Raw genomic sequence first — 114098 nt, forward strand, 5'->3', positions numbered from 1 at the left:
TATTCGCGGAAGAGAAATTGAAAGATGCGGATGCTGAAAAAGCGAAGGCGCTTGTCGATCATCAAGTGGCAGTAGTTGCGATTGCGGCAGTCACCAATCCGGCTGCAGGCGTTGACAATCTGACGAAACAACAGCTGGTTGATATTTTCACCGGCAAAGTCACCAACTGGAAAGAAGTAGGCGGCGCGGATCAAAAAATCCAGATCATCAACCGTCCGGCAAGCTCCGGAACACGCGCTACATTCGAGAAGTTTGCACTGGGAACCAAGACGGAAGACCTTCCGGGTTCGATCCAGGAAGATTCCTCGGGTACCGTTAAGAAGATCGTAGCCGAAACACCGGGAGCAATCGGATACCTGGCTCTGTCTTACCTCGACGAATCGGTTAAAACATTGAAATACGACAGCGTTGATCCTTCCGTGGACAATGTAATCAGCGGTAAATATCCGGTCTGGGCATACGAGCATATGTACACGAACGGCGAACCGACTGAAGCGGTTAAAGCGTTCCTCGATTACTTCTTGACCGACGAGGTTCAAAATGGAGATGTAACCGAGCTGGGCTACATTCCGGCCTCGAAGATGCAGGTTTCCCGCGACGTTGCCGGTAACGTAACAAATAAATAAACCGGTATAAACGATACAATTCTTATAGATTCAGAGGCGGAGTTCTTCTGCCTCTCTTTTCACTTTAAAGAGAAGGGACTTACATGATAGTGCAAAACAACAAAATCGCGCAGAATCACAAGTCGCGTATTGAAAAACATCATATCGAAGACTTCATCGGACGTTCTTATATGTCCTTTTGCGTGCTTCTACTGATTGTCGCCATTATATCGATGGTGTATTTTGTAATGTCTAAAGGAGTTTCAACGTTTGTCGTCGATAAAGTCAGTATTTCGGATTTCTTTTTCGGGACGAAGTGGTCACCGGAAGGGAGTCCCCCTTCGTTTGGAGCGCTGCCTTTCATCGCGGGGTCTTTTATCACGACGCTCCTGGCCGCGCTGATCGCAAGTCCCCTTAGCATTTGCGCCGCGCTGTTCATGACCGAAATCGTTCCGGGATGGGGCAAAAAACTCCTTCAGCCTGTCATCGAGCTGCTGTCCGGAATCCCTTCTGTCGTTTACGGCTTTGTGGGACTCAGCGTTATTGTTCCTTTTTTGCGGGATGTGTTCCCCGGACAAGGGATCGGCGTGGCCGCCGGCTCGATCGTGCTGTCGGTTATGATTCTGCCGACGATCACCAGCGTAGCAGTCGATGCGCTGTCCGCGCTTCCGCGGAATTTGAAGGAATCCTCCTTTGCTCTTGGAGCGACCCGCTGGCAGACGATCAGCGGGGTTATTATTCCAACCACGCTGCCTGCCATTCTGACCGGCGTCGTTCTTGGCATGGCCCGCGCTTTCGGCGAGGCGCTTGCAGTCCAGATGGTCATCGGAAACGCGCCGTTTATACCGAAATCGCTGTTTGAGTCGGCATCGACGCTCACGAGCGTCATCACATTGGGAATGGGTAATACTACAATGGGATCGCCGCAGAACAATTCGCTTTGGAGCATGGCGCTGGTACTCATGCTGATGACCTTCTTGTTCGTCTTCATTGTCCGCCTGCTGGAAAAAAGGAGGGCAATCTAATGAAAGCAAGAACGAAGGACAAAATCGCTACCGCAGTCATTGTAACCCTTGCTCTCTTGATCGTAGCCGTTCTGGCCGGTTTGCTTGGTTACATTTTGTTTAGAGGCTTAAGCCATATCAGCTGGGACTTTCTTACGTCGGCTCCAAGAAAAATCCGTACCGGCGGAGGCATCGGCCCGCAGCTGTTCAACTCGCTGTTCCTGCTTGTCCTGACACTGCTGATTACCGTTCCGCTTGGGCTTGGAGCAGGCATTTTCATGGCCGAGTATGCGCGTCCGGGAAGAATTACGGCATTTATCCGTCTGATCGTTGAAGTCTTGTCTTCCTTCCCGTCGATTGTCGTCGGATTGTTCGGCCTGCTGCTCATCGTCAATATATTCGGTCTTGGCTTCTCCCTCGTATCGGGAGCGCTGGCCCTGACCGTATTCAATCTTCCGCTGATGGTACGGATCACCGAGCAGGCGTTCCGCAGCGTTCCCGCTCAGCAGAAAGAAGCCGGATTCGCGCTCGGGCTCTCCAAATGGAAAATCGTCACCACCGTCCTGTTCCCGGTGGCGCTGCCTGCGATAATAACCGGAACGATTCTGTCCGCAGGCCGGGTATTTGGCGAAGCCGCCGCCCTGATGTTCACGGCGGGCATGAGCAGCCCTCGGCTGAATTTTAACGACTGGAATCCGCTGAGCCCGTCTTCTCCGCTGAACCCGTTCCGCCCGGCCGAGACGCTGGCTGTACACATTTGGAAGATCAATAGCGAAGGTCTTGCGCCTGATGCGGTACAGATTGCCGCCGGAGCGTCTGCCGTCCTGGTCATTACGGTACTGATCTTTAACCTGGTCGCCCGCTACATGGGCCGATTGATCTACCGGAAGCTAACCGCATCGCGAAGAATGAATTAGAGTGGAGGAGTAGAAACATGGAAGCGACACTTACGGCACCGCATGTTTTACAGGAATCGAAGGTAGAGAAGAATTTCCGCACCGAAAATTTAAGCATTTTCTACGGCACGTATGAAGCCGTCAAAGGCATCAGCCTGCCTTTCCCGGAGAAGTCGGTTACGGCGCTGATCGGCCCTTCGGGCTGCGGCAAATCGACCTTTCTCCGGTCGCTCAACCGGATGAACGATGAAATTTCCGGGTCGACAACCAAAGGCAGCATTTGGATCGACGGGGTGGACATTAACGCCTCCGGCACCGATGTCATCAAGCTGCGCCAGAAAATCGGCATGGTCTGGCAGAAGCCGAATCCGTTTTACAAATCGATCTACGACAACATCGCTTTCGGACCCAGATATCACGGGGTGAAGGGTAAGAAAGCGCTCGACGAGATTGTCGAGAGCAGTCTCCGCCGCGCAGCTTTGTGGGACGAGGTTAAGGACCGTCTGAAGGATTCCGCCCTGGCGCTCTCCGGCGGCCAGCAGCAGCGTCTCTGTATCGCTCGGGCACTGTCGGTCAATCCGCGAATTCTTCTGCTGGACGAACCCGCATCGGCGCTTGACCCGGTTTCCACCGGCAAGATTGAAGAGCTGATCAAGGAACTGAAAGAGGAGCTGCGCATCGTTATTGTTACCCACAACATGCAGCAGGCGGCGCGGATTTCCGATTACACGGCATACTTTTATCTCGGTCAGTTGATTGAATACGGGCTGACGGAGAAGGTATTCACCAATCCGGATAATTCGATGACCCAGGAATATATCATGGGCCGTTTTGGCTGAGTTCACACTTGTAAGATTCATACTCCTGACTGTTCAGGTCACCCGCCGGGGTCAACCGCTTCTGGTTAAGAAGAGGGGATTCCGGTTTTTTGCGTTCAGCGAAAATTAATCTCCCCGAAAAAATAAATAGGGATTGAAAAACTAATACCATTAGTTTATATTATAACTAATAACATTAGTTTGGAGGGAAGACAATGAGAATTACGCGTGATAGCTGGATGCTTCAACTGACTTGGATGCCGCGCCTCTTTCCGGTAAACTGTTATCTTGTGGAGGAAGACAAAGACCTTACCCTGATTGATGCGGGAATGCCTTTCAGCCTGAACGGCATTCTAAGCACCGTCCAATCGCTCGGCAAGCCGCTTGCCCGGATTGTGCTGACTCATGCGCACGGCGATCATGTCGGCGCGCTTGATGCTTTAAAGAAACAGCTGCCTGAAGCCGAGCTGTATATTTCGGAGAGAGACTCGGCGCTGCTGCGCGGCGACAGCTCGCTGCGTCCGGGCGAACCGCCAACGCCTGTCCGCGGCGGGGTTCCGAAGAACATCACCAGCGTTCCTGATCATTTGCTTCACGATGGCGACCAGATCGGTTCGCTGACAGCCATTCTCACACCGGGCCATACGCCGGGGTCGATGTCTTTCCTCGACCGGCGGAGCGGTACGGTGTTCGCGGGTGATGCGTTTCAGACCTTTCGCGGTGCCGCGGTATCCGGAACAGTCATTCCGTTGTTCCCGTTTCCGGCCATGGCCACCTGGAACAAAGAAGCCGCTCTGGAGAGCGCTATTAAAATTGCGCAGCTGAAACCATCGCTTCTGGCAGTCGGGCACGGGAACCTGCTGAAGCAGCCCGGTGAACGGTTAAGCGCAGCGATTGCGAAGGCTGAAGCAGAACTTAAACCGCAAGGTCTCATTTCGTAATTTCATAACAGGAACGGAGGATAAGTCATGTCGCCAAGAGCGGGACTTGGCCGCGGCAAAATAGTAACGGCGGCCGCGCAAATTGCCGACGAGCACGGAATGGAAGGGGTGACGCTGGCGGCTCTTGCCGCCAAGCTGGGTGTTCGCCCTCCTTCATTGTATAATCACATTAACGGACAGGCCGGTCTAAGGACCCTGCTTGCAGTCCACGGTGTGAAACTGCTTTATGAGGCTCTAGCTTCTACGTCGCTCGGTTTAAGCGGCAATGAGGCGGTGCTGGCCATGGGAAAAGGCTACGCCGAATTTGCCAAGCAGCATCCGGGTTTGTATGAGGTGACTCTACAAGCCCCGGATGAGGAGCATGCGGAGCTTATCGAGGAAGGGGAGCGCCTGCTGAATCTGATTGTGGCTGTTCTGAAACCTTATCAACTGGGGCCAAATGGTGAACTGCATGCGGTAAGAGGGTTTCGCAGCATTTTGCACGGGTTCGCATCGCTGGAGCAAAAGGGAGGGTTCGGCATTCCCCTTGACGTTAGCGAAAGCCTGTCAGCGACCCTTAGCGCTTTCCTGGCAGGGATTGACCGGTTCCGGGAACAATGAAAGCTGATGAAGGAGGAGAAATGCAGCATGGTATTTGAAGCAGCACCGGCGTCCTTTACTTTTGAAGATGCCGCGAAACTTATATCACAAATCGGGATTCTGCCGCTTGCGCCGCTTATCCCGGATCACCCTTCGCTCAAGAGTCTGACCAAAGAAGAAGATTGGCACACCGATACGGAACTCGATCCATGGAAGTGGCGTGTACGGTTTCCGGCAGAAGGTCTGGCAGCGTACGGGAAGTTTCTTAAGAAGAAAGCCGTGCTCGTTGACAGAGAATGGTTTCCTTATTTTTCTGCCGTATTGGGAAATGTGCGGACGTTCAGGGAGCGTTATAGCAGCGGTCTGGCCAGCAGGGAGGCGCACGTTATTCTGGAGATCATAGAGAATAATGAAGGCATAGAGACGCGTCAGCTTCGGGCGGAGGCTGGGATGAAGGCCAAAGAAAAGAAGACCGCTTTTGACAACGCCTTGAACGAGCTGCAGGGAAGCGCGGATATCGTCATTTCGGGGGTACAGCAGAGGCTAAACGCCGATGGAGCGAAAAACGGCTGGAACAGCACATCATTCGAGACGGCCGGACATTGGATGCGCGGGACCGGAATCGAACCTTTTCCCGGAACAAGGGAGGAAGCCGTTCTATGGCTGAAGGCCCGGATGGAACCGGTGTGGACGCCGGACGCTATGGCATGGATTCATAAGTGCTGGGCATAGTCTCTATGCCCACACAACAAAAAACGGCTGGCTCCGCACCTCGCTAAAGAGGATCGGGACTGGCCGTAATCGCTTTCTTTAGGATATTTAAAAGAATTTCCGTCACTCGAACATTGGGAGAATAAAGGCAACCAGGAAATAGAGAAAACCCAGGAAGAGCATGACGTAAGCGGTGTACTTGATAGCGTTGGCCGCATCGATGCGCTTGTCATACAACGGCTCGCCATCATGATCTTCCTCTTCAATCCGTTCAGCCTCGTTGGAGTACGGATCTTTCATCATTTGAATCGCCTCCTTGGATATTGAATCCCACATTTTCATTGTGACATTTTTGTGAACTAAAATCAACATTTTTGTGTCTATAAATTGAACAAAATTTGAAATATTGGTCGCTTACTCAACTTGATGAAGGGAAGGCGCCCCGAACATTATTTAATGCAAATACCCCGGATCTCCAATTGTAGGAGTTCCCGGGGTTTTCATCATATTTAAATGGCAAAAGCTTTAACTTACGCCCATCCGCCACCACGGAAAATCGGTTCGGCCGTGCCGTCATCCGTAATGCCGTCGATATCCATTTCCGGGGAGCCCATCATGAAATCGACGTGAATCAGGCTTTGGTTCATACCGCGTTCGGCTAGCTGTTCTTTCGTCAACGATGTACCGCCTTCCAGAGTGAACGCATACGAAGCTCCCAGCGCCAGGTGACAGGACGCATTCTCGTCATACAGCGTGGTGTAATACAGAATGCCGCTTTCCGAAATCGGAGAACGGTGGGGGACAAGCGCCACTTCGCCAAGTGAAGCGGCTCCTTCATCCATGGAGAACAGCACAGCCAGCTTGTCCTGTCCCACCTCAGCGGTATAGTCCGTAACCTTGCCGTCTTTGAAGGTCAGGGTAAAGCGGTCAATGACGCTTCCCGCATAACTGAGCGGCTTCGTGCTGCTGACCTTGCCGTTTGTCCCGTCGCGGTGCGCAACCGTGAACACTTCCTCGGTAGGGATGTTGGCCAGAAAGGGAATGCCCTTGCCGTTTACTGCTCCGGCCTGGCACCAAATATGGCCTTCCGGCAGCTCAACAGTCAGGTCGGTGCCCGGCGCCGTGAAATGCAGCTTGCGGTACTTGCGCTCATTCAGCTTGTCGCAGCGGCGCTTCAGTTCACCCAGATGCTGCCGCCAGGCTTCGAGCGGGTCCTCCGCGTCCGCGCGAACAGCGCTGAAGATCGCGTCCCACAGCAGCGGGATGCGATCTTCTTCCGGCGCATCCGGGAATACTTTGGCCGCCCAGGAGGCCGAAGGATAAGCGACGCCGCTCCAGCTCGCCTGGTTGCTCATCAGCAGCTGGCGGTAGCCCGCCATCGCCTCAGCCGTAACTCGCTGATTAAGGGAGATCCGCTTCGGATCGACACCTTTCAGCAGATCCGGATCGGCCGAGATAATGGTCAGAAAGCAGGCGTTGTTCCGCGCAAGCTCCTCCATCTCTTCTGCGAACCGTTTCGGAGGTTCCGAGAACGACTCCTCCGGGGCGAGATCGTAGCGCGTTCTCGTTACGGCCTCATCCGAATAGTTCACCTTGACGAACTTCGCTCCGGCCTCGTAAGCTTTGCGTACGACCAGGCGAACCAGCTCGGCCGCTGCGATATCCGCGTTGACGACAAGCGTTTGCCCGGGCTGAATGTTGACGCCGATCTTTACGGCAAGGAGCGCATAATTCTCCAGCTTTTGATTGAAATCCAAATCCCGACCCTCCTTCGATTAAAACGCCCAGTTTCCGTTCAAGAATACCGGTTCTTCCGTTCCGTCCCCTGTCACGCCGTAGATATTCATCTCAGCCGATCCGATCATAAAATCGACATGCGTAACGCTCGTGTTAAGACCGCGCTCTTTCAGTTCTTCCTGCGTCATGCTCTTGCCGCCTTCCAGACAGAAAGCGTAGGCGGTTCCGATCGCAAGATGATTCGAAGCATTTTCGTCAAACAGCGTGTTGTAATACAAAATATTCGACTCCGAAATCGGGGAATGATAGGGAACAAGCGCCACCTCGCCCAAATATTTTGCCCCTTCGTCCAGGCTGATCAAATGCTCAAGCGTTTCCTGTCCCTTTTCTGCGGAAACCGAGACAATTTTTCCGTTCTCGAAGGTGAGAGAGAAGCCGTCGATAATGTTACCGCCATAACTGAGCGGTTTCGTGCTGCGGACGGTACCGTTGACGCCCGTTTTCAGCGGAGCGGTAAATACTTCTTCGGTCGGCATATTGGCCACAAAGGTATGGCCCTGGGCGTTAATGCTGTCGCCCTGCGCCCACAGGTGGCCTTCAGGCAACTCAATGGTTAGATCCGTACCCGGTGCGGCGTAACGCAGCTTTTTATATTTCTTAGCGTTCAGCACGGCCGCTTTAGCTTCCAACGTGTCCAGATGGTCCTGCCAGGCGGCTACCGGGTCTTCCTGGTCAAGACGCACAGTGTGGAAAATGGCTTCCCACAGCTTGTCAATCCGCTCTTCCGCAGGTACATCGGGGAACACCTTGTCGGCCCAAGCCTGCGAAGGTATGGCTACGATACTCCAGCTGATTTTATCGGACATGACATACTCGCGGTATTTGGTCAGGGCCGCTCCCCGAGTCTTGTGATAGTTCGCGATCCGGGCCTGTTCGATGCCTTTCAGCGCATCCGGGTCTTCGGCGATGACCGACAGTACAGCCGCGCCGTTCTCGGCAAACTCGGTAATCTCGCCGGCATACCAGGTCGGAGCTTTAGTAAACACCTCCGGGGCGGCATGTTCGAACATCAGCCGCGTGATGCGCTCGTCGTTCCAGTTCACTTTAACCTGGCTGGCACCCGCTTCATATGCCTTGGCCGCAATCAACCGGACGAATTCTGCCGCGACGATGGGCGCATTCACGACCAGCGCCTGTCCGGGCTGCACATTTACGCCTATTTTGATGGCCAGGTCGGCGTATTTGGAGAGCTTTGCTTCAAAATCGGTCATAAAGATTTTCCCCCAATTTCTTTGAGTTCGATGAAATCGTTAAGCTTCGCACTTAATCTTGGCTTTAGAATATCCCAAAAAACGGATTTGTCATTAAGGCGGACCTAAGACTGTTTCTTCCTGCCAAAATAAGCTTGCTAAGTATTGTAATAAATTATTAACCGCCGGATGAAAAAAGTCAATCAGCTAGGAAGGACGGGATTTTTAGCGGGGAACAATGATATACTGAAAAGGATTTCCACTTCGCTTCTGAAGCGACTGGACATCCGATCCAATGAAAGGAAGGAAGCTGCATGAGCGTTAGTGTAACGGAAGCGGCCATGCGCCGCGATGCTGAAGGAAATTATGTGGGACGAACCGTATTTACCCTGGAGGGCCACGCGGCTCCCTACGAAATTACGTTTTTCAGCAAGAAGGGCAAGGAATGGGATTACAGCCTGAGCTTTGCAGGCGAATCTGGAAGCGAAGAGCAATTTCTGGAGCTGGACGCCAAGCTGGAGGAAGACGACGAGCTGTTCGACCGTCTGCTGGATGCAGCGCTGGATGCGGAGGAGTCGGACAGTTAACATAAGAACGGCGAAAAATCGCCGCTCCTCCGTTTATCCGATCATAATATGGCCTTCAGGATGGCGGTACAGCTCCTTCCCCCGGTTTGGCCTGAGAGCGTAAGCCAGCGTAAGAGGGCCGATCCGCCCCATGAACATGAGGAGGATGATGAGGATTTTTCCGGCAGCGCTCAGCTCTGCGGTCAGTCCCATCGAAAGCCCCGAGGTACCGAAAGCGGAGACCGCCTCAAACATGACGGCAAGGAAATCCGCTTCCTCGGTAATGGACAGCAGCATCATTGAAATGATTACAAGCAGCAGGGAGAGCAGCGTCATTGTTATGGCCCGGTAGACGTTCTCCTTGGACAGACGATGGCGGAACAGTACCACATCTTCTCTGCCGCGAATCCGAGAGTATACGGCGGCGATGAGCAGGGCGAATGTCGTCACCTTGATCCCTCCGCCGGTCGAGCCCGGTGCCGCTCCGATGAACATCAGCAGGATGATCAGAAACTGCGTGGATTCCCGGAGCTTGTAGATATCCAGGGTCGTAATGCCGCCGGATCGCGGGGTCAGAGCTTGCAAGAAAGAGGCCATCACCTTACCCCCGAAATGCAGCGGTTTCAGCGTATGGAACAGCTCCAGCCAGAAAAATAACGCGGCTCCGGCACCGATCAGAATAAGGGAGGTAGACAGCACCACCTTGGAATGAAGGGTCAGCCTTTTGCGCTTACGGAAATCGACAACGTCGGACAATACGATAAAGCCGATACCGCCAAGAAAAATAAGCAGCATGGCCGTGATGTTGACGACAGGATCTTCCACATACCTCGTCAGTCCGCTGAACGGCCCGTGAACATCGCCGAACAAGTCGAAGCCGGCATTATTAAAAATGGAAATACTGTGGAAGATGCCGTAATATACCGCTTTCCCGGCAGGCATTTCCTCCAGGAAGCGAAGCGTCAGCGCCACCGCGCCGGCAAACTGGATTACGAGCGAATAAATCAGAACCCGGCGGATCAGGCGAACAATGCCCTGCATCGAGTTCTGGTTCATCGTCTCCTGGAGGAGCAATCTGTCTTTAAGCGAGATCCTCTTGTTGAGTACGAGCGTAATCAGCGTAGCCATCGTGACGAACCCGAGGCCGCCGAACTGGAACAGCACGAGCAGCACAATCTGGCCGAAGGTCGTCAGTCCAGTCCCGGTATCGATAACAGCCAGCCCGGTTACGCATGTCGCCGAGGTGGCCATAAACAGCGCATCAATCCATGAGATATCGCCCCTAGCGGATGAAACGGGAAGCGACAGCAGCACGGTGCCTGCGGCAATAAGAAGGATAAATCCGAGGGACAAGATTTTGGGCGGAGTCAGACGCAGCCCGCCATAGGATAAATTGGCCATGGGTCTATTCTCCTGACTATTGTTGTGTTCGTTCCGGCATTGTGACAAATTATATCATAATTTTATCCTTTTCCTAAGCTTACGGCAGGAAATTCACTTGCAATAACGAATGGTACTATTGGAATAACCTTATTCCCATCTTCCAAAGGAGGGTTTTAACGGTGAACAGTCCCATCCTGAGTCAGATTGGTGGCGTTTTTATTCCGGTCAGCGATATTGAAAGATCGAAAGAGTGGTATTGCCGTCTGCTAGGATTGCCGACAGATGATGAAATTCTGTTCGGACACATGTTCGTTATTCCAGAGACCAGCCCGGCCATTGTGCTGGACAGCAGAATTTACACCAGCGAATGTGTTCTGAATACACCGTTATTTCACCTGAACACGGAGGATATCAACGCCGCTTATGATTTTGTGAGGCAGAGCGGAGCCGAAGTATTGACCGATATCGAGCATGACCATTGGTTTAACTTCAAAGATCCGGACGGAAATGTGCTGATGGTCTGCCGCTCCTAGGAGGACGGAAAGTGAAGGAAGACCGTTGTATGATTAGAGAAGCCCTGCCGGAGGATGCCCGCCGGATTGAGGAGTTGTACCGGCTGCTGCTTCCGGATAATACAGATATTGAGGTTCACCCAGGCCGCATACGACAAATATTGTCGAATCCGGACAGCTTCTTGTATGTATGCGAGGAGGATCGCGTGATCGCCGGCACGGTGCATTTGCACTTGTGCATGGATGCGCTAAGCGGAGCCCGTCCTTTTGCTGTTATCGAAAGGGTCATTGTAGCTCCCGAAATGCGGGGAAGAGGCATAGGCGCAGCTTTGATGAGACATGCCGAGAAAGCGGCAACAGCCAGAAATGCGATCAAAATCATGCTGTCCAGCGCGGCCCGCAGGGAGGAAGCGCACCGCTTCTACGCCTCTCTTGGCTATGACGGAGAAGGAAGCAAGCTGTTTAAAAAATACCTGTAAATGATCTTCAGATCGTGAAACCAGACGTTTGGGAAGTGAATAAAGTGGATGTTACTTTAAGGGAACTGGTTCCCGGCGACGCCGAGGACCTTCTTCGCCTGCAGCATACGCTGGACAAAGAAACCGCCTTTATGATGCTCGAACCGGGCGAACGGCAATCCAGTGTGCAGCAGGTTGCGGAGATGATCCAGAGCTTTGGCGAATCGGCGGCATCCATCCTGATCGGTGCGACAGCAGACGGACAGCTCGGGGGTTATGTGGCTGCCAAAGGAGGAGGGGCTAACCGCAACCGCCACAGCGCTTACATCGTTATCGGGGTGCAGAAACGCTGTCAGGGTAAGGGCGTGGGAAGCGCTCTGCTGCGCGAACTGGATGCGTGGGCCAGGAAGAACGGGATCGTCCGTCTGGAGCTCACGGTCATGAAACATAACGAACGGGCCATTGCCTTGTACACCAAGAGCGGCTTTTCCGTTGAAGGAACCAAGATTAAGTCGCTTAAAGTAAACGGTGAATGGGTAGATGAATACTATATGAGTAAAATTATCGAGGCTTAGCGGGTAAATATACATAACGAAGGACAATCCGGCGACAGCCCGATACAGGTGGACGAGGATCGAAAATACCGATGTTCCCCCAATTAAAACAGCCCGGTCTCGGCGAGAACGGGCTGTTTTTTACCTTGGACTTGCAGTAATTCAAACCAGATTTTATGTCAACGATTCCTCTGGAATATCTCCGCCCTCTCCCGTCCCTAGCTCGATTTCCACTTTGCGGACGCGGTGGCGGTTCATTTCGCGGATGATAAACGTATCCTGCCCATGCACGATTTCTTTGCCTACTGCAGGTTCTTCCAGATGGCTGTATACCCAGCCGCCGATAGTGGTCACTTCCTCGTCTTCGAGGTCGACACCGGTCAGCGCACGCAGTTCGGGCAGCGACACCTTACCGTCTACCATGTACCGGTCTTCTCCTAGCTTCTCTACGCTCTTGAGCTCATCCGCGTCGAATTCATCCCGTATTTCGCCGACGATTTCTTCCAGAATGTCTTCGATCGTGATCAGACCGGAAGTGCCGCCGTATTCGTCAAGCAGGAGAGCGATGTGAACTCTTTCCTTCTGCATTCGGGTCAGCAGCGTTTTTACAGGCGTAACTTCGGAAACCGTCAGAAGCGGATGGATGAGATCTTTGAAATTAAATCCGGGATTGTTGTCATATTCAAGATACATCTGCTTGGTATTGATCATCCCGATAATGTTGTCCTTGTTGCCCTCCGCTACCGGGAAGCGGGTATACTGCTCTTTGCGGATAATATTCAGGTTCTCTTGAAGAGAGTAATTGGTAAACAGGCAGACCATATCGGTACGCGGGACCATGATATCCCGGGCTAGCATTTCGTCAAAAGCGAAGATCCGGTTGACATAGCCGTACTCAGCTTTATTAATCTTGCCGCTTTCATAACTCTCGGACAGAATAAGACGAATTTCCTCCTCCGAGTGGGCTTCTTCATGCTCGCCTGCCGGCTTCATCCCGAACAGACGGACAAGCAGAGTGGCGGAGCCGTTAAGCAGCCAGATCATCGGATACAGGATGCGGTAGAACCAGATAATCGGTTTGGCGGTCAGAAGACTGACTTCTTCCGCTTTATTGATAGCTGCGGTCTTCGGCGCGAGTTCTCCCATTACGACATGCAAGAATGTCGCGATAAAGAATGCAAGCACGAACGACAGAACATGGCTTAATTCCGCCCCGGCGCCAGCCAGGTGAAAGAGGGGGTAGAGCAGATGTTCAAAGGCCGGCTCTGCAAGAGCGCCAATGCCCAGCGCGGTGATTGTAATCCCAAGCTGACAGGCGGATAAATAGCCGTCGAGATTAGCCGCAACCTGTTGAACAGCGAGCGCGTTTTTGCGTCCTTCAAGCACCAATTGGCTAATCCGGCTTCCCCGGATCCGCACCATTGCAAATTCCGTAGCTACAAAAAAAGCGGTCAAAAAAATCAAAACGGCCACCAACGTCAAACTTAGTCCTATACCCATATAATCGGTACCATCCCTTTCACTGATAAAATAGGTTATACTCATATAACAAGTTCATATGAACTTATTTTACGAACTTTTCATCGGAATTTCAAATTTGGCGGATTATCAACAGGTCATAGACAAAAGGAGGCGTTGAAACGGCTATGGAATCATTTACATTAACCCGCGTGGAGATGTCCTCTCTTCTGCTCTCATTGACCGGCGAGTCCGATCATACACCGCTGCATATTTTACAGAACGCATGGGGTAAGCTTCACCGTCAGGAAATGAAGGAGGGCACATCGCTGAGCGCGTTATTGACCACGGATATTCCGGCTATTCTGCAAAAAATCATCCGCGGAGGAAAAGCAAAAGGGCTGTCCCTTCAGGAAATAGCCGCTCTAGGAGCGCTAATAGAGTATTCCACAATTTCCATTACCGCTATGCAAAACTGGGTGAAACGCGATTTCAAAGAATATCTTGGAGCGCCAAGAGAAGGGAAAAAGTATTCGATCAATCAGGCGGCTATGCTGTTTATGATCGAGGATCTGAAATCATCGCTTGACTTTCAGAGTATTCGCCGGTTGTTTTGCAAGCTGTTTTTGAAGCCGGAACAGGATGACGACGATTTGCTGAAGCCTGTAGAGCTGTACGGCGCCTATGCCCTGTTGTTCGAAGAGAACAGGGAAGCAGGCGGTCAGGCCGAAGAACGGAAGCCGGAACCTTTACGGGACAGGCTGTGGAGCGGGGGAAGACTGGCGCTGGCCGCCGAACAAGCGGTTTGTCAGCTCTCTCACCTGAACCCTCCTCAGCGGGAAACCGTGCGAAACTCGCTGTTAATTGCGGCGGTTTCCGTTCAAGCCTGTTATTTTCAGGCGCTGGCCAGACAGTATTTCAACGCGTCTCTGTTCCTGGACTTCTAACCAAAGGTAAGACGAAAGGTTTCAATCCAAACAGGGAAAGTTATATACAATTAACCAAGACGGAAATTTAGGGGGACTCAAGCGTGGAAGCAAAAGCTGGTACATTGCTAACAAGCCCGAAGCAGCGCAAGCTGCTCTTCAGTGCGGGCCTCAGCTGGATGTTCGACGCCATGGACGTCGGGATGATTTCTTTTGTCGTTGCGGCGCTGGCCAAGGAATGGAGTCTGAGACCTGGACAGATCGGTCTGTTGACCAGCATCAATTCGCTGGGTATGGCTGCTGGAGCCGCTGCGGCGGGAATTCTGGCCGACAAATACGGACGGAAAAATATTCTGCTCTGGACGCTGATCATTTTCTCGGCCGCCACCGGGTTGTCCGCTCTGGCTGCGGGGTTTGCACTATTATGCGTATTGCGATTCATTGCCGGCTTCGGCCTTGGCGGCGAGCTTCCGGTTGCCTCCACACTCGTGTCCGAGAGCGTCGAGCCGAAGGATCGGGGCCGCGCGGTCGTTCTGCTCGAAAGCTTCTGGGCCGTAGGGTGGATTGCCGCCGCTCTGATCGCTTATTTTGTCATTCCTGACTACGGCTGGAGGCTTGCTCTCGTGATCGGGGCGGTCCCGGTGCTGTATGCCCTGTATCTCCGGCGGGCGATCGAAGATTCTCCCCGGTTTGCTGGAATTCGCAAGGCTCCCGTTCCTTTTACCAAGCGGTTCGCCTCGGTATGGTCGGCGGAATACATCAGATCGACAGTCATGCTCTGGATTTTGTGGTTCACTGTTGTTTTTTCCTATTACGGAATTTTCCTGTGGCTGCCGTCGGTAATGGTGCTGAAGGGCTTCAGCCTTGTGCGGAGCTTTGAATACACGCTGATCATGACGCTGGCCCAGCTTCCCGGTTATTTTACCGCCGCCTATTTCATCGAGAAGTTCGGCCGCAAATTCGTGCTGATCGTCTACCTGTTCTTTACTGCAGTGAGCGCGGCCTGGTTTGGCTTCGCCTCATCCGAGGGAATGCTGATCGCCGCAGGCGTATGCCTGTCCTTCTTCAACCTCGGCGCCTGGGGCGGAATGTACGCGTACACGCCGGAACTGTATCCGACGGCGATCCGCTCAACGGGTGTCGGAATGGCCGCTTCCTTTGGCCGGATCGGAGGGATCATCGCACCACTGCTCGTCGGCGTGCTGGTGGAGTGGTCCGTGAGCATTCAAGCCATTTTTCTGCTGTTCTTCGTTACGGTTATTATCGGCGCCGCCGCTGTACTGTTTCTTGGAAAGGAAACGAAGGGATTGGATTTGCAGTAACCAATGAGGGTTGGTCTCGCATTAGTCACATTTGCGCAGCCAACCTTCTGCTATTTTTAAAAACTCATCAAAATACCCATAAAATTCTTCCTTGTTCGCCAAATGAACGTTGTGATCAGGATGCGACACTTCACGGGCGACACAATGGGGGAGAAGAGACTGCATTTGGAAAAAATCCTCGTCGGAAACGGCATCATTCCTTTTGGCCCGGATTAACAACACCGGACATTGTATCTCCGGCAGGAGATGAAACCAATCGACATCATGCGCCATTCCCGCGGCCATAGCATGGGAACTGAACTGCATCCGGTATCCCTCAACCGTTTCGACGAGACTATTCATGAAATATTGATAGCTCAGTTCGGAATCAGTGAACTTCCGGATAAAATTCATCGCTTCGCTCAAGCTGGAAAAAGGCAAAGGCCAATCCCGGGTCAAAGGGTCGACGGCTGGGAACGGGTCTGACGGCGGCGTGCCGGTCTTGGCTAGTCCAGATGCGGATCTGTCGAGAATCGCCAAGGCTTTTACATATTCGGGATACAGCGCGGTTAAATAACCGGCGACCCGTCCGCCCATCGAATGCCCGGCGACAAGCACCGATTCAATTTTTAACTCATCCAATAATTCAACCATGTCTTCCGCCATTTCTTCCGCTGTATAGTTCGATGCGGGTTTACCGCTCAAGCCGTGGCCTCTCTGATCCGGTGCGATAATTCTGTACTGCTGACCATAGCGCTCCATAAAATCGACCCAGGTTTCCGCCCGGCCCCATCTGCCGTGAAGACAAAGTATGGCGGATCCTTCGGTTCGGGTATCCAAATAAAACAGATCGATGTTCTTCAATTTCGCAAGGTTTCGGTGAATTTTTATTTTTACCATTCTTTAGCTTCCCCCTATTCCTCAAAGCAACAGTCTGCGAAGTAATCGTTCCTGCCGAAAAAATCAACATTTCAGTTGTTCTATGAACGCTGCTTCTATTATAATCCGAATAAACGTTCCCCTGTTAGGAAGCAAATCATAGGATTCATGGTATAATGGGAGGAACTAAACGGGCGGTTCTCTGAGCTGCCGGCAATGGAGCGGGATCAATCGATGGCCTATAACAACGAGCCGCATTTCTCGGAGCTGATCTGGGAAGGCGATGAACAAAATATGGCGGTGCCTTCGCGCGAAGACGTTCGGGCGGAGGAGACGAAACGCGCGGCTGCAGCGGAGAAGAACCGGGGGCTGAAGGAGAAAAGCCGGAGCAAGCCCGGGGGTCCCGAACAGCTGAAGCTGTGGGACTTGGAGCTGCCGGACCGGAGAGAAGAACAGCGGAGAGGACGTGCTGAAGCGGTTGTCCCCCAACAAGACAAGACTATTCGTGCAAAAGAGGGCGGAACCCGCGGAGAGGAACGTTCAACTGGGGATTGGAACCGCGCTGTGACAGAAGCGGAGGCCCGAAAGGAACAGCCTTCGGCGGGGCGGGAGACCTCAACGCATCGGAACCGATTTGAAATGGAACGGACAGCGTATCCGTCGGATCGTTCAATCGGAGACGGCGAACAGGCACCCTCTAAACGTCCGGCTACGATGGAAAGCCAGTTCGTGGAGCACGCAAGGGAACTGGCCGGTGATACCGAAGTTTCAGCCGAATTCGTCAAGTTCAAGAGCTACTGGCCGACCTATGGGCACATGACCGGTCCGCAGACGAAATGGTACTTCTATTGGCGTAACGAGGTCAGGCACGGCCGTTATCCCGAAACCGATTTGTCTTATATTTTTCTGCATGTGTACGAGCTGATCAATGGGGTCGGCTGGGAGACGCCGCAGGACGGATATGAACAGCTGTCCCGGCTGTGGGAAGCTTACCGCGACACTTTCAAGCGCCTTGATCACTATCTCGGCGGGTGGATTGCGGATTTTTCTTTTATCCATAAGCTGGACATTCCGCTGCGGGAAATTGTCGTCCGGGCCAAAGGGCTGGGTGGAGATTTGGCGGAAATCGAGCTGATGCGGTGCCTTGCGTCCGCGCCGGAGCAGCTCACTTTACCTGCGCTGTCGCTGATGTCGGATTACGACATGACCAAGTCGAAATTTTATTCAGGTCCGGGCAATGAAGCGCTCGAGCGCTTCGTTCCGCAGGTCGTCGCGCTGGTTGACGCTTATGCGAAGCGCAAGCACGGAAATTCGCTGCTCGAAATGTATCCTCCGGGACCGCCGGTGACGAGGGAACGTTACTTGTTCCGCAGCGCTGTCTACGACATTTCGCTATACGGCTATTCCGTTCTCGTTCCGGTCGTTCGTATAAGCAAATCGCCTTCGCTCAGGAGCCTGATTACCCGGTTGTTCCGGCTTGCCGAGAACAAACTGCGGACGCTAATGGACTATCGGGGCCGCCTGAAAGGAATCAGCATAGATAAAGACATTGAAGAGCTAGTCGGCAAATTTCTGGAACGGGAATTCCGCAAAGCGGAACGTGAAGAAAAAGGGCCGGATATCGTGATCGACAAGGACAAGCTGGAGCGGCTGCGCGGCGACTCCGACGTTGTCCGCCATCTGCTTACGGTGGAAGAGCCCTTAGAAGCTTTGGAGGAGAAGTCCACCTATGGGGATTGGCCTGTGGTGGAGCCGCACGATGTGGACGGTTCTGATGGCATCCTGCCTGTTGAACTATTGGTAGAAGGAGCAGTTCAGGGGCAGCACATTGTCGCAGGCTATGGCGAACCGACAGGATCTGTAGGATATGGGGAAGACGTTTTGGATAGCCGGAAGCCGGAGGAAGATCTTCCGTCTGCAGAGAACGAGGCTGTTAAGGAAGCATCAGCGGCTGCTTTACACGCGGGAGGCGCGGACACATTGGTAACCCAGGGCGAACTCAACAACCCAAAGACCCTGGTTACGTCGCCCGGTTGCGAGTGGGTGGCCATGGCCGAAACTGCGGGAGGTGCAGCCGCTCCGGAAGCGCAGGCGGAACCGATTTTGCTGGAGACAATGGATTCAATGCCCGGCAGCGAGTGGGAAGCTTTGACTCAAGTGCTCAGTCCTTTGCAGCGTGAGGCGGTATTGGCTTTATCCGGACCGGATGGCCCGGCCGAGCTTCGCAGACTTGCCACTGCTCATGCAGCGCTTCCCGACCTGCTGATTGACGAAATCAACGAAATCGCGATGGATGTTATCGGCGATCTGCTGATCGACGGCGAAGAGATCTCGCCCGAGTATGCGTCCTTGCTGCAATATTTGAAGAGGTGACATAAGGCATGAACGAACTGAAAATACCGAAACGAATGACGACGGCGCTTGTCAACTCGATTACAGCGGGCGTTGTACCGCGCATCGGGCTGGAGCATATCGCCGTCGGCCGCCGCGCGGAGATCGAAGCCATCCTACGCGATCTTGACAACATCGCCGAGGGAGGCGCGGCGTTCAAGCTGATTACCGGCAAATACGGCAGCGGCAAAAGCTTTTTACTCCAAATGATTCGCAATTACGCGATGGACCGCGGCTTCGCGGTGGCCGACGCCGATTTGTCGCCCGAGCGCAGACTTGTCGGCACCAAAGGACAGGGTCTGGCCACCTACAAAGAGCTTATAAGCCACTTGTCCACCCGCACCCGGCCGGACGGCGGAGCGCTGGAAGTCATTCTCCAGAAATGGATCTCTTCGCTGCAGCAGAAGGTAATGAATGAACGAGGAGTGGACCCCGGACATCCTTCTTTCACCGGCGAGGTTGAGAAGGAGATTTTTGCCGTCGCCTCCGAAATGCGGAGTCTTGTGCACGGTTTTGACTTCGCCAAAGTTCTGGCGTCTTACTGGAACGGCCACAAGCTTGGGGACGAGGATTTGAAGCAGGAGGCGCTGCGCTGGCTTCGCGGCGAATTCGCGACCCGCACGGAATCCCGGAAGGCGCTGGGCGTCGGCGTCATTATCGATGACGACAACTGGTACGATTACATGAAGCTGTGGGCGGAATTTTCCGCGGCCATCGGCTACAAGGGGCTGCTGCTGTTCATCGACGAAGGTGTCAATTTGTACAAGATTACGAACAGCGTCTCCAGGCAGAGCAATTACGAGAAGCTGTTAACCATGTTCAATGATACGATGCAGGGGAAGGCGGAGTATCTTGGCATTTTCCTTGGCGGAACTCCGCAGTTTGTAGAGGATCACCGGAGGGGACTCTTCAGCTACGAGGCGCTGCGTTCCAGGCTTGTGGCCGGACGGTACGGGGCCGCCGCTCCGAATAATTTCTCGGGGCCGATCATTCCGCTTGAGATGCTGTCCTCAGAGGAAATACTGGTGCTGCTGCAGCGGCTGCGTGATATTCATGCGCTGCATTACGGTTATGCCTCTGTCTTGACTGACGATCAGCTTGTGCATTTTATGGAGGAAGCCTCTTCCAGACTGGGCGCGGACGAGCTACTGACACCCCGTGAGCTGGTGCGGGATTTCATGGATCTGCTGCATACACTTCACAGCAGCCCGGAGACGTCGTTTGAAAGCCTGGTCGGAGAACGGACGGGAACCGGTAAGGCTGAAGGAGACAAAGATACGATGGACGATCTTTTGGCGGAGTTCGAGTTATGAGCGACAATCCGTTTTACCGGCTTGCGCCGTTTATCAAAGAGTTTATTTACAAGAACCGGTGGGAGACGCTGCGCGAAGCGCAGGTGGACGCGTGCCGGGTGCTGCTGGAGTCGCCGGACCATTTGCTGATTGCCTCGGGCACTGCGTCCGGCAAAACGGAGGCGGCTTTTTTTCCAGCGCTGACTGAACTGCATGAAAATCCCTCGAACTCTGTCGGCATTCTGTATATCGCCCCGCTCAAAGCGCTGATCAACGATCAGTTCGCCCGGCTGAACGACCTGCTGATCGAAGGCGGCATCCCTGTCTGGCATTGGCACGGCGATGTCCCGCAGGCCGAGAAGACGAAGCTGATGAAGAATCCGTCCGGCGTGCTACAGATCACCCCGGAGTCGCTTGAGGGGCTGCTGATGAACCGTCCAAACGCCATTCCGGCGCTGTTCGGCGATCTTCGCTTCGTCATCATCGACGAAGTGCACGCCTTCATGGGCGCGGACCGGGGAATCCAGGTGCTGAGCCTGCTCTCGAGGATTTCCCGCATGGCGGGCTGCTCGCCGCGCCGGATCGGGCTGTCCGCGACGCTCAGCGATTATGAGACCGCTACCCGCTGGCTTGCAGCAGGGACGCGGGAGCGTGTGCAGGTGTCCGCACCCCAGGGCGGGCGGAGACTTCGTTTGAGCGTCGAGCATTTTTCCTTTCCGGACGCCAGGGACGAGAAACAGGCTGAGCAGCTGGAGCTTGCCCGCAAAGCCTATTTCGACTACATATACGACCATACCCGGCTGAAAAAAGCGCTGGTATTCACCAACAGCCGCACCGACGCGGAAACGGCGATTCTGGAAATGAGGCGCATCGCGGCGAGGAGCCAGGAGCCGGACGTGTTCCACGTCCATCACGGCAGCATCTCCGCGATGCTGCGGGAGGAAGCGGAGGCCGCCCTGCGCCAAGGCCCCGGACCGGCGGTCGCCGCGGCGACGCTTACGCTGGAGCTGGGCATTGACCTTGGCGAGCTGGAGCGGGTCATGCAGCTCGGGGCGCCTTACAGCTGCTCCAGCTTCGTGCAGCGGCTCGGCCGCTCGGGGCGCCGGGGTGACGCTCCGGCGGAGATGATGTTCGTCACACCGGAGGAGGAGGACGAGGACGCCCAGCTTCCGGCGCGCATGCCCTGGACGCTGCTCCGGGCGATTGCCGTCATTGAGCTGTATGTGCGCGAGAAATGGGTTGAGCCGCTGACCGTCCGCAAGCTCCCGATGGGCATCCTGTATCACCAGACGATGAGCATCCTGAAGAGCATGGGAGAGGCTGAGCCGGAAGATTTGCGGGAGGCCGTTCTTTCGCTCCCTTCGTTTCAGCATTTCAGCGAAGACGATTATGACGCCTTCATGGCTTACCAGCTGGGAATGGGCCAGATTGAGCAGATGGATGAAGGCAGTCTCCTGATCGGACTCGCGGGGGAGAAGATCGTCAATAACTTCCGCTTTCTGGCGGTCTTCAAGGACGACGAGGAGCATGTTGTATATAACGGCACGGAAGAAATCGGCTCGATTACAACCGTGCCGCCTCCCGGTTACTGCTTCACCCTTGCAGGCAAGCTGTGGAAGGTGGAAGAGGTGGACAACCGCCACAAGGCCGTGTATGTGAAATCGTCTCGCGGCAAAGTCGGTACGTTATGGCTTGGTGCCGGCGGCGACGTGCATACCCGGATCATGACCAAAATCCGGGAGATACTTGGCGATACGGCCCTTTACCAGTATCTTGCACCCCGAGCAGCAGCCCGGCTTGAGCGGGCCCGGCGGCTCGCCAGAGAAAGCGGGCTGCTTGAGCGATCCGTGCTTCCGGCGGGCGGCGACTCGCTGTTCATCCTGCCCTGGGCGGGCAGCCGGACTTTCCGCACGCTGGAGCGGCTGCTTAAGCATAAGCTGACGCGCCCGCTGGCCTTACGCTCGGTTGTCCCGATGGAGCCTTATTACATGGTCGTCGCTGGAAAGGCGGACACCGATTGGCTGGAGGGTGCCATCCTGGAAGCAGGCTCCGCCGGACTTGACCCGCTGGAACTGCTGGCACCAGGCGAAGCTCCCTATTTGGGGAAATATGACGAGTGGATTCCCCAAGACCTGCTGCGCAAAGCTTTTACGGTGGACGGTCTCGACGTTCCGGGCTTACATGAGATGGTAAAGCGCTGGCAGAAGGGATAGGACACTTAGTAATGTACGCTGAAGATTCGGTTGGCTATATCAGAGCTGCACAGAGATACGCTTGGCTAAACCGCAATGTCTAACAGCATGGACGATCGCACTATGTTTTTCACTATGTTGAATAGCATATAGGGGTGGCAATAGGGTATGTCGCTTGTCGGACAACAAGGAGGATGCATCAGGCTAAGTCGCTGCGTCTGAACAGTATGGAGGATGTACCAGAATATGTCGCTAAGTCCGAACAGCTTGGAGGATGCAATAGACTATTTCGCTAAGTCCGAATAGCTTGGAGGATAAGCTGATCTATATCACTGTATCCGAACCGTTTGGAGGATGAACCAGTCTATGTCTCAATGTCCGAACTGTATGGAGGATCTAGTTGACCAACACGTTCATTTCCATGAACGGGAAAACCTCCCTTTTATTCACCCGAAAAAAGGCTATATCAGCCGATAAACAGGAAAAACTCCAGATTAATAGCAAATTTTGCCTGATTTCGAACGATATCGGCCAATTATAAGGGAGTTTTTCCGTCTTAAGCCTGAAATCTGTCTCTTTTTCCAAAATAAAAGGGAGGATTTCCGCTTCATCCTGTCAAGTGCGATAGGTCACTTCGTCCTGTCAAGTGCGATAAGTCGCTTCGTCCAGTCAAGCGCGATAGATCACTTCATCTAGTCGAGTCCGTACAGGCCGCTTCATCCAGTCGATTCCAATTTCCGTTTCGTTCAATCCAATCCTGTCGAGCCCGATAGGCCGAATCATTACACGGCTTCCCCTATGTGCCCATCAAGCGTAACCTGAAAAAGTTAAAAAACTCCCGATCCGCCGAGAGCAGAAAGGGAGTTTTCACTTTAAATTGTCTATCTGCCGGACATCCTGTGCGTTTATAGCACCAGAGAGCCTACAATACCTCCAAGAATACCGGCGGCCATGACCGAGAGGAAGACGAACGCCAAGACCCGGCGCGGAAATGAACGGTATACCATAAGCAGGGATGGCAGGCTGATCGTCGGCAGCGTCACAAGCAGCGCCCCGGCAACGCCCGTTCCGAATCCGAACGAAAGAAAGGTTCCGATAATCGGAATTTCAGCGGCGGTTGGAATCACAAACAAGGTGCCAGCGATCGCGAAAATAATGACGGCGAGAATGCCACTGGCCACGCCCGCTCCAAGAGACGGGAACATCCAGGCCCGCGCCGCTCCAAGCAGGAGAACCGTAACGATATAGGCAGGCACGACGGCAAAAAGCATTTTTCCCGCAGCGGCGATCCAGCGAAGCAGAAGCGGTCCTTCATTTGCGGCAGATGGCTTCACCGGCTCGGCAATCGCCCCCGGAACCGCCGTATCTCCAGCGAATTTATTGGCGAAGTAGCTGATGCCGAACGTAATGGCAATTCCGAATACGATCCGCATCAACGTAAATTTCCACGACAGTACAAAGGTCATGAAAATGAGGGTAGCCGGATTAAGGACCGGATTGCCGATCCAGAACGCGAGCGCGGCGCTTACCGATACATTCTTCTTCCGCAAACCGACGGCAATCGGCGCGGCGCAGCATGAGCACATCATACCGGGGATTGATGCCAGTCCGGCGAGTGCCGTACTCTTGAAACTGGCCTTGCCGAGAACGCGCAAAAGCCACTGGGACGGGATAAGCACCTGGACGAGCGAGCCCAGCAGAATGCCAAGCACCGCGGCTTTCCATACCGATTTGAAATAGGCAGCCGCATAATCCAGCGCAGCTTGCAGCGAAGGCGCGGGAGCCGCGGCTTCCTTGCCGGTCAAAATGGAAGAACCGATCGAATGCTCGGCGGCCGCCTTAAACGCTTTATGGTAGTAGGGCCACCACTTAACGTAGGTGAGACCGGCTATAGCGATAACCAAAAAGATTACCGCTAGCGCTACAGCCTTGAACTCTCCAGATTTTTGGGGCACCGATGAACTGCTTGTTGCTGGTGACATAACAATAAATGACCTCCATCTGTTTAAACTCGAAATGTCACAATTATAACATAGCAGGGAAGCTGGAAAAGCTTTATTTTGCGAAAATATACAAGATTGATGTAAAATATTAGGTACTGTGGTTTTTGAATTCATTCCTAAGGAGTTGAGTCTTTCATGTCTCAAACCGAAACAATAAAGCTGACCTCATTATCCAGCAAAGGAGGATGCGGCTGCAAAATTGGCCCGGCCGATCTCATGCAGGTGATCCGGAATTTGCCGAAATCGGTACCGAACCCGAATCTGCTGGTCGGACTCGATACGAGTGACGATGCCGGTGTCTACAAGCTGACCGATGACTTGGCGCTGGTTCAGACGGTGGACTTCTTTACACCGATTGTCGATGATCCGTATTCGTTCGGCCAAATCGCCGCCGCCAACGCGCTGAGCGATATTTATGCCATGGGCGGTAAGCCGCTGACCGTTCTCAACATAGTCGCCTTTCCGATTTCTACGCTGGATAAAAGCATTCTGGCCGACATTCTGCGCGGCGCTGCGGACAAGGTGAGCGAAGCGGGCGCGACGCTGGTCGGCGGCCATTCCATCGATGACAAAGAGCCCAAATTCGGCCTTGCAGTAACCGGGCTTGTGCATCCGGATCAAGTCCGGACCAATGCCGGCGCACAGCCGGGGGACAAGCTGATCCTGACCAAGCCGATCGGAGTCGGCATACTGACCACCTCGATCAAGAAAGGGCGCCTGTCCCCGGAAGAAACCGCGCGGCTGACGGCAGTCATGTCCACACTCAACAAAACGGCGGCCGAAGTGATGGGCTTCTATGAAGTTCACGCCTGCACGGACGTTACGGGCTTCGGCCTGCTCGGACATGCTTCGGAAATGGCGAAGGGCAGCGGGAACGGACTCGTCATCTGGAAAGACGCCGTTCCGGTGCTGCCTAGAGCGCGCGAGCTGGCGGAGGAAGGCTTCGTTCCCGGAGGAACGCGCAACAACTTCGCCCATCTGGAAGGCACGGTCATCTATCCTGAATCGCTGGATCAGATCGGCCGTTATCTGCTGTGCGATGCCGTCACCTCAGGAGGATTGCTGATATCCGTGGCCGGTCACGAGAGCGAATCGCTCCTTGCAGATCTGGCAGCCGCCAGCGTAGAAGGAGCTATCATTGGAGAAGTTACCGCCGAAAATCCGGGACTGATTACGGTGATCTAAGACATAAGAAGGAGAGAGAGCATTGTTTCAGGATATTTCGCTCGAAGAGCTTCGGGCGCTACAAGCACGCAAAGAGATGATTATCATCGATGTCCGCTCCCCATCCGAGTACAGAGATTCAACAATTCCCGGCAGCCTGAATATTCCTCTCTTCGACGACGCGGAGAGGGCGGAAGTCGGCACGCTGTACAAGCAGACAAGCATTCAGGCGGCCAAAGACCGCGGGCTGGAGCTGGTCTCCGCCAAGCTCCCGGCATTTATCCGGCAATTCGGGGAAATTTCAGGGAATAAGGCGGTGTTCTGCTGGAGAGGGGGCATGCGAAGCCGGACGACTGCGACTCTGCTCTCCTTGATGGACATCCATGTGTACCGTCTGACCGGAGGATACAAAGCCTACCGGAAATGGGTCGTCGAGACGCTGGAATGCTATGATTTCAAGCCGCATTCCTATATCATTAACGGCAATACCGGAACGGGCAAAACGGCGCTGCTGCACCGTCTTCTCCATCACGGGAATCCCGTGATCGATCTGGAAGGCTTGGCGGGGCACCGGGGCTCGATCTTCGGACAGGTTGGCCTTCAAGCCAACAACCAGAAGACTTTCGACAGCCTGCTGCTGGAGCAGCTGATCCAGCTTGAACAATCGCCGTATGTGCTGTTTGAAGCGGAGAGCATGCGGATCGGGAAGGTTGTCATGCCGCCGTTCATGGGCCGGCAGAAAGAGACCGGTACCCAGATTCGAATCGAAATGCCGCTTGAAGCCAGGGTTGCGCAGATCATGACGGATTATCGGCCCCATGAGCATCAGGAAGAGATTCTGGCGGCGTTCCGCAGAATCAAATCCCGTATTCATGTGCCCATTGCCGCAGAAATCGACCGGTGCCTGATTTCCGGAAACTTCGAGAATGCGGTCCTGTTGCTGCTGGAGCATTATTATGACCCGAAATACGACTATACCGCCGAACAGTACGGCGAATCCGAAAAAATCACGCTGACCGTAAACAATGTGGATGAAGCCGAAAAGGCGGTAGCCGCTTTGCTGCAGGAACGTCATTTCGGGTCTTCGAGCCTTGTAGAACGGCGTTTGCATGTGTAAGGAACGGCCACAACCCGGTCTTCAGTGGTGAAATTTCACTTATTAAGCTTGGATTACTCCGCATGAATCTTTAATCCCCGGACCCCCGGGGATTTTTTGTTGTTCTTATTTTAGACTCATATCCGGTGAAATCTATCATTTGACAACGGCTGATATAATATAAACTAAACGATAGCCGCTATATTATTTGTAGCTGGAAACGGAGGATAAACCGCTATGACTTCTTCCATTGCCGAAATGGATTCCGGCAGACACAGGAGGGGATTATCGAGCGGCCTGATTCTTATGCTCGCCATAACGTCCGGACTGGGCGTAGCCAACCTTTATTACAATCAGCCGCTGCTGGCCGACATTGGACGCGCCTTCAGCGCGTCTCCGAGCGAGGTCGGATATGTCTCCATGTTCACGCAAGTCGGCTATGCCTTGGGCATGCTGCTGTTCGTGCCGCTTGGGGATATCCGCGAAAAACGCAAACTCATTTCACTGCTGCTGATCTGTGTCGCCCTGTCATTGGTGGGCTTTGCCGAATCCCGCAGTCTTGGGTGGATGTATTTCGCCAGCTTTGCGATCGGCTTCACGACCGTTGTTCCGCAGATCATTGTTCCGCTGGCGGCGCAGCTGGCACAGCCGGAGGAGAGAGGAAGGGTCATCGGGACGGTCATGAGCGGCCTGCTGTTCGGTATTCTGCTTGCCCGCACCGTTTCGGGCATTGTCAGCGACCTGTTTGGCTCGAGATCTATGTACTGGATTGCGGCTGTCTGTATGCTGCTGCTTTCCCTGCTCATGTATCGCCAGCTCCCCGCCACGAAGTCGCAGGTGTCGTCCTCTTACGGCGCGCTTCTTCGCTCCATGCTTCAGCTCGCCCGGAAGTACGCCACCCTGCGCGAGGCTTCCCTGATCGGCGCCTGCATGTTCGGCAGCTTCAGCGTGTTCTGGACTTCGCTGACCTTCTTTCTGGAAGGCCCGCCTTATCATTACACCAGCTCGATTGCCGGGCTGTTCGGTCTCGTCGGCGTCGCCGGTGCGGCCGGAGCGCCGGTCGTCGGCCGGCTGGCTGACAAAATGCCGCCTTATAGAATCATCGGCGTACTTATTCTGCTGACGCTGTTATCATTCGTACTGTTTGGCTTGACCGGCTTCTCCATCGCCTTTCTGATTGCCGGCGTTGTCATTCTGGATCTGGGTATCCAGGGGACGCAGGTCAGCAATCAGGCAAGAATCTATGCCCATGAGCCCGCTGCCCGAAGCCGCATCAACACGGTGTTCATGGTCAGCACCTTCGCCGGCGGCTCTATCGGCTCTACGCTGGGTAGCTTCGCGTGGCATACCTGGGGCTGGACAGGCGTCTGCCTGGCCGGCGGCGGCCTGGTCTTCGCCGCGTTTGCTGTATGGTCCCTACACCGCCTGACCGGACGAAAGCCGCAGTGCGCATGACATACGGGTCATGCTGAACTCTGCCAGAATAAACCTGCCCTATGGCATCAGACCGTAGGGCTCACATCCCAGGATGCACAAATACTCACAATATAAGGTCGCGGTCTCCGTCCGATTCCCCTAAAATGGAGTAAGCCCGCTTCGGTATTCGCTTGGTGACTGTCCGAACCAACTGCGGAACTGCTTGGAGAAGTAGAGCGCGTCGTTGAACCCGACGGATGATGAGACCTCATCTATCGTAAGCGCTCTGCTGGCTAGCAATTCCTTTGCTTTGTCCATCCGGATCTTCATCAGATACTGCTTGGGGGACAGACCCGTCCGTTCTTTAAAAGCTTTGGAGAAATGGGCCCGGTGATAGCCCAATGAGGATGCGATCTGGCCGATGCCGAGCTGCTGATGATACTGCAGGGATATCCAGCGTATAGCTTGCTCAACCTGCCGGTCGATCACCTCTGGTGGTTGTGCCGCTCCATTCTCCAGATTACGGCTGACAAGCCCCAATCGGTGAAGCAGCAATCTCATCCAGCCCGACGCCTCCAGGCTTTCCAGCCCGGGGTAGGGCGATTGGAGAAAAGACAGCCGAATCCTTTGGTATAAGGATTGCAGAGCGGCGGCATCGGCGCCCTGAAGCACCGGCTTCTCCGGACTGAGCCCTGCTTCCTTAAGCAGCCGCAAAGCCTGCTCGCCCTGAACCGCCGCCCACACGTAATTCCAGGGCGTCTGCCGATCGGATTCATAGCTGAACAATTCGCCCGGCGTAATGAGAAACGTGTCGCCCGCCTGGCATACATAAGCATGACCCTCGCTTACAAACACTCCTTGACCGGACAGGATTGTATGAATCAAATAGTAATCGTGAACGGAAGGGCCGACTTTATGGCCCGGCTTCGGACTGCCCTCTCCGCTGAACAGAACCGTAAGTTCTCCCGCTTCGGGCTGCAGGTTAATGCCGATTTCAAATTGAAAATGGTCAGAATTCATGAGATCCTCCAGCTTTAAAATGCCTGTATTTTTCGCTAACGCTTAATTAAAGTATACGACAAAACTCCATATGGTCCTTTTATTCCTCCATATAAATTCCTAAGGTTCTGCCCTATAGTAGGAAGAGAAGAAAGGGAACGAAATCACCGGAACACCGCAATTTTCCTGGGTCTTTCAAAGCTTATTTTACAACAAATGCGCTGTGATCCCGTATTCGTCTCCCGACATAAGGAGGAATAGAGTCAATGTCAAAAATTACATTCATCGGAGCAGGAAGCACGGTTTTCGCCAAAAATGTACTGGGTGACTGCATGATGACGCCCGCGCTTCAAGGATTTGAACTGGCGCTGTACGATATTGATGCCCGGCGGCTATCGGATTCGGAGAATATGCTCCTTAACCTGAAGCAGAGCAGCGGCAGCACCTGTGAGATCAAGGCCTACACCGACCGCAAAGAAGCGCTGCGCGGTGCCAAATATGTGGTTAATGCCATTCAAGTGGGCGGTTACGATCCCTGCACCATCACCGATTTTGAAATTCCGAAGAAATACGGCCTGCGTCAGACGATTGCCGACACTGTCGGCATTGGCGGCATTTTCCGCAACCTGCGCACGATTCCGGTGATGCTCGATTTTGCCAAGGATATCCGTGAAGTGTGTCCGGACGCGCTCTTTATGAACTATACGAACCCGATGGCCGTGCTGACGAATGTGATGAACACTTACGGCGGCGTGAATACCGTCGGCCTGTGCCACAGCGTGCAGGTATGCGTGCCGCATATGTTCGAGCATCTGGGCCTGGAGCAGGAAGGCGTTAAGACGAAGATCGCCGGAATCAATCATATGGCATGGCTGCTTGAAGTTATGAAGGACGGGAAGGATCTGTACCCGGAAATTAAAAGACGGGCCGCCGAGAAGCAAAAGGAACCGCATAGCGATATGGTCCGTTACGAAATTATGCAGAAATTCGGCTACTACAATACCGAGTCTTCGGAGCATACGGCGGAGTATCATCCTTATTTCATCAAGCGGAACTATCCCGAGCTGATCGACCGCTTTCAAATTCCGCTGGACGAATATCCGCGGCGCTGCGTGGATCAAATCGAGCGTTGGGAGCATATGCGCGAGGAGCTGGTCAATAACCGCAACCTGGTGCATGAGCGCTCGCATGAGTATGCTTCGTATATCATCGAGGCGATGGAGACGAACGTTCCATACAAAATCGGCGGCAATGTCATGAACACCGGCCTCATCACCAACCTGCCAAGAGAGGCTTGCGTGGAGGTGCCATGTCTCGTCGACCGCAGCGGAATCCAGCCAACCTTTATCGGTGATCTGCCGCCACAGCTTGCGGCGCTGAACCGTACGAATATTAATACCCAGCTTCTGACCATCGAAGCCGCTATCACGCGGAAGAAAGAGCATATTTATCATGCAGCGATGCTCGATCCCCATACGGCGGCAGAGCTGTCCATGGATGACATCGTGAGCATGTGCGACGTTCTGATTGCCGCTCATGGCGGTTGGCTCCCGAGCTATGAATAAATCACCTGAATAGCCGCCTAACGATCAGAGACCCGGTCTTTTTCAAGACTCCGGGTTTCTTTGTTTAATGGAGGTCATAATGGACAAACCAAATCCATATCCCTATAACAGGTCATTTTATGGGCAAAGGGGAGATTGGATTGAACGAATTCGTTGCCAGGTCGCTGGATGAAATACGATTTTGGTCCAGAATAATGAAGGAGCACTCCCTGTTTCTCGGATTGGGCTTCAGATGCGAGGATACTCAGCTAAAAGAGGAGGCCAACCGGTTTTATAAGATTTTCGAGGATATTGAGAGGAGAGCCCACGAATTTCAGGTCAATACCGATCCACAAACGATTCAAGCATTTAATACCGAAGTATCCATTGCCGCGACACAGATTTGGGCGTTTAAACGAAGGGTGCTTGGATTGATCCTGCGCTGCAAGCTGCCCGGACAAACCAACTTCCCGCTGCTGGTAGACCATGTGAGCCGGGAAGCGAATTATTTCAGAAACCGCCTGATAGAACTCAATACGGGGAATCTCGAGCCGCTGCCGGATGCGATTATCGATGAAAATGTATTCTTCTTGAAAATCATGGCCGATCACGCCAAATTCATCGGTCATTTGCTCGACCCGTCCGAACGGAAATTGGTAGAACAGGCGCGGGAGTTCAGTCAAGATTTTGATATGCTGGTGTTCCAAGCGACCGATTTAAGCAGCATGCGCCCTCAATCTCAAACCGTTCCGCTGCTCAGTCAATTCGTCGATGAGAACAAGGTCTCGGTCCAATCCTTGCGCGATTTCAAGAAAACGGCGCGTGATTTAATCAATGAATGCCGGATCAAAAGCATTATTCATCCGTTGCTCGCAGACCATGTATTCCGCGAAGCGGAACGGTTCCTGTTTATTCTCGATATGTTCGAGCGGTCTTTATCGGGCGCCAGGGTAGACAAGAAGGAAATTCTGCATTAGGTAACTCCACTAACAAAATAGTCAGTACGCATGCCGGCAAAATTCTGTTTTGCTGCATGCTTTTTTTTTGACAACCTCCTGAAAAGAAGTATAATTACGATGAAAAAATAGCATTTATTTTACAATAGAGAAAGCCAGGGGATTTGTCTTGAAAATACTGACTTTGAATGCCCATGCGTGGATTGAAACCGACCAGATTAGGAAGATTGAGCAGTTGGCTTCTTTTATCCGGGAGCAGGAGATTGATGTTATTGCTTTGCAAGAGGTCAACCAAACCAAGGCAGAGCAGGCGCTGCCAGGCGGCGTTTTGGAACGCTATTTTGAGGCGGAACCTGGAACAGTGATCAAACAGGATAATTATGCCTTCGTACTGCTGCAAAAGCTCGGGCTGCCGTACTACTGGACGTGGATACCGGTTCATACCGGATTTGTAAAATACGACGAAGGGCTGGCGATCTTGGCCCGCACCCCCATTATCGACGGCTTCAGCGAATACGTGTCGGTTATCCGAGATTTTGAGAATTATCGAACGCGGAAGATAGTTGGTGTCAAGACGGAGACCGGCGGCGAGGAAGCCTGGTTTGTCAGCGGTCATTTCGGCTGGTGGAGCGACGAAGTAGAGCCTTTCCGTAGGCAATGGGATGCCGCGCAGGCGAAGCTCGACACGCTGAAGGCATTTCCGGTGTTTGTCATGGGCGACTTCAACAATGTGGCGGAAATTCGGAATGAGGGCTATGATTACGTCACCCAAAAAGGCTGGAATGATCTCTACGCATCCGCAGTGATCAAGGATGACGGAGCCACGGTCACCAAAGCGATCAAAGGCTGGGACGATAACGAGGGCAAACTGCGGATCGATTATATTTTTTCTAACCGGCCAGTTCAGGCCAAATCCTGCCATGTCGTCATGAACGGCATCAGGGGCACGGTCGTCTCCGATCATTTCGGGGTTGCCGCCGAGCTGTAAGTTTCTCTTCAGAGCGGACTTACAATTCCGAATGCAAATATTTAAAGCGCTCACACTCTTTGTTTGACTGAAATTATACGATTTTTGTCACAAAATAGCTGACATCCTCAATTTACATTAACCCCCCCAGGGGGATATTATTGTGAGAACAATTCTCATTATTTGTGATTATACTTGGGGAGGGAACAGAGAAGTGGGAGAAGTCATACTGGGAAGTGAACAAGAGGAGAAAAGGCCGTTAAAGGCAGTCTGGGAGCAGCATGGAGGCTTGATCATCGCGGCGGCCTGTCTGCTGTTTATCGGACTAGCCTGGATCATGGGCAGAAACGGATTGCAGTCGGGAGAAATTATCTTTTTCATTCTCGCCTATATTGTCGGCGGTTACCGGAAGGCTTGGGAAGGGCTGGAGACCCTGATTAAAGAAAAGGATCTGGATGTCGACCTCCTTATGGTCGTCGCAGCATTGGGGGCTGCCGGCATCGGATACTGGCTCGACGGCGCGATTCTGATCTTTATTTTTTGCCTGAGCGGCGCGCTGGAGGATTATACGATGGAGAAAACGAATCAGGACATCGCCTCCATACTGAAATACCGGCCGGAAGAGGCGGTTCTCCTTAAAGACGGCGGAGAGGTCAAGATCCGGGCGGCTCAGCTGCAAAAAGGCGACATCGTGCTCGTCCGGCCGGGTGAACGAATTCCCTGCGACGGCCATATCCTGGAGGGGCAATCGGCGGTAGACCAATCCTCCATCACAGGCGAATCCATTCCCGTCGATCTTTCCGCCGGCGATACGGTCTTTGCGGGGACGATCAATGGACAGGGGGCGCTGCGGATTCATACCGATACTGGTGCGGAAGATACACTGCTGGCCCGGATCATCCATCTTGTGCAGGAAGCCAAGAACGAGCTGCCGCCAAGCCAGCTGTTCGTGGAGCGTTTTGAAGGCATCTATGCCAAAACTGTGGTGGTGGCCGCACTGCTGCTGATGATCGCGCCTCCGTTTGTCTTGGGCTGGTCCTGGGAAAGTACGGTTTACCGGGCGATGATCTTCCTTGTAGTCGCTTCACCATGCGCGCTTGTCTCTTCCATCATGCCTGCGATTCTGTCCGGCATTTCGAATGCCGCCCGCAAAGGCGTGCTGTTTAAGGGCGGGGTTCATTTGGAGCAGATAGGGGAAGTGAAAGTCGTCGCTTTTGACAAAACGGGGACGCTCACGGTTGGAAGACCGAAGCTGACGGACAGCATTCCTTCCGAAGGCTTCAGCGAACAGGAGCTGCTTACGCTTGCCGCTTCGCTGGAGTATCTGTCCGAGCATCCGATCGCCAAGGCTATTGTCGGTCATGCCAAAGACGCGGGGCTTTCGCTGGAATCGGCGTCGGCAATGCAGGCTGTACCGGGAATGGGCGTCAGCGGAACCGTTAACGGCAGGAACTGCCGCATCGGCAAAAAGGAGCTGCTTGAAAACCTCAAAATAGAAGATGCAGTGCTGGAAACAGCGGACAAGCTTGAAGCGGACGGCAAGACGGTGATCTTCGTGGAGACGGATGGCACGCTTGCCGGAATGCTGGCGGTGCAGGATGTTCTGCGTCCCGGCGTCCGGGAAGCCGTCATGAAGCTGAAGAGCATGAATAAAAAGGTCGTTATGCTTACCGGTGACGCCAAGCTTACGGCGGAAGCCATTGGCCGGGCCGCCGGCGTCGACGAGGTTCACGCAGAGCTGATGCCCGATCAGAAGCTCGCGCTGATCCGGCAGTTGACCGAGCGGCACGGCAAGGTTGCCATGGTGGGCGACGGCGTCAACGATGCGCCTGCGCTGGCCGCTTCCGCCGTGGGAATCGCGATGGGCTCCGCCGGAACCGACGTTGCGCTGGAGACGGCGAACGTTGTGCTGATGACGGACGACATTTCCAAAATCCCGTTCGCCATTTCACTTGGACGGCGCGCTCGCAGAGTCATCCGGCAGAACCTCACGTTTGCGCTTGCCGTAATTGCCGTGCTGGTTGTATCCAACTTCTGGGGCGGCATCAATCTGCCATCAGGCGTGGTCGGCCACGAAGGAAGCACGCTGGCCGTTATCCTGAGCGGACTAAGACTACTACGCTGATTTCCTTTGGGCCGAAAGGCAGGAAAATTGCCCCTCCGAAGCGACTCTTGATATAATAGACAACAGCATGGCCGTCATTAGAATCAGCTTAAACAGAGAATAATCGGAGGGGTACGCATATGGGTCAGGATTCCGGTGTTCACGAACACAATTATGAGCATAAGTACCGTAAGCAGATCGTCAACAGATTAGCCCGGATTGAAGGCCATATTCGCGCAGTGAAGGAAATGACCGCCGAGGACCGGGACTGCTCCGAAGTGCTGCTGCAAATCGCAGCCGTACAGAAGGCGCTGGACAAGGCGGCCAAATTGATGCTCAAGGATCATCTGGAGAACTGTGTCGTCCAAGCTGTTCATCACGGCAATGAAGGCAAAGTGCTGGAAGACCTCACCAAAGCGCTGGACAGCTACATCCGGTAATAACCAAATATTCAGACATGCCCCGATTACCTCTCGGGGCTTTGTTTTTTTTTTTGCATAATTTTCGCGTATGGGTAATTAATAATATAAACGCTTGAATACAAAGGAGCCTACAAATGAACCCAGACCCAGTTGTGCTAATCGTATCATCCGCGTTCGGAGACGGTCATGTCAAAGTGGCTCAGGCAATTGAGCAGTCGTTTCGGGCAAGAGGCGTTGACCGTGTGCACATTGTGGACCTTTTTGCCCGTGTTCATCCCTGGCGGAACGGGGTTTCCCGGGCTTTTTATTTAAAGAGCGCTATCTATGCTCCAAATCTTTACGGAATCATGTACAATATGACACGTAAAATGAAGCCGGATTACCCGTTAGGGCAATTTTTGCATTCCATGGAAGCATAAAGTAAGGAAATTCCTGAATGGCTTGCGGCCGGATCTAATTATTCACACCTATCCGTATTTAGCCTTTTCACAGCTTGGAATTGAGTCCTGCAGACAATGTTCCGATTTTTACGGTTCTGACCGACTATTGCCTGCAGGGAAGATGGTTTCATCCCCGCACCATAAAGTATTTTAACCCCAGCGAAAGTATCAAGCTGGAACTGATGAAGGTTGGCGTAGCCGAAGAAAGGATCTCGGTCAGCGGAATTCCAGTCCGTGCGGCATTTGCTGAGTCCGCAGATCATGCTGTGCTGATTCGGAAGCATGGGCTGCGGGAAGACCGGCTAAATATTCTGTTATCTGCGGGGGCCAACGGCGTTTCCACCAAGGTTCGTAAAATATTAAAAAGCGTGCTGGAGCATACCGATTTCGAATCCATTGTACTCTGCGAAAATAATCAAAAGCTCCGCTTGTCGATAGAGGCGGACTACCGGAATAATAAACGCGTTCATATTCTCGGATATACCGATGAAATCCATGAACTGATGTCCGTCTCCCTCTGTCTGCTGACCAAAGCAGGTAGAATGACCCTTATCGAAGCTTTAGCGCTATCGCTACCCGTTATTGTGTATTGTCCTCTTCCCGGCCAGGAAGCAGGAAACGCAAAGGCGCAATCCCGTCAAAAAGTGCTATATATCGCGAGCACGGAAAAAGAATTGATAGGCCGTCTCCTGCTGCTGGAAATGAAGCCTTACCGCGAGGAAATTACACGTCAGATGAACGACATTTCCCAGAAGAACGCAGCCGAGCGAATTGTAAGCGAGGTCCTGGAGATTCTGGAACACCGTCCTTCATATCTGGGGCAACCGGTACATTCACTGTAAGTGGAAGGGAAAGCGAAGACTGCTTATGGATAACCGCTAATAAGACAGAGGCGCTAGGTACAGCCATCGCCCGCTTGGGTCTGGCTCTCTTTTTCATAGAGTGGGTGGGGGCCTTTATAAACAACTTTTGCAGTGAACCATCTCGGTCTGTTCCACTCCAGACTATCGCTAGCGCTTCTAATCGCGGGGGATCTGCCGCGCTGCTCATGGTGCCCATGGGCAGATTATACGATATGATCGGCGGCAAATGGTTCCTGGTGCTGGGCTTCGCCGTATTTTCAACATCGATGTTCCTGCTGACCTCCGCAGCTTCTTTTGTTAGTGTCGTCGCTCTGGCGCTTATAATGGGCTGCGCCTACGCTACTTTACTCCCTTTCTGGAACGCGCTGATGGCGCGTGATATATACCTGAGAGCTCGGTAGGAAAAGCAGGGGGCTGCTGTTCTCGGTTGAAGGTCTGGGGGCTGTGATCAAGAACTTGGCCGACGCCGAGATTCTTCCGGTTTTTTTAATATAGATCTCTGAGCAGATATTACTATTCAAGCGCACAACAAAGTAGAACTTCCAACTGGCAGTTCTCGGAAGGAAGTTAATGTGAAATAAAGAGGGTGTAGTCACCCCTTTGTAACCGAAGATCCATTCGCTTCAAGTTGTTTAATCATTTGATTCTGTTTACGTTGTTCGCTTTGGGAGCGGAAACGTTCCAAATATTCTTGCCCGAGTTCATCGTAAGGTCGCGTCAAAAATCGGTTAGCGCGGGAGATGGGTAGAAGACTGAAGATCAGATCGTCCGAGGATCTGCCCAGCTTAAATTAAATAAACAGGCGTCGGTAAGCTACCGACGCCTGTTTGCATCCTAGATGTTTTTTCAATGTCAAACAAATGGTCTTGGCCATATCTCCACAAACAAACAAGAGGGTATCTCTTGTTTGTTTGTCTCTCATTTAGCTTGTAGTAATATCTACATGTAAAATACCATCAACTTTCTTAACGTTAACAGTAGCTCCCAGTACTTCAGAAATATATCTCAGTGGCACCATGACACGGTTAGGATAACTCGGCATTACAGGAGCGTTAGGTAATGTCATTTTCTCACCATTGACATAAGCTGTTTTGCTGCCAACAGTTAATTCTATCACCTTACCATCTTCCGACTTAATTGTAACTTTCTTGGCTTGCTTATTCCAGCTAACGGTAGCTCCAAGGTTTTCCGAGACAAATCGAATTGGCACATAAGATGTATTGGTTTCTTGCTCAATATATGGCCCAGCATCATATCCTCCTGTACCATTATCAATCAGAACGTTATTTACTTTAACATCAATAGTAAAAATTGCTCTTGCACTGGTTTGGCAGCTAAAGATAAGCGAAGTTACAAGTAAAGCGGGAAGAATAAGTTTCTTCATCATGATGTGCAATTTCTCCTTTTTGGATTTTACTGAGATTATTTATTTAGTTTACTGAAAAAGTATATTTTTCAGTATGAGTGGAAGTGTTATTTGAATAATCAATTAAACCACCATGTGTCCAAACATCATTACTTAAGCCTGAAATGCTACTAGGATATGCTGTACTAGAACTATTATTGGTAAGAAATCTCATGTTATTCCAGATAGCAGGCGTAGTGAATCCATAATGAAAAGATGTAGTAGTACTAGGTGAATTATTCATAGCGATAGCAGTAACACGTTTAACGGATCTTCCTGAACTCCCTAATCCATTAAAACGAACAACATAAATATCTGAATAGTTTATTTGTTCACGGATTGTTAAGGTAGAATCTGTAGTGTAGTAGTACACTTTATATCCATTAACTGTATCACCATTATTAAATTTCATGCCCCTATAAACATAAGTTTTATCTGTGTTAGGTTGAGGATAACCATTGTCATCCCCTGTTGTTACTGTGTGAGATGCTTTAGCATGAAATATTGGATACCATCCGACTGGGGTCGATTGAGAAACTAATGCTTCAAAACCCACTTCTGCAACTGAATCAACACCAGTATATAAGTAGGCAGTTTCTTGATAATTATACGCACCATTGATATTATAGGTTGGTAATACTACAGAATCTGAAACCACGCCATTATAAATGTTTAACGAAGTACTAGCTGGTGTTTGAAGACGATGAAACGCACCAGTTTCCTTACCAGAGGTATTCCCCTGATTACCTATAAATGATAGCGTAGTAGCATCAAAAAGCAATCCATTAGAAAAACTGCTATCAGTTAAAGTCTGAGGTTCCCCTTCATATGTAGATCCTGTTGTACTTGTTTCTTTTTGATCAAATTCAGATATTACATCCCCCTTCTTAGAAGAAGTTGCACTAACTAAATCACCATTTTGATTAATATCCAAAATTACAACTTCTGCATCTTCAAGCTTTTGAATGTTTTGTTTTGTTTTACTGTTCACTTTGTTTTTTTCCATAACTCTATCTACAACTTTATTAAAATCTGCGTTATTCAGTTGGGAGATACCTTGTACAGAAGAGAGGTTTGCAGGGTCCATCTGTATTTCTTGTTCAATAGCTTCTTGTATATACTGTGTGTAGATGTTATCTGTATCCTTAGCTTGAGCATTCACTGAAAAAGCTGGTACAGCAGTAGAAAAAATCACCGCTGAAAGTATAATCTTCGTAATTTTAAGCATTTTGCTTGTCCTCCTATTTTTTATGAATTGTGAGTATTATATAGAAAGCTGGCCAGCATTTCTTCGTATTGAAGGACTATTATATGTAAATTTATAACATATATTAACATGTATACAATTATATATCAACCTATTTATTCCAATTAATTCCCATTTAATAAACATAATATAGTAATTATAGAAATAATCACAACCCATTCAAGTAGACTTTCCAATTGTCAATAAGATTGTCGAAATTGTTTTCAGGACGATTTTAATTCAGGCTTCACTGATATCAAACTGCACCTTTGCAGGAGACCACTGAAAAAGTTCCTGAACTCCAAAAAGAGACAGTTTCTCATTTTTTATGAGGAGGCTGTCTCTTTTTTTCGGTATAATTAGCGTAAACAATTGAAGGTTGGTGATCCCGATGCTTCCGAAGCAACAAAGCTTGATCTTGAGTCCGACTTTATAATATACTCATTCCCGGTGAATGGACGAACTGGTGGACTTTACCTTTGTCTACGAGGAACTCAACTAAAGCTATTGCCACGACAACGGACGCACTGCGCAGGACCCGGTCCGGATTTTTAAATATTTGCTACTCAAATCCATCTTCAACAAATGCGGCTCAAGGACATGAAGCTGTCGGATCTGCTCATTGGCAAAACGGTTGAAATCGCCATGGAAAAAGGGGGCATCCGCAGTACATCCATTATTGTAGATGAAACCCATACCAAGGCCAGCTATACCCAAAAATCGCCGCAGGATCTATGTTTCAGCAATGCGAAGCGTTTAAGGCCATGGCCAAAGAACAGTACAAAAAGCAGTCAGGCTCATCTCTTCTTATGAGAGCAAGCAAATAGATGACATTTCATTCGGAAATACGTGAATGATTGTTGTCTTTTTTGATGGATCTCTTTCATCTCTTTGTAAAAGCTATGCTTTTCAGTGGCCCCATACTTTGCTCGGGGCTTTGTTTTTTTGCATAATTTTCGCGTATATGTAATTAATAATAGTAATGCTTGAATGCAAAGGAGCCTTCCGATGAACCCAGACCCTGTTGTGCTTATCGTATCATCCGCGTTCGGAGACGGTCATGCCAAAGTGGCTCAGGCAATTGAGCAGTCGTTTCGGGCAAGAGGCGTTGACCGTGTGCACATTGTGGACCTTTTTGCCCGTGTTCATCCCTGGCTGAACGGAGTTTCCCGGGCTTTTTATTTAAAGAGCGCTATCTATGCTCCAAATCTTTACGGCTTGATGTACGGTGCGACGAGCGCAATGAAGCCGGAAGATCCTTTGGGCAGACTGCTTCATTCGATGGGAAAGCGGAAAGCAAAAGGCATTTTGGAGTATATCCAGCCCGACGTCATTATTCACACGTTTCCGTATCTGGCCGCTTCAGAGCTGGGTAAAGAGTCCGCGAGTGAGGTACCGGTCTTTACCGTAATAACGGACTACGTGCTGCACGGCAGGTGGATTCACCCCCATACGATGAAGTATTTTATCCCTACGGAAAAGATTAAAGAGGCGCTGCTGGCGGCTGGCATCGACGAGCAGGCGATTAAGGTCACCGGGATTCCGGTTAGAGATGCGTTCAGGAAATTTCCGGACCCGGCCAAGGTGCTGCGGAAGCATGGGTTAAAGGATGGCCGGCGCTATATTCTCCTTGCCGGAGGAGCGTATGGGGTGATGTCGAGAGTCCGGAATATTTTAAAAAGCGTGCTGGACCGTACCGAATTTGATCTCATCGTGCTCTGCGGGAACAATCATCGGCTCCGTACGTCACTGGATAACACATACCGGAACAATTCCCGCGTCCACATCTTGGGATATACCGACGATGTGCATGAGCTGATGAGCATTTCCTTCTGCCTGCTGACCAAAGCGGGAGGGGTGACGCTGACGGAGGCGTTCGCGATGTCACTGCCTGTTATTGTGTACCGTCCGCTCCCCGGCCAGGAAGCCGGAAATGCGGAATCGCTAACGAGGCAGCAAGCCATTTGCACCGCGTTTAGCGAAGCGGAGCTGCTGGACCAGCTGCGGAGACTTGAAATATATTCTTTCCGGGAGGAAATGAAGAGGCAGATGAGGGCTGTTTCGCATACTGAATCCTCCGGTCTTATTGTAGATGAGATACTGCTGGCGATTAAGGAGCAGACGTCTTATGCAGGACAGCCGCTCAATGAGCCTTCAGGTAAAGGCAAGGCAACATCCGCCCACGGATAGCGACAGGAAAGAAGTTATTCCTGCCTGCCAATCTCCGCGCGGCGTCTTTTTTTAATTGCGCTTGGACAGACTTCATGCCAAAATATAGATTTATAAGGCCGAGTATTCTTTGCACCAGTCGTTGCTTGTAACACCGCAGTTCAATCGCAGTTATCTTAATTATCGGTAGGGGGATGCCGGATGATTCGCAAGCTTACGGACGACGATCGCCAGGCGCTGCTGGCTTTTTTGGGTCAAGCGCCTGCGCTTAATCTGTTTCTGATCGGCGACGTCGAGAATTTTGGCTTTGAGCAGGATTTTCAGGAGATATGGGGAGAATTTGATTCTGCAGACGGGAGGCTGAAGGCGGCGCTCCTGCGCTATGAGCATAACTATTTGCCTTACGCGGACGGACCGTTTGATGTGGACGGCTTTGCCGAGCTGATGCTAAGGGACGACCGGCTTGAAATGCTTTCCGGATCGTCAGATCTGGTTGCACAATTTCGTGAGTTGATGAGCTTTCGAAAAGAAAAAAAATTGTTCTTTGCGGAGCTTACATCGCTGAATGAAGCCGGGGATAGGTCTCCACATGCCGGGGCCTCGGTCCGGCGGGCAGAGATTTCCGATGTGGAGGCCGTGTGTACGCTAATGGACGGTATTGAAGAGTTCGAAACGAACCCGGACAGCATGCGGTCGGGTATGCGGAGGTCACTGGAGACCGGTACGGGCCGCACCTATCTCATTGAGCGGGACGGGCATGTAGCCGCAACTGCCTCAACGGCAGCGGAAAATTCGTTGTCGGCTATGGTCATCGGCGTAGCAACGCACCCGGATTACCGCGGTCAGGGGCTAGCCACCTCCGTCGTCAGGAAGCTGTGCGCCGATGTCGTCCAGGAAGGCCGCTCGCTGTGTCTCTTTTACGATAATCCGAAGGCGGGGACCATTTACAAACGAATCGGCTTCCGGGATATCGGATTTTGGACGATGATGTATAAATAAGGTCGATCGAATTGGTCTTCTGCTGAACAGAAAACTGGAATGTAGGTAAGCTCAAACGGCGGCCTCTCCCTTAGTAATTCCAGGGAAAAGGCCGCCGTTTACTGCCTGACAAGGACTATTTGTTATCCAGCTGCATTGCCGGTCCAAAGAATTCGTGGTGAATCTGTTCGTTCTTTACACCTATCTCATGTAATTCACGGATAATGGATTCCATGAATGGAACCGGTCCGCACACATACACGTCTCCGGCAGTATCGACAAACTCCTCCAGAACTTTGCGCGAGATGTAGCCGTCCGGTTTATCCGAAAAGAACGTTTTGTACTTCACATTACTCATATTTGCTGCATGTTTTTCCACTTCGACTTGAAAAGCGGCAAGCGCTTCATTACGCGCAGCATGCAAAAAGACGGTCGGCCGGTCAGGCGTTGTGGTCGATACCGTTTCGAGCATGCCTATCATCGGCGTAATGCCGACACCGCCTGAAAGAAAGGCCACTGGTGTTGGTTTCGCTGGGTCGAGAATAAATTCACCGGCAGGAGCGCTCACTTCGACGGTATTCCCTTCTTGGACCTGTTCGTGAAGATAGAGCGAGACGACGCCATTTGGGTCCTTGTCGGCTTCGCGTTTTACCGAGATTCGGAACTCATCCGGTCTTGGTGCCTGGGACAGGCTGTATTGACGGATCATCATATACTTCTCACCCGGTATGGAAACGCGAATGGAGATGTATTGACCCGGTTTGTATTCCGGAACATTGGAGCCATCTGCCGGCTTTAGATAGAAGGAAGTAATGGTGTCGCTTTCTTTTACTTTCTGTGCAACAATGAACGATTTAAAGAAGTTCCAGCCGTTGTCTTGTTCCCGCGACTCTTTGTACATGTTGGCTTCGACGCTAATAAAGGCATCTGCGATGACACCGTAGGCTTCCGCCCATGCGCCCAGAATGTCATCCGTCGCCGCTTCTCCTAATACTTCCTTGATTGCTTTCAGCAAATGCTCGCCGACGATCGGATAATGTTCTGCCTTGACCCCGAGGCTGACGTGCTTATGCGCAATTTGGACAACTGCCGGCAAAATATTCTCCAGGTTGTCAATATGAACAGCCGCCGCATATACCGTATTCGCAAGTGCTGCCTGTTGGCGGCCTTGAGCCTGGTTGGTATGGTTGAAAATGTTCAATAATTCAGGATGAGCAGCAAACATATTCCGGTAGAACACCGATGTAATTGCAGTGCCGTGGTCCGCCAAGACAGGGGCTGTCGATTTGACGATGTCTCTTGTTCTTTGGGATAATATGATGATTCACTCCTTTTCAATTCGATAGCTTAACTATAAGCTTTTCCTAAAATTAAAGATATATTCAAAATACATCTTTAACAAAATGGACAAAATATTTAAGTCGAATTGTAATAATAATCACATACTGCACGCTTGAGCAGGAGGGTAATGATGAGACTTACGATGTACACTGATTTTTCCTTGCGGATTCTGCTGTATCTGGGGACGAAAGAGCGCAGCGAACGATCAACCATACAGGAAATATCGGATGCGTATAACATATCCAAAAACCATTTGGTCAAAGTTGCACACGAACTTGGCAAAGCGGGGTATATCGAAACAGTGAGAGGAAGGGGAGGCGGCATCCGGCTAGCGCATACACCGGGTGAAATCAACATAGGCGAAGTCATTCGGAGGATGGAAGACGATTTCCACCTCGTCGAATGCTTCAATCCCGCCGGGAACCATTGTCCGATTACCCCGGTATGCGGTCTGAAAGGCGTACTCGGGCGAGCACTCAATGCGTATTTGCAAGTGCTTGACGAATACACGCTGGAGGATCTGCTGGTGAACAAAAACGGGCTGAAAATGATTTTACAGCAGCAGGATGCGTAAAGAGCCTGACCCAGACTGACGCATACTTTGAGAAAATGAAAAAACTCATGCCTTTTGAAGGTAATGAGTTTTTTTGTGCAAAAATCGTAATAGAATTGTTAACTTTTCTTGAATTTCAGTATGAATTCGGTTTCGTTATCGGTGGAGCAGAAGGAAATGTTTCCTTGGTGGTTATCCATAATCTTCTTGCAGATCGTAAGACCCAGCCCCGTCCCATGCTCTCTACCCGTTACAAATGGCTGGAACAGTTTGCGCTGAATCTCATCCGGAATTTTGGGTCCGTTATTCGTTATTTTGAGGATGGTCCACCGATCGTCTTCAGCACCGGAGATCCATATCCGTCTCTCTCTGCCCACACTGCTGAGCGCATCGATGCTGTTGTTTAGCAGGTTCGAGATCACCTGTTGAGTCGGCGTCTTTTGTACATAAAACGTCAGCTCTTGCGGCAAATCGACGGTCAGCTCGATGTTATTGTTGATCAGCAGCGGATTGATGAGTACCAGCGCAGATTGTATTTGTTCTCTGACGTTCAGCAGTACGAAACTTTCCTCAACCGGTTTTTTGGAAAAGGTAAGAAAGCCGGTGATTTGACTCTGGATCAAATCGAACTCGGTCTCGATAATGTGGATGTAATTGTCAACGAGAACGAGTGACTCTTCCGGCAGACGGTCCCGGATCAGTTTGATAAACCCTCGAATGGAAGTCAGCGGATTGCGGATTTCATGGGCCATACTGGCCGCCATTTTTCCGATCAGACTTAGTTTATCGTCATGCAGCTCATCCAGCCTTTGTTCCTGATCCTCCAGCTGTGCATGGGCATGGACCGAATAATACAGGGAAACTTGTCTCTCATAAGTATCAATCCGCTCGCTTAGAAGGGCCAACACTTTCATCAACTTTCCTTCATCCAGCGGCGCATCCGAAAGCGCTTTAAACACTGATTGACGGAATAAATGGGAACTGTGCATGACATGCACGATCGGCACTTTTTTTAGAAACAGAATTTGGCACCATTCCGGTAAATGCTGAAAAAGGGGGTGCCCCTGGACAGGAATATGTACGGCTGTGACCAGATCAAAATAGAGCTTGCCATGCTCTCTTAATTTGTCCAAATTATAGAAAAAGGGATACTCCTTGCCGAATTCGTTCAGCCACCACTCGATGACGGCATCCTTCTGACGGCGTATATATGCAAGCGCCTGCTCCATCCATTAATCAGCTCCAATGATAGTAAAATTTAACATTTACCTGATCAAAAGATTCATGCTATCAAATAAATTTCTGTTTTAATTATAACGAAGATTATCGGAGATCACCATAGAATGAAGCCGGATATAGGATTATGGAAGCGGTTCATAGGGCCCGAAGTCATAGTTGACATTGTACCTATTTTGTATAAATGAAACGTTTAAACTACTATTCGTACGCGAATTCAATCTCGACATCATTCAGCCTTTCTCACCAACACCCTCCTAAACAGCCCCTCGATTCTTGAAGAAGATCGTCAAATTTTAGGTAATTTATCCAAAAGTTTTCAATTTGTTCATTGATCTTTCATTCCCTTTCACTTTATAATCTGGGTGGATTTTTCATTGTAAGAAATCAATTCCATGTACGTGCGACTCCCAATCGACGAAAAGGAGAGATTTAATGAGAATCAACAGAAGAGATTTTCTCAAGTGGTCGGTGGCAGCTGTGGCAGCGCTGAAATTGGAAATGGATATGGACAAGCTGAACACGGTTATGGCGGCGGACACGGATCCTCCGGTCATTTGGCTGCTGGGATCGGGTTGTTCGGGCTGCAGCATTTCCACACTTAACGTGACGAACCCGACTACCATCGAAGATGTGCTTCAGAACAAAATCAGTATGAAGTATGACAGCACGATCATGGCGGCGTCCGGTGAAAGTGCGATGCAGGCGCTTGAAAATGCGGCGAACCAGTATAACGGACAATTCATTCTCGTGATCGAGGGCGCTATTCCGGGGGGAGCCTCCAAGAACTACTGTATTATCGGTGAGCAGGACGGGGTTCCGCTCACCATGTATGATGCTGTGCTCAAATATGGACCGAAAGCGAAATATGTCGTGGCGGCAGGTACCTGCGCCTCTTTCGGCGGTGTGGCGGCCGCAGCCCCTAACAGCACAGGATGTGTATCTGTGAAGTCGCTGCTGAGCGGCCAAACCGCGAACCCGGTCGTCAATTTAGCGGGATGTCCTGTGAATGCGACGGTAATGGTACAGACGCTGCTTGATTTAATCTTGACTGGTGTACCTTCTCTCGACAGTTACAGCCGCCCGAGTAAATATTTCAACAGAACCGTACACAGTATTTGTCCAAGAAGAGAAACAGAAGAAGTGTCCCAGCCCGGAGTTTACGGCTGTTATGAGGAAATCGGCTGTAAAGGCCCTGGGAACCTATCGCCATGTCCTTCGCTCAAGTGGAACAACCGACAAGGCTGGTGCATCCAATCGAATTATCCGTGCATCGGCTGTACATCTCCCGCATTCCCGTTAAATCCTGTCATTTCCGTCTCAAGCGGCGACTAAGAAAGGGTGATGATAATGAGTACAATTAAACTGGATCCAGTAACTCGTCTCGAAGGACATTTGAAGGTCGAAGTCACGCTGGGCGCCGATAATACGGTTGCTTCCGCTACCGTCGCCGGAATGCTGTTCCGGGATTTTGAGAACATGCTGCTCAATCGGCCTCCAAGGGATGCCTCTTTCCTGACTCAGCGGATTTGCGGGGTATGCCCTGTCCCTCAAGCTGTTGCTTCCTCAAAGGCGGTTGAGAAGATTAAGGGCTTTAAACCAAATCTCCAGGGGCTGATGCTCCGGAATCTGATTCAAGGGGCGAATTTCCTGGACAGCGGAATCACTCATTTTTACCATTTATCGTTACTAGACTATATTCAAGGTCCGCAGATGAGCCCGTGGACGGGAGGCTACACGCAGGATCTTAGGTTCAGTGCCGCCGATACCCAAACGCTGACGAATCACTATCTTTCGGCGCTGCAAATCCGCAGAAAGGCCAATGAAATGGCGGCCATCTTCAGCGGTAAGCTTCCCCATGCCGCGAATATTGTTCCGGGCGGTGTAACGGCGTTGCCATCGGCAACGGAAATCACCAACTTCAGAAACTATTTGAACGATATACAGTCCTTCATTTCCAGCACTTATCAATCGGACGTCAACATGCTGGCTTCGGCTTACAGCGATTACTACAACGTGGGCACAGGATACGGCAACCTGATCACCTTCGGCGTATTTGACACGAATACTTCCGGCGGCTTGTTATTCCCTGCCGGCACTGTCACAGGCGGAACCGTCGGCACATTCAACGAAGCGAACATTAAGGAATACAATAAATATTCCTATTACTCCTCTCCGAGCGGACAAGCCCCGGCAAGCGGCACGACAACAGCGAGCTACGGAAAGAGCGGAGCTTACACCTGGTTGAAATCTCCCCGGTACAACGACACGCCTTTTGAAGCGGGACCGCTGGCCAGAGTGTGGGTAAGCGGCGACTACCGCAATGGCGTATCCGTTATGGACCGGCATATGGCGCGCTACGTGGAAATGGCCAAACTCGTAAGCAATATGCAAACTTGGCTGGATCAATTGACACCAGGGGCCAGCGGCTTTACGAATATCGGCGATCCGGTATCGGGCAGCGCCGCCGGATTAACGGAAGCTCCCCGGGGCGCAATTGGCCATTGGTTATCGGTATCCAGCTCCAAAATTTCCAAATACCAAATCATTACCCCAACCTGCTGGAACGCCTCTCCTATGGACGACGCCGGCAATCCAGGTCCAGTTGAAAAAGCTCTGATTGGCACCCAGGTGGCAGACCCGACGCAGCCTGTAGAGCTGCTCCGCATTGTGCATTCCTTTGACCCCTGTACCGGTTGTTCCGTGCATGTCATGTCCCCAGACGGCGTGGAAATGTCCAAATTTGTCGTGCAGCCGCTTGGCAAATAACGATGAAGGACACCGCGGTCATTGGAATCGGCAACATACTCCTGAAGGATGACGGCATCGGCGTCCATACGATCCGCGAATTGGAGAAAGAAGACCTCCCTTCCACGGTTGAACTGGTGGATGGGGGGACTTCCACTCTGGCCATGCTGAGCTATTTTCTGGAGTGCCGGAAAATTATCGTTATCGATGCGCTCAGGGCCGGCTTGGAGCCCGGAACGATTTACCGGATCAAGCCGGAGGATCTTGCGAGCTACGAGAAGGGGAACTTATCCATTCACGATGTTCAGATTTTTGATGTGGTCCGAATGGCCAGCATGCTCGGCGCCGCTCCGGACGTGATCATATTCGGTATTGAGCCGCAGGAGATTGGCTTTGAACTCGAAATGTCGGATCTCATGAGGAGCAAGATTCCCGACATTATCGGGCTTCTTAAGCAAGAGTTGGGTTTCGCAAGTCAGGAGGAGACGAACTTTGCATGAAGCGGCTATTGTAGAAAGCGCCTTGGAATTAATCCTCGCGAAAGCCGAAGAGCATCATTTGACCAAAATTAGGCGCATCACGGCCAAGGTGGGAGAACTGTCGGGGGCTCTTCCGGAAGCTATGCAATTCGCTTTTCAAAATGCATCGCAGGGAACGATTGCGGAAGGGTCGGATTTCACCATCGAGCAGGTGGAAGCAACAGCCTCATGCGGGAGCTGTGGCATTACGTTTCCCATCCGTTTTTACCATCCCGTATGCCCTTCGTGCGGTGGGTTAGACAATCAGGTCCTTACAGGTTATGAGCTGTATATCGATACGATGGAGGGTGATTAAATGAGCAGTGTTAAAGTGGTTACGAACATCCTGAAGGTGAATGACGAGCTGACTCAAGAGAATAAGAAGCTGATGAACGAGAAAGGCCTGTATGTCATCAATCTGATGAGCTCCCCGGGGTCGGGCAAAACTTCCATTCTGGAGAAAGTGATCGCGAAGTTGAAGGATGAAGTGAAGATTGCGGTGATTGAGGGTGACCTCTATACGACAAAGGATGCCGAAAGAATCGAGGCTCAAGGCGTGCAGGTCGTGCAAATCAACACCGAGGGCGGATGTCACCTGGACGGGCAGATGATCCGTAACGCCTTAAGTCATTTGAACTTGGACGAGACGAACCTGCTGATCATCGAGAATGTCGGCAACCTCATTTGTCCGGCGTCCTTCAAGCTGGGGGAGGATCTGATCATTACCGTATTAAGTACGACCGAAGGAAACGATAAGCCTCAGAAATATCCTCGCATGTTCGAAAAGTCCGGCATTGTCATTTTGAACAAAGTCGATTTGGTGCCCTATACGAACTTTGACAAGGATGAATTCCACAAGGATATCCGGGAAATCAATCCCAAGGCGAAGGTTATTGAAACTTCCTGCCTGACCGGTCAGGGAATTGATGAGCTTTGCGCCTGGTTGAAGGAAACGATCTCGATCTCGAATCCATTATAAAAAAGGAGTGTTCCCTATGCCTCATATTGGTTTTGGCGAACTTATTGTTATTTTGGTTATCGCGTTAATTGTGTTCGGTCCCGGTAAGCTTCCCTCCGTGGGCGGAGCCATCGGTAAAGCCTTCTCCGAATTTCGGAAAGCGGGCAAGGAGTTAACCGGCGAGACTCCCGCTTCCACCGCCACTAACGCGCCTGTTCCTGTTCAAGCTGCCGCTGTTCCCGTTCAGGCAGCTGTCGTTCCTCAAGAAACTAATGAAGTCAAGTCGTAAGGGTCTCATCGGTGAATATTGATGTGGGAGAGCGAAAATATCGTTAAGGCCGTTCGCTGGCTGGGCAAATTCCGCGCCCGCATCCTCGCTGGAGTGCTCTTTGTCATCGTCGCAGCAACGGCTGTATATGCGGTGTCGGACCCGCTTTTGAAGCTTTTGTGTCGACCGCTTCAGGATCAGCCGCTGTTCTATATGACTCCTGTCGACGGAGTGATGACAAAGCTGAAGGTGGCGATGTTCGGGGGAATTGTAGCTTCTTTTCCCGTGCTGGCCGGCCTGATCGTGTCCATGTTCGCCCCCTTGCTTGGACGCGGCATTCGTCTCAAAATATATTTTTTGGCCATACCGCTTGCTGTCGTTCTGTTTGCGGGGGGGATCGCATTTGCCTATGAGTTTATTTTGCCGAACACCGTCGACTTTCTGATCAAGAGCGGACAAGGGGTTCTGAGTCCGATGATTGCCGGGAGCGCTTATGTATCGTTTATGGCCTTCTTTTTGATTTCGGTGGCCCTGGTTTTTGAACTGCCGATCGTGATGGTCACACTGTCGAGGATTGGACTGATTCATTCCAAAATGCTGATGAGAAAACGGAAATTCGCGATACTGGGAATTGCGATCATCCTGGCGATTTTGTCTCCAACCCCCGATGCGTTCTCGCTCTTGGCGGAATCGATACCGGTGGCGGCGCTGTACGAAATCAGCATTTGGACGATTTACCTTCTGGAGCGAAAGGGCATGCAAGGGATGAAGCGTGTGACTACTCATGATTAATTCAAACCGTTTGGACCAAGATACCGATCAACCGGTGCTCGAGCATTTGGCGGAGCTGCGCAGAAGGTTAATTGTGACAGTGGCTTCCGTCATCGTTCTGACCGCCGTCATTTATACGAAAGCGTTCCTGATTGTGGACATTTTAAAAAGATCTGTCGGGAACGAGTTGCTGGATCTGGCGTTTTTTTCGTTAACCGGAGCTTTTGTTCTCAGGGTCAAGCTGGCTTTGATTGCGTCCCTTATCGCGCTGTCCCCGTTCATCGGTTACCAGCTGTTTGCTTTTATCGGTCCCGGCCTGACCGCGAAGGAACGAAAAGTGCTGCTTTCGGCGGTGGTTTATATGGTACCCAGTTTCATTTTGGGTGTCATTCTCAGCTATGCGGTGGTCGTTCCTTCCGTTTTGCGCGCACTTCTCACATACGGAAACTCTTATATGAAGGCGGCTTTGTCGGGTGAGGAATACCTCAGCTTCATTGCCATCCTGTGCGTCGTTTTCGGTCTTGTATTCACTCTTCCTTTTCCGCTCATCACGCTCGGGAAGCTGGGGCTCCTGCGTTCCTCTTGGATGAAAAAGGCGCGGTTCACCATAGTGTTCTCCGTATTGATCGGGGAAGGTTTGCTCGCGTCTGACATCACATCGGTTATCCTGCTGGCCGTTCCTTTGATTCTTATTTACGAAATTAGCCTGAGAGTCGTCATACGAATGGAAAAACGCAGAGAGGCGGCGTCACAGTAACATCTATATAAGATGAACTTGAAAAATGACATAAGAGTAAGGGAGTAACGAAGGGGAAGTTTGGAACTGTAGGAGCGATAGCGACCGCCTTTGTCTCCGGATTTCATCTGCGAAGAGAGGTTTTGATTAAGAAATCTGGGGACAACAGCGGCCGGAAGTCCAAACGTTCCTCGTAGTTACGACCGATACCCAAATGAGAAAATCTCAAGTTCATATGAACCAGGAATGGAATGAGGGCGAACAGCTATGTTGAGTGAGGTCATCCGGGTGGTTGTCCAGGTGAAGGGCATTGTGCAGGGAGTGGGGTTTCGCCCCTTTGTATACCGGCTTGCGCATCAGCATGATCTGAAAGGTTGGGTAACGAATGACGCGAGCGGCGTCAAAGTGAAGGCGGAGGGCTGCAGGCCAGATATCGATGCTTTTTTGGTTTCATTGCGAACGTCCGCTCCGCCTCTCTCCTACATTGAAGAACTGACCGTGGAAGAGCACTCCCCAATCGGATACGCGGAATTCCGTATAAAAGAGAGCGTTGGCGCGGCCTCTCACGAGGTGAACCTTCCGCCAGATATTTGCGTTTGTGAGGATTGTCTTGCGGAGTTGAAGGACCCCGGCAACCGGAGGTTCCGCTATCCGTACATCAACTGTACCAACTGCGGGCCCCGGTTTACCATTACGGTTCAAGTTCCATACGACAGGAAGCATACGACGATCCGGGATTTCGAGCTATGCGAGGATTGTGCGAAGGAATACCATGATCCGCCCGATCGGCGGTTTCATGCCCAGCCGGTGTCATGTCCAAAGTGCGGACCGAAGGTATATATGCTGGACGCTTCCGGCAAAAGAGTGGAAACGGCTGACCCGATCTCATGTGCTGCCGAACGGTTGAAGTCGGGCGCCATTCTGGCGGTCAAGGGCCTTGGCGGCTATCACCTTGCTTGTGATGCGACGAAGGAGGCGGCAGTACGGGAGCTGCGGGCGCGAAAGCGCAGGGACGGCAAACCATTCGCCGTTATGGCGGATTCGCTGGAGACGGTGCTCCGCATCTGCGCCGTGACGGAGAAGGAGCGGGAGCTTCTAACGAGCCCCCGGCGGCCGATCGTCCTGCTTCCCTTGAAGCAAGAGGCGCGTAAGCTTCTTCCGTCGGCGGATTTCCTTTCCCCTGACAACAACATGCTGGGCGTGATGCTGCCGTATACGCCGCTGCAGCATCTGTTGTTTCAGGACGGAATGGAGCTGATGGTCATGACGAGCGGCAACCGTTCCGGTGAGCCTATTGTGTACCGCGACGAAGAGGCCGTACCCGCTCTTCAAGGAATTGCCGACTATTACCTGGTTGGGGAATTGCCAATCCATATGCGGACGGATGATACGGTTACCAGTGTGTTCTGGGAACGGGAGTACATCATTCGTAGATCACGGGGATACGTCCCATTTCCTATTGACTTGTCCGCTGTCGTTCAATCAGCAGAAGAGAAGCTGCACAAGTCCGGCAATCCTTCCATTTTGGCTCTGGGGGGAGAGTTAAAGAATACCTTTTGTTTGGTGAAGGACCGCAAAGCCTTTGTCAGCCATCATATCGGCGATCTGGACAACCTGGAAACGCTGGATTCCCTGATCGGCGGAGCGCAGCATTTTCAGCGCATTTTCGCAGCCGAGGCCGGGGTTGTGGCCTTCGATATGCACCCTGGATACCGCTCCTCCCAATATGCTTCCGAGCAAAAGAACATCGTCAAGATTCCCGTTCAGCATCATCACGCCCATATCGCTTCCTGCATGGCGGAAAACGGCGTTTCCGGTCCGGTGATCGGGGTCGCCTTCGACGGCACGGGACTGGGCGAAGACGGGCATATCTGGGGCGGTGAGTTTTTCGCCGGGGATTACGGCGGATTTGAGCGTATGGCCCGCTTCGGGTATGTCCCGCTCCCTGGCGGAGATGCGGGTGTCAAGGAGCCTTGGCGGATGGCTTTAAGCTATGTCCTGAATGACGATGCGGCGGAGCTTCCGGCCGAGTGGCTGAATACCATCGAGCCGTACAAAAGGGACATCGTCACACGCCAAATCCTGCAGCGCATCAACACGCCGCTCACGAGCAGCGTCGGCAGGCTGTTTGACGCCGTGTCGTCTCTGACCGGCGTATGCCATTATGCCGAGTATGAAGGCCAGGCGGCCATCCGTTTGGAAAGCGCGGCGGACCCGGAGACTTCACGGATTTATCCGTACGAAGTCAAGACTGTGCAAGGCATGCTTGAAATCGGCACAGCGCCTCTGATCCGGGAACTGGTTCGCGAAATTCGGGACGGGGTGAGCGTCTCCGGAATTTCCGGAGCGTTTCACCGGACATTGGCTGCCATTGTAGGGGATATCTGCGGGCGGATTCGATCCGAACGGGGTCTGAATGAGGTGGCGCTCAGCGGCGGTGTGTTTCAGAACCGCTTGCTGCTTGCCTTTACGGTCGACGAATTGGAACGCAGCGGGTTTCGCGTATGGCTCCACAGCAAGGTACCCGCTAATGATGGGGGGCTCTCACTGGGCCAGGCGGCGATCGCGCTGGGCAAATATCTTACACGGGAAGGGATGCGGGAAGCATGTGTTTGGCAATACCCGGAGTAGTAGCAAGCGTAAGCGGCGACAGGGCCGTGATCGATATTACCGGTATCCGGAGGGAAGTATCTATTGCCCTGGTCGATCCGGTGAACGTTGGAGATTACCTGCTCGTTCATGCGGGCTGCGCGATTGCGATCATCGATAAACAGGAAGCGATGGAGACGCTGGAGCTGCTTAATCAGCTGGCGGGGAATATCCATGCTTAGTACACTTGAACAATTCAAAAATGAAACGTTAGCGGAAGGACTGGTGAAGGCCATCCGGCGCTATGACGGCAGGACCGTTTCAATTATGGAGGTATGCGGCACCCATACGATGGCGATCTCCCGTAATGGGATTCGGGAACTGCTGCCGCCGAACGTCAGGCTCATTTCGGGGCCGGGCTGTCCGGTCTGCGTCACCCCAAGCTTTTTCCTGAAATCGGCTTTGGAGCTCTGCAGGAGAGAGGATACCATCGTGGCCACTTTCGGCGACATGATGCGGATTCCGTATAAGGGCGTCAGTTTGCTGACCGAGAAGGCGCTGGGCAGAGATATTCGTATGGTCTATTCCCCGTTGGATAGTCTTAATATCGCCCGTCAGCATCCGGACAAGACAGTCATCTTCCTGTCCGTTGGGTTTGAGACGACGGTTCCGGTCACGGCCATCGCGGTTCTGGAGGCCGCACAGCAGGGGCTTGACAATTTCATGATTCTGTCTGCCAATAAGACGATTCCGGCGGCGATGCACCTGCTGTCTTCGGACCCTGAAGTCGCCGTTGACGGGTTCCTGTATCCCGGCCATGTCAGCGCGGTGATCGGCTCCGGCCTCTACGAGGAATTGGCCAAGGCGTATGGGATTCCAGGAGCCGTCACCGGGTTCGACCCGGCGGATATTTTGGGCTCGATCCTATACGTGCTGGAGCAAATTCGGGACAACAAGGCCACCGTCGCCAACTTGTATTCCATGGTTGTTCAACCGGGTGGCAATCCAATTGCCCGGGGAAAAATAGACGAGGTATTCGAGCCTTCGGATGCCGTATGGCGGGGACTCGGACAGATCCCGGGCTCAGGCCTTCGGCTTCGCGAGAAATACAGATCCTTTGATGCGTGGGGCCTAATAAACGGCTCCGTGGAGGAGCGGGACGAGGAAGCGCGCGGCTGCCGATGCGGCGATATTTTGAAAGGAAAATGCCTCCCATCCGATTGCAAGTTGTTTGGAAAAGCTTGCACGCCCGAAACCCCGGTCGGTTCCTGCATGGTGTCGAGCGAGGGGACTTGCGCGGCATATTACCGATATCAATAGGGGGAGGGAGACCAAATGAGCGAAATCATTACTTTAGCCCATGGCAGCGGGGGAAAGATGACCCATCAGCTGATCCAAGGGATATTTCAGAAGCATTTCCGGAACGATTGGCTGCTTGAGGGCAGCGATTCGGCAGTGCTGGAAACTCTCCCGGGACAAATGGCGTTTACCACGGATTCCTATGTCATTCATCCGCTTTTTTTCAAGGGAGGGAACATCGGGAAGCTGGCCGTCTGCGGGACCGTTAACGATCTGGCGGTATGCGGTGCGATTCCGAAGTATATTAGCTGCGGCTGGATTATCGAAGAAGGGTTTCCTCTGGGGGAACTGGAGGAGATTGCGGAATCCATGGCGGCGACCGCGCAGGAAGCCGGCGTATTTATCGTGACCGGCGATACCAAGATCGTTCCGAGAGGCTGTGCGGACAAGCTGTTCATTAACACCTCCGGGGTAGGCTTTATTCCGGAAGGTCTCCGGCTGTCTCCCGCCTTGATCCGGCCGGGGGACCAAGTGATCGTCACCGGTACGATCGGGGACCACGGGACAGCGATTCTGATTGAGCGGGAACAGCTTCAGGTGGATACTGGACTTGCCAGCGACTGTGCGCCGCTAAGCGGAATGCTGGAGCTGGTAACGGCTTCAATGGACGGCGCCGTAAGACTTATGCGGGATCCGACCCGCGGCGGCGTAGCCACTACACTGAATGAATTTACGGAGGGGCAGGACTTTGGCATCCGGCTGGAGGAGAATGCGCTTCCCGTAAAAGGGGAAGTGAACGGTCTGTGCGGCATGCTCGGAATAGACCCGCTGTACATAGCTAATGAGGGCAAAGCCCTTCTGATAGTCGACGGTGCACAGGCGGACCGGGCGCTGGAGCTGCTGCGCAGTAATCCTTACGGGCGGGACGCAGCCGTGATCGGCGAAGTTGTCGCGGATCATCCGGGAAAGGTGTATATGCGTACGCTGGCCGGAGGCCACCGCATCATCGATATGCTGATAGGCGACCAACTGCCCCGAATTTGTTAAAGGTGGGCGCCGCAATATGGAATCAACGGTCCGAATCCGCAGGAATATCTGTAAAAATAAAGCGCGAGGCGCTTCTACCAGGAGAAGGTGAAATGAATGAGGAGAATTTCCGCCAGTAACGGCTATGTCTACTTTCTTGTTGTATTGGCGCTGCATGTGTTGGGGGGAGCCGGGTTTCTCACGGCTGCGGCCCGCGAGCCGAAGCTGTGGGGGCTTGGTCTTTTGGCTTATACGCTTGGCCTGCGTCACGCTTTTGACGCCGATCATATTTCGGCCATTGACAATACGATCCGGAAACTGGTCGAACGGAAGCGCAACCCTTTAGGCGTAGGCATGTATTTTTCCCTAGGGCACTCGACGGTCGTCTTCCTCATGGTGCTGGGGATCGCGCTTTCGATGAACACGTTTGTGCTCGATAATCCAAAAGTACGCGAAATCGGCGGGCTGATCGGGACGCTGGCATCCGGATTCTTCCTGATCGTCGTCGGTCTGATTAATGTGTTCACACTTATGAAGCTATGGCGCGGAGCCCTGGGGGCAGCGAACCAAACAGGCGGGAATTCCGGATTTAGTCATATGCATGGACCCAAGGGGATGTTTACCCGATTGTTAGCTCCTGCCCTTCGAATGATCAACAAAAGCTGGCATATGTATCCGCTCGGATTTCTGTTTGGGCTTGGCTTTGATACGGCGACGGAAGTGAGCTTGCTTGCTATATCGGCCAGTACTGCAAACGACTCGGTCTCGATTATCGGCATTTTGTCCCTGCCGCTGCTGTTTGCAGCCGGAATGAGCTTGATGGACACGATCGACGGCGCGATTATGACAAGGGCCTACCGCTGGGCATTCATTTCCTACAAGAAAAAGACAGCCTATAACCTGATCGTTACGGGTGTCTCGGTCGTGTCCGCGTTTTTTATCGGCGCCGTTCAGCTCGTTCATCTACTTGAAGCGAAATGGCCGCAGCATCTCCAGTGGATCAACAGGCTCGGCATAGAACATCTTGGCTACGCTCTGGCCGGATTTCTGATTTTGATTTGGATCGTCTCGATGATTATTTGGAGAGGGATGAGAGGCAGACAGGCCGTTGACGGAACGTAAATAATTGTAAAAAAAACAATCAATCGTTTAAAGGAAGCCGTCTATACCGTGCGGCTTCCTTTGCTTCTAGTTATTCTTTGTCGATGAACGGTCTATCCGAGCAGCTTCTCCATAATCATTACATCGATCGGTTGACCGTCCATCATTCCCTGCTTTTCAAAAACCCCCACTTCACGATAGCCCATTTTCCGGTACAAGCCTTGACCCAGCCGGTTAAATGGAAAGGTAAACAACACGATTTTGTAAAAGTCCCGGTCTTTGGCTTCATCTTCCAACGCCTGAAGGAGTGTGCTGCCAACCCCCTGTCCCCGGGATTCACGGCCAATGTAGATGGAGAGGTCGGCTACACCGTTATAAGCGCAGCGGTGAGAATACGGATTGAGGGAGGCCCATCCGAGCACCTGACCATCTTTCTCTGCAACCAGCACCCCATATCTGCCCTGATGCTCCTGAAACCAGGATTCCATGTAGTTCAAATCTTTGGCATCCGTTTCGAGTGTGGCTATTCGTTCCTCAATGCCCTGGTTATAAATATGTAGGATCTGGGCAATATCATCTGAAACAGCAGGGCGAACCGTAAGTGTGGATATCATTATTTTTCCCCCCAGGATTTGACCTTAGATCGATTTGGTTGCCTGAATCACAGCGGACACAATGTAATGTTCAAGGTTGGCTCCGGGAATCCAGTCTTGTATAAATGCTTTGGATTCATCTTTAGGCTTGATGGAAATATCGGTAAATCCGCTTTGCTCAAGCATGGATTCCAGCGCGCTTATCGATGAGGCGCCCGAAATACAGCCGGAGTATAATTGATCAAGATCATCCTTGATTTCCGGAGGAAGCTCAGCAGTCGTCACAATATCCGAAATCGCTAGACGGCCGCCTGGCTTGAGAACGCGGTACGCTTCATGAAACACCTGCTGCTTGTCGGGGGACAGGTTAATGACACAGTTGGAAATAATCACATTGACCGTCTGGTCTGCTACAGGCAAATGTTCAATCTCACCCAAACGGAAATCGGTATTCGTAAAATGGCCCTTGGCGGCGTTCTCCCGGGCGCGGCTGATCATTTCGGGGGTCATATCCACACCGATGACATGGCCGGTTTCGCCAACCTGGCGGGAGGCCAGAAAGCAGTCAAATCCGCCGCCGCTGCCCAGATCGAGAACCGTTTCGCCAGCTTGAAGCTCGGCTATAGCTTGTGGGTTGCCGCATCCCAGACCAAGATTAGCTCCTTCGGGTACAGCGGTCAATTCATCAGAGGAGTAACCGAGCTTTTGGGAAATGGCATTGAAGTCAGCAGGGGTATCACAGCAGCTCGCCGAATTTTTGGGATGTTCCGGGGAACAACATGAAGAACCCGATTCGTTCGTTCGTACTGCGATTTGTTTATACCGGCTTCTAACGTTTTGGCGGATTTGGTCATTCGTAAGGTTGGTCATGGGTTAACACTCCTTTGAAATTTAAATTTGAAGGCAATTGCCGCTTTAGCAGCAAGGCTCACCATAAATTAAACTTGCATTTTGCAATTATCAACCAAGAGAAATCACCCGGTTACAGGTGCGCAGCATCTGCTTGATTTCCCCATAGCCTCGTTAAAAAGCTTAACCGAGCGCAATACGGTTTCTTTCTCAAACTCCGTCATGTACGAGAAGACTTCATCCAGATAGTCGTTCATTTGTTGATCAATGATGCCGGCGATCATTTTGCCTTCCGCGGTCAAGGAGAGGGTATACACCCGCCGATCGTTAGGATCGGGCGTTTTCTTGACCAATTTCATTTGGATAAGCGATTGCACTTGCCGGCTAAACGTCGTTATTTCCGTTCCCAGCGCCTCCGCAACTTGCTGCATGGAAGGCTTATGTCGGCGATCAATTTCGTACAGCAGGTGACTTTGGGCTAAGGAGATATCGCAGCCGCCAACCGAGCAGCAATTTTTATTGAGCAGACCAAAGCGCCTGGTCATGATTTGAAATAGCTCTCGCGCATTTTCCATTTTGTCTCACCTCGTGATTTAGTTATAGCTTATTAATTTGCAAAATGCAAGTATAAATCTTATTTTTTTCTGCTTATTATTGTACGATACTTTAGTTGGCAGGTCTTAACAAAAATAATATTGAGGGTGTGAGGTAAACATGAATTTTACAAGCAAAACGATTTTAGTCTCTGGCTCCGCTTCAGGAATAGGAAGGAGTTGTGCAGAGTTATTATTGGAACATGGGGCTTCTGTTGTCGGCTTAGATGTTAATCAGAGTTCAATAACGAATGAACATTATAGACACTATCCGATCGACATTAGAGATGAACCTAAAGTAACCAATGCATTAGATGAAATTGAGGCGTTGTACGGGAAGATTGACGGACTGGCCAACTGTGCAGGCGTTTATGCAAGTTCAAAACCATTTTATGAGCTGGACATTGATGAATGGAATAAAGTGATCTCTACAAATCTAACTGGGCTATTCATACTTACCAAGCATGCTGCCCAAAATATGATAAAAAACAACATGGGTACCATCGTAAACATTAGTTGTATAAGATCAAGAATATTTAGGCCGGATATGGCAGACTATGCCGCCTCCAAGGGAGGGGTCGTCGCATTGACATCGGCAATGGCATTGGATTTAGAGGAATACAACATAAGAGTGAACTCAGTTGCTCCCGGATTTACATACACTGGAATGACCGCGAAATCATTTGATAATCCGGAAGTAAGGGCCTTTTCGGAAAAGATCATACCCGCTGGTAAAATCGCATCATCAGCGGATATTGCGAAGGTCATTTTATTTTTGTTATCGGATATGGCAGATTATATAAACGGCGAAACCATATTTGCTGACGGAGGCTTTAAAATATCCAAATGAAGCTATGTAGAGCTATTGAAGTCAGCATGTATGAAATATCATATCAGCCATTGCTTATATAAGCACATAGTTATATAATAATTGGCGAAAGGAGGCGGAACATGAGCTTTGAAATGGGTGATTTAGACGAAGTATCACAGACATTGAAGCTTTTGGGAGACAAGACAAGGCTGACAATCATGAAGCTTTTGGAGAAGCAGGAATGCTGTGTATGTGAGCTCGTTGAAATTTTCAAAACGAGTCAGCCGTCGGTCAGCCAACATTTAAGGAAGCTTAAGGATGCCGGTCTTGTTAAGGAAAACCGGAAAGGCCAATGGATTTTTTATTCAATGAATCCAAACAGTCCTCAATATGAGTTAGTTCAACAATTGATTGCCTTTGTTCCTTCACAAGATCATGAGCTGGAAGAACTCAATAAGAAAGGCCTGAGAATTTCATGTAATTAAATGGAGGTCAGCGGATTGGTTTCGGTACTATTAGCGAGTTTCATTTTTGTACTTACGTTAATCTTTGTCATTTGGCAGCCCCGGAATTTATCGATTGGATGGTCAGCCTGCGGCGGGGCCGTGTTGGCACTGCTTGCGGGCGTAGTTAGTTTTAACGATGTGCTCGATGTTACCCTGATTGTATGGAACGCTACATTAGCGTTTATTGCGATCATTCTCATTTCCTTAATCCTCGACAAAATCGGCTTTTTCGAATGGGCTGCCCTACATATGGCCAGAGCCGCACGCGGGAATGGAATCCGGATGTTCATCTATGTCACCATTCTTGGAGCGGTTGTAGCCGCGTTTTTTGCCAATGACGGTGCAGCTCTTATCTTGACTCCGATTGTACTTGCTATGGTCCGTGCACTGAATTTTGATGAGAAAAAGGTATTTCCGTTCATCATCGCCAGCGGATTTATTGCAGATACGACTTCATTGCCGCTCGTCGTCAGTAATCTGGTTAATATCGTTTCTGCGGATTTTTTTGGAATCACCTTCATGGAATACGCAGGACATATGATTATCCCTACTTTGTTTTCGCTTGTTGCCAGTATTCTAGTACTATTCATTTACTTCCGTAAAAGTATCCCGAGGGAATTCGACAGTTCTTCGTTAAAACATCCTGAAGAGGCTATCAAAGACAAGAGGATGTTCAAGTTATCCTGGCTTGTCCTTGCGGTTCTTTTGGCCGGATACTTCGTCAGTGAATTCCTGAACATTCCGGTTTCCGTAGTAGCCGGGATCATCGCGATCTTTTTCCTGCTCATGGGAAGAAGGAGTCCTTATGTACCGACAAAGGAAGTGGTCAAAGGGGCGCCTTGGGCGATCGTATTCTTCTCCATCGGGATGTATGTCGTGGTATACGGGCTGCGAAATGCCGGTCTCACGGATGTCCTTGGTGATGTGATTCAAGGCGCTGCCGATCAAGGACTATTCGTTGCGACGATAGGGATGGGCTTTATTGCAGCGATCATTTCATCGCTAATGAATAATATGCCTACAGTCATGATTGATGCGCTTGCCATCGATGCAACACACACGACAGGAATCATTAAAGATGCCTTGGTTTACGCTAACGTCATCGGTTCGGATTTAGGGCCGAAGATCACACCGATTGGTTCGCTGGCTACCTTACTTTGGCTGCATGTTCTTTCGACCAAAGGGGTGAAGATATCCTGGGGGACGTACTTTAAAACAGGGATCGTTTTGACGATTCCAACACTATTCATTACCCTTTTGGGACTTTATATTTGGTTAACCATTCTTTAATTTAAAGGAGACGATGATCAATGGAGAAGAAAACGATTTACTTTTTGTGTACAGGGAACTCCTGCCGGAGCCAGATGGCGGAAGGCTGGGCGAAGAAATACCTCAGTGATGGCTGGAATATTTACAGCGCCGGTATTGAGGCCCATGGTTTAAATCCCAAAGCTGTACAAGCCATGAGCGAAGTGGGCATTGATATCTCGGGACAAACCTCTGACATTATAGATCCGGAGCTGCTGAATAACGCTGACCTGGTCGTCACGCTATGCGGGGATGCCGCTGATAAATGCCCGATTACGCCCCCGAAGGTGAAACGTGAACACTGGGGATTTGACGACCCGGCCAAAGCGCAGGGTACCGAAGAAGAGAAATGGGCGGTGTTCCAGCGGGTCCGTGATCAGGTTGGAGCACGCATTAAACAATTTGCCGAAACCGGCGAATAATGAATAATCAGGCCGGGAGAGATCCCGGCTTCTTTTTCAAAGAAGGGAGAATTGGGTTTATGAAGTCTATAGAGATCTTTGATCCGGCTATGTGCTGCTCCACAGGAGTATGCGGCCCTGTTGTTGACCCGGAATTAATCCGCATCTCAGCGGTGGTCCATAATTTGAAGAAGAAAGAATTTAACGTGTCCCGATACAATTTAACCAGTGAGCCGGATGCTTTTGTAACCAATAGTATGATAAAGCAATTGCTTACTGACGAAGGACCGGATGTGCTGCCAGTCATCCTATTAGATGGCCAGGTGGTTAAAAAACAAGGCTATCCCTCAAATGAAGAATTGGAAGAATGGACAGGAATCCCGGCATCCGAGCTCACACAGAAACCTAAGGTGCGTATAGAGCTGAAATTGAAATCAAAATAAGGGAAGGAAGGATCGACATGTCCACCCGGTTTGATCCATTAGCCATCCTGCGTACTCCATATTTGTTCTTTACAGGCAAAGGAGGGGTAGGTAAAACTTCAACGGCCTGTGCAGCGGCAGTAGCGCTGGCCGACTCGGGTAAACGGGTTCTGCTCGTAAGCACCGATCCGGCTTCCAATCTGCAGGATGTTTTTGGCATGGAACTCTCCAATCAACCGGCTGCGATTGAGCGTGTTCCTAATCTTTTTGCCGCGAATTTAGATCCGGAGACGGCAGTGGAAGAATATAAAGCAAAGGTGGTCGCTCCCTACCGGGGTGTTCTGCCCGATTCAGTGATCTCCACCATGGAAGAACAGTTGTCGGGGGCATGTACCGTAGAAATTGCTGCTTTCGATGAGTTTACAACCCTCCTGACCGATGAACAATTGAGATCGCAATTTGATCATATCCTGTTTGATACGGCGCCCACAGGCCACACGCTGCGCCTTCTTCAGCTGCCGTCCGCATGGAAAGGATTTCTGGAAGAAAGTACTCACGGAGCTTCCTGTCTGGGCCCGCTGGCCGGACTGGAGCGTAAGAAAGAGGTCTACGAGCAGGCTGTACGGACGTTATCGGATCAACTTGAAACGACTTTGGTGCTGGTAACACGCCCGGATCGGACGCCTCTGCTGGAAGCGGCAAGGGCCGCTGAGGAACTCCGAGAGATCGGCGTCACCTGTCAAATATTGATCGTTAACGGTCTGCTTCTAAAACCGGAATCAGAAGACCCGATATCATCTGGGCTGTATGAGCGGCAGCAGACCGCTTTAAGCGAGATGCCTGATGCACTCACAAATCTGTCGATATTCCATATTCCACTGGTTGCGTTCAACATCCTGGGAGTCGCCAGTATGCGGCAAATGTTTAAACCGACGGATTCTGTTTCTATTGAAATTGCTGCCGAGGAAGCGCCGCCCCGCTTGCCGTCTCTCTCTGCCCTGATCGACGATGTTGAGCAAGCCGGCATCCGCATTTTGTTCACGATGGGCAAAGGCGGGGTGGGTAAAACAACCGTCGCTTCCGCTCTAGCCCTCGGTTTGGCGGAACGCGGTCATAAAGTGCATCTCAGCACAACGGATCCCGCCGCTCATATCGAGACTCTATTTGGCAGGAATGACAGTTTGGTAACTCTAAGCAGAATTGATCCTAAGGCTGAAGTTGATCAATATCGGCAAGAGGTTATCAGTCAGAATGCCGAACTGCTGGATGAAGAAGGCCTTGCTGTTCTTGAGGAGGACTTACGGTCACCCTGTACGGAAGAAATCGCAGTATTCCGGGCTTTTGCCGAACTTGTTGAACGCTCCAAAGACCAGATCGTAGTCATCGATACCGCACCTACCGGCCATACGCTTCTCTTGCTGGATGCCAGCGAGGAATATCACAAAGAAGTTGCCCGGTCTGCAGGTGAGGTCCCGGATTCGGTTCGAATGCTTCTTCCAAGGCTCCGCAATGTGAAGGAAACAGCAGTAATTATCGTAACCTTGGCAGAAGCGACTCCTTTTTATGAGGCCTTCCGGCTGGAGGAAGACTTGAAGCGCGCCGAAATATCCGTAAGATGGTGGACCATTAACCAGAGTTTGGCTGCCTCCGGAACCAGAGAACCGGTATTGAAAGGCAGGGCCAGGGCGGAGGTTCCATGGATTCGGGAAATCAGCAAAAGGGCCGGCGGTCAGGCGGTGATTATTCCTTGGAGATTGAAAGAGATCCGCGGAGTAGAACAATTGACGGAACTTGCACACCTTCATTAAAGATGAAGGAGGTACGTGGATGGTAATCACAGATGGCGCCAAACACTACATTGAAGAAGCAATGAAAGAATCAGGTATGACTACCTTGAGATTCGGTTTAGCCGGAGCGGGCTGCTGGGGCCGGCCCGGATTATCAAATGATGCTTAACACACCGCGCGAAGATGACGTGATCCATGTGGTCAAAGACATTCAAGTGGCATATGATCCCCAGATTGCCGAACTCGTTAAAGAGATGACTCTCGATTATACCCGAGACGACGAAGGGGCTGGTCTGGTGATTAGTAGCGGCGGAAGCTGCTGTTAAGGCATGGTAATGCCAATTTGAATTGACATAAGAACAAAAGGGAGATTCCTATGACAAAAACTTATCAAGCTTTGGTAGAAGACAAAATTTATTTTGGCGGAGCTCAAGATGTCGAACAAATGGTTAAAGAGGAAGGTGTCGAGGTCGTCGTAGATCTGCGCGAAGAGGCGGAGGGATGTGCGTACCCAGTAGATACTGTTCAGTGGATTAAAGTGCCCTTGGGAGACCATGCAACAGAGCCGGAAGGAGAGCTCTTCCGCACAGCAATTCAGGAAGTGGTGGGTGCTTACCGAGCAGGAAAGAAAGTTGCTTTTCACTGTGGCGGGGGAAAAGGACGCACGGGTACCGTGGCGGTCGGAACACTGCGCGAATTGGGGCTTGCCGATTCATTGGAAGAAGCCGAACAAAAGGCCAAAGCCATTCGGCCCATTATCGCTGTAAAACCCATTCAATGGGAATCATTAAGAGCGATCTATCCGAATTAACCGAGGGAGAGACGTGCCGCGGAAAAGGATGCTTAGCAGGCTTGCCGAGACGAAAAGCATGGTCAACTGGACGGCCGCTGGATTGATTGCATTTATCGTCGAGAAGCTCCTGATCTCCGAGGATTAGCGCCTGAGACTTAAATTGGATGCAGCTCATCAATTCAGCGATCCCTTGATACTGAACGGCTAACTGGCCGTTCAGTTTTTTTAATTCGACTTCTAAGACTTGTTCTACGCTTTCCGGATTGTGATCTTTTAATGAATATAGTACACATTTTACCTTGCCATATCGCATGATTTATAAAAAGGTTCACTGGTTCGAAGCATAGCAAATGTTATAATTGCCAATAGATTGCAATTTATCAATAGATTACTACACGTAGGAAACAGACGAAGCTGCTAGCGATAATCCGAAGGCAATCTGAAATTGTTATGAAGGAGAGAGGGCGTGAAATACTAGTGGGCAAAATAAGAGAACCTGAAGAGATCTCCAATGATACTCAGGTTCAGCAAATGCTGGCGGTTGCGAGAAGCAGAGGGATCGAGACGGCCTTCGATCGTGCCGACCAGACGGCGGCGAGGTGTCCTTTCGGGTCAGCCGGCCTCTGCTGCCGTTCCTGCCTGGAAGGTCCCTGCCGGATTGTCCCGAACGGAAGCGGGCCGAGGCGCGGCGTTTGCGGTGCGGATGCGGATACATTAGTCGCGCGAAGTCTCCTGAACACGATGATTCAGGGAGCGGCGGGCCATGCTGAACACGGCCGGGAAGTCGCGGAAGCTTTGCTGAAGACGGCGGAAGGAAAGGCTCCGTATGTGATCCGGGATGTCGGCAAATTGATGAGAGTCGCGAAAGGCTTGAACCTGGAGACGGAAGGGAAATCCATTAACGAAGTTGCAAAGGCTGTGGCGCTTGCGGCGCTTGAGGATTTTCAAAAGCATGAGGGCGTGATGAACTGGATTGAGTATCGGGGACACCAAAAGTCGCGCGAAATCTGGGATAAGCTTGGCATCACGCCGGTGAATGCCCATCTGGAAATCGCAAAAGCGGTCACTCGAAACGCCATGGGCGGAGATGCCGATCCGCTTAACCTGCTGCTGGGTTCGGTTACGATGGGGCTGGTGGACGGCTACAGCGGACTGCATTTGTCTTCCGATCTGCAGGATATACTGTTTGGGACGCCGAAAGCGGTCAAATTCAATTACTCCCTTGCGGTGCTTGATGAGAAGAAAATTAATATCGCGGTTCACGGCCATATTCCGCTGTTGTCGGAGAAAATCGTTGAATGGGCGCAGATACTTGAGCATAAAGCCCTGACTGTCGGTGCGGAAGGAATCAATATTGTCGGTGTCTGCTGTACGGGAAATGAGCTGTTAATGCGTCAGGGGGTGCACGCCGCTTCCAGCTTTTCTTCCCAGGAACTGGTTATTGTGACAGGCGCGCTCGAAGCGATGGTTGTCGATATTCAGTGTATTATGCCGGGAATCCAGCAGGTGGCGGAATGTTATCATACGGAAATCATTACTACGATGCCGCATGTTAAAATTCCGGGTGCGACGCACGTGAACTTTGAACCGGAATACGCGGATGATGCGGCCAGGGAAATCGTGGAGCGAGCAATCCGTAATTTTGCAAAACGGGACCAGGCCAAAGTGGTTATCCCGACCGGTGCGGTGGAGGCCCATGCCGGTTTTTCCGTCGAGCAGATTTGTGAAGTGACGGCAAAAATCAATGCGGACAAGCCTTTACAGCCGTTGATTGACGCGATCAAAGACGGAACTATTCGCGGAGTTGCCGCAGTGATCGGGTGTACCAACCCGCGGGAGCCGCAAGATATAGGCAATGTCACTGTTGCAAGAGAGCTGCTCAAAAACAATGTACTCATTGTGACCACAGGCTGCGCCGCGCATTCGTTGGCCAAATACAGGCTCATGAATGAAGACGGTCTTGAAGCTTGCGGCGACAGTTTAAAGGCTATGCTGCTGCAGCTCGGTCAGCTTGCGGGCTTGCCCGCACTGCCGCCGGCACTTCACATGGGCAGCTGCGTGGATAACTCCAGACCGCTCGATTTGCTGTCAGCTATTGCGGACGAATTGGATGTTCCCATCTCCAGCCTTCCCGCAGTCGGCAGCTGTCCGGAAACGCATAGCCCAAAGGCGCTTACAATCGGAACTTATTTTATGGCACATGGAGTGGACGTTCATGTCGGCGTGGACCCGCAGATATCGGGCTCGAATCTGGTTGCCCGGACACTGACCGGAAGCCGCGAGGATCAAGGCATTACGATGGATGGATTGTTCGGAGGGAAGCTGATCGTTGAAAGTGACCCTGTGAGAGCGGCCGCTATTTTACTTGAACGGATTGATATGAAACGAGAAGCGTTAGGGATCTGAAGATAAGGGAGGGAGATGGAGAAAAATGAGCCAGACCTTAAAAATCGCAATTTCAGGCAAAGGCGGCGTGGGAAAAACAACGGTTGCCGCGATGTTCGCCCAATTGCTTACAGAAAAAGGGCACCGGGTGCTCGCCATTGACGCCGATCAGGATGCCAATCTGGGTATGGCGCTTGGGTTCAGCAGAGAGGAACTGTCGAAAGTCCGCACCATCGCCGATGATCGGGATTTAATCAAGAAAAAGACCGGGAGCGAGCCGGGCGTCAGCGGCAGCTGGTTCTCCCTGAACCCGAAAGTCGACGATATTCCGGAGGAATATGTTGTGAGCAAAGAAGGCATCAGACTGCTGCAAATGGGCGGAGCAGCTAAGGGCGGTACCGGCTGTGCCTGTCCGCAGAGTACGCTGCTGAAAACCTTGCTCAATTATCTGGTGACCGAGGAAAATGACGCGGTAATTATTGATTTTGAAGCGGGACTTGAGCATCTTGGACGTTCAACTGCCAAAAACGTGGATGCGCTGATCCTCGTAATCGAGCCGGGAAGCCGAAGCCTGGAGACGGCAAAATCCGTAATCCGGCTGGCGAGGGATATTGGCATTGAACAATTCTATTTGATTCAAAACAAATGGATGGAGTGCCTCAGCAGTACGGATGTGTCCTTGTTCGCCGATGAACGGGTTACTCTGCTTGGCAGCATTCCGTTTGATCCGATCTTTGTATCCGCTGATCAAGAAGGTACGGCCGTTTATAACGCTTTGGATGACGGGCTCATCGGTAGTTTTGAGCAAATGCTCGAGCAGCTGCTGGAAGAGTTGAATGGTATACGGAAAAATGTTGGGGTGCGTTAAGTGTCTCGAATGCTTCAAACTTCTTCCATTAACATTCATGTAACTGTAGAAATAGAGAGGCATCACTCAAAAAGTGGTGGCTCTTTTTTTCACCTTTGTTGTTAAGAGCGATCCTTGTGTCGTGCTGCTTTCATACGATTTCCGCATATCTTCATAGAGCACCATTTGCGTTTTCCTGTAACATCCATGAACATCCATAGGCATTTGGGGTTAGAGCATCGATGAAGAGCGGCAAGCTTGCCGTGCGTCAGCAATTCCAGTGCATCATAAGCAATCAGGGAAAGAAGCGCATTTAAATAAGGTCCACAGGGAATGGGTAATAGCTTATTTTCCTTGATTGCAAAGGTAAATGGAGCGTTATGGATATATTTCTCCAATGAATGAATCCAATGCTCGTCCACTTGCTGCCCATCAGCGATATTCTCAAAGCCTTTTCGCAAAAGCCCCCTAAGTTCTTTAAGATCGGACATGGATTCTTGTGTGAAAGGGTCAGGATTGTTCTGTGAGAATTGTTCGGCATGGATGACTTGCACGGAGAACATGTGTTCAAGCCAAGAATACACTTGCTGATCGGTTTCCAGCAGATCATGTCTTTTTCCTCTACGATTCTCTTCTGTATTAACCAAATTCAAAGATAAAGAGTCTGAAATAAACTGAAATTTTTCTTGAACAGGCATTATATGGGGTCACCTTTCGCTTTGTTTTCTAACTCTATTATATACGTATGAAGGGTTAATTTAAAAGGAAAAGATATATAACTAACCCTATAATTTGTGTTGACAGGTTAGTTTATTGAAAATTATAATGAGTTACGTTGAACAGGAAATCGCAGAAAGCAGGGGGAATGGGAATGAAAAATATCTTGGCTCTGCCTCGTGTCATGTTAGGAACATGGCCTACTCCCTTACAACCTACCAACCAGCTATCCCGGCAGTTAGGTTGTCAGTTTTGGATCAAGAGGGAAGATATGACCGGTCTTGGAGGAGGGGGGAATAAAGCAAGAAAGCTTGAATTTCAATTAGGCCAAGCTATTAAGGATGGAGCTACTCACATTATTACGACTGGAGCCGTACAATCCAATCATGCCCAGCTAACCGCTGCTGCTGCCAGAAAGCTTGGGCTAAAGCCTCATTTGGTATTAAGCGGTCAACCCGACAAGCAACGCCGTGGTAATTTGTACTTGGATCACTTGATGGATTCGGAAATTACCTTCGTAAGCCCGCCAGCCGATCGCCCGCCTTTGGAGGTTATTAATGAAGCGATGGTTCAAGTTGCTAAGACCATAACCAGCCAAGGCGGGACCCCCTGCATTATTCCGGAAGGAGGGACGGATGCGCTCGGAACCATTGGTTATATCTTGGCTGTTCAGGAGTTGGTTCAGCAGATCAGCTCCATGCAGATGGATGCCAAACGTATTCTTATTGCTGTCGCGACAGGAACTTGCGGTACACATGCAGGATTAATCGCTGGTGCAAGTATTATTCCGAATAACTTTGAGATTTTGGGTGTAAGTGTAAGCGGGAATACGGATATCAAAAAAGAAAAAACGGCCAGAATCGCATCAGAAACATTGAAACTGGCCGGGTATGAGCAGACGATAGACGAGGGACAAGTGTGGATCGAAGATGGTTTTATTGGGTCAAGATACGCTGATATAACCGAGGCCTGCCGCAGTGCCATTCATCTAACCGCGAGATCAGAAGGGATTTTCCTGGATCCGGTTTACACAGGCAAAGCCATGGCGGCTTTGATTCACATGGGGCAGCATGGACAATTGTCTAAGTATGATGCAGTTATTTTTATTCACACCGGCGGGTTTCCTTTACTATTTAACTATGACTACGCCATTCTGTAATTCATAATTCATCAATCGAGGAGTGTATACACCTATGCCAAATGAAAACGTACAAACAAATATCAGCACCCAAGTGGGGAAAGATTTAAAAGTGATTGCAGAGGGACTATTAGATGACGTCTTTAAAATTGTTCGAAATCTTCCTCCGGAAGCTCTCAATTGGACACCGAATCAAATGAAAAATAGTCCCTTTGTCTTGACCTACCATTTGCTGGGATCAGCCGCTTATTGGATTGGAGATGTGGTAGGGGGAATTCCAACAGATCGAGTTCGCGCTAATGAATTCGGTGTTCAGGGAGATCATACAGAACTGGAACAACTGTTAGAAGATACAAGAGACCGTTTGAAAAAAACGTTTGATAATTTAACAGAAACCAATTTATTACCTGCACCGATTGATTTAAGCCGAGGGGTTTTGTGCTGGGGAGAAGTTCCTCCGGAAGGACGCACTTCCATCTGGGTCTTAGTTCACGACCTTTGCCATATTGCTTACACGCTGGGGCAACTGGATAGAATCAATCGTCTCTGGGAATCTCACTTAGAAAATTGAGATACATATACAAATATTTGTTAGAGTAAAATTAGTATGAAAAGCGGAATCCAGAGATATTACAACTGGAATCCGTTTTTTTGTACTCAAAGGAAATATGTGTACTGAACGAAAAAAGTATCGTTTTACCATACACCAGTCAATCGGCTGTGTTGACTAACATAGCGAATTGGTTGTATTCTTGGTTAGAATGAACGTTCGATTTTTATAGTGAGAAAGGAGGAGTCGACTGTTTGAGAAATACAACAAGGTACAGCGAGCCGTTTTGAACATCACTTAACATCCTTATTCGGAAGGAATTACAGGCGACCTCGATGGCGCTAATCTCAAAGGAATCTGGCGTATCAACGGGAAGTATTCTTTTTTATTACCACTAGAACGAACGTTCAATCTATTTCGAAAATACAAAGATATGGAGGTTTTGAAAATGAAAAACAAAATAGCCTTAGTGGTAGGTGCAACAAGTGGTATAGGTAAATCGACTGCAGTGATATTAGCATCCAAGGGAGCTAAGGTTGTCATCGCAGCCCGCCGTGAAGAGAAGGGACAACAAGTTGTGGACGAAATTCGCGCTCTGGGTGGAGAAGCCGTTTTCTTGAAGATGGATGTTGCGAGTGAAGAAAGCATACGCGATGGCATTCAGTGGATCGTTGATCATTATGGAAGGTTGGATTTAGCTGTAAATAGCGCAGGGATAAGTAAAACACCTGCTCCTTTGGTTGAAACCGATACAAAGGATCTCCAAGATGCGTTTCAAACGAATGTTATAGGCTTGTTTGCCTGTATGAAATACGAAGTCCGACAAATGCTGAAAACAGGAGGCGGAGCCATTGTGAATGTTTCCTCCATTGCTGGAATTAGACCTACCAATCTTTCTAGTGCTTATAGTGCATCAAAATTCGCTGTTGAGGCTTTAACTAAAGTAGCTGCCAAAGAAATGGCTAATCAGAATATTCGAATTAATTCCATCGCACCTGGCCCAACCAAATCTGAAATTACGGAAGGACTTGGAGATGCAATGATTGAAAAATTTTCGCAAATGATTCCAATGAAAAGAATCGCTGAATCAGAAGAAATTGCCAAAGGTATAGTCTTCCTACTCTCAGAAGAAGCATCTTTCACAGTTGGCACAACATTAGTTATGGATGGCGGCTTTATTATTTAAGCTGTTTTAATCAAAATCATTGATTTGGAGCCGCGCACTGCGCGGTTTTTTTATAGGAAACCAGTTCATGTCCTTCGACAGTATGAGATGAGGTTGTGGTATGAACTTAAATCAATGGTAAACCACGCTTAGTCATAACGATAATGCGTCTTAAAGTATAATAATAATATTTACTTACGCACTATATTATGTTATATTTCTCCCTGACGCCGGCGTTTGCATTTTTTAAAAGGAGGAAATTGCCTATGAGCAACACGATGAAGGCATGGCAAATCGAAGGATTCAGCAGCGGATTACAACTCAAGGAAGTTCCGAAGCCGGAAGTACGTCCGGGAAGTGTGCTGGTCCGAATCGAAGCTTCGTCGCTGATGTCGTATCTGAAAGAATATGTCGAAGGCAAGCTCCCGACCTATTTGCCGCCGAAAGGCTGGTTCACTCCCGGAGGGAACGGCTTCGGGGTTATCGAGGCCGTCGGTCCCGACGTATGGCATTTGAAGCCGGGGCAGCGTGTCATTTTATCCTCGCATCTGGTCTCGGGCGAAAATGTCCCTGAAAAAGGGCAAATTTTGATGGGTGTCACCCATTTCGGCGGTATAGGTGAACAAATGCAGGCCGATTGGGCCGACGGGACCCTTGCCGAATATGCGCTGTTCCCGGTTATGGCGGTCACTCCTGTAGAAGGATTGGACCCTATTGCTCCGGAGCAGTTCGCCGTCTTCAGCCGCTGCGTCGTACCATACGGCGGACTCGTGCGAGGCCGATTGGCGGCGGGTGAAACGGTCGTCGTCACCGGCGCGACCGGGGCTTACGGAACGGCGGCGGTGCTTGTAGCGCTGGCCATGGGAGCGGGCAAAGTCGTCGCAGCCGGTCGCAACACCACGTCGCTCGAGATGCTGGCTCAAGCTGCCGGCAGCCGGGTTACAGCCGTGGCGCTCAGCGGCGACGTCCAGAAGGATGGTGAAGCCCTACGCGAAGCGGCGGGGGGCGAAGCCGACATGGCATTCGATATGATCGGCCAGGCCGGAGACCCGAACGCGACGCTGGCGGCACTCGGGAGCCTGCGGCAGCGTGGACGGCTCGTGCTGATGGGCAGCATGACCTCGCCTTTGCCTGTCAACTACATGCAAATGATGTTCAACAGCCTGGAGATCATCGGCCACTTCATGTACGATGCCGACGCCCATCTCAAGCTGCTGAATTTGCTGAGAAGCGGACAGCTTGACATGAGCCCGATCGCAACGAAATTATATTCGCTTAAGGATTTGCCTGAAGCGATGGAAGCCGCCGCAGCGGCAAGCAGTCTCGAATGCGTCGTAATACGCCACAATATGTAATTTACACGATAAGTAATTTATTGGAGAGGATGAATGTTATGCTCGTGACCGACCGAATACTTCGCCTTTATACCGACAAAGAGAAATTCGAAAGCACGATCGCCTTCTACGAGAATATTCAAGGCACTGACTGCGAGATGCGCTTCGATATTGCCGAACGGGACATTCAAGGCGCGAAAATCGGCGGTGTTCTTATTTTGTCCGGCGACAAGGAAGCGCTGGACCCAGTTCGCGATATCCAGGCTATCTTTTACGTTGATTCCCTTGGCGAGTTCGAGCCGTGGCTGAAGGAGAACGGGGCGGAAATTGTGCACGGCCCGCACTCGAACGCGTTCGGCAAAAACATGATGGTTCGGAATCCCGACGGACTGTTGGTGGAGTATTTCGAGGCTAAAACTGACAGCTGACCTTAAACGAAGCTTGCCGCGGTGCGCGCCTCTTCAGGCGCGTGCTGCTGGCATTTTGGCCCCGAAGACTTGCCCAGAATTGAGAGGAAGAGGGTGAGTGAAACATGAATGACCAACTCGCGGCTTTCCATTCGATCAATCGCCTAAAGATGACTTCAACCGCCAGAAAAATGACCGGCATTGTCGCCATGGCGGCAATGCTGAATCCCCTAAACTCGTCGATGATCTCGGTTGCGCTCCTGAAAATCGCTCCCTATTATCAGATTTCGATCGCGCAGACGTCCTGGCTGATTTTAGGTTATTTCCTGATGACGGCCATCGGCCAGCCGGTTATGGGCAAGCTTGCCGATCTGTACGGGCCCCGCCGCATTTTCAGCGCCGGGCTCATTTTCGTTGCCTTGTTCAGCCTGCTTTCCGTTTGGGCGCCGTCGTTCGGGTGGCTGGTAGCCCTGCGCATTTTGCAGTCGTTCAGCAATACGGCGTTATTTCCGGCAGGGATGGCAATGCTTCAAGCTTCTGCGGCCGCAGCCGGGACGAATGACGGGAAAATTCCCGTTTCAGCTACAGGGATGATTTCCTTCACGAACAACATTACGGCGGCGCTCGGCCCGGTCATCGGCGGTTTTCTTGTATATTTCATCGATTGGCGATCCATTTTCTGGATTAACGTCCCGATTGTGATGCTGATCATGACTTTATTCCGCCTATGGATTCCCCGAGAACAATCCTCGGCCGTCGCTGGCTGGAGCGTGGTGTCCTGGCGGAGCCAGCTTGATATTCCGGGTATTCTGCTATTTAGCAGTACGCTTTTCGGGCTCATGTACTTTCTGCAGTCCATGAAGAACGGCCCGATTTGGTGGATGCTTATTGCTGCCGCGTCTTCGTTTAGCGTGCTGATCGGCTACGAATTGCGCAGTGAGAACCCGTTTATCAATGTGAGGTTTCTGAAGTCTAATTTGAAACTATTGATGGTGTATGTGCAGTACGCAGGTACAAGTTTTGTGTATTACTGTATCCTCTATGGTTTGCCTTTGTGGCTGCAGCAGCTGCGGGGATATTCGGCGAAGGAGACGGGGCTTATTCTGCTGCCGATGCTGGTATCCGGAATCGTAGCGACGCAGGTGGCGGTCCCCATCATTTCCCGCTACACGTACAGAAGATCGATCGTCATCGGGTACATGTTTCTGGTCCTTGGCACAGCGCTGCTGCTGCTCGTAAAATCAGATACCACATTAACTTGGCTGCTGGCCGTTCTAGCTATTCTTGGCATCCCGAACGGCCTTGCCAATGTTGGCTGGCAGACGGCTCTGTTCACGCTTGCCAAACCGGGGGAGACAGGCGCGGCGTCCGGGTTATTCCTTACCTTCCGCTCTTTGGGGAGCATTTTAGCGACGAGCCTGATCGGCGCCGTCTTCAGCGGCAAGGCAACGACGGGCAGCCTCAATGAAGTCGCCGCCGTTATTTTTGCCGCTAGTCTCATCATGGCTGCGACGAGCTTCAGCCGCAAGCTTGTTTGACAGCTTAAGCCGTCATTGTCGATATTCAGTCCGTCGAAACAATCAGGGAATACAACTCTTTGTCCCTTTGGAGCAGGGGAGCGAGCTTATGGCCGATATAAAAGTGATACAACTCCCGAGCCTTCGGCATTTTCCAATCGTCCGGCAGCAACTCTTTCGGCAGGAATGGGTCTTCCAGCAAAATTTCACCGAACGCCTCTCCGGCCTCCAAAATGAGCAGCAGGACATCCCACGGCATAAGCTCCGAGCTGTTCTCTATGAAAGCCGACGATTCTTTGATCTTGTCGTTGATCCACCCGATAAACCAGGCGTATTTCTCGTTCAGCGTCTGGACGGGCCAAATCCGTTCCGCGTCGATCGCCGTAATCGGACCGTGCCGCAGCTCGCCGATTGCAGTGCGAATCCATGATTTGTCCAAGCCGAACTGCGCAGCAAACTCGAGCACGGCGTTCTCGCGATTGAACGGGCACACGAAGACGCCGTCGAATAAGAGCCCGTAACCGATTTGCATAAGCTCGCGGCGGAACGAATTCCGCATCGAACGATGCTGCTCGGGAATGCTGAACATGACGAAATGCCAGCGCTCGTCCCACAACGTATCCATGCCGGAAAATTTCAGCTGCAGGCTCTCGATAACCCGTGCGCCTGCTTCCGCCAAATTATATTTCCGGTCTTCGGCCACGATGTAGCCTTTCTTCTTTAAGGAAGAGAGCGTATTGCGAATAACCTGTTCGGATTTGCCGCGACCCTTGAAGATCCGAATAAACTCGGAGGTCGAAATGGCTCGCCGATGCAGGAGCATGTACAGGATTTGTTTTTCTAAGGACAGCATGACAGCACCTCGTTCCCTATGGCATTCGCCCTTCATTATAAAGATTACGGTAAAGGGAAGCAAACCATTTTATAATAAAAATATTTTCCTGCACATCGTTTCAAGTTATATTTTGCGGCGATATCTCGGACGTGCTGGGGATGTCCCTGTGAGAGATTAATACGCAGTCATTTGAACGAAGAAAGGAGAGCAACCGGAAATGAAGAGCATCTTAAGCTTATATTTTCTGATTGCATTCGTAATAGGTACGGATACGTTTCTGGTCTCGCCGCTTCTGCCGACGCTTCGGCAGCAGTTTCATATCAGCGTCGAAGCATCGGGCTGGATGGTCGGGGCGTATGCGCTGGGCTACGCATTGTTTGCGCTTATTGCGGGGCCGGTGTCGGACGGTTTGAACAGGAAAAAGATCATGCTGTTTGGTATCCTCGGTTTTGCGGTTTCCACCTTCCTGTGCGGCCTGGCGTGGAACTTCTGGTCGATGTTTGCGTTTCGGGCGCTGGCCGGCATTTTTGCGGCGTTCACGTCTCCGCAGGTGTGGGCGACGATTCCGATTCTAGTTCCCGCCCCGAAGGTGACGAAATCGATGGGCATCGTATCGGCCGGTTTCGCCGTCTCGCAGACGGTCGGTGTGCCAATTGGCAGCTACTTGGCCGAGCATTCCTGGAAGATGCCGTTTTTTATTATCGGGGGAATCGCTTTTGCGCTGTTCGCGTTGATTTTATGGATCGTCCCCCAATTTAAGCCTGCGACTGCCGGCAAGCAGCCTTCCATATTGGATCGTTATGCCGAGCTGCTCGGCGCAAATGGGGCGAAAGGGTCCTATCTGGCCTATTTCGCGATTTTGACGGGCGCCTTAGCCGTATTCACGTTTATCGGTAACTGGCTCACGGACAAGTTCGGCATGAACGTGTCGGAGATCGGTCATGTGTTCATTTTCATGGGCCTTGGCAACTTGATCGGCAGTTTTGTCGGCGGCCATGCGGCGGCGAGACTCGGCGGACGAACCGTGCTGTTAGGCGGGATCGGCATCATGGCGGTGCTTTATTTGCTGCTCAACCTCGCAGCGTCGCCGTTGCTGGTGCATTTGTGCTTCTTCGTCTTGTATCTAGTCTTCGGGACAATATTCCCCCTCATGATGGCGCTGTTACAGACGCTGTCTACCACCGCCCGGGGGACGATCGCAGCTCTATCGAACGGGGTCCTCTACGCCGCAACGACCGCCGGGGCCTATATCGCCGGAATTTTGTACGCGCAGTTGAACGGATTTTTCGGCGTGACGGTCTTTGCGGCACTGTGCTGCGCGTTATCCATCGGGCTGTGGGCTAAAAGTCAGCCAAAAACCTAAAAAATCTGCTTGGAATGGAGGAAAAGATGATGTATTCCGTGAGTCAGACTTCACTAATGAGCGGTTTACCTGCGTCGACGATAAGATTTTACGAAAAGGAAGGAATTATCCCAAACGTAAATCGCAATACGAGCGGAAGAAGGCAATATTCAGATGAAGATTTATTATTACTGGAATTAGTGGTTTGCTTGAAAGACACGGGTATGATGATTGAAGAAATTAAAAAATACACCCATCTAATCGTGCAAGGAAATGAAACAATAGGGCAAAGAAGAGAGATTTTACTGGCACATAAAAAGAATGTTGAACAACAATTGATGCGGATGAGAGAGAATTTGAAACAACTGAATCAAAAAATTGCGGTTTATGATGGATTAGTTACAGCTGAAAAAAATCTCGACACACTCAGAAAATTAAGTTTTAATAGCTTGACTTAAACTTAACTTTAAGTTGTATCGTATAGGTAACAACTTAAGGGGTTACTTTCCTTGAGTTTTGACATACTCGCACAAACCTTTAGAAAATGGAAGGTGAAGAACTGATGTTCACGATGATGACTGTAATTCGGAAGAAACCTGAGATTTCAACCGAAGATTTTCGGCACTTCATGGAATTTGACTACGGACCGACCTATGTCGGGCTTCCCGAGACGAGGGAGTACATCCAGCACTACCTATCGGACGTTATGACCGATGGAGCAGAGCTTCCAATCGACGCGATCGTCCAGATCAGCTTCGATTCTAAGGAAGAGATGATGAAGGCTTTACAGGCCGACAGCTACAAGAAGGCTGCCAAGATGCGCGAAGAGTACATGAGAGAAACCTCGGTAGGTATTCACTCCGCGGTCGTCGAGAAGACGCTGAAGTTGGTCTAGCTGAAAACGATCTTTTACGAGGCCTGGACAAGCGATAGCACAGGCCACAAGGAAGCTGGGAACATATGTATTCTGACACCTGCGACCATGAATGCGGACATTTTACTCTTAGCGTTAGCCCGGGGAATTTCTTCCCCGGGTTTTTGATGTGGCTACATACCATGATTTCGAATGCAAAAGCGTTTAACCATTATAGATGAAGCAAAATTTTACCTTTGGCTTTTCCTTGATCCAGCGATCGATGAGCGGCAGGACTTTCAGACAAATGGAAGGTTTGATAGATCTGCGGTTTGATTAAGCCATCCGCTAAATAATGGAATAATTGCTTGAGTGCTTGATCGTACTGATCATAATTTTGGTCATATTGCGAATAAACGGAGTATACCCTTACCGCAATGCTTTTGGTAATGAATCGGGAATAGATTTCTTCCAATGCTCCTGCGGGCAATCCATTCAGTGTCCCAAAGACGATAATTTGTCCGAAAGTTGCGAGGATCTCGGCATCGCGCATAATCGTCTGACCGGATGTAGCATTGAAGGATACATGAACGCCCTCGCCGTTAGTGATCTCCATTATTCTCTCCACTACATTTTCTGTTTTGTAATTGATGCCGTAATTTGCCCCTTGCTGCTTAATGTATGCCTTCTTTTCGTCAGATCCGACGAGTCCGATAATCCTTACACCCGTAAGCTTTGCTAGTTGGATTAAAGCTGTGCCAACACCTCCAGCGGCGGGATGGACAAGAATGGTTTGTCCGCGTTTTACAGCTCCGATATGATGCAGCATATCGGAGGCCGTAAAATAATTAACCGGAAGGACCGCCGCTTCATCTAAAGGTACCTGGGATGGAACCGGGGTCACATGGGCCGCTTCGCCAACCACATATTCCGTATAACAGCCGACTCCTTGTTTACCGAAGAAAACGACAGGGTCGCCAGGTTTTACATGTTCTACATCGGATCCTGTCGCCTCAACGATCCCGGAACACTCCACGCCAGGGATCATAGGAAACTCCGGCATAACAATAGGAGGCAGGCTGCCGGAACGAATCAAGGAATCGACAAAGTTGACACCTATAAACTTAACGCGAATCAGCACTTCATTGCTTTTGGGCGACGGCAATGGAACGTCTTCGTATGTCAGAACCGAATATGATCCCGTTTGACGAATTTGAATAGCTTTCATGTATTGCTCTCCACTCCCAAGGCATGGGTTGAATTGTGGGATGAGAAAGGGGTGCTGGAGTTCCCTTACGGTCCTGCCGGTTTCCCGGAAATGATGGAAGGCAAGGCGGATCTCTACGATTACATGCAGAACTTTCCGAAGCACTTCCAAGTCCAGTTTACGGACCTTAAGTTCCACCTGACGGTTGATCCGGAGCTGGTAATCGCAGAATTCAAGTCGATGGGTAAGCATCGTGAAACTGGCAATCCGTACAATCAAACATATATCAGCGTCGTGGAAACGAAGGATGGTCTCAGACGTTATCGTGATTTCTGGAATCCGTTAGTTGCGATCGAGTCGGTCGGCAATGTGAATGATGCTGTGCGCTTCTCGGAGTAATGGATTTAAGTCGACATCTTTTTTTAATCAAATTAGACCAAATGATCTAATAAAAAATTACAAATTGTCTGGAGGAAAATACAATGGTAAATCAAACACTAACCCAAGAAGCAGTTCGCGAAAGAGCACAAGAAGCATTCCGCAATCATCTGAAACATCTGTCGGGCGGGGATATTAAGGCATGGGTTGAATTGTGGGATGAGAACGGGGTACTGGAGTTCCCTTACGGTCCTGCAGGTTTCCCGGAAATGAAGGAAGGCAAGGCAGATCTCTACGACTACATGCAGAATTTTCCGAAGCACTTCGAAGTCCAGTATTATTGGCGATGTTACCATTGAGGAAGGCAGCAATATCTGGTTCGGCGCAGTATTGCGGGGAGATGTGGGACCGATCCGAATCGGGAAAAATAACAGTATCCAGGATAACTGCGTCATTCACATGTCAGAATCCGGGACTTTTATCGGTAATAACAATACGATTGGACATGGCGCGATTCTGCATAATTGTATGATTGGAAATGATAATGTTATCGGTATGAACGCTGTAGTGCTCGACGGGACAACGATTGAGAATGAGAATGTCATTGCAGCAGGCAGTGTCATTACAGGTAATAGCAAAATTACAAACCGGCAGCTTGTTGCAGGTTCCCCGGGACAAGTCAAAAAAGAATTATCCGGCAATTCTCTTTGGTGGGTACAAGAAAGTTCAAAACAATATGTGAAACTGGTAGAACGCTACGATAATCAATATAAATATACAAGCGCCCTAAAATCGTAATGATGCTCAAGTCACCTTATGCCAAGATTTAGAGGTAAGCCGATGAAACGTATCCTATTCACAATCATAGCGTTGGCTATCAATACGAATCTGTCAGTGCCTTTTTTCCCGCTCTATGCAACTGCTTTTCATCTTAACAGCGTTATCGTTACAGGCTTGTTCGTTATTTATTCCATTTGCCTGCTGCCGGTATTGTTGATCGCAGGTCCTTTAGGGGATGTATGGGGCAATAAAAAAGTAGTGTACATCGGCTTAGGATTGGCAATTCTTTCGACGATATTTTTCGCTGAAGCCACAAATATCTCGTTACTGTACCTTGCACGGGCGTTGGCTGGGATGGCGTCAGGAGCTTTCATGGGAACAGGGACAGCTCTTTTGCTTCAACATTCCTCACAGAACCAAACGGCGCATGCATTGACGCTGTCAAGTATTGTTACCATGCTCGGGTTTGGGCTGGGACCGGCAATTAGCGGCATAATCATCCAGTACAGCCCGCTGTCACCTGTGAAAATTCCTTACCAAAGCATGTTTATCGCTCTGAGCATCAGCATGCTTCTCCTGGCCAGTATCCGTGAAAGGAGAGAATCGACCGGGAATCGGCGACTATTTCAGATCAGTATGGGCGTACCGTCCTCCCATCGAACCTTGTTCTGGGCATTTGCCGCTCCCTCCGTATTTACGGCGTTTGCGCTTAACGGGACTGTACTTGCCTTGATGCCAACCTTCGTTCGGTCTGTAATGCACTCAACCAATTTTGCTGTCCCGGGTATTCTCTTGTTCATTCTGCTTTCGGGAGGGGCGCTTGCCCAGCTAATTCCTTTGCCTGGCGATGCGATTCGCCGTATACAAGCGAGAGTATTATTGCTGCTTGCAGGGACATGGTGCATGTTAATGGCCGGAACATTGATAAATAGTGCGTTATTGTGGCTGGGGAAGGGGATACAGGCTGTCGGGTGCGGGTGGACGTTTCAAGGCAGCATGAAACTGACCGGGAGTATGGCACCCGTTTCCGAAAGAGCCCGCCTTCTGTCAATCTTTTATATTGCGGCGTATTCAGGCATGATTTTGCCTACATTAGGTGTCGGGATATTATCGTTTTATTGGGGGCTTATGCCGGCCTTGCTTACGTTCGGGGCGATTGTTACTTCAATCGGGATCGTTATTGTGCTGAATTCAATCCGTTTACGAATGGTTACTCAAGCGATGAAAAGATAGATATGGTAAAAATCAAGGATCATTAGGCGGTTTGACGCAGCCTGATGATCCTTGTTCTTTCATTGGAATGATAACAACATATGGATCTATGGATTGACCACTTCCTCTGGCGGTTCAATGAGCATCCATTACTGCCTTAACTCGTTGACAGCATTCGCTAAAATTTCGTAGGACCGCAAACGGGCTTGATGATCGTAAATATGGGATGTTACGATGAATTCGTCCGCCTTCGTTTCTTCAAACAGAACGGGCAGCTTCTTAAGAATCGTGGTACGATCTCCGATAATGCCGAAATCCATTTGTTTACGAATTCGCGTTTTTTCTTGCTCATTCCACAAGGCATCCATGTTTTCAACCGGAGGATTGTATTCGCTGGTACGGCCGCGAATCAGATTCAACACTTGCTGCTCATCTGTAGTAGCCAGCCAGCTTGCTTCTTCGGCCGAATCAGCCGCAATGACATTTAAGCCTATCATAACATAGGGCTTATCCAACATTCGCGAGGGAGTGAAGGCGCTGCGGTATAAATCCAAGGCCTGGAGCAAATAATCGGGTGCGAAATGGCTGGCGAATGAGAAAGGCAGTCCGAGACGACCCGCCAATTGTGCGCTGAACCCGCTGGAGCCCAGCAGCCAGATGGGAATATCCATTCCTTCTCCGGGAATAGCCCGTACTCCCGGTTCAATAGGTTCGTCTTCGGGATGGAAGTAAGAGCGCAGTTCGCGCAGAAGGTCCGGGAAATCATCCCCGTTGCTGCCCAGCGTCCTCCTGAGAGCGCGGGTGGTACGCATGTCGGAGCCTGAAGCTCTGCCTAATCCTAGATCTATCCGGCCCGGATACAGAGATTCCAGTGTTCCGAACTGTTCGGCGATGACGAGCGGGGCATGATTGGGCAGCATGATGCCGCCTGAGCCGACCCGGATTTTCTTAGTTCCAGACGCAATATGTCCGATCAAGATCGATGTTGCCGAGCTCCCGATTCCTGGCATATTATGGTGCTCAGCGAGCCAATATCGGTGATAACCGAGCTTTTCGGCGTGTTGCGCGAGCTCCAGCGTACGTCGGAAAGAATCTTTGGGTGTGCTGCCCGACAAGATCGGGGCGAGATCCAAAACAGAGATTTTTGAATTGAATTCGTACATAATAACATCTACCTCCACATTAATTTTGATAATTTCCTTCATTTTAGGCGGCTGCATTCACATTGGCAGATTTTCTTGTTTAAGCGGTGTTCAAATCATCAGCGGCCACCAACTTTCTGGATCGAATGGTCAAATATTTGGAAAAATATAATGAAGCATCTATGAAGCTTCATTATCCATCGAACCTTTCTTAATGTTATCTTAAACTTTAATAGACTGTTTAGTCAAGAAAAACTTTGTTGCTTTTTTACATGTGGTCCAACAGGTTTAAGGGAACCGCGCCTTCAGACAAGACTTGCAAGTCTTGCAAGTTTTGTGGGAATCCTCTATTGATTGTCCGACAGTGATATTAACATGAGCGCATTTACGACTGGAGGGATGGTTCAGCAGACGGGATGGATTTTCAATGATCTAATTTTTTTCTTGACTAAATAGTCTGGAATGGGTATGATAGGGATCAGAAAGGAGGTGTTCAATGCATGGGCAGAAGCAATCGCTAACCCAGGCTGTTAAATTAACCTCTGATCCGGGTTTTGGACGAATTATTAGATCGTTTGATCTAGAAATCAATCGTTCCAACTCCGGTTTCCAATTACAGAGTTACTATTTTGTTTTTTGATTGACTATTCATGAATATTTTGGACTTATTAGTCTAAAAAAGAAAGGGAGTAATGGATATGTTGAATAACGGTAAAATTTTAGTGACTGGCGGAAGAGGCAAAACGGGAAGCCGTATAGCTAAGCGGCTTACCGATCTGGGCTATGCTGTTCGTACGGCCGACCGCGGTACTTCCGCTTCAGAAAGCACTAATGAGCATGTGGCTTTTGATTGGTTTGATGAGACGACGTTTGAACTGGCTTTGAAAAACGTGGATAAGATCTACCTGGTGGGTCCCGTTGCAGTCATGGACCCGTCCAAGATGATGGTGCCTTTTTTGGAGAAGGCTTTAAAGGAAGGGGTACGCCGGGTCGTGTTACTTAGCAGCGCTTCCGTTCCTGAGAATGGACCTGTGTTCGGCAAGGTGCATCAGGTAATACGTCAGCTTGTGCCGGAATGGGCGGTACTACGGCCTTCTTATTTTATGCAAAATTTCACTGAGGGTCACCACGGAGCCCAAATCAACAGTGACGGGGTAATGATTACGGCTACAGGATCGGGCCGGGTCGGATTCGTTGATGCCGACGATATTGCCGAGGTGGGCGTAAGAGCGCTGATTGATGAGCAGCCTCACAATACAGATCATATCATCACAGGTCCTGATTCGTTTAGTTATGCGGAGGCTGGAGAAATCATCGGCGCTGCTGCAGGACGAACCATCCAACATGTAAATATTAGCACGGAAGAGCTGGCGGCCGGGATGATGAAGTTCGGGATGGCCGAAGACTATGCTCATTTTCTCGCAGGGCTGGATGAAGCGATCAGGCTTCACGGTACTGAAGACCAGGTTACGGATACAGTTCAGCGTGTGACCGGACGACCGCCTAAATCTCTAAAAGACTTTGCCATCGCGCACGCCTCACATTGGAAACAGAATTGAAAGCGGCTGAAGCTATGAACTCATTATTTAACTTGAGCGGAAAAACCGCTATTGTGACAGGCGCAGGCAGAGGTATCGGAAAAAGTATTGCTTTGGGATTAGCCGAATCGGGTGCAAATGTGGTTCTATCCAGTCGTACGCAGTCCGAATTAGAGGAGGTAGCGAATGAGATTCGCAAGATAGGAACGGAATCATTGGTGATCCCTTGCGATGTAACGAAGCCCGAGGATATCCAACAAGTAGTAGATGAGACGAAAAATCGTTTCGGATCTATTGATATTCTGATTAACAATGCGGGAATGACGATTAAAACGCCAGCGGAAGAATACGAATTGGACAACTGGAACCGAATTGTTGCTGTTAATCTCACCGGTGTTTTCTTATTCGCACAGTATGCGGGCAGGGAAATGATCAAGCAGAACCGTGGACGAATCATTAATATTTCATCAGTGGGGTCCACAACTGCGCTCACAGGCTCTGTCGCCTACTGCGCCAGCAAAGGGGGAGTTAATATGCTGACAAAGGTTCTGGCGGTAGAGTGGGCAAAGTATGGGGTCAATGTGAACGGGATTGCGCCTTCTTATATTGAAACCCCGCTTGTAAAAACCGTCTCGGATGCAAAAGAAGATTTTGCCGGAAAAGTGACGGAACGAACTCCCCTTGGCAGAATGGGCCATCCCAATGAGCTGGCGGGTGCCGCGGTATTTCTTGCATCCGATGCAGCTTCTTATATTACAGGCGAGACCATTTTTGTAGATGGAGGCTGGACGGCTCTCGGCTTGTAAGTACTTAAAAATAAAAATACGGAGGTTAAAAAAATGACACAACGAGCAGTTTCACAAGGATGGATTCTGGATATCGCACTTTCACAAGGGGGATTTGACGCCCTGCATCCCGAAGCGAAGGCAACGTTAGAAGAATGCGGCCACAATCACAGAGACTTTGACAGAGTATTTGAATTGGTTAAAAGCGGCGTCATGATCCCGAAAGCATGGTCGACCGTTGCGGCCCAGGCAGAAGAACGCGCAAAGCACTATGAAAGCGAGGGTTTCCCGGCAACCGCCAAAGATTTGTATCAGCGTGCTGCGGTGATGTGGGGCAGAGCGCAATATTCATTTTTTAACGATGATCCCAGAAAAGCCGTATTTCGCGAGCGCCGTAATGAGTCCGTCGCAGCGATTTCGCGCCTGAGCAATCAAACGATCCAGAGGGTTGAGCTGGATTTTGAAGGCAAAAAAATATTCGGTCTGCTGTTTCTCCCTGAAGGAAACGTATCGAACGCTCCTGCTGTCATTCTTGGTCCGGGCATGGACATGATCAAAGAGGATTATATCCAGATTGCCCAACGCTACTATACGTCCCGGGGCATGATTGCTCTGTCGATTGAAGGGCCTGGTCAGGGAGAATCCGGATCATCCGGACTCAAAGTCACCTTAACCAACTACCAGCGCGCCATCAGCCGGTATATTGACTTTCTTGAGGAGCTACCACAGGTTGACAAGAATCGGATAGGTCTGTTTGGAGTCAGTATGGGCGCGATCTGGGGATTACGGGGAGCTGCCCACGACAACCGTCTGAAATCATTAGCCACATTCATGGCAGGCCCCGGTGAACTGGAGAAGTCTTTCAGCAAAGCTCAACCGAGCTTCAAGGCCAATATGATGTATATGTCCGGATATACCGATGAAGAGAAGTTTGATAAGGAAATGGCGGCGAATTACAGCATTTGGCATCTGGTTCCGAACATCACTTGCCCGGTACTGATCGGCAACGGTGAATTTGATGAGCTTATCCCGGTTGAAGATGCGATTGCGCTATACGAGCTCATCAAGGCTCCCAAGGAGCTGCGGATCTATGAGAATGAATTCCATCCCCTTGGCGGTGTTGCAGCGGAGATCTTCCGTTACGGCTCGGAATGGACGCAGCGGGCGCTGAATGGCGATTTCGCTCAAAGACCCGATAAACGCTATTATGTGCATACGGATGGACGTGTCATCGAAGGATCGGCAAATCCGGCATGGTGGCTTGGCGCCCAACCTCCCGAGATCCTTGCGCGGAAACAATCGCCAGAGTCGTAAGCCGGGGCATTCCGGTTGCAGATTCAATATTTCAATTTTGATAAGGAGTGGTAAATATGACGTTCAATCCGGCAGATTATGAAAAGGTGCAGGAAGCTTCACGGGAGATCTTCCATAAGTTTTGCAAATCTTTTTTGGAAAAAGACATGAATCAATTTATTGAGCTGTTTGATGACAATGCGCTGTTCGAGTTTCCTTACGCTCCTAAAGGCTTTACTCAAAAACTTGAAGGCAAGGCTGCCATTTATGAGTATGTTAAAGACTTCCCTCAAAGGTTTGATATCACACGGTTCAGTGAACCAACCTTTCACTTCGCGATGAACCCCAATATCATGATAGTCGAATTCGAAATTGAGGAAGCGATAGTCCTGACCACCGGCAAGCCTTATCTTCAGAAATATATCTCGGTGATCGAAACGAGAGACAATAAAATCGTACACTACAAAGATTATTGGAATCCGGTAATAGCGCTCGTAGCGCTTTTGGATGCAGAAACATTGCAGAAAGTATTAAACGAGCAGTAAGAAGTTGAAATGGTGGAGGTGGGGATTAGAATCGATCATTTATTGATCCTATCCCCACTGTCCTTTACTCGGGATTGCATAAAATTGGTTTTATAGGGGATTTTAATTCAATCCGTATACAAAGGAGCTGAAGTAAAGAATGATCCATCCCAAAGACGACTACAGGGTATTGGGTAAAAAAATTGAAGTTGATTCGGATGTAAACGAGGATCGTAATCGAGAAGTGCAGCTGGATGACTCCTTTGAGGACTGGTATGGGAATATCAATTACCAGGTGAAGCAAAGGTTGGATTTGACGAAAGTTCCTCAGGACAGTGTATTTGACTCAGCCGTCGACATGGATGAGGATCCATCTGAGGATTAAGAGTTCAATCATAAACAAGAGGTTACAGCCGAATGATCGTTTTAAGTCTTAAGTCGCCAAAATGGCGGCTATTTTTTATGAAACAAGTTTATGTCCGGTGAGAATATTGGTTCCTAGTGGACTCTTTATTTAGGAACGTTGGTTCTTAGACTTCTTCACAAAACCCGTATTTTGTACATATGTCCTAAGATCAGCTTAATCCCTTATGTACCATGGTTTTCAAATCTCCCCTTATTAACTGCGAAACTAAAAATAATATGCTGAATTGATCGTTATTCTTTTAATATAATTAGAATTCCGATCAATTGCTATTTACTGGGTTTATTTTGTATCACCCCGCTGATTACTATTTTTCGCATTTTTCTATATTGACCTTTGTATAAATGGTAGCTGTCTTAGGATCAGCGTGCCCTAATAAATCCGCAATTGCTAATAAATCTGCTCCTTCGCCGTCATTATATAAGACTGTTGCGCAGGTATGTGTCAACTTATGAGGTGTAACTTTTTGGTTGTTTGCTTTTACTCCAGCTTCATTAGCAATTGTCTCAATGATTAGTTCCATGGCTCTTCTTGTTAATCGTTTTCCTTGTTTTTGAGATATAAATAACGCAGCTTCCTCTGTTCTGCTACGCTTTTCAAGAATCGATTGTCTAACAGGTTTATAAATTTCAAGCGCACGTAAGATCTTTGGCGTCAAAACGAGTTTTCTTTCCTTATTCCCTTTACCTATAATTGTTAGCGATCCATCATTGTTTTGGCGCTTGCTTTTGCAATCAATTGATTTTTTCGATGTTCATTTTGTTCCTGTTTAAGCAAGACCGTATTCTGCGCTTTAATATTTTTATTAGTGGCCCAAAGACCTCCAATAATACTTGCTAATCCACCTACTACTGCACCGATTAATCCACTTAAAAGGTTTGTCCAATTCAAAAGAAGTGCCACCTCCAATATCAAATTCGATGTTTAGGGGGTTTTTTCCTTCTGTCATTTTACTCTGCCACTAAACTGTGCATTTCCTTTCCAACGGCCCCAACGCGTGCATTTCGCCGGCTGCTTTCGAACGGATAAAGGAGGACGAATTTATTTTTCGTTCTTCGCATGGCTGACACCCGTTTTCTGACAATCTGGAACGACGCTTTGGCCTCTTCAGCGGTAGGGGATATTGATCTGAATGCCGAAGCGAACAATTGGCACCATTTAGCATCAAAGTCCTTTATTCTCATATGCTTCAGATCCTTTCGGGAAAATAAAAAAGCCGCCGAATAATCAGCGACTTCCCCATATCCCACTGTAATAGAATACTGTTCCAAGCAGAGTGAACACCAGTACGATTGGCGCTACTCTGGCAAGGAATCTACGCAAAGGACCTTCGTCCATTCGCTTCACTGTAATTGCGAGTACTAAACCTATTATAACTAAAACCACAGCTGCCATTATCATCGGGCCAGCAGCATCCCATATTTTCTTCGTCCGGGCATTTTTCTTTTATAAATATTGGCCATACCCTTCATGCAGCGTAGGCGGATATACCGGCGCCGCCAAAACGTTTTAACGCTGGCTGCTCCAATCGGGCTGCAGCGCCTGCACAACTTCCTCAATAAACCGGCCCCGGCCTTTATCCGGACGGTCCAAGTGTACGTAATGAGTGGCATCTTCTATCAGAACGTCCTTGACAAAAGGAGAGTGAATGAGTTGCTGCACAAGCCGATCCCGATCTTCGTTACGGGACCAGAAGTCATTTTCCGATTGAATAACCAGTGTCGGCACTTTGATGAGTGACGCATCCCACAATTGTCTGCCCGAAGCGAGGTAGTAGGTGTCTTCCATTGCTCCGCTAGGAGAGCGAAAGCTCGCAGGCACACGATCCTCGCTGGTTTCATCGCTCACCATGCTTTCTTTCACATATGCTTCCACTACAAGAGGATCGCGCCATTCGGACTTGTCTTCCGCCGGGATGCTGCTATCCCATGAGGGGAGCAGGGAAGCCGCCGTGTTCAAACGGTAGGCTCCAAATTCCGCTTCATTAAATCTTCCGGGACGTTCGGGATCTTCCAAATTTGTACCGTTGCCGAGCGTCGGGTGATTCGAACCGCCCCCGTATATCGTATTGTACAACATGAGGACACTCACTTTTTCAGGATTCATCGTTGTATAATGTCCCGCCCAGAGCCCGCCTGTGGCCCAGCCCAATAAAGCTGCTTTCATTCCTTTGTTCCGTTTTCGAATCCAGTCCACGACAGCGGAAATATCTTTGACGGCATCCGTCGATCTCACCAGCGGAGCATTCGCCGCACGCGGCTCCGACATTTCCGGTAGGCGGGTAGACTTTCCGTATCCCCGGATATCCATGATATAGACAGGAAAGCCCTTATGGGCCAAATCTTCAGCCAATGAACCGTTTGAAACCTGAAGATCAAATGAGGGGATACCCGGAACTCTTGCTCCATGAAGGAGGAGCAGAGGAGTTTTGTCCGATTTTTGGGAAGTACGAATTTCACGGATGAAAATATCAATCCCCGGCTCGCTCTCGATTTTAAAATCGTTTCTTTGAATTTTATCTCCACCGCTTTCATTTACCTTCTTCGCGCCTTCCCACTCTACCGCAAACACCGGGACAAAGACAGACGATACGAGGAAAAACACTAAAACAATAGAAGTCAACAATTTCATGACTGTTTTCTCCTTTCATTGGCTTTCCTTACGACTGTTGAATCATGGACGGCGTCTCCTTTTGGTTATTGTCTTTTCGTTTTTATCTTAAGTTGACCTCTTTGATATGTCCAATATATAATTCATAAAAAAATAATATGAAAGGAATATAATATGGACCTTCGGCTCATGAAGTATTTTGTTGCGGTAGCGGAAGAATTGAATTTTACCCGTGCAGCAAAACGGCTAAATATGGCACAGCCCCCGTTAAGTCAACAAATCAAAAGTTTGGAAATCGAGCTTGGCGTTCAACTGCTGAAACGAAACAACCGAAAGGTTGAATTAACGGAACCGGGCCAAGTGTTTTTGGAGGAAGCCAGGAACACGCTGTTACAGTCTGAAAAAGCCATTAAAGCCGCACAACTTGCACAGCAGGGGCAAATCGGCCGGCTGACCGTCGGCTTTGTTGGTTCGGCAACGGACGGGATTTTCATCAATAAGCTTAAAGAATTTCACGATAACTATCCTCTCGTTCAATTGACGTTGAAAGAAATGACCACCTCTCAACAATTGGACGCGCTCTACTCCCGCGAAATACATGTAGGAATGCTGCGCCCCTTTGTGCAAGAAACGGACATTCAATCGCAAGTGTTTACGGAAGAGTCTTTCGTATTCGCATTGCCCAAGTCGCACAGTTTGGCTTCACGTCCGAAAATATCCGTCCATGAGGTTGCAAACGATCCATTTATTATGCCGCCGCGCCATTACGGCCCCGATTTCTACGATATTATCAACGGGTATTTCCGCAGTTGCGGAATCAGTATCCGCATTATTCAGGAAGCCGTCCAAATGCACACGATCGTCAATCTTGTCGCATCGGGCTTGGGCATATCGGTAGTGCCCTCGTCGGTAAAAAATTTCAGAAGACCCGGAATTGTCTACAAAAATTTTATTGAAAAACCGCCCCAAATCAATTTATCTTTAGCTTGGCGAATGGATGACAAATCACCGGCCCTTCGTTTTTTCCTGAATCACTTCAAACTTGAAAAGTAGTAGCGAAAATATGTTGTTTATGTTTTATAACCAATAAAAGCTGCCTTCTCTTTTCAATTCGCTAGACCTGTCGGGATTGTGGTAATGTTCTTGTCACCCGACATGATCGTCGACAAAAATCCCTTCCTGATTTACATTCAACCGGAAGCCAGCGAACATCGAGGTATAAAAAACAGCGATACGCCTTTCCAGGCGGTCGCTGTTTTTTTATTGCAAGTTAGGATTTATCCCATATATATGCTTCGTCAGCTAACGTCTCCTTTAGCTCAACAGCCTAGTTCAGCGATTGCCCGTTTAATTCCACAAACCTTTATTTTTTACGAGATTATCTGTTTCATGAATCAGATCACTTAACATGGTTAGAGCCTTCTCCAAACCGGCACGATCTTCTGTGACTAATGTCAATATGTTATTTATTCTATTGGAGTATTTGCTTGGGACCATGCTAAATGAATCAGCGATGGCAGCAGCTCCTTTCTCGTTCATCCAATAAGTTTCGTTAAGTGCAAATAAAACCTGATTCATGCAAGAGACTGACCTAAAACAACATCCAGCAATGTAAGATAAATCTTTTTTATAGATACCTTTTTTCCCAATCTCAAGAGAGAAATTTGCTTCCCATAGAAATTTTTGAATAACCGATTTTTGCAAAACATGCGAGTAGGGATTTGTTCGGGACTTCATTTCTCCAACAAGACCTGACGGATCCCATAACACCTTACACAACGCTATTTCAGCTAAATACATTGAATTGATAAATCCATGAGGATGCCCCGGTTGATAGTCGATTGTGATATCCCCCATGAGGCATTGGTCAATTACTTTTGACACTTTATTAAGATCACGGTATAGAAAATCGACCGGTTTTTGATACACTTTTAGCCAGCCACCACCATTAATCCATGGTCCCCAGCCACCGATTTCTGTTATTAAGTTGTCTCTATTATCGTCATCCAAGATGGAGGCTACCCGACGAAGCTGGGCAATGTCTAACCCACTTTTGGCGTTATAATAAATTCCAATATCAATATCGGAGTTGGGATTTTCAGTCCCCCTTGCCCTTGAACCGCCTAGAACCAGAGCCTGCACACCGTTGACTTCCTTAAGACTATCAATAATTATTGAAATAATATTTTGCACATCCATACCTTTTACTCCGTTTCGAATATGACTAAACTTAATAATCATCAACTAAGACTCAATCAAGCGGTTGAAGAGATTGTAAGAGAACAACATTCCCGACGAGATCCATGCCGCCGCCATGGGGGGGCAGGAACCTCCGCGAGCCACGGCGGGAGGTCAGCATAAGCAGACCCCATGCCCCTGCGAAGGCCCATACGCCTGAAACGATATGTATCAATACCAGTCAATAAACCTATTTATCGCCATTTGGTAAAACTGACCATAAAATAGATCGAAAATACCATTGTTAAATTAACCCCTTGTATGAACTCTAGGGGTGCTCCATTGTCTAATAGATGACATGCGTATGTGTGTCGGAACCGATGCGGATACACATTATCGGTAACATACCCTCGAGTCGCTAACTGCTTGAGGGAATAACGAATCGTCGGAATGGCCATTCGACGCATTGGATGGCTCTCCGTGACGAAGAGTGCTCTACAGCTATCCTGTCGGCTTTCGATGTAACGAGAGAACCACACCGTACACTCCGTTGTAAAATAAACTTCTCTTTGCTTTGCCCCCTTTCCGTTAAGGATGGCTGAACAGTTCTCTCAGTTGATATCATCTAGATTAAGCTGATGAACTTCACCAACACGGCAGCCGGTACAATACAGAAACTCCAATAGTGCATGCTCTCGATGGGACATACAAGAGATCTTTAGATGAATGACATCCTCTTCAATTAGGAATTTAGGAATCCTTTTATCCATCTTTTCGGTTCTCTGAGCTTTAATGCTGGATTCTTCGTAACGTAACCCTCTTCAAACGCGTAACGGAACAGTGAACGTACAAAACGGATTCTATGACCTAGACTGCTTGGTTTCAAACGATTCGATTGCTTGCAAGATATTCCTTTAGCAGATTCATGGACACATCTTCAAGATCCAGATCACTTATTTCTCGAACAAGTACTTTCATTTGTAGAGCATAAGCCCTTAGTGTGTGAGGACTAAATCCCAGAATCCGCTTATCTGCTTCATACAACGACCATAATTCCATTATTGTCATAAATAAACCCTCCCATGATTTTGATCCTATTACTAACATCACATAAAATGGGAGGATCTAACCTGACTCTTTGAAATAATAAGCGTTTCCCGTTAGAGAGCCAACAAAAATACGGCTGCACTGACAACCTCAATTCTCCTAGCATGTTTAGTCAACTCAGGGAGCAACTGCCGTAGCAAGCTGCTTCCCTTGATAATTTCACAAACGTTTTACGTTTAGCTTAGTCGCTAAAATTTTCAAATAGTGAGTTTATCTCATGATTATCATACATCTCCCCATCACTGATAAATTTCTCAATCTCTACATACCATCATCCATAAACTCTACCTCCCACCGCTGACCAGGCACAGCCACTTCCACCATAATGCTTTCAGTTCTTATTTTGTTAAGTCTATAGTATATTTTCCGATCCTCAAGTTGGTTTAAGAAATCGATAAGTTCTTTTAACCCGACCACTAATCATACACCTTCTTTTTTAGTTCTCGTTCTTCGTTAGTCTAACACATTCTCGATCTAATAAATGAAATAGGCTATCCATGAGATTATGAGATTATTGATGACCATATAAAGAATCACGGAGATGCTTGACATCGCTTATCGGTGGACGTCCGAATAAGCGCGCGTATTCCCGATTGAACTGAGAAGGGCTTTCGTAACCAACGCGAAAACCTGCCGTGGCAGCATCCAAGTTTTCCGTGAGCAGCAATCGGCGTGCCGTTTGCAACCGAATTATCTTTTGATACTGCAACGGACTCATTGCCGTTACTCTTTTGAAATGCTTGTGCAAAGATGTGGTGCTCATGCTAACCTTTTTTGCTAACTCACTAATGATAAGAGGCTCGGAATAATTTCGGTTAATGAGATGGATCGCTTGGGATATACCATGTGCATAGCTGCCAAGCAGTGCGAACTGCCGGAGCAACGTCCCCTGCTCGCCCTGTAGCACCCGATAAAATATTTCGCGGACGATAAGCGGAGCAAGCATTGGGATATCCATCGGTGTATCTAAAAGTTGGACAAGGCGAAGAATTGCATCTAGCAAGGGAGGCGTAGTCGTATTCACCAAAATCCCTCGTCCAGTTTCCCTGCTTCTCTGCGGGCTGGTCTTATTGACGATATCCAGAAGAACATCCGGATTGAGCGTTAATTGCAGACTTAAATATGGTATCTGCGGTGATGCATGAGTAATTTTACCGATAACGGGCAAATGAACGGAGGTGACCATATAGGTAGCCGAATCGTATCGGATATTTTCCCCGGCCAAAGTGGCAATTTTAGAGCCTTGGGCGATCACGTAAAGAGAGGGCAAGTTGACAGTATGCGTCGGTTCCGTTTCTCTCGATGCCCGCCTGAAACAAAGCTCAGTAATGGCTGTAGTGTGTGTACCGTCTATCGGTGCATGAAGTTGAATCAGCCGAGCCAACTCTTGCTGATAGGTCGAAATGGTAAGCCTGGGAAAGAGTTGGTTCATAATCACCAATCCTTTTTTCTACTAGATCTTAAGTTTATTGTAGCCAGACAGACAGGATTAGGCAAAGAACGCGCAGGAATCGCCTACCGTATATTAATCGCCCTTTTATATACTTCTAATAGTAAGGTCAACAACACTTGCGACTACTATTAGAATGAAAGAAGGATCTGGCGATGAGCGTAGAAGAGAACATAACCATGTCAGGAATCAAAGACAAAGTCGTCGTTATTACGGGCGCAAGCAGCGGAATTGGCGAAGCAGCCGCACTCCTGCTTGCCGAGCGTGGCGCGAAGATTGTGCTTGGAGCGAGAGGTACGGAACGACTTGAAGCACTTGCGGAGCGCATTATGGAACGGGGTGGTGAGGCCGTTTATATGAGCACAGACGTGAAACGGCGAGAAGACATGTCCAATCTTGTCGCGTTGGCATGCGAACAGTACGGCAAGCTTGATGTATTCATCAACAATGCCGGCGTAATGCCGATTTCACCCCTTGATGAATTGCGTGTTGAAGATTGGGAGTCAATGATTGATATCAACATGAAGGGCGTACTATACGGTATAGCCGCCGCATTGCCTGTCTTTCGCAAGCAGGGTTTTGGTCATTTTGTCAACACCGCTTCTACCGCTGGGCATAAAACAGTACCGAATCAATCTGTCTATTCAGGCACGAAGTTCGCTGTTCGTGCGATCTCAGAGGGGCTGCGCCAAGAGGCTGGCAAACAACTACGCGTAACAATTATATCGCCAGGTATCGTACAAACAAATTTCACGGAGGGCGTGACAAATAAGGAGGTTAGAGACCGTCTCACCGCTATTCGGGATGAGTTAGCGATGCCGCCAGATGCAGTTGCTCGTGCTATAGCATTCGCAATCGAGCAGCCAGACGATATTGATGTGAATGAGATTGTAATCCGTCCGACTGCACAGGTCTAAGATATAGAGTACGGGGTGGGATAATAAAATGAACTGCAAATAGTACTGATTTAGCGAGCATATATTGCGACTATTCATACTTAAGTCATCTGCCCTTTAACGTAATGAAGCTGCCGATCGTGTACCGGCAGCTTCGACCTGGTTGTTATTAAGCTCCCGTTTCCCGTTAGTTGAGTCCCTTTAATTTGGTTTTGCATTGATTTCCTTTAAAGTTCATGCATCTCGATGTCCCACCGAGTTAAGGCAGCTTGCTGCCGGCCGCGATGCGGTTAGTCGGTGCGGATGTGTCCCGGCAATTACTTCCTCGTTCCTTGTTCCCGGGACCGGGGGTCGCCCAGACCCTGAGCGTGAATGCGGTGTTTATATGATTGATGCACCCGACTTCTTCGAGATACTTTCACACTGCTTTTCTGTTTCTATTTTTTACTCTAGTAATGTATATTTCAGTTAAGTCTTCTTTTAAACGTCACTTATTTATTACCGAGTTGTTCCGCCAAACCGATTAGAAGTCCTTCAATTCCACGAATGTAGCAGAGCCGATACGAGTCCTCGTACTGAACCACTTCGCCAACGAGTTGAGCACCATACTTAGTGAGTCTGGATACCATTTCGTCAATATCTTCAACTGTGAACATGACGCGTAGATAACCGAGGGCATTTACAGGAGCAGTTCGGTGATCTGATATAGTAGGTGGGGTGAGAAATCGCGAAAGTTCAAGTCGGCTGTGGCCATCTGGGGTAACCATCATAGCAATCTCTACACACTGTGAACCCAGCCCGGTTACGCGACCAGCCCATTCACCTTCGACAGTAGCTCGCCCTTCGAGCTTCAAACCAATCTCCTCGAAGAAAGAGATTGCATCATCAAGGGATTCTACAACGATGCCAACATTGTCCATTCTTAGTAATTTGTTTTTTGCCATAATTTTTATCTCCTTATGTGTACAAATTTATTATCTGATCATCTTTATAAATTTACGTAAATACCCCTTTTCTAAATTCCTAATATTTTTATACTTTAACAATTCGGAGTTACGATATTATCTCCTGCTTATTATTTTTGATCATTAAACTAAACTGTCCATTAGCATAATGCGGCTGCCGATACATGCTGGCAGCCAGTCTTAGTTGTTTATTACGCTATAGTCCCAGTTAATCATCAATGGGCGAATAAAGAGTATTGTTAACAATAACATCATTGGGCTCGGAAGTTACAATGGTGTCACGTAAAATAATATTTGGATAGACATCATCAGTTGCTAATTAAAATTTTCCTTTTATGCACTTCACAGGACTTTCCTAACCATTCGAACGAATCGTAGCAACTGGCATCATTTATGGAAGTTGTTGCTTCAGTTTCATTTTTTAATACAAAGGCAAATAATACGTAGGAAATTATGCAAAGGACGGCAACGATTATAGTACTCAGTCGTTTCAGAATATCACACCCAGATTTGTTTTTATTAAGAATCCTCTCCTTTTAATATGGGATATTCAAAGACTAATTTTTTATCGCACAATCCTGCCCGTTAGCCATCCATGCATCCCTTGCTCTGCACCACAGAGCATGAAAGGTTAGACCGTTCTTTCATGGTAGCGTAACAATCGCTCCAAAGGGGTAACAATCGCTCCAAAGGGATCTGCAAAATAGTTATGAGTTTTTCATTTTTTGGTAAACTTCTCGAATTCGTATTTTAACCAAATTTGATTCTGATGTGCAATGTATTGCTCCATTCGAATCAGCAAATCAACCAACTCTGGCTTGGTTAACTGCATATAACGCTTAAGCTTCCCTTCTTTAACAAGTACATCTATCGCTTTTATTCCAAGTTCGAGGAAACGGTTTTTCCTCTTCTCGTACGATTCTTGAAGCCATTCCAATTCATTTGTTGGAGGAGATACGAATTTCCGGCGCATATGACTCATCCTTTTGTGATTTTTCGATCAACTGGATTTCCTTGAGCTCGTTCTTGGCTCTATTTTTTGCGATTTTCATCTTCTTTGCTTCCAGGAAAAATCCCAATTGCTCAAATCGTTTTTCACTTTCATCTGCCCAGTTATAAAAGGCTTCAATCTCCTCCCTAAATTCCGGCCGAGGTACCTTTGCTCCACATCCAACACAAGCCATTTAAGTCGGACATACCGAGTCAATGGTACATATCCCTCCCACAACCTTTGACATTGTACCGATCTTTTCTCGATAATCATCATAAAGCTCTTTAAGCTCTTCAGGCCCCCTAAGAATGCCCTTCTGAATATCGATATATGAGACCCAGTTTTCATGAAGTGAGTTTATAGATTCCGAAACTTGTTGGGTTGTAGGAGCAGAATAGTAAGAAGTTACCTCAATGTCCTTTTGATGGAGCAGTGACTTCACAATATCGACCGGAATTTTCTCGGTTTGAACCGCATGTGTAGCAAACGCATGCCTCAACAAATGCGCCTTAAGGACAACTTGGCTTCCTTCCGAAGACTGAATCACCATTCCATGTAACAGAAAGCGAAGGATAGCATTAATTGAAAAAACGTTGATGTGCCTAGACTGATACTAAAAGATGTACCTCTTTTTCGGCACAAATGTTTTCTGCTTTCCACATCATACTGCACTTCTGGGATCGCATCGGACTTATAAGACTCCTTAAGCATCTTCAGTAGTTCAGTCATAAACCTGAAGACTTCTTCCGGCATATAATAGTTCTCTGGTTCTTCCCTGCCTTTAGGGATCAAACGGAATATAAAATTTTTTCTCGGAGGGCTAACGCTTTTATCAACCGTAACCACACAGCAGTCCTTATCATAACTAATCTGTAGCAGTTCATTCATTATGGCACCAGAGGATGTGATAATGTCTAGTGCGAATCTGGCGAACATACATGTCACGTAAATTGGCTCGATGTTAACCAGTAGTTTGTTCGTTAACCTAGCGGTTCGTGTAGTTTTAAATCCCTGTATTAATAAGCCAGGATTGCGAGGCAAGAAAGGCGCATTCTTTCCTCCATCTTCTATCTCATAACCCCAATGATTGAGATAATTCATTTCTTTTTCTCGATGCTCGTCTGAGATATAGTCAGTTGCCCAATGACCCAGCAATCTCAGCTTTGAAGATCTAAGAAACACGGTCCGTCGCCTTCCGATCCTTCCTCCAACTTATCTGCTTTGACGAACTCGAGGACACAGTCCACATCTTTGAACTCTCTGTAGCTCTTTTTCTCTCCTTGGAACTGCCCAAAACCTTTCAGGTCTCTAAGGATGAAATGCCAGCCTTCTCCTGAAAATTAATGTAGGAACATTTGTGTCGTTGGATAAGCTCGCTGAACGTTCGTCACACGGTACCTGCTAAAACTCAATCTCAATCTGATCTCCCCCGTACAAAATCCGTTTTTCCAAATCATTCTCCACTTTAGCATACAAAAAAGCACCTCGAAGAAAGCGGCGGTTACCACGTTTCTCCCGGTGCTTCCGGTGCGAAATGATTAACTGTCGTTATTTTTATTAATCTAACGTTCTTCGTTAGAGTAACTGTTGGATTTTCTGGGACGTATCACTCCTCCGCCTTGCCCCGCGTATGATCATCGAGTCAGCTTTACTAACTAGTCTCGAAGATCTTGACAACACAAGTGAATGGCGTCACACAACTTCTCTTGGAATTCTTGCCGCGATGATAAACGATGCTTCCAAGTCAATGCACATGTACATAGCATGTCGGCAATGGTCACAGCGCGCGTCTTAACGTCTTTTGTATTTTTCCCAGATGACGCTAGAATGACTTGTTCGAGTTTCTTTTGAAATGATGAAATGCTGTTTTCAACAGCGTCGCCGAGAACGCGCTCACATTGGGCCACAAGATCAGACGCTTCAGGATGAAGGAATCCTACGTGACGGCCATACCACTCGTCTAAAGCGTGAAACAGTTTTTCTTCCAGCGTTAAGCGGTCATCCTCAAGTATCTGATCGGCGGATTGCAAACCGTCGTCCAACGCTTTTTGAATGGAAGCGCTAAAGATCTCATCTTTATTTTTAAAATGAAGATAAATCCCCTGACGTGTGATCCCCGCGGCTTTCGAGATATCCTCAATGGATGTTTTTTTATAGCCGTACCGAACAAAAATATTCAGAGCTGTCTCAAGAACGTACGCTAGTCTTGCCGATTCTTTTTTATCCATATATTCAGGTTAACGAACAGATCAACAAATGTCAAGTTTGTATAATTTCTTACTTGACATATCGTACTCAATATGTAAACATCGTAAATGTAAGTTCGAAATCAAAATTAAATTTTGGAGGGATAATGCATGAATTACTATACTAAGAAGGACGTCACCTTCGACAGTGCCGGCGTGAAGATCGCCGGCCACCTCTATACACCTGACGGAGTGGTCAGCGGGCCGCGCCCTGCGATCGTCGTCGGCCATCCCGGCACCGGCGTCAAAGAACAGACTGCAGGCCTCTACGCAAAGCGCCTGGCCGAGCGGGGTTTCGTCACTCTTACCTTCGACGCCGCTTTTCAGGGCGAAAGCGGAGGCAAGCCGCGCGGATTGGAGGACCCAGCCCACCGCGTCGAGGACTTCAAGGCTGCCGTTTCGTTCCTCAGTGTGCAGGGCGAGGTCGACCCGGACCGCATCGGCGCACTCGGCATCTGTGCCTCTGGCGGCTATGTAATCCCCGCCACTGTGACAGACCACCGCATCAAGGCCGTCGCTACCGTCAGCGCTGCCGACATCAGCCGTCAATTCCGTAACGGCAGCGATGGCAAGCAGGACCCCGCCATCTTCCAGGGCATGCTCGACGCTGCAGCGGCGGCCCGCACCTCGGAAGCCCGCGGCGAAGGCGTCGGCACATTCCCGATTTTCCCGGAGACCGAGGACCAGGCCCGCGTCTTCGGCCAGCACGCCTTCGAGGGTTGGGAATATTACTGCACCGACCGCGCGCAGCACCCGTGCTCGGCTAAGGTCTTTACCTGGAACAGTATAGACCGCATCGCATATTTCGACGCGTTCCGGTTCATTGACCTGATCGCGCCTCGCCCGCTGCTCATGATCGTTGGAACTCAAGCCGTCACGTCATGGATGACGACCGAAGCGTTTGCGAACGCGCAAGAGCCCAAGGAACTGTTTTGGATTGACGGTGCAACCCACGTCGACCTTTACGACAAGGACGAGTACGTGGCGCCTGCGGTTTCGAAGCTCGCAGAGTTCTTCCTTACGAATCTGACCGCTCCTGGCTCTCCTTTAGAATAATTTAAAAACTAGCGAGGTGGATCAACATGATTAAAGTGATGGCCTTTCTTACCAAAAAGGATGGAATGAATACACGAGATCTTATCGAATACTATGAGAATCAACATGTACCACTGATTACTAGATTGGCACCAATCCCTAACGTTTACAAACGCAACTACATTCTAGGAAAGGACGACTCTAGTACAAAAGATGACTTCGATATCGTGACAGAACTCGTATTTCCTGACCGTGGTGCTTATGAAGCTTGGGTAGCTAAGATGTATGCTCCACACTCTGGAGTTGCAGAGGACGAGCTCAATTTTCTTGATCGTTCGCGAACTAGATCTTATGTGGTCGAAGAACACGTGACTTCCGAGTAAGGGTCAAATTATAATGTATTAATAGAAGAAACATTTACAGTTAGATATCAAGTAAGAAGACCGTATCGCATGAAATGTCGCCACTCTCTTCCGTTGTCGGAAGCAGGACGGCGATTTTTCATATACGATGACGGAGGCGCGGGGATATAATTGACGGTGGTAATATTCATAATCACCGACAATCATAAGGAGCAGGCGTATCGCAGGATATTAACAAGAACAGGGAGATGTAAAGGTTTGGCCGCCTCATCTCCCTGTTTTCTTTTATTGGGAGTGTATTTCTGTAATTATTGTGACAGCTTCTTTAGCAATTATTAATTTATCACAATTCAAAATATTGTATACATTAAGTGAGTCGGCTACAGCGGTTTCTACACCAGGTATATTATTAGCACTTTTAAAAACATAGTTATCTATCGAAGGTGTAACAATTAGTGTCTTTTTTTCTGCACCAAGAGCATTAAGCATGGCTACTATAGACTTTGTTCTGTAAATTTCTAATTTAATTTCATCAACAACGATAAATTCTTTACTCCTAACTTTGCTTGATAATGCAGATTGTATAGCAAGCCGCTTAACTTTTTTATTAAGCTTGTAGCTATAGTCACGGGGCTTAGGAGCAAAGACAACTCCGCCGCCACGCCAATGTGGCATTCGGATCGAACCTGCTCTAGATTTATCGATTTTATTCTGCTTATAGGGTTTTCTACCGCCACCTCTAACCTCCCCACGCGTTAATGCAGATTGTGTTCCACTACGTTTATTTGCAAGATAATTCACAACTGCATCATGCATAACTGATTCATTGGGAACAATACCAAAAATGGACTCATTCAGTTCCATTTCACCAACACGGTTACCTTCCATATTATAAATAGTTACATTCAACATTACTCTTCCTCCATATTCAAAAAGCTGCACGATAATATAAAAATATGATAGATTTCAAGACGTTGTATTAGAGATTTTGTTAATTAAACCGTATAATATCTACAGTAATGTCCATAATTAAAACCTCCGTTTACCTTTACTTTTAGAAGAAATTCATACTCATAAAGGTAACAGATAGGAATCACTTAAACTATACACCAAATGGTTCTGTAGCATTTTGTATACTCGCTTTTGGAAGTAACAGGGCTTATCACTAACATGCTTTAAGATTATTTCCATTATTACTGCAAATGAAAAAACCCTCAAATTAATCTCTATGGTTCTTCCATTGAGATATTTGAAGGTGTAAGCTTGAATTATTCTGTTTTATTTGCTGTATATTATTTTTCTTATAGCATAAACAGAAAGACAGTAATATTCCGCCAGTTCTTGTATTGAAGAACCAGATGAATAGGCATTTATTATTTCATTATTTCTCCTATCAATCTCTTTTCGAAAACCGGAGACTTCTCCCCAACTTTTATGATGATCTTTTATTGCGGGAATATAGATGTATTCACCTTGTATGAAATCTTGTAACTTTTCTACCAACTCTTTTGGAAGAATTTCATTCGCGTTAATATATCTCATGTAGCTCACCCCTTGATTAAAAGTAATGTCTCAAGTAGCAAAGCCAGCATGAATGGTGATCATGTTATTCCATGCAAATATCACCAAATGTCTGTCTTTGCATGGAATTGAACATGAGTTACTGTAAAATTTTTATTAGCCATGGTGTGTTCTCTCCTTTATTTTCACTTATTGTGCCCGTAAAGTTGACCGCATGCTGCATCAATGTCCGTTCCAAATTGAGTCCTCACAGTGACTTTGATTCCCTTTGACTTTAAAATATGTTCAAACCTTTGAACTCGTTCTTTGTCAGATTGATGAAAATTATCAGGTGTTACGTCGGTTGAGTTGTAAGGTATCAGATTGACGTGATATAAATGTTCCCAAGGACCTCGGTTTTTTAATAAAGCAGCGATAGCATCTGCGTGCTCATTTGAATCGTTTTCTCCTCGAAGTAATATATACGCAATGTAAACTTTCCTACCTGTATCACTAATATGCTGATCTAACTTGTTTAACACGTCATTAAGCGGAAAACGATTATTAATCGGCATAAGCTCACTCCGTTGTTCATCAAAAGGGGAGTGAAGTGAAAAGGTAAGGTTAACTTGTGGAAATTCTTTTGTTAACCGATCTATCCCCGGTATAATCCCAATGGTGGAAACTGTAATTCTGCGATGCCCTAAGCCAAAGGTTCGTGAATCTGTTAGAATTTTGAGCGTATCGAAAATATAAGGATTGGCTAAAGCCTCCCCCATCCCCATAAATGAAACACTATCTAAAGCCTGTCCGTTTAAATGAAAGTACAACAGTTGATCGCTAATTTCATCTGCTGTTAGGTTCCGTTTTAGTCCAATTGTTCCTGTAGCACAGAAACGACAACCGTATCCACATCCGCATTGGCTTGAAATGCAGTATGACTTCCAGCCGCGTTCGTAGCTTAGTTGAACTGCTTCTACATGTTCGTTATCTTCTATAGCAAAAAGCACTTTATTAACTTGATTAGATGTTTTTTTTATAACTGGAGTTAAGTTCAAAACATTTTCGCCAAAATTTTTTATTAGCTCGTTTCTTATAGCTTTAGGGATTATAGTCATTCGGTCATATTCACCAATTCTTTGCTTGAAGATCGCGTCCGCGATTTGTTGGAAACGATATGCAGGTTGTTTTAAATCCGACAATAAGTGTTGAATTCTTTCGTATTTCGAAGTTGACTTCATGTTTTTTCTCCTCTTGAGCCGGAGAAAATGCCAAAAGCACCTTTTAGGGTCCTCTAGCATATGCATTAACCAACTTAGATTTAATTCGCGAAGCTTGTATCTTGAGTCGCTACGTGCATCTATCGATAGATGGATAATGTCCCGGCATCCGTTTAATTTGATCGTGAACCGTACCAACGGACAATGAACGATTCACATAAACATTCACAACTTCAAACATTTATTTCAACCTCCTAAAATAAAGTAAGCAAAAAGTTACATTATAGATTTACAACTTTAGTGGCAATACTTTTGCAAAACTCGCTGTCGTGCTCCACAAAAAGGATAGTCGGCGAATGCTCCAGTAGCAGCTCTTCGATTTGCATCCTGGAAATGACGTCGACAAAATTGAGCGGTTCGTCCCAAACATGCAAATGAGCGCGTTCGCAGAGGCTTTTCGCGATCAGAACCTTCTTCTTCTGACCGCCGCTAAAAGAAGCGATGTCCTTTTCGAATTGCAAGCGCGAAAAATCGAGTTTTCTCAAAATCGCTTTGAACAAGCTTTCGTCAATCCCGCTGGATCTGGCGAATTCCGTCAAATTCCCCCGCAACTGCGAGGTGTCTTGTGAAACGTAGGAAATGTCCATCTGGCTCCCTTTTCGAAACACGCCGGAATAAGGTATCTCCTCGCCGCAAATCAGTTTGAGCAAACTGGATTTGCCTGAGCCGTTCGGACCGGAGAGCACGATGCGGTCCCCTTGCTCAACAGTAAAGCTGATGTTGCGGCAAACGTTCTTATCGCCAAAATGAATCGAAACGCGGTCAAGCTCGACCAATTGGTGTTTATGATAAGTCATCTGCGATATTTTCAGGCTTTCCGAGCTATCGACGTTTTTCAGAAGCTGGGATCTTTCCTCGATGGTTGATTGCTGTCTTTGCTCGATCGACTTGGACCGCTTCATCATTTTGGCGGCCTTGTGACCGATGTACCCTTTGTCGACCTTGGAGCCGGAGTTACGGGTGCCGTTTTTCGTTTTTTCTACTTCGTGCGACCAGTTGCTCGTTCGCTTGGCCGCTTCGGACAGCCGTTTAATGTCCTTCCTCATTTTATCGTTCTCGGCCAGTTCGAAATTGTCCTGTCGTTGTTTATTCTCCCACCAGTCTGAAAAATTTCCTTTCTGGATTTCGATATTGGTCTTATTGATCGAAATAATATGGTCCACACAATTGTCGAGAAAGGCCCGATCGTGAGACACCAAAATAAACCCGTTCTTGTCGTTCAAATAATCACTTACCAGCTTCCGAGCATGCAGATCCAGATGATTTGTCGGCTCGTCGATAAGCAAAAAGCTGTTTTCCTTCAAAAACAGGACCGCCAGCATCACCTTCGTTTGTTCTCCGCTCGACAACGAGTCGAACGGTCGGTACAACACATCTTCTGACAACTTCAGCAGCGAAAACTCACGCATGAGTTGCCAGTGCTCATAATCCGGATAGATGTCAGCGACTACATCGAATGTATAGTTCTCCTTGTGTTCGACGTGGAACGGGAAATACTCGAAACTGACGTTAGAGGAAATCGTTCCGCTGTATTCATACCTGCCGAGCAGCAGATTGAGAAACGTAGTCTTGCCTCGGCCGTTCCTCCCCGTAAAGCCCAATTTCCAGTTAGTATCGATTTGTAAACTTACATGCTCAAAAATGTTGTCGTAACTGCCGTCATAGGCAAACGTCAGGTTGGTTACCTTGATCAATGACATTCCAGAAAACTCCTTTCTTCTCAAATAAAAAAGAGCTGCAAGAAAGTTGACCTTTCTTGTAGCTCAAAAAAATAAAGCAAATCCAACCCTGCGTAGAGTCAGATCAGGATATATTTTTTGAGTGAAAAGAATAAGGTAACTTTCTTGCAAATAAAGAACAAAACAGAGCAAACAGAACTTGTTTTATTCTTTAAACTTAAGCAAGAAATATTACATTATCCTCTTCAACTCCTATCGTCAGTGTTAGCGCAATCTTAACATACCCAATATTTTCATTGCAACTAACTCTTTGAGAAATCATTTTCCCTGGTCGAGAGGTACCGCCACGCACACCGCTCCCCACTAGAGGTGCGGCTGGTCGGGCGTCTGGCGTCCCGCGCGGCAGTAATCCGCACACCGCCCGACCAGCCAGCAGGGGACCTTCGGACCGTGAAGTTTAGCACATCACCAGGGCACTGGGCCGTTTTCGTCGAAGAAACCGCCCGTCGGGGCTTCATCGCCGACGGTGGCCCAGTGCACTGAGGCGCGTGCTCCCTCCTCCGTGGTGAGTACACCACGGAAACCGTTCAGGTCGGTTGCGACGTATCCGGGCGTCACGGCATTGATCTTCACATGCGCCAGCGAAGGGTCGTCGAGGAAGGCGTTGGCGTACTTGACGGTCAACATGTTCAATGCTACTTTCGACGCCGAGTAGGAGAACGATTCGTGGGAGCGGGCGAACATGGACCCCGTCTCGGTGGCCCTGGCGAACATGGCTGAGTCGCTGGAGACGTTGACGATCCTTGGCGACTTGGATTCGCGCAGCAGCGGAAGCATCGCGTGGATAACGCGGACCGTACCGAAGACGTTGGTCTCGAACTCCGTATGCATGCCCTCGGCGGTCACCTCGGTCGCCTGCTTGCGCACGATAACGCCCGCATTGTTCACAAGCACGTCCAAGCGCCCGAAAGTGCTGCGGATGTATTCGGCTGCGGTCGTGACTGAGGTGTCGTCCGTGATGTCGATCTGAAGGGGTTTCACCGTGAGGCCAGCCTCGGCGAGTTCCTGGGCCGCGACGGCGCCGAGCTGGGCGTCTCGGCTGCCGAGCAGGACGGTCATGCCTCGCTCGGCCAGCTGGCGCACCGTGGCCAGCCCCACCCCCTTGTTGCCCCCCGTGACCAGGGCGTACTTGGCATCATTCATCTTAGCATCATTCATCTTAGCGTCATTCATGGATGTCACTCCTCGTATTAGTAGAATAAGGAACCGTAAGTGTTGTTTTTGGATCTGCGTCAATGTTCATGGCGTTGCGCATAGCTACCCTTTTATGATTTTCGGCAGCCAGGATATTTTCAGAGTGTACTCACATCATAATTACTTAATTAGAACTCAATATGGTTTTAGGCTCAAGATATTCTTCGAGGCCATATATGCCACCCTCTCGGCCGATTCCAGATTGTTTAAAGCCACCATAGGGAGCTCTCATTTCGAAAATACCATCATTAATGAGAACTGTTCCGGCAACAAGCTGAGAAGCAATGCGGTTTGCTTTTTCTATATTAGAAGAACTGATATATGCACCTAATCCATACTCTGTGTCATTTGCAATTTCTATAGCTTCTTCCTCCGTTCGATACGTTAAAATAGATAATACGGGTCCAAATATTTCTTCTCTGGCAATCGTCATATCTCTGGTTACATTTGCAAAAACGGTCGGTTTTACAAAATAACCTTTATCTAAACCTTCTGGGTGTCCTTCTCCGCCACTTACTAAATCCGCACCTTCCTCCATACCTATTTTGATATATCGCTGAACTCGTTTGTATTGATTTTCATTCATCAGTGGGCCAATAAATGTGTCATTTTCCCATGGATAACCCACCTTGGTATTCTCAACCGCCACTTTGATAAGTTCTTTTACTTCATCAAGTCGATGCTCTGGTACCAATAATCTGCTGCCGGCAATGCACATCTGCCCGTGATTTCCAAAAGCACTCGTAACGGCACGAGGGATCGCTTTTGTAAAGTCTGCATCATCCAGAATGATATTTGCTGATTTGCCCCCCAATTCCAGAACGACTCTTTTCATTGTATCAATAGCACTATGCTGTATAGCCTTTGCAGTATTCGCAGAGCCTGTAAAAGAAATCATTGCAATATCCGGATTACGGGATAATTCAGCGCCAACTGAAGTTCCCAATCCATACACAATATTAACTACACCGGCAGGCAATCCGGCGTCATGGAAGCACTCAGCCAATATTTGAGTCTGAATGGAGGAAAATTCACTAGCCTTTACAACGATCGTGCAGCCTGCTGATATAGCTGTAGCCACTTTTATAGCAATCTGGGAATTGTTCGCATTCCAAGGCGTAATCGCAGCAGCGACGCCCAACGGTTCAAAAACAACCTTTGCTTTCCCAATATGTCTGGTAAATTCAAAAGCCTCCATTGCTTCTTTTGCTAAAAGGAAGCTATCAGCCGAAATCTGAGTTCTAAATTCTGCTGCCTTAGCTGTAGCACCATATTCCTCCATGCACGCCTGGTTTAAATCAGCAGCCCTTGACAGAATTGCGTCGTGTATCCGTTGTAGCATTAGCCCCCGTTCTTTAATTGATGTTCGTGAGAAAGTTTTAAATGCTTCTTTCGCGGCTGCGATCGCCTTTCTGGCATCTGTTTCATTTCCCAACAGCACCTGCCCAATTAATTCTTCTGTTGACGGATTGATAATATCCATTCGCTCCGTTCCGTCGGGTTTTACAAATTCTCCATTGATATATACCTTGTCAATAAGTTTCATTACTGCATTCCTGTTCATCCATTTACCTCCTATGCGATATTCATGATTACTTGCTTCGTGATTCACTATACTAAGTTCAAGTAACTTGAAGTCAAATATTATTAAAAATAATTTTTGTGGAAACTATCATCTATTTAACTCTAATAACCATGACTTGTTCTTCTTCCATTCATGTGTTATCGTAATTTTTGTACATTCAAGTAACTTGAACAAAGTGATATAGGAGAGAACTATGGAAGAATTTATTTATGGAACCGAACCAAAATACGCAATTAAGGAAGTATCAAAAATAACTAACCTGCCCAAACCAACAATCCGCTATTATGAAGATATCGGTTTGCTGCAAAATATAGCGCGAGATAAGAATAATATCCGCCTGTTCTCTGATGATCAAATTATGAGATTGAGAATGATTCAATGTATGAGAAGCACAGGAATGGGAATTGACATGATTCACCATTATCTCGGCCTCTCAAGGGAAGATAAAATGGAACTGAGAGAGAAGTACTCCATCGTCTTAAATCAAGAAGAAATACTTTTAGCCAAAAAACACGAGATTGAGGCACAACTGGCTCTTATTGAGCACAAAAAAGCTAACTATGAAAAAGATTTAAATGAAGCACAGAACAAACTTGATACTGAAGTATTTAAATTTAATGATGAAACAATCGGATACCCGAATAGGCCATGACCATTCCGTATTCGTTTGCTGCCTCTATGACCTGATCATCACGCAGTGAATTTCCGGTTTGAACCAGGTACCTGACTCCACTTTGAGCAGCTCGATCAATATTATCACGGAAAGGCAGAAAAGCGTCGGAAACATAGGAAACTTCTTTTAAGCCTCTTAGCCAATTTTGCTTCTCAGTTTTCGTAAGCCGATCAGGTACCGCGTTAAAATATTGTGTCCACTGTTTTTCTTCGGCAGGTGTAAAGTCCTCATTAATCCAGCCGTCAATCGCATTATTTACCTCCGTACGGGAGATTCCAGCACAGAAATCCATTTGGTGTACAATCGGATGCAGCCTTAGCCACCAATTGTCCGCTTTTCCCGCTGCAAGTCGTGTACAATGAATTCGTGATTGCTGCCCTGCGCCAATTCCAATTGTCTGGCCATCCAACGCAAAACAAACGGAGTTGGACTGAGTATATTTGAGGGTAATCAGAGCAACGAGAAGATCTCTCTTGGCGTTATCGGGAATTATTTGTTGTGTTGTTACAATGTTCTTAAAGAGTTCCTCTGAAATCTCTATATCATTTCGTTCTTGCTCCATCGTGATACCGAACACAGATCTTGTTTCGATCAGATCAGGTATGTAGTCCGAATTGATCTCTATGATGAGATATTTTCCGTTCTTTTTCTTTTTGAGAAGTGTCAATGCATCCTCATCGTATCCTGGCGCAACAATGATATCGGAGACCTCTTTTTTGAGTAAATTCGCTACGGTCACATCGACCCGATCGCTAAAAGCTGCACAGTCACCAAACGAAGACATTCGGTCCGCCCCTCTGGCTCTTGCATACGCAGTAGCCAAAGGAGACAGTTCCAGACCTTCTACGAAATAAGATTTGACAAGTGACTCACTTAACGGGGAATAAACAGCTGCACCAGCCGGACTTACATGCTTAAACGAGGCTGCTGACGGTTGACCGATACATCGCCTAAGTTCCCGAACAAGCTGAAAAGCATTTAATGCATCTAAAATGTTTATGTAACTTGCATCACCATTTAATATCTTTATGGGCAATGTTCCTTTAGAGTATATTTTCGCCTTATTTTGATGCGGGTTCATGCCATACCGTAGAGCAATCTCCATCTAAATTAATCCCCTTTCAGATTTTCGCAAAATAAAAAAGTATTTGAACTTAAGTCCAAATACTTTGCCCAGGCGAACGGCTGTTATTCTGTGTGCTTCCTCGTGGTTCACCACGTTTACGCCAGTTGCACACACCAAAATTTCACTTTAACTATATCCAGATATTCCTAAAAAAGCAAGCTCGGTTTGCCATTTCTCGATGTGGCGCTTTTCAAACTCTTGGTCACTTAAACTTCTCAAATTCGTTTCTCAACCAGTGCTGATTCTGATGCTCAATATACTGTTCCATTCGAATCAATAAATCAACCAGCTCAGGCTTCGGCTCGGTACCTGCCGCTTTTGGCATCCTTGGTCTATTCCCCCTTTCCCCTGGTTGCTCAGAAACACTATCTTTATATTCTAAATCGATTAGTGGATTGGCCTGCGTATACTTCTTTAAGCGAATCATGGTCTTATAGGGTTCGACGAGGACTTCCAACGGGTCTTTGTTTTTTTTGACAGGGACAATACGATCCATCATCACATTGGGAAATGCGATCCGCCGATCGGCAAGTTCTTGAAAAGACGGAGTCAGATGGCGGTACACCGAATTCTTTAGATGCTGGCCGTTTCCTTTTCCATTCTTACAGGCAATGGCATGCAGAGGCTTCCCCTGGCCTCCTTCTTTTTGCAGCCGAAGTTCAATCCCCTGGGCAATGGGTCCCGCGATATCTTTAAGTGCCGAAAGACCTACAGCAGTTGTGACAATCTCCGCACCGGCAACCGCCTCCGCCACTTCCCCGGTATGATCCAAATGAATCGCCGATACGTTATCCACCATAAAGCTATCCCGGATTGAAATCGAGGAGATTAAGACTGTTACCAAGGAAAGTTTTGACTTTTTCGAGGGGCCAGGGTTATACTTTACCCACGCTTAGTTTTCAACCATGTGTTGAAAAGCGGGGGAACCAGTCTTTTGGGGCGAATCATTCCCTTTGGGAATGTAGGGTACCATCTTACCCGAGTCCGTCAGCTAACCTCGTCAGCAGTGGATGGGTCTAATTTTCTGCTTGAATAATTAGAGACCCTTACCAAGGGTCTCTTTTTTCATCCTCTTGTCTGACTATGGAAGGATTGTGCCGCAATGGCTCCCCCTCAAGCAAATCCCTGAATCGAAGGAGTGTTTGAGGTGAAAAAGGTGAAGTACATAATGGATCTGAACAAAGTTGATATGTTATCCGATGTCGAAAAAGAAGAACTTCGGCAAATTGCTGACACGTTCGCCTTTCGGGTGAATGACTACTACCTCTCCCTGATCGACTGGGAGGATCCTAATGACCCTCTTCGGAAACTCGTCATTCCGAGTAAAGGCGAGCTGCATGAGTACGGGCGTTGGGATTCCTCAGACGAAGAGGCCAATTATGTGGCGCCGGGGTGTCAGCACAAATACACGACAACCGCTCTTCTACTCGTCTCGGAAGTATGCGGAGCTTACTGCCGCTATTGCTTCCGGAAGCGTCTCTTCCGAAATGACGTCAACGAGGCTGTGGTCAACCTGTCCGCAGCTTTTGATTACATCTCTGGTCATCCAGAAATTAATAACGTCCTGCTGACAGGCGGGGACAGTCTTATCCTCTCTACCTCAAGACTGGCATGCATCATCGAACGTCTTAGAAGCATCGAGCATGTCAAAATTATACGCCTGGGCTCCAAAATGCCCGCTTTCAATCCCATGCGTATTTACGGTGATGGGGAACTGCTGGATCTGATTCGCCGCTATTCCACAGAAGACAAACGCATTTATATCATGGCTCATATTAATCACCCCCATGAGATTACTCCCGAAGCTAAAAAAGGCTTTAAAGCTCTTCATGATGCCGGCGCCATCGTCGTCAATCAAACCCCGATACTGAAGGGTATCAACGACGATCCAGCAGTTCTGGGCGAACTTCTCGACCGCCTTTCCTGGGCTGGTGTGACCCCCTATTATTTCTTTGTGAACCGGCCGGTTGCCGGAAACCGGGACTTCACCCTCTCTCTTGAGCAAGTTTACAACATTGTTGAACAGGCTAAAGCACGGACTTCCGGACTTGGAAAAAGAGTTCGGCTTTCCATGAGCCACTCCTCCGGAAAGATTGAAATACTGGCAATACAGGATGGGAAAGCTTATCTTAAATATCACCAATCCAAATTTAATGAGTACGGGAAGTTTATGATCCTCGATTGTCCGAAAGAAGCCGAATGGTTCGATGACCTTCCAGGAAGTAAAGAGATATTGAAATCCAATGAAATGATTTTTCACTAATTTTTTTAGTTGTAATACCGGTTTATTAAACAAATGGTTCAGGGTTTTGGTTTAAAAAAAGTTAAATCAGCAAGCGGAAGAATGATGAAGTTACTAAAGGACTACAACCTTTTTAGTAATTACTGATCGTGATTGTGTGAGATTTTAAATGAGAAAACATCGTGAATATGGACTTTTGAAAATGGCGAGGAAATAAATCCAGAGCAGAAACAAAAGGAATGTTCGGCGGCTGTAAAGGAGAAGGGCATTACCATTAGCATCTCCAGAAGGGAACGCCGTTGATAATACCCCCATAGAGTCTTTTCATTCCACGCTAAAGTCTAAAGCGTTCTATCTCTAAGGGTTAACCTGTACAATGAATACCAGTTACCAGTGGATTTCCGGCGATTGGCTGCTTAATCTTTCAAGGTCATTTGATCCCTGTTTCAAAAACGGGGGTCAGTCCCTTGAACTCAGTGAAAGGTCTTAATTAAATCTCAGCGTAAGTCCAATTCCTTTTTTTAATCCCGCAAAATACTCTTCATCCGAAAATATTCTTCTTCTGTGATTTCCCCTCTTGCAAATCGCTCGTCCAAGATTCTTTCTGGAGTGTTGCTATTGTAACGTGAATTTCCTTCTCCCCTTACCCATCTTATCACCAAATAAATTACACCCAAGATCAAAAGAAAATTGATGATTAATCCAAACATTCCGAACCCAAAACCATAACCCATCATCATTTTTGCCTCATCCCTTCATCGAATTATGGGAAGCCGAACACGAACGGTTGTCCCCTTATTAATCTCACTTTCCACATGTATAGATCCGGAATGAGCATCTACAATCGCTTTTACAACGGCAAGTCCTATTCCCGCTCCGCCTGTCTTCCGGTTTCTTGATTTCTCCCCGCGGTAAAAACGTTCAAAGATATATGGAAGTTCCTCTTCAGTGATTCCCATCCCGGGATCGGATACGATGACGACGCCTTCTGCTTTTTCCTTTGATACTTCAATATGAATACTTCCTGAGCTCGTGTATTTATATGCATTGCTTATTAGATTCACGAATACCTGAACCAGCCGGGAGCGGTCCCCGGTGATCCACACATCACTTT

The 114098-nt window shown here is 49.1% G+C and carries 117 protein-coding genes, 2 pseudogenes and 2 riboswitches (2 of these 121 cut by a window edge); of the genes and pseudogenes, 79 read left to right on the forward strand and 40 right to left on the reverse strand.

Annotated elements, in window-relative coordinates:
• From G5B47_RS16800 to G5B47_RS16830, 7 genes are all read left to right on the forward strand, one after another.
• Window positions 1-626, forward strand: the 3' portion of a protein-coding gene (locus G5B47_RS16800; RefSeq protein WP_165100329.1) for a phosphate ABC transporter substrate-binding protein. The gene continues 325 nt to the left of window position 1, outside the view; 626 of the gene's 951 nt are visible here — the last part of the coding sequence; the start codon falls outside the window, past its left edge; the stop codon is at window positions 624-626.
• A gap of 83 nt (window positions 627-709) precedes the next feature.
• Complete coding sequence (gene pstC, locus G5B47_RS16805) at window positions 710-1630, forward strand: phosphate ABC transporter permease subunit PstC (RefSeq protein WP_165100332.1); 921 nt, start codon at window positions 710-712, stop codon at window positions 1628-1630.
• Complete coding sequence (gene pstA, locus G5B47_RS16810; RefSeq protein WP_165100335.1) at window positions 1630-2526, forward strand: phosphate ABC transporter permease PstA; 897 nt, start codon at window positions 1630-1632, stop codon at window positions 2524-2526. Before pstC ends, pstA begins: the two co-directional genes overlap by 1 nt.
• Window positions 2527-2543: 17 nt before the next feature.
• Window positions 2544-3344 carry a phosphate ABC transporter ATP-binding protein PstB gene (gene pstB, locus G5B47_RS16815; RefSeq protein WP_025334863.1) on the forward strand — a complete coding sequence of 267 codons (801 nt, stop codon included), beginning with the start codon at window positions 2544-2546 and terminating at the stop codon, window positions 3342-3344.
• Window positions 3345-3538: 194 nt separating this feature from the next.
• Window positions 3539-4264: an MBL fold metallo-hydrolase gene (locus G5B47_RS16820; protein WP_165100338.1), complete on the forward strand. Its 726-nt coding sequence runs from the start codon at window positions 3539-3541 to the stop codon at window positions 4262-4264.
• Window positions 4265-4291: 27 nt separating this feature from the next.
• Window positions 4292-4864, forward strand: coding sequence for a TetR/AcrR family transcriptional regulator (locus G5B47_RS16825; protein ID WP_165100341.1), 573 nt, complete (start codon window positions 4292-4294; stop codon window positions 4862-4864).
• A gap of 27 nt (window positions 4865-4891) precedes the next feature.
• Window positions 4892-5575: an AlkZ-related protein gene (locus tag G5B47_RS16830; protein WP_165100344.1), complete on the forward strand. Its 684-nt coding sequence runs from the start codon at window positions 4892-4894 to the stop codon at window positions 5573-5575.
• A gap of 102 nt (window positions 5576-5677) precedes the next feature.
• Here the strand turns inward: G5B47_RS16830 and G5B47_RS16835 are convergent, their stop codons facing one another.
• The 3 genes from G5B47_RS16835 to G5B47_RS16845 all read right to left on the reverse strand — a co-directional run bounded on the left by G5B47_RS16835 (window position 5678) and on the right by G5B47_RS16845 (window position 8562).
• Window positions 5678-5857, reverse strand: coding sequence for a hypothetical protein (locus G5B47_RS16835; RefSeq protein WP_165100346.1), 180 nt, complete (start codon window positions 5855-5857; stop codon window positions 5678-5680).
• A gap of 227 nt (window positions 5858-6084) precedes the next feature.
• Window positions 6085-7311, reverse strand: coding sequence for an aminopeptidase (locus tag G5B47_RS16840; protein ID WP_165100348.1), 1227 nt, complete (start codon window positions 7309-7311; stop codon window positions 6085-6087).
• A gap of 18 nt (window positions 7312-7329) precedes the next feature.
• Window positions 7330-8562 (reverse strand): aminopeptidase, encoded by a 1233-nt coding sequence (locus G5B47_RS16845; protein ID WP_165100351.1) that lies wholly within the window; start codon window positions 8560-8562, stop codon window positions 7330-7332.
• Between the two features lie 293 nt (window positions 8563-8855).
• Here G5B47_RS16845 and G5B47_RS16850 point away from each other — a divergent pair, with 293 nt between their 5' ends.
• On the forward strand, window positions 8856-9128 hold the full coding sequence (locus G5B47_RS16850; RefSeq protein ID WP_165100353.1) for a hypothetical protein: 273 nt from the start codon (window positions 8856-8858) through the stop codon (window positions 9126-9128).
• Between the two features lie 33 nt (window positions 9129-9161).
• On the opposite strand, the gene G5B47_RS16855 is transcribed toward G5B47_RS16850, so the two are convergent.
• Window positions 9162-10508 (reverse strand): TrkH family potassium uptake protein, encoded by a 1347-nt coding sequence (locus G5B47_RS16855; protein ID WP_165100355.1) that lies wholly within the window; start codon window positions 10506-10508, stop codon window positions 9162-9164.
• A 161-nt stretch (window positions 10509-10669) separates the two neighbouring features.
• Between G5B47_RS16855 and G5B47_RS16860 the strand changes: the two genes are divergently transcribed.
• From G5B47_RS16860 to G5B47_RS16870, 3 genes are read left to right on the forward strand one after another with little or no spacing between them, the layout of a single operon-like run.
• On the forward strand, window positions 10670-11023 hold the full coding sequence (locus tag G5B47_RS16860; protein WP_165100357.1) for a VOC family protein: 354 nt from the start codon (window positions 10670-10672) through the stop codon (window positions 11021-11023).
• Window positions 11024-11052: 29 nt separating this feature from the next.
• A complete protein-coding gene (locus G5B47_RS16865) occupies window positions 11053-11481 on the forward strand; it encodes a GNAT family N-acetyltransferase (protein ID WP_165100359.1) in 429 nt (142 codons plus the stop codon).
• 44 nt (window positions 11482-11525) lie between these two features.
• Entirely contained in the window at window positions 11526-12035 is a 510-nt protein-coding gene (locus G5B47_RS16870) for a GNAT family N-acetyltransferase (RefSeq protein ID WP_165100361.1), read from the forward strand.
• A gap of 153 nt (window positions 12036-12188) precedes the next feature.
• On the opposite strand, the gene G5B47_RS16875 is transcribed toward G5B47_RS16870, so the two are convergent.
• The gene (locus tag G5B47_RS16875; RefSeq protein WP_206107404.1) at window positions 12189-13514 is read right to left on the reverse strand and encodes a hemolysin family protein; all 1326 of its coding nucleotides are present in this window, start codon (window positions 13512-13514) and stop codon (window positions 12189-12191) included.
• A gap of 146 nt (window positions 13515-13660) precedes the next feature.
• Here G5B47_RS16875 and G5B47_RS16880 point away from each other — a divergent pair, with 146 nt between their 5' ends.
• On the forward strand, window positions 13661-14419 hold the full coding sequence (locus tag G5B47_RS16880; RefSeq protein WP_165100363.1) for a DUF1836 domain-containing protein: 759 nt from the start codon (window positions 13661-13663) through the stop codon (window positions 14417-14419).
• Between the two features lie 158 nt (window positions 14420-14577).
• Complete coding sequence (locus G5B47_RS16885) at window positions 14578-15720, forward strand: MFS transporter (protein ID WP_165100749.1); 1143 nt, start codon at window positions 14578-14580, stop codon at window positions 15718-15720.
• Window positions 15721-15741: 21 nt separating this feature from the next.
• Here G5B47_RS16885 and G5B47_RS16890 read toward each other — a convergent pair whose 3' ends face one another.
• Window positions 15742-16599, reverse strand: coding sequence for an alpha/beta fold hydrolase (locus tag G5B47_RS16890; RefSeq protein ID WP_165100365.1), 858 nt, complete (start codon window positions 16597-16599; stop codon window positions 15742-15744).
• A 195-nt stretch (window positions 16600-16794) separates the two neighbouring features.
• Here G5B47_RS16890 and G5B47_RS25685 point away from each other — a divergent pair, with 195 nt between their 5' ends.
• Genes G5B47_RS25685 through G5B47_RS16905 form a run of 3 tightly spaced genes read left to right on the forward strand, consistent with a single transcriptional unit; the run spans window position 16795 to window position 22474 of the window.
• Entirely contained in the window at window positions 16795-18951 is a 2157-nt protein-coding gene (locus G5B47_RS25685) for a TerB N-terminal domain-containing protein (protein WP_235949719.1), read from the forward strand.
• 8 nt (window positions 18952-18959) lie between these two features.
• Entirely contained in the window at window positions 18960-20282 is a 1323-nt protein-coding gene (locus G5B47_RS16900; RefSeq protein WP_165100367.1) for an ATP-binding protein, read from the forward strand.
• On the forward strand, window positions 20279-22474 hold the full coding sequence (locus G5B47_RS16905) for a DEAD/DEAH box helicase (RefSeq protein WP_165100369.1): 2196 nt from the start codon (window positions 20279-20281) through the stop codon (window positions 22472-22474). The genes G5B47_RS16900 and G5B47_RS16905 overlap by 4 nt, the downstream gene beginning before the upstream one ends.
• Window positions 22475-23358: 884 nt before the next feature.
• Here the strand turns inward: G5B47_RS16905 and G5B47_RS16910 are convergent.
• Window positions 23359-24435 carry a permease gene (locus G5B47_RS16910; protein ID WP_165100371.1) on the reverse strand — a complete coding sequence of 359 codons (1077 nt, stop codon included), beginning with the start codon at window positions 24433-24435 and terminating at the stop codon, window positions 23359-23361.
• Window positions 24436-24591: 156 nt separating this feature from the next.
• Here G5B47_RS16910 and selD point away from each other — a divergent pair, with 156 nt between their 5' ends.
• The 3 genes from selD (at window position 24592) to G5B47_RS16925 (ending at window position 28171) form a co-directional block, all read left to right on the forward strand.
• Window positions 24592-25641, forward strand: a complete 1050-nt coding sequence (selD, locus tag G5B47_RS16915; protein WP_165100373.1) for a selenide, water dikinase SelD — start codon at window positions 24592-24594, stop codon at window positions 25639-25641.
• A 22-nt stretch (window positions 25642-25663) separates the two neighbouring features.
• Window positions 25664-26737, forward strand: a complete 1074-nt coding sequence (mnmH, locus tag G5B47_RS16920; protein WP_165100376.1) for a tRNA 2-selenouridine(34) synthase MnmH — start codon at window positions 25664-25666, stop codon at window positions 26735-26737.
• 216 nt (window positions 26738-26953) lie between these two features.
• Window positions 26954-28171, forward strand: a complete 1218-nt coding sequence (locus tag G5B47_RS16925; RefSeq protein ID WP_206107405.1) for an MFS transporter — start codon at window positions 26954-26956, stop codon at window positions 28169-28171.
• Between the two features lie 120 nt (window positions 28172-28291).
• Here the strand turns inward: G5B47_RS16925 and G5B47_RS16930 are convergent, their stop codons facing one another.
• Complete coding sequence (locus tag G5B47_RS16930) at window positions 28292-29152, reverse strand: helix-turn-helix transcriptional regulator (protein WP_165100379.1); 861 nt, start codon at window positions 29150-29152, stop codon at window positions 28292-28294.
• A gap of 245 nt (window positions 29153-29397) precedes the next feature.
• On the opposite strand from G5B47_RS16930, the gene melA reads away from it, so the two are divergent.
• The 8 genes from melA (at window position 29398) to G5B47_RS16970 (ending at window position 36828) form a co-directional block, all read left to right on the forward strand.
• The gene (melA, locus tag G5B47_RS16935; RefSeq protein ID WP_165100381.1) at window positions 29398-30696 is read left to right on the forward strand and encodes an alpha-glucosidase/alpha-galactosidase; all 1299 of its coding nucleotides are present in this window, start codon (window positions 29398-29400) and stop codon (window positions 30694-30696) included.
• 140 nt (window positions 30697-30836) lie between these two features.
• Window positions 30837-31652, forward strand: coding sequence for a DUF2935 domain-containing protein (locus G5B47_RS16940; protein ID WP_025334888.1), 816 nt, complete (start codon window positions 30837-30839; stop codon window positions 31650-31652).
• A gap of 148 nt (window positions 31653-31800) precedes the next feature.
• Window positions 31801-32619, forward strand: coding sequence for an endonuclease/exonuclease/phosphatase family protein (locus tag G5B47_RS16945; RefSeq protein ID WP_165100383.1), 819 nt, complete (start codon window positions 31801-31803; stop codon window positions 32617-32619).
• Between the two features lie 193 nt (window positions 32620-32812).
• Entirely contained in the window at window positions 32813-34723 is a 1911-nt protein-coding gene (locus tag G5B47_RS16950) for a heavy metal translocating P-type ATPase (RefSeq protein ID WP_328804563.1), read from the forward strand.
• 119 nt (window positions 34724-34842) lie between these two features.
• On the forward strand, window positions 34843-35142 hold the full coding sequence (locus G5B47_RS16955; RefSeq protein ID WP_165100385.1) for a metal-sensing transcriptional repressor: 300 nt from the start codon (window positions 34843-34845) through the stop codon (window positions 35140-35142).
• Between the two features lie 116 nt (window positions 35143-35258).
• Entirely contained in the window at window positions 35259-35543 is a 285-nt protein-coding gene (locus G5B47_RS25955) for a hypothetical protein (RefSeq protein WP_165100388.1), read from the forward strand.
• 80 nt (window positions 35544-35623) lie between these two features.
• On the forward strand, window positions 35624-36406 hold the full coding sequence (locus tag G5B47_RS16965) for an MGDG synthase family glycosyltransferase (protein ID WP_165100391.1): 783 nt from the start codon (window positions 35624-35626) through the stop codon (window positions 36404-36406).
• Window positions 36407-36621: 215 nt separating this feature from the next.
• Window positions 36622-36828, forward strand: a complete 207-nt coding sequence (locus tag G5B47_RS16970; protein ID WP_168129056.1) for an MFS transporter — start codon at window positions 36622-36624, stop codon at window positions 36826-36828.
• Between the two features lie 521 nt (window positions 36829-37349).
• On the opposite strand, the gene G5B47_RS16975 is transcribed toward G5B47_RS16970, so the two are convergent.
• Both G5B47_RS16975 and G5B47_RS16980 read right to left on the reverse strand, forming a co-directional pair.
• On the reverse strand, window positions 37350-37814 hold the full coding sequence (locus G5B47_RS16975) for a copper amine oxidase N-terminal domain-containing protein (protein WP_165100396.1): 465 nt from the start codon (window positions 37812-37814) through the stop codon (window positions 37350-37352).
• Window positions 37815-37857: 43 nt separating this feature from the next.
• Window positions 37858-39060: a hypothetical protein gene (locus G5B47_RS16980; protein ID WP_165100399.1), complete on the reverse strand. Its 1203-nt coding sequence runs from the start codon at window positions 39058-39060 to the stop codon at window positions 37858-37860.
• A 478-nt stretch (window positions 39061-39538) separates the two neighbouring features.
• Between G5B47_RS16980 and G5B47_RS25695 the strand changes: the two are divergent.
• The 3 genes and pseudogenes from G5B47_RS25695 to G5B47_RS16995 form a co-directional block, all read left to right on the forward strand.
• Window positions 39539-39840: pseudogene (locus tag G5B47_RS25695) on the forward strand (IS5/IS1182 family transposase); the annotation flags it as partial.
• Window positions 39841-40086: 246 nt separating this feature from the next.
• Complete coding sequence (locus G5B47_RS16990; RefSeq protein ID WP_165100401.1) at window positions 40087-41268, forward strand: MGDG synthase family glycosyltransferase; 1182 nt, start codon at window positions 40087-40089, stop codon at window positions 41266-41268.
• A gap of 180 nt (window positions 41269-41448) precedes the next feature.
• Window positions 41449-42246 carry a GNAT family N-acetyltransferase gene (locus G5B47_RS16995; protein ID WP_165100404.1) on the forward strand — a complete coding sequence of 266 codons (798 nt, stop codon included), beginning with the start codon at window positions 41449-41451 and terminating at the stop codon, window positions 42244-42246.
• A gap of 115 nt (window positions 42247-42361) precedes the next feature.
• Here G5B47_RS16995 and hmpA read toward each other — a convergent pair whose 3' ends face one another.
• Window positions 42362-43543 (reverse strand): NO-inducible flavohemoprotein, encoded by a 1182-nt coding sequence (gene hmpA, locus G5B47_RS17000; protein ID WP_165100761.1) that lies wholly within the window; start codon window positions 43541-43543, stop codon window positions 42362-42364.
• A gap of 153 nt (window positions 43544-43696) precedes the next feature.
• On the opposite strand from hmpA, the gene G5B47_RS17005 reads away from it, so the two are divergent.
• Window positions 43697-44140 (forward strand): RrF2 family transcriptional regulator, encoded by a 444-nt coding sequence (locus G5B47_RS17005; protein ID WP_165100407.1) that lies wholly within the window; start codon window positions 43697-43699, stop codon window positions 44138-44140.
• A 98-nt stretch (window positions 44141-44238) separates the two neighbouring features.
• On the opposite strand, the gene G5B47_RS17010 is transcribed toward G5B47_RS17005, so the two are convergent.
• The gene (locus tag G5B47_RS17010; protein ID WP_165100410.1) at window positions 44239-45348 is read right to left on the reverse strand and encodes a sensor histidine kinase; all 1110 of its coding nucleotides are present in this window, start codon (window positions 45346-45348) and stop codon (window positions 44239-44241) included.
• Window positions 45349-45790: 442 nt separating this feature from the next.
• Here G5B47_RS17010 and G5B47_RS17015 point away from each other — a divergent pair, with 442 nt between their 5' ends.
• The 13 genes from G5B47_RS17015 to G5B47_RS17075 all read left to right on the forward strand — a co-directional run bounded on the left by G5B47_RS17015 (window position 45791) and on the right by G5B47_RS17075 (window position 57390).
• The gene (locus G5B47_RS17015) at window positions 45791-46690 is read left to right on the forward strand and encodes a hydrogenase small subunit (protein WP_165100412.1); all 900 of its coding nucleotides are present in this window, start codon (window positions 45791-45793) and stop codon (window positions 46688-46690) included.
• Between the two features lie 15 nt (window positions 46691-46705).
• The gene (locus tag G5B47_RS17020) at window positions 46706-48124 is read left to right on the forward strand and encodes a nickel-dependent hydrogenase large subunit (protein WP_165100414.1); all 1419 of its coding nucleotides are present in this window, start codon (window positions 46706-46708) and stop codon (window positions 48122-48124) included.
• A gap of 2 nt (window positions 48125-48126) precedes the next feature.
• The gene (locus tag G5B47_RS17025; RefSeq protein ID WP_165100416.1) at window positions 48127-48603 is read left to right on the forward strand and encodes a HyaD/HybD family hydrogenase maturation endopeptidase; all 477 of its coding nucleotides are present in this window, start codon (window positions 48127-48129) and stop codon (window positions 48601-48603) included.
• Complete coding sequence (locus G5B47_RS17030; RefSeq protein WP_165100418.1) at window positions 48596-48937, forward strand: hydrogenase maturation nickel metallochaperone HypA; 342 nt, start codon at window positions 48596-48598, stop codon at window positions 48935-48937. The genes G5B47_RS17025 and G5B47_RS17030 overlap by 8 nt, the downstream gene beginning before the upstream one ends.
• Window positions 48938-49600 (forward strand): hydrogenase nickel incorporation protein HypB, encoded by a 663-nt coding sequence (gene hypB, locus G5B47_RS17035; RefSeq protein WP_165100420.1) that lies wholly within the window; start codon window positions 48938-48940, stop codon window positions 49598-49600.
• Between the two features lie 16 nt (window positions 49601-49616).
• Window positions 49617-49868 carry a Sec-independent protein translocase subunit TatA/TatB gene (locus tag G5B47_RS17040; protein WP_165100422.1) on the forward strand — a complete coding sequence of 84 codons (252 nt, stop codon included), beginning with the start codon at window positions 49617-49619 and terminating at the stop codon, window positions 49866-49868.
• Window positions 49869-49889: 21 nt separating this feature from the next.
• A complete protein-coding gene (gene tatC, locus G5B47_RS17045; RefSeq protein ID WP_165100424.1) occupies window positions 49890-50639 on the forward strand; it encodes a twin-arginine translocase subunit TatC in 750 nt (249 codons plus the stop codon).
• On the forward strand, window positions 50632-51375 hold the full coding sequence (gene tatC, locus G5B47_RS17050) for a twin-arginine translocase subunit TatC (RefSeq protein WP_165100426.1): 744 nt from the start codon (window positions 50632-50634) through the stop codon (window positions 51373-51375). Before tatC (G5B47_RS17045) ends, tatC (G5B47_RS17050) begins: the two co-directional genes overlap by 8 nt.
• A gap of 246 nt (window positions 51376-51621) precedes the next feature.
• Window positions 51622-53985, forward strand: coding sequence for a carbamoyltransferase HypF (gene hypF, locus G5B47_RS17055; protein WP_165100428.1), 2364 nt, complete (start codon window positions 51622-51624; stop codon window positions 53983-53985).
• Window positions 53967-54185: a HypC/HybG/HupF family hydrogenase formation chaperone gene (locus G5B47_RS17060; RefSeq protein WP_206107408.1), complete on the forward strand. Its 219-nt coding sequence runs from the start codon at window positions 53967-53969 to the stop codon at window positions 54183-54185. The genes hypF and G5B47_RS17060 overlap by 19 nt, the downstream gene beginning before the upstream one ends.
• Window positions 54178-55263 carry a hydrogenase formation protein HypD gene (hypD, locus tag G5B47_RS17065; protein WP_165100434.1) on the forward strand — a complete coding sequence of 362 codons (1086 nt, stop codon included), beginning with the start codon at window positions 54178-54180 and terminating at the stop codon, window positions 55261-55263. The genes G5B47_RS17060 and hypD overlap by 8 nt, the downstream gene beginning before the upstream one ends.
• Window positions 55264-55278: 15 nt before the next feature.
• Entirely contained in the window at window positions 55279-56289 is a 1011-nt protein-coding gene (hypE, locus tag G5B47_RS17070) for a hydrogenase expression/formation protein HypE (RefSeq protein ID WP_165100437.1), read from the forward strand.
• Between the two features lie 96 nt (window positions 56290-56385).
• Entirely contained in the window at window positions 56386-57390 is a 1005-nt protein-coding gene (locus G5B47_RS17075; protein WP_025334908.1) for a HoxN/HupN/NixA family nickel/cobalt transporter, read from the forward strand.
• Window positions 57391-57482: 92 nt separating this feature from the next.
• Here the strand turns inward: G5B47_RS17075 and G5B47_RS17080 are convergent, their stop codons facing one another.
• From G5B47_RS17080 to G5B47_RS17090, 3 genes are all read right to left on the reverse strand, one after another.
• A complete protein-coding gene (locus G5B47_RS17080) occupies window positions 57483-57980 on the reverse strand; it encodes an arsinothricin resistance N-acetyltransferase ArsN1 family A (RefSeq protein WP_165100764.1) in 498 nt (165 codons plus the stop codon).
• 27 nt (window positions 57981-58007) lie between these two features.
• The gene (locus G5B47_RS17085; RefSeq protein WP_025334910.1) at window positions 58008-58832 is read right to left on the reverse strand and encodes an arsenite methyltransferase; all 825 of its coding nucleotides are present in this window, start codon (window positions 58830-58832) and stop codon (window positions 58008-58010) included.
• Between the two features lie 104 nt (window positions 58833-58936).
• Complete coding sequence (locus G5B47_RS17090) at window positions 58937-59386, reverse strand: MarR family winged helix-turn-helix transcriptional regulator (RefSeq protein WP_025334911.1); 450 nt, start codon at window positions 59384-59386, stop codon at window positions 58937-58939.
• Window positions 59387-59525: 139 nt separating this feature from the next.
• Here G5B47_RS17090 and G5B47_RS17095 point away from each other — a divergent pair, with 139 nt between their 5' ends.
• From G5B47_RS17095 to G5B47_RS17140, 10 genes are all read left to right on the forward strand, one after another.
• A complete protein-coding gene (locus G5B47_RS17095) occupies window positions 59526-60254 on the forward strand; it encodes an SDR family NAD(P)-dependent oxidoreductase (protein WP_084266510.1) in 729 nt (242 codons plus the stop codon).
• A gap of 101 nt (window positions 60255-60355) precedes the next feature.
• Window positions 60356-60700: an ArsR/SmtB family transcription factor gene (locus G5B47_RS17100; RefSeq protein WP_025334913.1), complete on the forward strand. Its 345-nt coding sequence runs from the start codon at window positions 60356-60358 to the stop codon at window positions 60698-60700.
• Complete coding sequence (locus tag G5B47_RS17105) at window positions 60701-62011, forward strand: arsenic transporter (RefSeq protein WP_165100440.1); 1311 nt, start codon at window positions 60701-60703, stop codon at window positions 62009-62011.
• A 20-nt stretch (window positions 62012-62031) separates the two neighbouring features.
• Window positions 62032-62451, forward strand: coding sequence for an arsenate reductase (thioredoxin) (gene arsC, locus G5B47_RS17110; protein WP_025334915.1), 420 nt, complete (start codon window positions 62032-62034; stop codon window positions 62449-62451).
• A 59-nt stretch (window positions 62452-62510) separates the two neighbouring features.
• Complete coding sequence (gene arsD, locus G5B47_RS17115; protein WP_165100442.1) at window positions 62511-62873, forward strand: arsenite efflux transporter metallochaperone ArsD; 363 nt, start codon at window positions 62511-62513, stop codon at window positions 62871-62873.
• Window positions 62874-62890: 17 nt separating this feature from the next.
• Window positions 62891-64660: an arsenical pump-driving ATPase gene (gene arsA / locus G5B47_RS17120; RefSeq protein ID WP_165100445.1), complete on the forward strand. Its 1770-nt coding sequence runs from the start codon at window positions 62891-62893 to the stop codon at window positions 64658-64660.
• A gap of 19 nt (window positions 64661-64679) precedes the next feature.
• On the forward strand, window positions 64680-64808 hold the full coding sequence (locus tag G5B47_RS25960; RefSeq protein ID WP_268958510.1) for a hypothetical protein: 129 nt from the start codon (window positions 64680-64682) through the stop codon (window positions 64806-64808).
• A 207-nt stretch (window positions 64809-65015) separates the two neighbouring features.
• Entirely contained in the window at window positions 65016-65450 is a 435-nt protein-coding gene (locus G5B47_RS17130; protein ID WP_165100448.1) for a protein-tyrosine phosphatase family protein, read from the forward strand.
• Window positions 65451-65909: 459 nt separating this feature from the next.
• Entirely contained in the window at window positions 65910-67838 is a 1929-nt protein-coding gene (cooS, locus tag G5B47_RS17135) for an anaerobic carbon-monoxide dehydrogenase catalytic subunit (protein WP_206107410.1), read from the forward strand.
• A gap of 25 nt (window positions 67839-67863) precedes the next feature.
• Window positions 67864-68685: an ATP-binding protein gene (locus G5B47_RS17140; RefSeq protein WP_165100452.1), complete on the forward strand. Its 822-nt coding sequence runs from the start codon at window positions 67864-67866 to the stop codon at window positions 68683-68685.
• A 101-nt stretch (window positions 68686-68786) separates the two neighbouring features.
• On the opposite strand, the gene G5B47_RS17145 is transcribed toward G5B47_RS17140, so the two are convergent.
• The gene (locus G5B47_RS17145; RefSeq protein ID WP_165100455.1) at window positions 68787-69362 is read right to left on the reverse strand and encodes a CGNR zinc finger domain-containing protein; all 576 of its coding nucleotides are present in this window, start codon (window positions 69360-69362) and stop codon (window positions 68787-68789) included.
• A 173-nt stretch (window positions 69363-69535) separates the two neighbouring features.
• Here G5B47_RS17145 and G5B47_RS17150 point away from each other — a divergent pair, with 173 nt between their 5' ends.
• From G5B47_RS17150 to G5B47_RS17180, 6 genes are all read left to right on the forward strand, one after another.
• Window positions 69536-70540, forward strand: coding sequence for a D-cysteine desulfhydrase family protein (locus tag G5B47_RS17150; protein WP_165100458.1), 1005 nt, complete (start codon window positions 69536-69538; stop codon window positions 70538-70540).
• Window positions 70541-70574: 34 nt separating this feature from the next.
• Entirely contained in the window at window positions 70575-71090 is a 516-nt protein-coding gene (locus tag G5B47_RS17155; protein ID WP_165100461.1) for a DinB family protein, read from the forward strand.
• A gap of 427 nt (window positions 71091-71517) precedes the next feature.
• Window positions 71518-72255 (forward strand): SDR family NAD(P)-dependent oxidoreductase, encoded by a 738-nt coding sequence (locus G5B47_RS17165; RefSeq protein WP_165100464.1) that lies wholly within the window; start codon window positions 71518-71520, stop codon window positions 72253-72255.
• 245 nt (window positions 72256-72500) lie between these two features.
• Window positions 72501-73589, forward strand: a complete 1089-nt coding sequence (locus G5B47_RS17170) for a zinc-dependent alcohol dehydrogenase (protein ID WP_206107411.1) — start codon at window positions 72501-72503, stop codon at window positions 73587-73589.
• Between the two features lie 44 nt (window positions 73590-73633).
• Window positions 73634-73996, forward strand: a complete 363-nt coding sequence (locus G5B47_RS17175; RefSeq protein ID WP_165100467.1) for a VOC family protein — start codon at window positions 73634-73636, stop codon at window positions 73994-73996.
• 104 nt (window positions 73997-74100) lie between these two features.
• Window positions 74101-75513, forward strand: a complete 1413-nt coding sequence (locus G5B47_RS17180; protein WP_165100470.1) for an MFS transporter — start codon at window positions 74101-74103, stop codon at window positions 75511-75513.
• A gap of 25 nt (window positions 75514-75538) precedes the next feature.
• On the opposite strand, the gene G5B47_RS17185 is transcribed toward G5B47_RS17180, so the two are convergent.
• Window positions 75539-76345, reverse strand: coding sequence for a PaaX family transcriptional regulator C-terminal domain-containing protein (locus G5B47_RS17185; protein WP_165100473.1), 807 nt, complete (start codon window positions 76343-76345; stop codon window positions 75539-75541).
• Between the two features lie 199 nt (window positions 76346-76544).
• On the opposite strand from G5B47_RS17185, the gene G5B47_RS17190 reads away from it, so the two are divergent.
• The 3 genes from G5B47_RS17190 (at window position 76545) to G5B47_RS17200 (ending at window position 78564) form a co-directional block, all read left to right on the forward strand.
• Window positions 76545-77690 carry an MFS transporter gene (locus G5B47_RS17190; RefSeq protein WP_165100475.1) on the forward strand — a complete coding sequence of 382 codons (1146 nt, stop codon included), beginning with the start codon at window positions 76545-76547 and terminating at the stop codon, window positions 77688-77690.
• Between the two features lie 26 nt (window positions 77691-77716).
• Window positions 77717-78127: a MerR family transcriptional regulator gene (locus G5B47_RS17195; protein ID WP_235949717.1), complete on the forward strand. Its 411-nt coding sequence runs from the start codon at window positions 77717-77719 to the stop codon at window positions 78125-78127.
• A 104-nt stretch (window positions 78128-78231) separates the two neighbouring features.
• Complete coding sequence (locus G5B47_RS17200; RefSeq protein WP_025334931.1) at window positions 78232-78564, forward strand: EthD domain-containing protein; 333 nt, start codon at window positions 78232-78234, stop codon at window positions 78562-78564.
• A 190-nt stretch (window positions 78565-78754) separates the two neighbouring features.
• Here G5B47_RS17200 and G5B47_RS17205 read toward each other — a convergent pair whose 3' ends face one another.
• Window positions 78755-79750 carry a quinone oxidoreductase family protein gene (locus G5B47_RS17205; protein ID WP_165100477.1) on the reverse strand — a complete coding sequence of 332 codons (996 nt, stop codon included), beginning with the start codon at window positions 79748-79750 and terminating at the stop codon, window positions 78755-78757.
• On the opposite strand from G5B47_RS17205, the gene G5B47_RS17210 reads away from it, so the two are divergent.
• From G5B47_RS17210 to G5B47_RS17225, 4 genes are all read left to right on the forward strand, one after another.
• Window positions 79727-80128, forward strand: coding sequence for a nuclear transport factor 2 family protein (locus G5B47_RS17210; RefSeq protein WP_165100479.1), 402 nt, complete (start codon window positions 79727-79729; stop codon window positions 80126-80128). The genes G5B47_RS17205 and G5B47_RS17210 overlap by 24 nt on opposite strands.
• Window positions 80129-80211: 83 nt before the next feature.
• Entirely contained in the window at window positions 80212-80466 is a 255-nt protein-coding gene (locus G5B47_RS17215; RefSeq protein WP_025334934.1) for a nuclear transport factor 2 family protein, read from the forward strand.
• A gap of 100 nt (window positions 80467-80566) precedes the next feature.
• Window positions 80567-80905: a gamma carbonic anhydrase family protein gene (locus tag G5B47_RS17220; RefSeq protein WP_235949737.1), complete on the forward strand. Its 339-nt coding sequence runs from the start codon at window positions 80567-80569 to the stop codon at window positions 80903-80905.
• Between the two features lie 42 nt (window positions 80906-80947).
• Window positions 80948-82120 (forward strand): MFS transporter, encoded by a 1173-nt coding sequence (locus tag G5B47_RS17225; protein ID WP_165100481.1) that lies wholly within the window; start codon window positions 80948-80950, stop codon window positions 82118-82120.
• Between the two features lie 128 nt (window positions 82121-82248).
• Here G5B47_RS17225 and G5B47_RS17230 read toward each other — a convergent pair whose 3' ends face one another.
• Window positions 82249-83262, reverse strand: coding sequence for an LLM class flavin-dependent oxidoreductase (locus G5B47_RS17230; RefSeq protein ID WP_025334937.1), 1014 nt, complete (start codon window positions 83260-83262; stop codon window positions 82249-82251).
• Window positions 83263-83939: 677 nt separating this feature from the next.
• Between G5B47_RS17230 and G5B47_RS17235 the strand changes: the two genes are divergently transcribed.
• The 5 genes from G5B47_RS17235 (at window position 83940) to G5B47_RS17255 (ending at window position 87766) form a co-directional block, all read left to right on the forward strand.
• Window positions 83940-84800, forward strand: a complete 861-nt coding sequence (locus G5B47_RS17235; protein WP_165100484.1) for an NAD-dependent epimerase/dehydratase family protein — start codon at window positions 83940-83942, stop codon at window positions 84798-84800.
• 14 nt (window positions 84801-84814) lie between these two features.
• The gene (locus G5B47_RS17240) at window positions 84815-85585 is read left to right on the forward strand and encodes an SDR family NAD(P)-dependent oxidoreductase (RefSeq protein ID WP_025334939.1); all 771 of its coding nucleotides are present in this window, start codon (window positions 84815-84817) and stop codon (window positions 85583-85585) included.
• A gap of 33 nt (window positions 85586-85618) precedes the next feature.
• The gene (locus G5B47_RS17245) at window positions 85619-86878 is read left to right on the forward strand and encodes an alpha/beta hydrolase (RefSeq protein ID WP_165100487.1); all 1260 of its coding nucleotides are present in this window, start codon (window positions 85619-85621) and stop codon (window positions 86876-86878) included.
• 56 nt (window positions 86879-86934) lie between these two features.
• Window positions 86935-87402, forward strand: a complete 468-nt coding sequence (locus G5B47_RS17250; protein ID WP_165100490.1) for a nuclear transport factor 2 family protein — start codon at window positions 86935-86937, stop codon at window positions 87400-87402.
• A 139-nt stretch (window positions 87403-87541) separates the two neighbouring features.
• On the forward strand, window positions 87542-87766 hold the full coding sequence (locus G5B47_RS17255) for a hypothetical protein (RefSeq protein ID WP_165100492.1): 225 nt from the start codon (window positions 87542-87544) through the stop codon (window positions 87764-87766).
• Between the two features lie 346 nt (window positions 87767-88112).
• Here G5B47_RS17255 and G5B47_RS17260 read toward each other — a convergent pair whose 3' ends face one another.
• The 3 genes from G5B47_RS17260 to G5B47_RS17270 all read right to left on the reverse strand — a co-directional run bounded on the left by G5B47_RS17260 (window position 88113) and on the right by G5B47_RS17270 (window position 90436).
• Window positions 88113-88463 carry a tyrosine-type recombinase/integrase gene (locus tag G5B47_RS17260; protein ID WP_206107413.1) on the reverse strand — a complete coding sequence of 117 codons (351 nt, stop codon included), beginning with the start codon at window positions 88461-88463 and terminating at the stop codon, window positions 88113-88115.
• Window positions 88464-88501: 38 nt separating this feature from the next.
• Complete coding sequence (locus G5B47_RS17265) at window positions 88502-88696, reverse strand: hypothetical protein (RefSeq protein WP_165100494.1); 195 nt, start codon at window positions 88694-88696, stop codon at window positions 88502-88504.
• 618 nt (window positions 88697-89314) lie between these two features.
• Window positions 89315-90436: an alpha/beta fold hydrolase gene (locus G5B47_RS17270; RefSeq protein ID WP_165100496.1), complete on the reverse strand. Its 1122-nt coding sequence runs from the start codon at window positions 90434-90436 to the stop codon at window positions 89315-89317.
• A gap of 153 nt (window positions 90437-90589) precedes the next feature.
• On the opposite strand from G5B47_RS17270, the gene G5B47_RS17275 reads away from it, so the two are divergent.
• A complete protein-coding gene (locus G5B47_RS17275) occupies window positions 90590-91468 on the forward strand; it encodes a LysR substrate-binding domain-containing protein (protein WP_165100499.1) in 879 nt (292 codons plus the stop codon).
• Between the two features lie 294 nt (window positions 91469-91762).
• On the opposite strand, the gene G5B47_RS17280 is transcribed toward G5B47_RS17275, so the two are convergent.
• The 4 genes from G5B47_RS17280 to G5B47_RS17290 form a co-directional block, all read right to left on the reverse strand.
• A complete protein-coding gene (locus G5B47_RS17280) occupies window positions 91763-92614 on the reverse strand; it encodes a nucleotidyltransferase family protein (protein WP_165100501.1) in 852 nt (283 codons plus the stop codon).
• A gap of 233 nt (window positions 92615-92847) precedes the next feature.
• Window positions 92848-93132: a tyrosine-type recombinase/integrase gene (locus G5B47_RS25705; protein ID WP_328804565.1), complete on the reverse strand. Its 285-nt coding sequence runs from the start codon at window positions 93130-93132 to the stop codon at window positions 92848-92850.
• Between the two features lie 343 nt (window positions 93133-93475).
• Entirely contained in the window at window positions 93476-93661 is a 186-nt protein-coding gene (locus tag G5B47_RS25710; RefSeq protein WP_235949715.1) for a hypothetical protein, read from the reverse strand.
• 550 nt (window positions 93662-94211) lie between these two features.
• Window positions 94212-95132 carry an AraC family transcriptional regulator gene (locus G5B47_RS17290; RefSeq protein WP_165100503.1) on the reverse strand — a complete coding sequence of 307 codons (921 nt, stop codon included), beginning with the start codon at window positions 95130-95132 and terminating at the stop codon, window positions 94212-94214.
• Window positions 95133-95305: 173 nt separating this feature from the next.
• Between G5B47_RS17290 and G5B47_RS17295 the strand changes: the two genes are divergently transcribed.
• Window positions 95306-96067: an SDR family oxidoreductase gene (locus tag G5B47_RS17295; RefSeq protein ID WP_165100505.1), complete on the forward strand. Its 762-nt coding sequence runs from the start codon at window positions 95306-95308 to the stop codon at window positions 96065-96067.
• Window positions 96068-96537: 470 nt separating this feature from the next.
• On the opposite strand, the gene G5B47_RS17300 is transcribed toward G5B47_RS17295, so the two are convergent.
• The 4 genes from G5B47_RS17300 to G5B47_RS17315 form a co-directional block, all read right to left on the reverse strand.
• Entirely contained in the window at window positions 96538-96990 is a 453-nt protein-coding gene (locus tag G5B47_RS17300) for a VOC family protein (protein WP_165100507.1), read from the reverse strand.
• A 739-nt stretch (window positions 96991-97729) separates the two neighbouring features.
• Window positions 97730-97984, reverse strand: a complete 255-nt coding sequence (locus tag G5B47_RS17305) for a hypothetical protein (protein WP_165100508.1) — start codon at window positions 97982-97984, stop codon at window positions 97730-97732.
• Complete coding sequence (locus tag G5B47_RS17310) at window positions 97950-98195, reverse strand: hypothetical protein (RefSeq protein WP_165100510.1); 246 nt, start codon at window positions 98193-98195, stop codon at window positions 97950-97952. The genes G5B47_RS17305 and G5B47_RS17310 overlap by 35 nt, the downstream gene beginning before the upstream one ends.
• A gap of 1462 nt (window positions 98196-99657) precedes the next feature.
• A complete protein-coding gene (locus G5B47_RS17315) occupies window positions 99658-100230 on the reverse strand; it encodes a TetR/AcrR family transcriptional regulator (RefSeq protein ID WP_165100531.1) in 573 nt (190 codons plus the stop codon).
• Between the two features lie 129 nt (window positions 100231-100359).
• On the opposite strand from G5B47_RS17315, the gene G5B47_RS17320 reads away from it, so the two are divergent.
• Window positions 100360-101304 carry an alpha/beta hydrolase gene (locus G5B47_RS17320; RefSeq protein ID WP_165100534.1) on the forward strand — a complete coding sequence of 315 codons (945 nt, stop codon included), beginning with the start codon at window positions 100360-100362 and terminating at the stop codon, window positions 101302-101304.
• 26 nt (window positions 101305-101330) lie between these two features.
• A complete protein-coding gene (locus G5B47_RS17325; RefSeq protein WP_165100537.1) occupies window positions 101331-101666 on the forward strand; it encodes an EthD domain-containing protein in 336 nt (111 codons plus the stop codon).
• 264 nt (window positions 101667-101930) lie between these two features.
• On the opposite strand, the gene rplD is transcribed toward G5B47_RS17325, so the two are convergent.
• The 6 genes from rplD to G5B47_RS17355 all read right to left on the reverse strand — a co-directional run bounded on the left by rplD (window position 101931) and on the right by G5B47_RS17355 (window position 108922).
• Window positions 101931-102557, reverse strand: coding sequence for a 50S ribosomal protein L4 (rplD, locus tag G5B47_RS17330; protein WP_165100540.1), 627 nt, complete (start codon window positions 102555-102557; stop codon window positions 101931-101933).
• A gap of 366 nt (window positions 102558-102923) precedes the next feature.
• Entirely contained in the window at window positions 102924-103187 is a 264-nt protein-coding gene (locus tag G5B47_RS17335; RefSeq protein ID WP_025693716.1) for a CD3324 family protein, read from the reverse strand.
• Window positions 103188-103351: 164 nt separating this feature from the next.
• On the reverse strand, window positions 103352-104386 hold the full coding sequence (locus G5B47_RS17340) for a Cfr family 23S rRNA (adenine(2503)-C(8))-methyltransferase (protein WP_165100543.1): 1035 nt from the start codon (window positions 104384-104386) through the stop codon (window positions 103352-103354).
• 260 nt (window positions 104387-104646) lie between these two features.
• On the reverse strand, window positions 104647-106125 hold the full coding sequence (locus G5B47_RS17345) for an Lsa family ABC-F type ribosomal protection protein (RefSeq protein ID WP_165100546.1): 1479 nt from the start codon (window positions 106123-106125) through the stop codon (window positions 104647-104649).
• A gap of 444 nt (window positions 106126-106569) precedes the next feature.
• Window positions 106570-107337 carry an SDR family oxidoreductase gene (locus tag G5B47_RS17350; protein ID WP_206107414.1) on the reverse strand — a complete coding sequence of 256 codons (768 nt, stop codon included), beginning with the start codon at window positions 107335-107337 and terminating at the stop codon, window positions 106570-106572.
• A gap of 145 nt (window positions 107338-107482) precedes the next feature.
• Entirely contained in the window at window positions 107483-108922 is a 1440-nt protein-coding gene (locus G5B47_RS17355; RefSeq protein ID WP_235949714.1) for an aldehyde dehydrogenase family protein, read from the reverse strand.
• Window positions 108923-109136: 214 nt separating this feature from the next.
• Here G5B47_RS17355 and G5B47_RS17360 point away from each other — a divergent pair, with 214 nt between their 5' ends.
• Window positions 109137-109595 (forward strand): MerR family transcriptional regulator, encoded by a 459-nt coding sequence (locus tag G5B47_RS17360; RefSeq protein WP_165100549.1) that lies wholly within the window; start codon window positions 109137-109139, stop codon window positions 109593-109595.
• On the opposite strand, the gene G5B47_RS17365 is transcribed toward G5B47_RS17360, so the two are convergent.
• Both G5B47_RS17365 and G5B47_RS25380 read right to left on the reverse strand, forming a co-directional pair.
• On the reverse strand, window positions 109558-110721 hold the full coding sequence (locus tag G5B47_RS17365; RefSeq protein ID WP_165100552.1) for a phosphoribosylaminoimidazolecarboxamide formyltransferase: 1164 nt from the start codon (window positions 110719-110721) through the stop codon (window positions 109558-109560). The genes G5B47_RS17360 and G5B47_RS17365 overlap by 38 nt on opposite strands.
• Window positions 110722-110780: 59 nt before the next feature.
• Window positions 110781-110860, reverse strand: a riboswitch (ZMP/ZTP riboswitch).
• A gap of 84 nt (window positions 110861-110944) precedes the next feature.
• On the reverse strand, window positions 110945-111541 hold the full coding sequence (locus G5B47_RS25380; RefSeq protein ID WP_206107415.1) for a mannitol dehydrogenase family protein: 597 nt from the start codon (window positions 111539-111541) through the stop codon (window positions 110945-110947).
• A gap of 80 nt (window positions 111542-111621) precedes the next feature.
• Window positions 111622-111763: riboswitch (cyclic di-AMP (ydaO/yuaA leader) on the forward strand.
• A 126-nt stretch (window positions 111764-111889) separates the two neighbouring features.
• On the opposite strand from G5B47_RS25380, the gene G5B47_RS17375 reads away from it, so the two are divergent.
• Both G5B47_RS17375 and G5B47_RS26205 read left to right on the forward strand, forming a co-directional pair.
• The gene (locus G5B47_RS17375) at window positions 111890-113005 is read left to right on the forward strand and encodes a KamA family radical SAM protein (protein ID WP_165100555.1); all 1116 of its coding nucleotides are present in this window, start codon (window positions 111890-111892) and stop codon (window positions 113003-113005) included.
• 216 nt (window positions 113006-113221) lie between these two features.
• Window positions 113222-113342 (forward strand): annotated as a pseudogene (locus G5B47_RS26205) (IS3 family transposase); the annotation flags it as partial.
• 163 nt (window positions 113343-113505) lie between these two features.
• Here G5B47_RS26205 and G5B47_RS17380 read toward each other — a convergent pair.
• On the reverse strand, window positions 113506-113724 hold the full coding sequence (locus tag G5B47_RS17380; protein ID WP_165100559.1) for an SHOCT domain-containing protein: 219 nt from the start codon (window positions 113722-113724) through the stop codon (window positions 113506-113508).
• 15 nt (window positions 113725-113739) lie between these two features.
• Window positions 113740-114098: the 3' portion of a sensor histidine kinase gene (locus G5B47_RS17385; RefSeq protein WP_165100562.1), read on the reverse strand. The gene runs 994 nt beyond the window's last position; the window shows 359 of its 1353 coding nt (coding positions 995-1353); its start codon lies off the right edge, out of view — the gene reads right to left on this strand; its stop codon occupies window positions 113740-113742.

The sequence above is a fragment of the Paenibacillus apii genome, assembly GCF_011043685.1.
Classification (GTDB): Bacteria; Bacillota; Bacilli; order Paenibacillales; family Paenibacillaceae; genus Paenibacillus_AQ; species Paenibacillus_AQ sabinae.

What these genes read in the sequence shown, in the direction of transcription:
- pstC (WP_165100332.1), top strand. Translation starts at nt 710, where the DNA reads ATGATAGTGCAAAACAACAAAATCGCGCAGAATCACAAGTCGCGTATT.
- pstA (WP_165100335.1), top strand. Translation starts at nt 1,630, where the DNA reads ATGAAAGCAAGAACGAAGGACAAAATCGCTACCGCAGTCATTGTAACC.
- pstB (WP_025334863.1), top strand. Translation starts at nt 2,544, where the DNA reads ATGGAAGCGACACTTACGGCACCGCATGTTTTACAGGAATCGAAGGTA.
- G5B47_RS16820 (WP_165100338.1), top strand. Translation starts at nt 3,539, where the DNA reads ATGAGAATTACGCGTGATAGCTGGATGCTTCAACTGACTTGGATGCCG.
- G5B47_RS16825 (WP_165100341.1), top strand. Translation starts at nt 4,292, where the DNA reads ATGTCGCCAAGAGCGGGACTTGGCCGCGGCAAAATAGTAACGGCGGCC.
- G5B47_RS16830 (WP_165100344.1), top strand. Translation starts at nt 4,892, where the DNA reads ATGGTATTTGAAGCAGCACCGGCGTCCTTTACTTTTGAAGATGCCGCG.
- G5B47_RS16835 (WP_165100346.1), bottom strand. Translation starts at nt 5,857, where the DNA reads ATGATGAAAGATCCGTACTCCAACGAGGCTGAACGGATTGAAGAGGAA.
- G5B47_RS16845 (WP_165100351.1), bottom strand. Translation starts at nt 8,562, where the DNA reads ATGACCGATTTTGAAGCAAAGCTCTCCAAATACGCCGACCTGGCCATC.
- G5B47_RS16850 (WP_165100353.1), top strand. Translation starts at nt 8,856, where the DNA reads ATGAGCGTTAGTGTAACGGAAGCGGCCATGCGCCGCGATGCTGAAGGA.
- G5B47_RS16855 (WP_165100355.1), bottom strand. Translation starts at nt 10,508, where the DNA reads ATGGCCAATTTATCCTATGGCGGGCTGCGTCTGACTCCGCCCAAAATC.
- G5B47_RS16865 (WP_165100359.1), top strand. Translation starts at nt 11,053, where the DNA reads ATGATTAGAGAAGCCCTGCCGGAGGATGCCCGCCGGATTGAGGAGTTG.
- G5B47_RS16875 (WP_206107404.1), bottom strand. Translation starts at nt 13,514, where the DNA reads ATGGGTATAGGACTAAGTTTGACGTTGGTGGCCGTTTTGATTTTTTTG.
- G5B47_RS16880 (WP_165100363.1), top strand. Translation starts at nt 13,661, where the DNA reads ATGGAATCATTTACATTAACCCGCGTGGAGATGTCCTCTCTTCTGCTC.
- G5B47_RS16885 (WP_165100749.1), top strand. Translation starts at nt 14,578, where the DNA reads ATGTTCGACGCCATGGACGTCGGGATGATTTCTTTTGTCGTTGCGGCG.
- G5B47_RS16890 (WP_165100365.1), bottom strand. Translation starts at nt 16,599, where the DNA reads ATGGTAAAAATAAAAATTCACCGAAACCTTGCGAAATTGAAGAACATC.
- G5B47_RS25685 (WP_235949719.1), top strand. Translation starts at nt 16,795, where the DNA reads ATGGAGCGGGATCAATCGATGGCCTATAACAACGAGCCGCATTTCTCG.
- G5B47_RS16900 (WP_165100367.1), top strand. Translation starts at nt 18,960, where the DNA reads ATGAACGAACTGAAAATACCGAAACGAATGACGACGGCGCTTGTCAAC.
- G5B47_RS16905 (WP_165100369.1), top strand. Translation starts at nt 20,279, where the DNA reads ATGAGCGACAATCCGTTTTACCGGCTTGCGCCGTTTATCAAAGAGTTT.
- G5B47_RS16910 (WP_165100371.1), bottom strand. Translation starts at nt 24,435, where the DNA reads ATGTCACCAGCAACAAGCAGTTCATCGGTGCCCCAAAAATCTGGAGAG.
- selD (WP_165100373.1), top strand. Translation starts at nt 24,592, where the DNA reads ATGTCTCAAACCGAAACAATAAAGCTGACCTCATTATCCAGCAAAGGA.
- G5B47_RS16925 (WP_206107405.1), top strand. Translation starts at nt 26,954, where the DNA reads ATGACTTCTTCCATTGCCGAAATGGATTCCGGCAGACACAGGAGGGGA.
- G5B47_RS16930 (WP_165100379.1), bottom strand. Translation starts at nt 29,152, where the DNA reads ATGAATTCTGACCATTTTCAATTTGAAATCGGCATTAACCTGCAGCCC.
- melA (WP_165100381.1), top strand. Translation starts at nt 29,398, where the DNA reads ATGTCAAAAATTACATTCATCGGAGCAGGAAGCACGGTTTTCGCCAAA.
- G5B47_RS16955 (WP_165100385.1), top strand. Translation starts at nt 34,843, where the DNA reads ATGGGTCAGGATTCCGGTGTTCACGAACACAATTATGAGCATAAGTAC.
- G5B47_RS25955 (WP_165100388.1), top strand. Translation starts at nt 35,259, where the DNA reads ATGAACCCAGACCCAGTTGTGCTAATCGTATCATCCGCGTTCGGAGAC.
- G5B47_RS16970 (WP_168129056.1), top strand. Translation starts at nt 36,622, where the DNA reads ATGGGCAGATTATACGATATGATCGGCGGCAAATGGTTCCTGGTGCTG.
- G5B47_RS16975 (WP_165100396.1), bottom strand. Translation starts at nt 37,814, where the DNA reads ATGATGAAGAAACTTATTCTTCCCGCTTTACTTGTAACTTCGCTTATC.
- G5B47_RS16980 (WP_165100399.1), bottom strand. Translation starts at nt 39,060, where the DNA reads ATGCTTAAAATTACGAAGATTATACTTTCAGCGGTGATTTTTTCTACT.
- G5B47_RS16990 (WP_165100401.1), top strand. Translation starts at nt 40,087, where the DNA reads ATGAACCCAGACCCTGTTGTGCTTATCGTATCATCCGCGTTCGGAGAC.
- G5B47_RS16995 (WP_165100404.1), top strand. Translation starts at nt 41,449, where the DNA reads ATGATTCGCAAGCTTACGGACGACGATCGCCAGGCGCTGCTGGCTTTT.
- G5B47_RS17005 (WP_165100407.1), top strand. Translation starts at nt 43,697, where the DNA reads ATGAGACTTACGATGTACACTGATTTTTCCTTGCGGATTCTGCTGTAT.
- G5B47_RS17010 (WP_165100410.1), bottom strand. Translation starts at nt 45,348, where the DNA reads ATGGAGCAGGCGCTTGCATATATACGCCGTCAGAAGGATGCCGTCATC.
- G5B47_RS17015 (WP_165100412.1), top strand. Translation starts at nt 45,791, where the DNA reads ATGAGAATCAACAGAAGAGATTTTCTCAAGTGGTCGGTGGCAGCTGTG.
- G5B47_RS17020 (WP_165100414.1), top strand. Translation starts at nt 46,706, where the DNA reads ATGAGTACAATTAAACTGGATCCAGTAACTCGTCTCGAAGGACATTTG.
- G5B47_RS17025 (WP_165100416.1), top strand. Translation starts at nt 48,127, where the DNA reads ATGAAGGACACCGCGGTCATTGGAATCGGCAACATACTCCTGAAGGAT.
- hypB (WP_165100420.1), top strand. Translation starts at nt 48,938, where the DNA reads ATGAGCAGTGTTAAAGTGGTTACGAACATCCTGAAGGTGAATGACGAG.
- G5B47_RS17040 (WP_165100422.1), top strand. Translation starts at nt 49,617, where the DNA reads ATGCCTCATATTGGTTTTGGCGAACTTATTGTTATTTTGGTTATCGCG.
- tatC (WP_165100424.1), top strand. Translation starts at nt 49,890, where the DNA reads ATGTGGGAGAGCGAAAATATCGTTAAGGCCGTTCGCTGGCTGGGCAAA.
- tatC (WP_165100426.1), top strand. Translation starts at nt 50,632, where the DNA reads ATGATTAATTCAAACCGTTTGGACCAAGATACCGATCAACCGGTGCTC.
- hypF (WP_165100428.1), top strand. Translation starts at nt 51,622, where the DNA reads ATGTTGAGTGAGGTCATCCGGGTGGTTGTCCAGGTGAAGGGCATTGTG.
- hypD (WP_165100434.1), top strand. Translation starts at nt 54,178, where the DNA reads ATGCTTAGTACACTTGAACAATTCAAAAATGAAACGTTAGCGGAAGGA.
- hypE (WP_165100437.1), top strand. Translation starts at nt 55,279, where the DNA reads ATGAGCGAAATCATTACTTTAGCCCATGGCAGCGGGGGAAAGATGACC.
- G5B47_RS17075 (WP_025334908.1), top strand. Translation starts at nt 56,386, where the DNA reads ATGAGGAGAATTTCCGCCAGTAACGGCTATGTCTACTTTCTTGTTGTA.
- G5B47_RS17085 (WP_025334910.1), bottom strand. Translation starts at nt 58,832, where the DNA reads ATGACCAACCTTACGAATGACCAAATCCGCCAAAACGTTAGAAGCCGG.
- G5B47_RS17090 (WP_025334911.1), bottom strand. Translation starts at nt 59,386, where the DNA reads ATGGAAAATGCGCGAGAGCTATTTCAAATCATGACCAGGCGCTTTGGT.
- G5B47_RS17095 (WP_084266510.1), top strand. Translation starts at nt 59,526, where the DNA reads ATGAATTTTACAAGCAAAACGATTTTAGTCTCTGGCTCCGCTTCAGGA.
- G5B47_RS17100 (WP_025334913.1), top strand. Translation starts at nt 60,356, where the DNA reads ATGAGCTTTGAAATGGGTGATTTAGACGAAGTATCACAGACATTGAAG.
- G5B47_RS17105 (WP_165100440.1), top strand. Translation starts at nt 60,701, where the DNA reads ATGGAGGTCAGCGGATTGGTTTCGGTACTATTAGCGAGTTTCATTTTT.
- arsC (WP_025334915.1), top strand. Translation starts at nt 62,032, where the DNA reads ATGGAGAAGAAAACGATTTACTTTTTGTGTACAGGGAACTCCTGCCGG.
- arsD (WP_165100442.1), top strand. Translation starts at nt 62,511, where the DNA reads ATGAAGTCTATAGAGATCTTTGATCCGGCTATGTGCTGCTCCACAGGA.
- arsA (WP_165100445.1), top strand. Translation starts at nt 62,891, where the DNA reads ATGTCCACCCGGTTTGATCCATTAGCCATCCTGCGTACTCCATATTTG.
- G5B47_RS25960 (WP_268958510.1), top strand. Translation starts at nt 64,680, where the DNA reads ATGGTAATCACAGATGGCGCCAAACACTACATTGAAGAAGCAATGAAA.
- G5B47_RS17130 (WP_165100448.1), top strand. Translation starts at nt 65,016, where the DNA reads ATGACAAAAACTTATCAAGCTTTGGTAGAAGACAAAATTTATTTTGGC.
- G5B47_RS17140 (WP_165100452.1), top strand. Translation starts at nt 67,864, where the DNA reads ATGAGCCAGACCTTAAAAATCGCAATTTCAGGCAAAGGCGGCGTGGGA.
- G5B47_RS17145 (WP_165100455.1), bottom strand. Translation starts at nt 69,362, where the DNA reads ATGCCTGTTCAAGAAAAATTTCAGTTTATTTCAGACTCTTTATCTTTG.
- G5B47_RS17150 (WP_165100458.1), top strand. Translation starts at nt 69,536, where the DNA reads ATGAAAAATATCTTGGCTCTGCCTCGTGTCATGTTAGGAACATGGCCT.
- G5B47_RS17155 (WP_165100461.1), top strand. Translation starts at nt 70,575, where the DNA reads ATGCCAAATGAAAACGTACAAACAAATATCAGCACCCAAGTGGGGAAA.
- G5B47_RS17165 (WP_165100464.1), top strand. Translation starts at nt 71,518, where the DNA reads ATGAAAAACAAAATAGCCTTAGTGGTAGGTGCAACAAGTGGTATAGGT.
- G5B47_RS17170 (WP_206107411.1), top strand. Translation starts at nt 72,501, where the DNA reads ATGAGCAACACGATGAAGGCATGGCAAATCGAAGGATTCAGCAGCGGA.
- G5B47_RS17180 (WP_165100470.1), top strand. Translation starts at nt 74,101, where the DNA reads ATGAATGACCAACTCGCGGCTTTCCATTCGATCAATCGCCTAAAGATG.
- G5B47_RS17185 (WP_165100473.1), bottom strand. Translation starts at nt 76,345, where the DNA reads ATGCTGTCCTTAGAAAAACAAATCCTGTACATGCTCCTGCATCGGCGA.
- G5B47_RS17190 (WP_165100475.1), top strand. Translation starts at nt 76,545, where the DNA reads ATGAAGAGCATCTTAAGCTTATATTTTCTGATTGCATTCGTAATAGGT.
- G5B47_RS17195 (WP_235949717.1), top strand. Translation starts at nt 77,717, where the DNA reads ATGATGTATTCCGTGAGTCAGACTTCACTAATGAGCGGTTTACCTGCG.
- G5B47_RS17200 (WP_025334931.1), top strand. Translation starts at nt 78,232, where the DNA reads ATGTTCACGATGATGACTGTAATTCGGAAGAAACCTGAGATTTCAACC.
- G5B47_RS17205 (WP_165100477.1), bottom strand. Translation starts at nt 79,750, where the DNA reads ATGAAAGCTATTCAAATTCGTCAAACGGGATCATATTCGGTTCTGACA.
- G5B47_RS17215 (WP_025334934.1), top strand. Translation starts at nt 80,212, where the DNA reads ATGGTAAATCAAACACTAACCCAAGAAGCAGTTCGCGAAAGAGCACAA.
- G5B47_RS17220 (WP_235949737.1), top strand. Translation starts at nt 80,567, where the DNA reads ATGTCAGAATCCGGGACTTTTATCGGTAATAACAATACGATTGGACAT.
- G5B47_RS17225 (WP_165100481.1), top strand. Translation starts at nt 80,948, where the DNA reads ATGAAACGTATCCTATTCACAATCATAGCGTTGGCTATCAATACGAAT.
- G5B47_RS17230 (WP_025334937.1), bottom strand. Translation starts at nt 83,262, where the DNA reads ATGTACGAATTCAATTCAAAAATCTCTGTTTTGGATCTCGCCCCGATC.
- G5B47_RS17235 (WP_165100484.1), top strand. Translation starts at nt 83,940, where the DNA reads ATGTTGAATAACGGTAAAATTTTAGTGACTGGCGGAAGAGGCAAAACG.
- G5B47_RS17240 (WP_025334939.1), top strand. Translation starts at nt 84,815, where the DNA reads ATGAACTCATTATTTAACTTGAGCGGAAAAACCGCTATTGTGACAGGC.
- G5B47_RS17245 (WP_165100487.1), top strand. Translation starts at nt 85,619, where the DNA reads ATGACACAACGAGCAGTTTCACAAGGATGGATTCTGGATATCGCACTT.
- G5B47_RS17250 (WP_165100490.1), top strand. Translation starts at nt 86,935, where the DNA reads ATGACGTTCAATCCGGCAGATTATGAAAAGGTGCAGGAAGCTTCACGG.
- G5B47_RS17255 (WP_165100492.1), top strand. Translation starts at nt 87,542, where the DNA reads ATGATCCATCCCAAAGACGACTACAGGGTATTGGGTAAAAAAATTGAA.
- G5B47_RS17270 (WP_165100496.1), bottom strand. Translation starts at nt 90,436, where the DNA reads ATGAAATTGTTGACTTCTATTGTTTTAGTGTTTTTCCTCGTATCGTCT.
- G5B47_RS17275 (WP_165100499.1), top strand. Translation starts at nt 90,590, where the DNA reads ATGGACCTTCGGCTCATGAAGTATTTTGTTGCGGTAGCGGAAGAATTG.
- G5B47_RS17280 (WP_165100501.1), bottom strand. Translation starts at nt 92,614, where the DNA reads ATGGATGTGCAAAATATTATTTCAATAATTATTGATAGTCTTAAGGAA.
- G5B47_RS25710 (WP_235949715.1), bottom strand. Translation starts at nt 93,661, where the DNA reads ATGACAATAATGGAATTATGGTCGTTGTATGAAGCAGATAAGCGGATT.
- G5B47_RS17290 (WP_165100503.1), bottom strand. Translation starts at nt 95,132, where the DNA reads ATGAACCAACTCTTTCCCAGGCTTACCATTTCGACCTATCAGCAAGAG.
- G5B47_RS17295 (WP_165100505.1), top strand. Translation starts at nt 95,306, where the DNA reads ATGAGCGTAGAAGAGAACATAACCATGTCAGGAATCAAAGACAAAGTC.
- G5B47_RS17300 (WP_165100507.1), bottom strand. Translation starts at nt 96,990, where the DNA reads ATGGCAAAAAACAAATTACTAAGAATGGACAATGTTGGCATCGTTGTA.
- G5B47_RS17305 (WP_165100508.1), bottom strand. Translation starts at nt 97,984, where the DNA reads ATGCGCCGGAAATTCGTATCTCCTCCAACAAATGAATTGGAATGGCTT.
- G5B47_RS17310 (WP_165100510.1), bottom strand. Translation starts at nt 98,195, where the DNA reads ATGGCTTGTGTTGGATGTGGAGCAAAGGTACCTCGGCCGGAATTTAGG.
- G5B47_RS17315 (WP_165100531.1), bottom strand. Translation starts at nt 100,230, where the DNA reads ATGGATAAAAAAGAATCGGCAAGACTAGCGTACGTTCTTGAGACAGCT.
- G5B47_RS17320 (WP_165100534.1), top strand. Translation starts at nt 100,360, where the DNA reads ATGAATTACTATACTAAGAAGGACGTCACCTTCGACAGTGCCGGCGTG.
- G5B47_RS17325 (WP_165100537.1), top strand. Translation starts at nt 101,331, where the DNA reads ATGATTAAAGTGATGGCCTTTCTTACCAAAAAGGATGGAATGAATACA.
- rplD (WP_165100540.1), bottom strand. Translation starts at nt 102,557, where the DNA reads ATGTTGAATGTAACTATTTATAATATGGAAGGTAACCGTGTTGGTGAA.
- G5B47_RS17335 (WP_025693716.1), bottom strand. Translation starts at nt 103,187, where the DNA reads ATGAGATATATTAACGCGAATGAAATTCTTCCAAAAGAGTTGGTAGAA.
- G5B47_RS17340 (WP_165100543.1), bottom strand. Translation starts at nt 104,386, where the DNA reads ATGAAGTCAACTTCGAAATACGAAAGAATTCAACACTTATTGTCGGAT.
- G5B47_RS17345 (WP_165100546.1), bottom strand. Translation starts at nt 106,125, where the DNA reads ATGTCATTGATCAAGGTAACCAACCTGACGTTTGCCTATGACGGCAGT.
- G5B47_RS17350 (WP_206107414.1), bottom strand. Translation starts at nt 107,337, where the DNA reads ATGAATGACGCTAAGATGAATGATGCTAAGATGAATGATGCCAAGTAC.
- G5B47_RS17355 (WP_235949714.1), bottom strand. Translation starts at nt 108,922, where the DNA reads ATGAACAGGAATGCAGTAATGAAACTTATTGACAAGGTATATATCAAT.
- G5B47_RS17360 (WP_165100549.1), top strand. Translation starts at nt 109,137, where the DNA reads ATGGAAGAATTTATTTATGGAACCGAACCAAAATACGCAATTAAGGAA.
- G5B47_RS17365 (WP_165100552.1), bottom strand. Translation starts at nt 110,721, where the DNA reads ATGGAGATTGCTCTACGGTATGGCATGAACCCGCATCAAAATAAGGCG.
- G5B47_RS25380 (WP_206107415.1), bottom strand. Translation starts at nt 111,541, where the DNA reads ATGGTGGATAACGTATCGGCGATTCATTTGGATCATACCGGGGAAGTG.
- G5B47_RS17380 (WP_165100559.1), bottom strand. Translation starts at nt 113,724, where the DNA reads ATGATGATGGGTTATGGTTTTGGGTTCGGAATGTTTGGATTAATCATC.